This is a genomic window from Pontivivens marinum (genome assembly GCF_900231835.1).
GTDB classification, from domain to species: domain Bacteria; phylum Pseudomonadota; class Alphaproteobacteria; order Rhodobacterales; family Rhodobacteraceae; genus Pontivivens; species Pontivivens marinum.
Genome location: NZ_OCTN01000001.1, coordinates 1,070,957 through 1,171,746, shown reverse-complemented (window position 1 = coordinate 1,171,746; position 100,790 = coordinate 1,070,957). Strand labels below are relative to the sequence as shown.

At 58.9% G+C, this 100,790-nt stretch carries 104 protein-coding genes, 1 tRNA gene and 1 pseudogene (1 of these 106 cut by a window edge); 52 read left to right on the top strand and 54 right to left on the bottom strand.

All coding sequences use genetic code 11. The features are described from left to right. Window positions 1-442: 442 nt before the first annotated feature. Window positions 443-1,438, bottom strand: coding sequence for a zinc-binding alcohol dehydrogenase family protein (locus CR254_RS05865; protein ID WP_097928837.1), 996 nt, complete (start codon window positions 1,436-1,438; stop codon window positions 443-445). Between the two features lie 105 nt (window positions 1,439-1,543). On the opposite strand from CR254_RS05865, the gene CR254_RS05860 reads away from it, so the two are divergent. Then, window positions 1,544-2,482, top strand: a complete 939-nt coding sequence (locus CR254_RS05860; protein ID WP_097928836.1) for a LysR family transcriptional regulator — start codon at window positions 1,544-1,546, stop codon at window positions 2,480-2,482. On the opposite strand, the gene CR254_RS05855 is transcribed toward CR254_RS05860, so the two are convergent. Next, window positions 2,466-3,539, bottom strand: a complete 1,074-nt coding sequence (locus tag CR254_RS05855; protein WP_097928835.1) for an alcohol dehydrogenase family protein — start codon at window positions 3,537-3,539, stop codon at window positions 2,466-2,468. The genes CR254_RS05860 and CR254_RS05855 overlap by 17 nt on opposite strands. Window positions 3,540-3,623: 84 nt before the next feature. Here CR254_RS05855 and CR254_RS05850 point away from each other — a divergent pair, with 84 nt between their 5' ends. Next, the gene (locus tag CR254_RS05850) at window positions 3,624-4,133 is read left to right on the top strand and encodes a TetR/AcrR family transcriptional regulator (RefSeq protein WP_245851404.1); all 510 of its coding nucleotides are present in this window, start codon (window positions 3,624-3,626) and stop codon (window positions 4,131-4,133) included. Between the two features lie 63 nt (window positions 4,134-4,196). Here the strand turns inward: CR254_RS05850 and rpsD are convergent, their stop codons facing one another. Continuing rightward, the gene (gene rpsD, locus CR254_RS05845; RefSeq protein ID WP_097928833.1) at window positions 4,197-4,817 is read right to left on the bottom strand and encodes a 30S ribosomal protein S4; all 621 of its coding nucleotides are present in this window, start codon (window positions 4,815-4,817) and stop codon (window positions 4,197-4,199) included. A gap of 261 nt (window positions 4,818-5,078) precedes the next feature. On the opposite strand from rpsD, the gene rlmJ reads away from it, so the two are divergent. Then, window positions 5,079-5,801, top strand: coding sequence for a 23S rRNA (adenine(2030)-N(6))-methyltransferase RlmJ (gene rlmJ, locus CR254_RS05840; protein WP_097928832.1), 723 nt, complete (start codon window positions 5,079-5,081; stop codon window positions 5,799-5,801). Between the two features lie 2 nt (window positions 5,802-5,803). Here rlmJ and CR254_RS05835 read toward each other — a convergent pair whose 3' ends face one another. Then, window positions 5,804-6,490, bottom strand: coding sequence for a COQ9 family protein (locus CR254_RS05835; protein ID WP_097928831.1), 687 nt, complete (start codon window positions 6,488-6,490; stop codon window positions 5,804-5,806). Between the two features lie 104 nt (window positions 6,491-6,594). On the opposite strand from CR254_RS05835, the gene rpsU reads away from it, so the two are divergent. Together rpsU and CR254_RS05825 are read left to right on the top strand one after the other, a co-directional pair. Beyond that, a complete protein-coding gene (rpsU, locus tag CR254_RS05830; protein WP_097928830.1) occupies window positions 6,595-6,801 on the top strand; it encodes a 30S ribosomal protein S21 in 207 nt (68 codons plus the stop codon). Window positions 6,802-6,892: 91 nt separating this feature from the next. Further along, window positions 6,893-7,660 carry a metallophosphoesterase gene (locus CR254_RS05825; protein WP_097928829.1) on the top strand — a complete coding sequence of 256 codons (768 nt, stop codon included), beginning with the start codon at window positions 6,893-6,895 and terminating at the stop codon, window positions 7,658-7,660. A gap of 1 nt (window position 7,661) precedes the next feature. Here CR254_RS05825 and CR254_RS05820 read toward each other — a convergent pair whose 3' ends face one another. Genes CR254_RS05820 through CR254_RS05800 form a run of 5 tightly spaced genes read right to left on the bottom strand, consistent with a single transcriptional unit; the run spans window position 7,662 to window position 11,500 of the window. Further along, window positions 7,662-7,808 carry an aa3-type cytochrome c oxidase subunit IV gene (locus CR254_RS05820; protein ID WP_097928828.1) on the bottom strand — a complete coding sequence of 49 codons (147 nt, stop codon included), beginning with the start codon at window positions 7,806-7,808 and terminating at the stop codon, window positions 7,662-7,664. Between the two features lie 56 nt (window positions 7,809-7,864). After that, window positions 7,865-8,305 carry a DUF6173 family protein gene (locus CR254_RS05815; RefSeq protein WP_097928827.1) on the bottom strand — a complete coding sequence of 147 codons (441 nt, stop codon included), beginning with the start codon at window positions 8,303-8,305 and terminating at the stop codon, window positions 7,865-7,867. Beyond that, entirely contained in the window at window positions 8,290-9,324 is a 1,035-nt protein-coding gene (locus tag CR254_RS05810; RefSeq protein ID WP_097928826.1) for an MBL fold metallo-hydrolase, read from the bottom strand. The genes CR254_RS05815 and CR254_RS05810 overlap by 16 nt, the downstream gene beginning before the upstream one ends. Further along, on the bottom strand, window positions 9,317-9,778 hold the full coding sequence (locus tag CR254_RS05805; protein ID WP_097928825.1) for a hypothetical protein: 462 nt from the start codon (window positions 9,776-9,778) through the stop codon (window positions 9,317-9,319). Before CR254_RS05805 ends, CR254_RS05810 begins: the two co-directional genes overlap by 8 nt. A gap of 9 nt (window positions 9,779-9,787) precedes the next feature. Beyond that, window positions 9,788-11,500: an acyl-CoA dehydrogenase gene (locus CR254_RS05800; RefSeq protein ID WP_097928824.1), complete on the bottom strand. Its 1,713-nt coding sequence runs from the start codon at window positions 11,498-11,500 to the stop codon at window positions 9,788-9,790. A 37-nt stretch (window positions 11,501-11,537) separates the two neighbouring features. On the opposite strand from CR254_RS05800, the gene CR254_RS05795 reads away from it, so the two are divergent. Together CR254_RS05795 and CR254_RS05790 are read left to right on the top strand one after the other, a co-directional pair. Then, window positions 11,538-12,518 carry an L-threonylcarbamoyladenylate synthase gene (locus CR254_RS05795; RefSeq protein WP_097928823.1) on the top strand — a complete coding sequence of 327 codons (981 nt, stop codon included), beginning with the start codon at window positions 11,538-11,540 and terminating at the stop codon, window positions 12,516-12,518. 98 nt (window positions 12,519-12,616) lie between these two features. Further along, the gene (locus CR254_RS05790; RefSeq protein ID WP_097928822.1) at window positions 12,617-12,934 is read left to right on the top strand and encodes a DMT family transporter; all 318 of its coding nucleotides are present in this window, start codon (window positions 12,617-12,619) and stop codon (window positions 12,932-12,934) included. Here the strand turns inward: CR254_RS05790 and pcaD are convergent. After that, window positions 12,931-13,713, bottom strand: coding sequence for a 3-oxoadipate enol-lactonase (gene pcaD / locus CR254_RS05785; protein WP_097928821.1), 783 nt, complete (start codon window positions 13,711-13,713; stop codon window positions 12,931-12,933). The two genes, CR254_RS05790 and pcaD, sit on opposite strands and share 4 nt — an antisense overlap. 59 nt (window positions 13,714-13,772) lie before the next feature. Further along, complete coding sequence (locus tag CR254_RS05780) at window positions 13,773-14,633, bottom strand: DMT family transporter (RefSeq protein ID WP_097928820.1); 861 nt, start codon at window positions 14,631-14,633, stop codon at window positions 13,773-13,775. Window positions 14,634-14,713: 80 nt separating this feature from the next. Here CR254_RS05780 and CR254_RS05775 point away from each other — a divergent pair, with 80 nt between their 5' ends. The 5 genes from CR254_RS05775 to CR254_RS05755 all read left to right on the top strand — a co-directional run bounded on the left by CR254_RS05775 (window position 14,714) and on the right by CR254_RS05755 (window position 17,904). Continuing rightward, complete coding sequence (locus tag CR254_RS05775) at window positions 14,714-15,379, top strand: nitroreductase (protein WP_097928819.1); 666 nt, start codon at window positions 14,714-14,716, stop codon at window positions 15,377-15,379. Next, window positions 15,372-15,986 carry an HAD family hydrolase gene (locus CR254_RS05770; RefSeq protein ID WP_097928818.1) on the top strand — a complete coding sequence of 205 codons (615 nt, stop codon included), beginning with the start codon at window positions 15,372-15,374 and terminating at the stop codon, window positions 15,984-15,986. Before CR254_RS05775 ends, CR254_RS05770 begins: the two co-directional genes overlap by 8 nt. Before the next feature lie 105 nt (window positions 15,987-16,091). Further along, window positions 16,092-16,706, top strand: coding sequence for a queuosine precursor transporter (locus tag CR254_RS05765; RefSeq protein WP_097928817.1), 615 nt, complete (start codon window positions 16,092-16,094; stop codon window positions 16,704-16,706). A gap of 242 nt (window positions 16,707-16,948) precedes the next feature. After that, window positions 16,949-17,368 (top strand): alternative ribosome rescue aminoacyl-tRNA hydrolase ArfB, encoded by a 420-nt coding sequence (gene arfB, locus CR254_RS05760; protein ID WP_097928816.1) that lies wholly within the window; start codon window positions 16,949-16,951, stop codon window positions 17,366-17,368. Window positions 17,369-17,370: 2 nt separating this feature from the next. Continuing rightward, window positions 17,371-17,904, top strand: coding sequence for a GNAT family N-acetyltransferase (locus tag CR254_RS05755; protein ID WP_097928815.1), 534 nt, complete (start codon window positions 17,371-17,373; stop codon window positions 17,902-17,904). Here CR254_RS05755 and CR254_RS05750 read toward each other — a convergent pair. Beyond that, complete coding sequence (locus tag CR254_RS05750; RefSeq protein WP_097928814.1) at window positions 17,901-18,914, bottom strand: AbrB family transcriptional regulator; 1,014 nt, start codon at window positions 18,912-18,914, stop codon at window positions 17,901-17,903. The genes CR254_RS05755 and CR254_RS05750 overlap by 4 nt on opposite strands. Window positions 18,915-19,108: 194 nt before the next feature. Between CR254_RS05750 and speD the strand changes: the two genes are divergently transcribed. Next, window positions 19,109-19,456: an adenosylmethionine decarboxylase gene (gene speD / locus CR254_RS05745; RefSeq protein WP_097928813.1), complete on the top strand. Its 348-nt coding sequence runs from the start codon at window positions 19,109-19,111 to the stop codon at window positions 19,454-19,456. Here speD and CR254_RS05740 read toward each other — a convergent pair. From CR254_RS05740 to CR254_RS05710, 8 genes are all read right to left on the bottom strand, one after another. Then, entirely contained in the window at window positions 19,450-20,991 is a 1,542-nt protein-coding gene (locus CR254_RS05740) for a polyamine aminopropyltransferase (RefSeq protein ID WP_097928812.1), read from the bottom strand. The two genes, speD and CR254_RS05740, sit on opposite strands and share 7 nt — an antisense overlap. Continuing rightward, entirely contained in the window at window positions 20,988-21,212 is a 225-nt protein-coding gene (locus CR254_RS05735) for a DUF350 domain-containing protein (RefSeq protein WP_097928811.1), read from the bottom strand. The genes CR254_RS05740 and CR254_RS05735 overlap by 4 nt, the downstream gene beginning before the upstream one ends. An 11-nt stretch (window positions 21,213-21,223) precedes the next feature. Continuing rightward, entirely contained in the window at window positions 21,224-21,385 is a 162-nt protein-coding gene (locus CR254_RS18000) for a hypothetical protein (protein WP_180955889.1), read from the bottom strand. An 8-nt stretch (window positions 21,386-21,393) separates the two neighbouring features. Then, entirely contained in the window at window positions 21,394-22,677 is a 1,284-nt protein-coding gene (locus CR254_RS05730; protein ID WP_097928810.1) for a DUF4178 domain-containing protein, read from the bottom strand. Then, window positions 22,674-23,285 (bottom strand): DUF4178 domain-containing protein, encoded by a 612-nt coding sequence (locus CR254_RS05725; protein ID WP_097928809.1) that lies wholly within the window; start codon window positions 23,283-23,285, stop codon window positions 22,674-22,676. The genes CR254_RS05730 and CR254_RS05725 overlap by 4 nt, the downstream gene beginning before the upstream one ends. An 85-nt stretch (window positions 23,286-23,370) precedes the next feature. Then, window positions 23,371-24,234, bottom strand: coding sequence for a DMT family transporter (locus CR254_RS05720; protein ID WP_097928808.1), 864 nt, complete (start codon window positions 24,232-24,234; stop codon window positions 23,371-23,373). Continuing rightward, the gene (locus CR254_RS05715) at window positions 24,235-26,538 is read right to left on the bottom strand and encodes a PIG-L family deacetylase (protein WP_219617980.1); all 2,304 of its coding nucleotides are present in this window, start codon (window positions 26,536-26,538) and stop codon (window positions 24,235-24,237) included. It abuts the gene before it with no gap. Window positions 26,539-26,548: 10 nt separating this feature from the next. Continuing rightward, the gene (locus tag CR254_RS05710) at window positions 26,549-27,727 is read right to left on the bottom strand and encodes an ROK family transcriptional regulator (RefSeq protein ID WP_097928807.1); all 1,179 of its coding nucleotides are present in this window, start codon (window positions 27,725-27,727) and stop codon (window positions 26,549-26,551) included. 126 nt (window positions 27,728-27,853) lie between these two features. Between CR254_RS05710 and CR254_RS05705 the strand changes: the two genes are divergently transcribed. From CR254_RS05705 to CR254_RS05670, 8 genes are all read left to right on the top strand, one after another. After that, entirely contained in the window at window positions 27,854-29,107 is a 1,254-nt protein-coding gene (locus CR254_RS05705; RefSeq protein WP_097928806.1) for a sugar ABC transporter substrate-binding protein, read from the top strand. 73 nt (window positions 29,108-29,180) lie between these two features. Then, complete coding sequence (locus CR254_RS05700; RefSeq protein ID WP_097928805.1) at window positions 29,181-30,077, top strand: carbohydrate ABC transporter permease; 897 nt, start codon at window positions 29,181-29,183, stop codon at window positions 30,075-30,077. Next, a complete protein-coding gene (locus CR254_RS05695; protein ID WP_097928804.1) occupies window positions 30,074-30,949 on the top strand; it encodes a carbohydrate ABC transporter permease in 876 nt (291 codons plus the stop codon). Before CR254_RS05700 ends, CR254_RS05695 begins: the two co-directional genes overlap by 4 nt. Beyond that, window positions 30,946-32,430, top strand: a complete 1,485-nt coding sequence (argH, locus tag CR254_RS05690; RefSeq protein WP_097928803.1) for an argininosuccinate lyase — start codon at window positions 30,946-30,948, stop codon at window positions 32,428-32,430. Before CR254_RS05695 ends, argH begins: the two co-directional genes overlap by 4 nt. Window positions 32,431-32,433: 3 nt before the next feature. Then, complete coding sequence (locus CR254_RS05685) at window positions 32,434-33,480, top strand: ABC transporter ATP-binding protein (RefSeq protein ID WP_097928802.1); 1,047 nt, start codon at window positions 32,434-32,436, stop codon at window positions 33,478-33,480. Continuing rightward, a complete protein-coding gene (locus CR254_RS05680; protein WP_219617979.1) occupies window positions 33,477-34,343 on the top strand; it encodes a carbohydrate kinase family protein in 867 nt (288 codons plus the stop codon). Before CR254_RS05685 ends, CR254_RS05680 begins: the two co-directional genes overlap by 4 nt. Then, the gene (locus CR254_RS05675) at window positions 34,340-34,858 is read left to right on the top strand and encodes a hypothetical protein (RefSeq protein WP_097928801.1); all 519 of its coding nucleotides are present in this window, start codon (window positions 34,340-34,342) and stop codon (window positions 34,856-34,858) included. Before CR254_RS05680 ends, CR254_RS05675 begins: the two co-directional genes overlap by 4 nt. A gap of 14 nt (window positions 34,859-34,872) precedes the next feature. Then, window positions 34,873-35,844: an SIS domain-containing protein gene (locus CR254_RS05670; protein WP_097928800.1), complete on the top strand. Its 972-nt coding sequence runs from the start codon at window positions 34,873-34,875 to the stop codon at window positions 35,842-35,844. Window positions 35,845-35,902: 58 nt separating this feature from the next. Here CR254_RS05670 and CR254_RS05665 read toward each other — a convergent pair whose 3' ends face one another. Next, window positions 35,903-37,447: an alanine/glycine:cation symporter family protein gene (locus CR254_RS05665; RefSeq protein WP_097928799.1), complete on the bottom strand. Its 1,545-nt coding sequence runs from the start codon at window positions 37,445-37,447 to the stop codon at window positions 35,903-35,905. An 11-nt stretch (window positions 37,448-37,458) separates the two neighbouring features. Next, on the bottom strand, window positions 37,459-37,896 hold the full coding sequence (locus CR254_RS05660; protein WP_097928798.1) for a universal stress protein: 438 nt from the start codon (window positions 37,894-37,896) through the stop codon (window positions 37,459-37,461). A 465-nt stretch (window positions 37,897-38,361) separates the two neighbouring features. Here CR254_RS05660 and CR254_RS05655 point away from each other — a divergent pair, with 465 nt between their 5' ends. Together CR254_RS05655 and CR254_RS05650 are read left to right on the top strand one after the other, a co-directional pair. Beyond that, window positions 38,362-39,567: a cation:proton antiporter gene (locus CR254_RS05655; RefSeq protein ID WP_097928797.1), complete on the top strand. Its 1,206-nt coding sequence runs from the start codon at window positions 38,362-38,364 to the stop codon at window positions 39,565-39,567. A gap of 262 nt (window positions 39,568-39,829) precedes the next feature. Further along, a complete protein-coding gene (locus CR254_RS05650; protein WP_180955888.1) occupies window positions 39,830-40,654 on the top strand; it encodes an MBL fold metallo-hydrolase in 825 nt (274 codons plus the stop codon). An 82-nt stretch (window positions 40,655-40,736) separates the two neighbouring features. On the opposite strand, the gene CR254_RS05645 is transcribed toward CR254_RS05650, so the two are convergent. Further along, window positions 40,737-41,606, bottom strand: coding sequence for a YihY/virulence factor BrkB family protein (locus CR254_RS05645; protein ID WP_145996704.1), 870 nt, complete (start codon window positions 41,604-41,606; stop codon window positions 40,737-40,739). Window positions 41,607-41,871: 265 nt separating this feature from the next. Between CR254_RS05645 and CR254_RS05640 the strand changes: the two genes are divergently transcribed. Further along, window positions 41,872-42,603 carry a SapC family protein gene (locus CR254_RS05640; protein WP_097928794.1) on the top strand — a complete coding sequence of 244 codons (732 nt, stop codon included), beginning with the start codon at window positions 41,872-41,874 and terminating at the stop codon, window positions 42,601-42,603. Window positions 42,604-42,684: 81 nt separating this feature from the next. Beyond that, window positions 42,685-43,896 carry an MFS transporter gene (locus CR254_RS05635; RefSeq protein ID WP_097928793.1) on the top strand — a complete coding sequence of 404 codons (1,212 nt, stop codon included), beginning with the start codon at window positions 42,685-42,687 and terminating at the stop codon, window positions 43,894-43,896. Here the strand turns inward: CR254_RS05635 and CR254_RS05630 are convergent. Genes CR254_RS05630 through CR254_RS05620 form a run of 3 tightly spaced genes read right to left on the bottom strand, consistent with a single transcriptional unit; the run spans window position 43,877 to window position 46,179 of the window. Continuing rightward, entirely contained in the window at window positions 43,877-44,494 is a 618-nt protein-coding gene (locus CR254_RS05630; protein WP_245851402.1) for a Smr/MutS family protein, read from the bottom strand. The genes CR254_RS05635 and CR254_RS05630 overlap by 20 nt on opposite strands. Next, complete coding sequence (mltA, locus tag CR254_RS05625; protein ID WP_097928915.1) at window positions 44,472-45,458, bottom strand: MltA domain-containing protein; 987 nt, start codon at window positions 45,456-45,458, stop codon at window positions 44,472-44,474. The genes CR254_RS05630 and mltA overlap by 23 nt, the downstream gene beginning before the upstream one ends. 55 nt (window positions 45,459-45,513) lie before the next feature. Then, window positions 45,514-46,179 carry a Tim44/TimA family putative adaptor protein gene (locus CR254_RS05620; protein WP_097928792.1) on the bottom strand — a complete coding sequence of 222 codons (666 nt, stop codon included), beginning with the start codon at window positions 46,177-46,179 and terminating at the stop codon, window positions 45,514-45,516. A 129-nt stretch (window positions 46,180-46,308) separates the two neighbouring features. Here CR254_RS05620 and CR254_RS05615 point away from each other — a divergent pair, with 129 nt between their 5' ends. Beyond that, complete coding sequence (locus CR254_RS05615; RefSeq protein ID WP_097928791.1) at window positions 46,309-46,797, top strand: FxsA family protein; 489 nt, start codon at window positions 46,309-46,311, stop codon at window positions 46,795-46,797. 82 nt (window positions 46,798-46,879) lie between these two features. Further along, window positions 46,880-47,389 carry a protein-export chaperone SecB gene (gene secB, locus CR254_RS05610; RefSeq protein ID WP_097928790.1) on the top strand — a complete coding sequence of 170 codons (510 nt, stop codon included), beginning with the start codon at window positions 46,880-46,882 and terminating at the stop codon, window positions 47,387-47,389. A gap of 57 nt (window positions 47,390-47,446) precedes the next feature. Here the strand turns inward: secB and dnaQ are convergent, their stop codons facing one another. Genes dnaQ through CR254_RS05585 form a run of 5 tightly spaced genes read right to left on the bottom strand, consistent with a single transcriptional unit; the run spans window position 47,447 to window position 50,978 of the window. Then, on the bottom strand, window positions 47,447-48,145 hold the full coding sequence (gene dnaQ / locus CR254_RS05605) for a DNA polymerase III subunit epsilon (protein WP_097928789.1): 699 nt from the start codon (window positions 48,143-48,145) through the stop codon (window positions 47,447-47,449). Next, complete coding sequence (coaE, locus tag CR254_RS05600; RefSeq protein WP_097928788.1) at window positions 48,138-48,734, bottom strand: dephospho-CoA kinase; 597 nt, start codon at window positions 48,732-48,734, stop codon at window positions 48,138-48,140. Before coaE ends, dnaQ begins: the two co-directional genes overlap by 8 nt. Beyond that, window positions 48,731-49,567: a shikimate dehydrogenase gene (locus tag CR254_RS05595; RefSeq protein ID WP_097928787.1), complete on the bottom strand. Its 837-nt coding sequence runs from the start codon at window positions 49,565-49,567 to the stop codon at window positions 48,731-48,733. The genes coaE and CR254_RS05595 overlap by 4 nt, the downstream gene beginning before the upstream one ends. After that, window positions 49,564-50,160 (bottom strand): Maf family protein, encoded by a 597-nt coding sequence (locus CR254_RS05590; RefSeq protein ID WP_097928786.1) that lies wholly within the window; start codon window positions 50,158-50,160, stop codon window positions 49,564-49,566. Before CR254_RS05590 ends, CR254_RS05595 begins: the two co-directional genes overlap by 4 nt. Further along, window positions 50,157-50,978 carry a pyruvate, water dikinase regulatory protein gene (locus CR254_RS05585; protein WP_180955887.1) on the bottom strand — a complete coding sequence of 274 codons (822 nt, stop codon included), beginning with the start codon at window positions 50,976-50,978 and terminating at the stop codon, window positions 50,157-50,159. The genes CR254_RS05590 and CR254_RS05585 overlap by 4 nt, the downstream gene beginning before the upstream one ends. 489 nt (window positions 50,979-51,467) lie before the next feature. Here CR254_RS05585 and hemJ point away from each other — a divergent pair, with 489 nt between their 5' ends. The 7 genes from hemJ (at window position 51,468) to CR254_RS05550 (ending at window position 58,814) form a co-directional block, all read left to right on the top strand. Then, window positions 51,468-51,914 (top strand): protoporphyrinogen oxidase HemJ, encoded by a 447-nt coding sequence (gene hemJ / locus CR254_RS05580; RefSeq protein ID WP_097928784.1) that lies wholly within the window; start codon window positions 51,468-51,470, stop codon window positions 51,912-51,914. 130 nt (window positions 51,915-52,044) lie between these two features. Further along, window positions 52,045-53,316 carry a transcription termination factor Rho gene (gene rho / locus CR254_RS05575; protein WP_097928783.1) on the top strand — a complete coding sequence of 424 codons (1,272 nt, stop codon included), beginning with the start codon at window positions 52,045-52,047 and terminating at the stop codon, window positions 53,314-53,316. Window positions 53,317-53,363: 47 nt separating this feature from the next. Continuing rightward, complete coding sequence (gene mnmE, locus CR254_RS05570) at window positions 53,364-54,659, top strand: tRNA uridine-5-carboxymethylaminomethyl(34) synthesis GTPase MnmE (RefSeq protein ID WP_097928914.1); 1,296 nt, start codon at window positions 53,364-53,366, stop codon at window positions 54,657-54,659. Window positions 54,660-54,661: 2 nt separating this feature from the next. Further along, window positions 54,662-56,536 carry a tRNA uridine-5-carboxymethylaminomethyl(34) synthesis enzyme MnmG gene (mnmG, locus tag CR254_RS05565; RefSeq protein WP_097928782.1) on the top strand — a complete coding sequence of 625 codons (1,875 nt, stop codon included), beginning with the start codon at window positions 54,662-54,664 and terminating at the stop codon, window positions 56,534-56,536. 3 nt (window positions 56,537-56,539) lie between these two features. Then, entirely contained in the window at window positions 56,540-57,145 is a 606-nt protein-coding gene (rsmG, locus tag CR254_RS05560) for a 16S rRNA (guanine(527)-N(7))-methyltransferase RsmG (protein ID WP_097928781.1), read from the top strand. Window positions 57,146-57,157: 12 nt separating this feature from the next. After that, on the top strand, window positions 57,158-57,925 hold the full coding sequence (locus CR254_RS05555) for a ParA family protein (protein WP_097928780.1): 768 nt from the start codon (window positions 57,158-57,160) through the stop codon (window positions 57,923-57,925). 19 nt (window positions 57,926-57,944) lie between these two features. Beyond that, window positions 57,945-58,814, top strand: coding sequence for a ParB/RepB/Spo0J family partition protein (locus CR254_RS05550; protein WP_097928779.1), 870 nt, complete (start codon window positions 57,945-57,947; stop codon window positions 58,812-58,814). Here CR254_RS05550 and hemW read toward each other — a convergent pair whose 3' ends face one another. From hemW to rph, 3 genes are read right to left on the bottom strand one after another with little or no spacing between them, the layout of a single operon-like run. Then, a complete protein-coding gene (gene hemW / locus CR254_RS05545; RefSeq protein ID WP_097928778.1) occupies window positions 58,815-59,987 on the bottom strand; it encodes a radical SAM family heme chaperone HemW in 1,173 nt (390 codons plus the stop codon). It lies immediately after the preceding gene. After that, window positions 59,980-60,591 (bottom strand): non-canonical purine NTP pyrophosphatase, encoded by a 612-nt coding sequence (locus tag CR254_RS05540; RefSeq protein ID WP_097928777.1) that lies wholly within the window; start codon window positions 60,589-60,591, stop codon window positions 59,980-59,982. Before CR254_RS05540 ends, hemW begins: the two co-directional genes overlap by 8 nt. Further along, window positions 60,591-61,304 (bottom strand): ribonuclease PH, encoded by a 714-nt coding sequence (gene rph, locus CR254_RS05535; protein ID WP_097928776.1) that lies wholly within the window; start codon window positions 61,302-61,304, stop codon window positions 60,591-60,593. Before rph ends, CR254_RS05540 begins: the two co-directional genes overlap by 1 nt. 112 nt (window positions 61,305-61,416) lie before the next feature. On the opposite strand from rph, the gene hrcA reads away from it, so the two are divergent. Genes hrcA through CR254_RS05520 form a run of 3 tightly spaced genes read left to right on the top strand, consistent with a single transcriptional unit; the run spans window position 61,417 to window position 63,689 of the window. Continuing rightward, a complete protein-coding gene (gene hrcA / locus CR254_RS05530) occupies window positions 61,417-62,487 on the top strand; it encodes a heat-inducible transcriptional repressor HrcA (RefSeq protein ID WP_097928775.1) in 1,071 nt (356 codons plus the stop codon). Window positions 62,488-62,511: 24 nt separating this feature from the next. Next, a complete protein-coding gene (gene grpE / locus CR254_RS05525) occupies window positions 62,512-63,069 on the top strand; it encodes a nucleotide exchange factor GrpE (protein ID WP_097928774.1) in 558 nt (185 codons plus the stop codon). An 11-nt stretch (window positions 63,070-63,080) separates the two neighbouring features. After that, window positions 63,081-63,689 carry a pyridoxamine 5'-phosphate oxidase family protein gene (locus tag CR254_RS05520; RefSeq protein WP_097928773.1) on the top strand — a complete coding sequence of 203 codons (609 nt, stop codon included), beginning with the start codon at window positions 63,081-63,083 and terminating at the stop codon, window positions 63,687-63,689. On the opposite strand, the gene mutS is transcribed toward CR254_RS05520, so the two are convergent. Further along, on the bottom strand, window positions 63,683-66,310 hold the full coding sequence (gene mutS / locus CR254_RS05515; protein WP_245851396.1) for a DNA mismatch repair protein MutS: 2,628 nt from the start codon (window positions 66,308-66,310) through the stop codon (window positions 63,683-63,685). The genes CR254_RS05520 and mutS overlap by 7 nt on opposite strands. 118 nt (window positions 66,311-66,428) lie before the next feature. Between mutS and CR254_RS05510 the strand changes: the two genes are divergently transcribed. Further along, window positions 66,429-68,687, top strand: a complete 2,259-nt coding sequence (locus CR254_RS05510; RefSeq protein WP_097928772.1) for an NADP-dependent malic enzyme — start codon at window positions 66,429-66,431, stop codon at window positions 68,685-68,687. Window positions 68,688-68,690: 3 nt separating this feature from the next. Here CR254_RS05510 and CR254_RS05505 read toward each other — a convergent pair whose 3' ends face one another. The 11 genes from CR254_RS05505 to CR254_RS05455 form a co-directional block, all read right to left on the bottom strand. Continuing rightward, window positions 68,691-69,608 (bottom strand): LysR family transcriptional regulator, encoded by a 918-nt coding sequence (locus tag CR254_RS05505; protein ID WP_097928771.1) that lies wholly within the window; start codon window positions 69,606-69,608, stop codon window positions 68,691-68,693. 32 nt (window positions 69,609-69,640) lie between these two features. Next, a complete protein-coding gene (locus CR254_RS05500; protein WP_245851394.1) occupies window positions 69,641-70,663 on the bottom strand; it encodes an ABC transporter ATP-binding protein in 1,023 nt (340 codons plus the stop codon). An 8-nt stretch (window positions 70,664-70,671) separates the two neighbouring features. Continuing rightward, on the bottom strand, window positions 70,672-71,667 hold the full coding sequence (locus tag CR254_RS05495) for an ABC transporter ATP-binding protein (RefSeq protein WP_097928769.1): 996 nt from the start codon (window positions 71,665-71,667) through the stop codon (window positions 70,672-70,674). 4 nt (window positions 71,668-71,671) lie between these two features. Next, window positions 71,672-72,631: an ABC transporter permease gene (locus tag CR254_RS05490; protein WP_097928768.1), complete on the bottom strand. Its 960-nt coding sequence runs from the start codon at window positions 72,629-72,631 to the stop codon at window positions 71,672-71,674. Next, window positions 72,628-73,608 carry an ABC transporter permease gene (locus CR254_RS05485; RefSeq protein WP_097928767.1) on the bottom strand — a complete coding sequence of 327 codons (981 nt, stop codon included), beginning with the start codon at window positions 73,606-73,608 and terminating at the stop codon, window positions 72,628-72,630. Before CR254_RS05485 ends, CR254_RS05490 begins: the two co-directional genes overlap by 4 nt. Window positions 73,609-73,695: 87 nt before the next feature. Further along, window positions 73,696-75,195: an ABC transporter substrate-binding protein gene (locus CR254_RS05480; RefSeq protein WP_425440247.1), complete on the bottom strand. Its 1,500-nt coding sequence runs from the start codon at window positions 75,193-75,195 to the stop codon at window positions 73,696-73,698. A gap of 226 nt (window positions 75,196-75,421) precedes the next feature. After that, entirely contained in the window at window positions 75,422-76,576 is a 1,155-nt protein-coding gene (gene dnaJ / locus CR254_RS05475; RefSeq protein ID WP_097928765.1) for a molecular chaperone DnaJ, read from the bottom strand. Between the two features lie 3 nt (window positions 76,577-76,579). Continuing rightward, the gene (locus CR254_RS05470) at window positions 76,580-77,422 is read right to left on the bottom strand and encodes an FkbM family methyltransferase (RefSeq protein ID WP_097928764.1); all 843 of its coding nucleotides are present in this window, start codon (window positions 77,420-77,422) and stop codon (window positions 76,580-76,582) included. A 53-nt stretch (window positions 77,423-77,475) separates the two neighbouring features. After that, window positions 77,476-79,395 carry a molecular chaperone DnaK gene (gene dnaK / locus CR254_RS05465; protein ID WP_097928763.1) on the bottom strand — a complete coding sequence of 640 codons (1,920 nt, stop codon included), beginning with the start codon at window positions 79,393-79,395 and terminating at the stop codon, window positions 77,476-77,478. 290 nt (window positions 79,396-79,685) lie between these two features. Next, complete coding sequence (locus CR254_RS05460; RefSeq protein ID WP_097928762.1) at window positions 79,686-80,078, bottom strand: acyl-CoA thioesterase; 393 nt, start codon at window positions 80,076-80,078, stop codon at window positions 79,686-79,688. 39 nt (window positions 80,079-80,117) lie between these two features. After that, window positions 80,118-80,972 carry a methylated-DNA--[protein]-cysteine S-methyltransferase gene (locus CR254_RS05455; RefSeq protein ID WP_097928761.1) on the bottom strand — a complete coding sequence of 285 codons (855 nt, stop codon included), beginning with the start codon at window positions 80,970-80,972 and terminating at the stop codon, window positions 80,118-80,120. 542 nt (window positions 80,973-81,514) lie between these two features. Between CR254_RS05455 and nth the strand changes: the two genes are divergently transcribed. Both nth and CR254_RS05445 read left to right on the top strand, forming a co-directional pair. After that, window positions 81,515-82,159: an endonuclease III gene (nth, locus tag CR254_RS05450; protein ID WP_097928760.1), complete on the top strand. Its 645-nt coding sequence runs from the start codon at window positions 81,515-81,517 to the stop codon at window positions 82,157-82,159. Continuing rightward, window positions 82,156-83,145 (top strand): adenosine kinase, encoded by a 990-nt coding sequence (locus CR254_RS05445; RefSeq protein WP_097928759.1) that lies wholly within the window; start codon window positions 82,156-82,158, stop codon window positions 83,143-83,145. Before nth ends, CR254_RS05445 begins: the two co-directional genes overlap by 4 nt. 54 nt (window positions 83,146-83,199) lie before the next feature. Here the strand turns inward: CR254_RS05445 and CR254_RS05440 are convergent, their stop codons facing one another. The 5 genes from CR254_RS05440 to CR254_RS05420 form a co-directional block, all read right to left on the bottom strand. Next, a complete protein-coding gene (locus CR254_RS05440; RefSeq protein WP_097928758.1) occupies window positions 83,200-86,337 on the bottom strand; it encodes an efflux RND transporter permease subunit in 3,138 nt (1,045 codons plus the stop codon). Continuing rightward, on the bottom strand, window positions 86,334-87,479 hold the full coding sequence (locus CR254_RS05435; RefSeq protein ID WP_097928757.1) for an efflux RND transporter periplasmic adaptor subunit: 1,146 nt from the start codon (window positions 87,477-87,479) through the stop codon (window positions 86,334-86,336). The genes CR254_RS05440 and CR254_RS05435 overlap by 4 nt, the downstream gene beginning before the upstream one ends. Before the next feature lie 2 nt (window positions 87,480-87,481). Then, entirely contained in the window at window positions 87,482-87,940 is a 459-nt protein-coding gene (locus tag CR254_RS05430) for a GbsR/MarR family transcriptional regulator (protein ID WP_097928756.1), read from the bottom strand. 63 nt (window positions 87,941-88,003) lie between these two features. Next, window positions 88,004-89,020, bottom strand: a complete 1,017-nt coding sequence (locus CR254_RS05425; RefSeq protein WP_245851392.1) for a threonine ammonia-lyase — start codon at window positions 89,018-89,020, stop codon at window positions 88,004-88,006. Continuing rightward, window positions 88,992-89,792 (bottom strand): sulfotransferase family protein, encoded by an 801-nt coding sequence (locus CR254_RS05420; RefSeq protein ID WP_097928912.1) that lies wholly within the window; start codon window positions 89,790-89,792, stop codon window positions 88,992-88,994. The genes CR254_RS05425 and CR254_RS05420 overlap by 29 nt, the downstream gene beginning before the upstream one ends. A 143-nt stretch (window positions 89,793-89,935) precedes the next feature. On the opposite strand from CR254_RS05420, the gene CR254_RS05415 reads away from it, so the two are divergent. Both CR254_RS05415 and CR254_RS05410 read left to right on the top strand, forming a co-directional pair. Next, window positions 89,936-91,507, top strand: coding sequence for a DUF5928 domain-containing protein (locus CR254_RS05415; RefSeq protein ID WP_097928754.1), 1,572 nt, complete (start codon window positions 89,936-89,938; stop codon window positions 91,505-91,507). Between the two features lie 22 nt (window positions 91,508-91,529). Next, window positions 91,530-91,916: an HIT domain-containing protein gene (locus CR254_RS05410; protein WP_097928753.1), complete on the top strand. Its 387-nt coding sequence runs from the start codon at window positions 91,530-91,532 to the stop codon at window positions 91,914-91,916. Between the two features lie 3 nt (window positions 91,917-91,919). Here the strand turns inward: CR254_RS05410 and CR254_RS05405 are convergent, their stop codons facing one another. After that, window positions 91,920-92,867, bottom strand: coding sequence for a GT-B fold glycosyltransferase domain-containing protein (locus tag CR254_RS05405; RefSeq protein WP_097928752.1), 948 nt, complete (start codon window positions 92,865-92,867; stop codon window positions 91,920-91,922). 59 nt (window positions 92,868-92,926) lie between these two features. Between CR254_RS05405 and CR254_RS05400 the strand changes: the two genes are divergently transcribed. After that, window positions 92,927-93,003, top strand: a tRNA-Arg gene (locus CR254_RS05400). 5 nt (window positions 93,004-93,008) lie between these two features. On the opposite strand, the gene CR254_RS05395 is transcribed toward CR254_RS05400, so the two are convergent. Beyond that, the gene (locus CR254_RS05395; protein WP_097928751.1) at window positions 93,009-93,605 is read right to left on the bottom strand and encodes a TetR/AcrR family transcriptional regulator; all 597 of its coding nucleotides are present in this window, start codon (window positions 93,603-93,605) and stop codon (window positions 93,009-93,011) included. Window positions 93,606-93,713: 108 nt separating this feature from the next. Here CR254_RS05395 and CR254_RS05390 point away from each other — a divergent pair, with 108 nt between their 5' ends. The 9 genes and pseudogenes from CR254_RS05390 (at window position 93,714) to CR254_RS05355 (ending at window position 99,530) form a co-directional block, all read left to right on the top strand. Further along, window positions 93,714-94,925: a multidrug effflux MFS transporter gene (locus CR254_RS05390; protein WP_097928750.1), complete on the top strand. Its 1,212-nt coding sequence runs from the start codon at window positions 93,714-93,716 to the stop codon at window positions 94,923-94,925. Window positions 94,926-95,014: 89 nt separating this feature from the next. Then, window positions 95,015-95,473, top strand: coding sequence for an Lrp/AsnC family transcriptional regulator (locus CR254_RS05385; protein ID WP_097928749.1), 459 nt, complete (start codon window positions 95,015-95,017; stop codon window positions 95,471-95,473). A gap of 31 nt (window positions 95,474-95,504) precedes the next feature. Then, window positions 95,505-95,750, top strand: coding sequence for a hypothetical protein (locus CR254_RS05380; RefSeq protein ID WP_097928748.1), 246 nt, complete (start codon window positions 95,505-95,507; stop codon window positions 95,748-95,750). Between the two features lie 4 nt (window positions 95,751-95,754). Next, window positions 95,755-96,504, top strand: coding sequence for an SDR family NAD(P)-dependent oxidoreductase (locus CR254_RS05375; RefSeq protein WP_097928911.1), 750 nt, complete (start codon window positions 95,755-95,757; stop codon window positions 96,502-96,504). A 112-nt stretch (window positions 96,505-96,616) separates the two neighbouring features. Further along, on the top strand, window positions 96,617-96,760 hold the full coding sequence (locus tag CR254_RS18190) for a hypothetical protein (protein WP_245851389.1): 144 nt from the start codon (window positions 96,617-96,619) through the stop codon (window positions 96,758-96,760). A gap of 144 nt (window positions 96,761-96,904) precedes the next feature. Then, window positions 96,905-97,356 (top strand): annotated as a pseudogene (gene prpE / locus CR254_RS18185) (propionyl-CoA synthetase); the annotation flags it as partial. Beyond that, complete coding sequence (locus tag CR254_RS05365; protein WP_097928747.1) at window positions 97,353-97,703, top strand: RidA family protein; 351 nt, start codon at window positions 97,353-97,355, stop codon at window positions 97,701-97,703. The pseudogene prpE and the gene CR254_RS05365, both read left to right, overlap by 4 nt. A 226-nt stretch (window positions 97,704-97,929) precedes the next feature. Beyond that, the gene (locus tag CR254_RS05360) at window positions 97,930-98,823 is read left to right on the top strand and encodes a D-amino acid aminotransferase (protein WP_097928746.1); all 894 of its coding nucleotides are present in this window, start codon (window positions 97,930-97,932) and stop codon (window positions 98,821-98,823) included. Continuing rightward, window positions 98,820-99,530: a sulfotransferase-like domain-containing protein gene (locus CR254_RS05355; protein ID WP_097928745.1), complete on the top strand. Its 711-nt coding sequence runs from the start codon at window positions 98,820-98,822 to the stop codon at window positions 99,528-99,530. The genes CR254_RS05360 and CR254_RS05355 overlap by 4 nt, the downstream gene beginning before the upstream one ends. Here the strand turns inward: CR254_RS05355 and CR254_RS05350 are convergent. Continuing rightward, window positions 99,527-100,790, bottom strand: partial view of a PhnE/PtxC family ABC transporter permease gene (locus CR254_RS05350; protein WP_245851387.1) — the 3' portion only. Its footprint extends 203 nt past the window's final position; the window shows 1,264 of its 1,467 coding nt (coding positions 204-1,467); the start codon falls outside the window, past its right edge; the stop codon is at window positions 99,527-99,529. The two genes, CR254_RS05355 and CR254_RS05350, sit on opposite strands and share 4 nt — an antisense overlap.

The window sequence follows — 100,790 nt, the reverse complement described above, 5'->3', positions numbered from 1 at the left end:
CTTCAGCGTCCGATCATTCCTTGTCTCCAGTAGTACCCGGCGCCGCGTTCGTTGTCGTTCCCGCCGCCGGTGAAAGGGGTTCTAGGCAAACTCACCAACACCCGCAACCCAATTCGACACCAAATTCACAAAAATCTCAAAAACCAACGCAACACCATGATAACGCACGCATATTATCGCACAAAACCCCACACACGATCGTTCAGCCTCGCTCAGACACAACCAAAAATCAGAATCAAACGGGGAATCGCACAGGCTCACACCGATCCGCCTAGAATCCCGTCCAATATGGCGCTGCGTGATCACTTGAAGCCGTATGCCGCGTTGAGAACCTCGCTAGGCACCTCAACCAACTCCACCCCACAGACCAAAGCCGTGGGGCATGATGTTCAATCCGAGTATTCGTCGGCGCGCCGTCCCGCGTGCCGACGGGTAGCTATGTTTACAGTCCGTTCAGGACCTGCTTGCCAATCACGCGGCCGCTTTCCTGACGGGTATGTGCTGTGCGCAAGCTCTCCACCGTCAATGCACCCAAACGCTCCGTCACGGTTGAGGTTAGCGTACCCTCATCAATCATCCCCGACACACGGTTCAGCAAATCACGCTGGGCATCCATATCCGCCGTGCCGAACATCGAGCGGGTAAACATGAATTCCCAACTGATCGTAATCGCCTTCGGCTTTGCCGGCGCGATATCCAGATTTTGCGGATCGTCGATCAGGGTGATGTGGCCACGGGGTGCGATCAGCTCCAGAATCTCGGCGTAATGCTGATCCGTCGCCGTCAGCGAGGCAACATAGCGCGGCGTCAGACCCAAGGCAGCAACCTGCGCGGCCAAAGGCTGCCGGTGATCGATGACATGGTCGGCGCCCATCTTCTTGACCCAGTCGCGGGTTTCATCGCGAGATGCCGTGGCGATCACGGTCAGGCCGGTCAGTTTTTTCGCCAACTGGATCAGGATCGAGCCGACACCGCCCGCGCCACCGATAACCAGCAGCGCGTCACCTGCGCCGCCGCCCTCAACCACGCGGAAGCTGTCGAACAGCAATTCCCATGCAGTGATCGAGGTTAGCGGCATGCCGGCCGCCTCGTCAAAATCCAGCGATGTCGGCTTGCGGCCCACGATACGCTCATCAACAACGTGCAGTTCGCTATTCGTGCCGGGGCGAGTAACGTCGCCGGCATAAAACACCTCGTCCCCGACGGCATATCCGGTCACCTCTGCGCCGATGGCGGTCACCACACCCGCAGCGTCATAGCCCAGCACCTTGTGCCCCTGCTCTGGCGATGCGCGCTCACGTACCTTCACATCCACCGGATTGACCGAGATGCCGCGCACCGCAACCAACAGGTCACGCGCGCCGATTTCGGGCTGCTCCGCATCAAAGGCAACCAGTGCATCAACCGGACCTGCGGCTGTATATCCAAGGGCTTTCATATCTCGTCTCCACATCGAGTTCAGTGTCTGCGCTTTGAATTACACCGGATATGGGATATAAAAACGGCCTGAAATGGAGTTCAGAATTCGGGTATAGGATATAATATGGATATGGATACCCTGCGCCTGTTCGTATTGGCCGCAGAGCTGTTGAATATCAGCGCAGCAGGGCGGCAGTTAAACCTCGCCCCCGCCGTGGCCAGTGCGCGCTTGGCCAAGCTGGAAAAAACCGTTGGCGCCCAGTTGATGCATCGCACCACCCGCAAGGTCTCCCTGTCGCTGGAGGGTGCCGAGTTCCTGCCCTATGCGCGTCAGATTTTGGCCCAACAGGAAACCGCGCTGGCCGTTCTGGGCAGTGGCGGGGCGGTTGCCACCGGCACATTGCGGTTTGCCGCGCCGTCCAGCTTTGCCCAGCGTCACATCATGCCGCTGCTGCCGGAATTTACTGCCCGCTATCCTGAGCTGACGCTGGACCTGCGGCTATCCGATACCCGTTTTGACCTGATCGAAGGCAGCTTCGATCTGGCCCTGCGCAGTGCGCCCCTGACCGATAGCTCGTTAAAGGGGCGCAAGGTTGCGGATGACATGCGCATTCTGTGTGCCTCCCCCAACTATCTGCGCCAAAACGGCACCCCGGCCACGCCCGGGGATTTGCAGCACCACCGCTTCATCGCCTTTCGCGATCTGGCTCCGCGCCAGATGATCAATGAGACCGGCGAAACCTTCATGCTGCAACCACAACACATGTCATGCCGTCTGGTGATGGATGATGGCGTATCGCAGCGGGTCGCCACCGTGGCCGGTGCCGGCCTGTCGATCAATTCACTATGGATCGTGCATGATGAGTTGCGCAGCGGGCAGTTGGTGCGGGTCCTGCCGCAATACCGGCTGAACGACCGCGCCGTGCTGTGGCTGGTTTATCCTCGGTCCAATGTGCTGACAGCCAAGGTGCGCATCTTCATGGATTTCTTGCTGGAGAAAATCGGCAGGAACCCCGAATGGGCCGTGGCTCCTGCCGTGGCGGATGTTAGTCCGCGACCGTAATTCCAATCTTACCCACATAGGTTTTTTGCAGGAATGCCTGCTGTGCGACCCGCAAATCGCGCAATGGATAGGTGGCTGCCAGAACGCTGCGCAGCTCCCCCGCCTCGATATACCGGATCAGGTCGGTAAACACGTTGTCAGGCTGGTGCGTACTACCGATCAGGGTCAGATCGCGCAGATACAGCGTGCGCAGGTCCAGCTCCACAATCGGCCCCGCAATCGCGCCCGAGGTCACATAGCGCCCGCCATTGCGCAGGCTGTCTGTCACAGCAGCCCATTGCGGCCCGCCCACCAGATCCAGCACCACGTCAAAGGCACCTGCGGGCAGTTCCGCATCACGATCCAGAGTCTCATCCGCGCCAAGTGCCAGCAAATCCTGCGCCTTACTGGCGCTGGTCAGGGCGGTCACATGGGCGCCACGCCGCTTTGCCAACTGGATCGCGGCAGAGCCAACACCGCCGGATGCGCCAGTGATCAACACCCGCTCCGCGCCCAGATTGGCACGCTGAATCATCCCCTCCGCGGTGGAGAAGGCACAGGGGAACGCGGCCAGCTCAACATCGCTCATGGGTGAGGTAACGGCCACTGCGTCCTTTGATTGCGCCGTTGTATACTCCGCAAAGCCACCATCCCGCTCGGACCCAAAGGTCGCCAGCGCCATCGCGTCCGTTGCATCGGCTGGCCGGTGCATACTGCGAACAAGGATACGCTGCCCGATCCGCGCCGCATCCACACCCTCACCCACCGCGACAATCACGCCGCAGCAATCTGCGCCCTGAATACGGGGGAAGCTCAACGCGCCATCCCAGCCGCCATCGTCATCACTAGCCCCGTCATACCCCCCGACGGAGCCTGAGGCCGTATCCCCGCGCACGCTCTTGGAATACCAGCCAGTGCGTGTGTTCACATCGGTATTGTTCAGAGCCGCCGCACCAACACGGATCAGAACCTCCCCCGCGATCGGGGTGGGAACGGGCAAATCCTCGCGCCATTCCAGCTTGTCCAATCCGCCATGCCCGGTCAGCACAACGCCCTTCATCACTGTGGGAAGTGTCATATCGGTCTCCATCTACAGGTAGAACATTCACTCTACTTGCGTAGGTAGAGGGATCACTCTACATCGTCAACTATGAACGAAACCATGACAAAAATCGCCGCCGGTCTGGAAAAGGCCTTTGCCGCCCGTGGCTTTGCCGAACCCAGTGTTGAGGATTTGCGCAATGCCGCAGGGGTCAGCCTGCGCACGCTGTATAAATACACGCCGTCGCGCGATCAGATGGTGCATGTCGCACTGAACCATCGGCACCTGCGCTATCTGGACCATATCTTCACGGATTTACCGACGGATCACGCCGCGGCGCTGAACGCGATAATGGATCGGGTGGGCACCTGGATGCAGCACGAGGCATCCCATGGCTGCCTGTTCCACGCCGCGGTCGCCGCCGCGCCGGACGATGCCGACCTGCGCACCTTGCTAGAACAGCATAAATCACAGGTGGCAGATCGCGCCGTCAACGCCACCGGCCTGCACGGCACGCAGGTGGATATCCTGCTGATCCTTGAGGGCCTGACGCAAAGCTGGCCCCTGTATCGCGATGCCGCTGTAACCAGTGCAAAGCGGTTGGGCGCATTGCTACAAAACAACAGCTAGCCCCAAACGAAAACGGCCGCGCCCACTGGGGGCACGGCCGTAAAATTCTGATCGCGGCGAAGATTAGTTCTTCGCGTAATATTCCACGACGAGGTTTGGTTCCATCTGAACCGCGTAAGGTACGTCGCCCAGCGAAGGCTTGCGTACGAACACAGTCGTCAGCTTGGAGTTGTCGCAGTCCAGATACTCAGGGGTGTCACGCTCGGACGAACCCATTGCTTCCATGACCAGCGCCATTTGACGGGACTTTTCACGGATCTGGATGATGTCACCCTCTTTCACGCGGTAGGAAGGAATGTTTACCTTCTTGCCGTTAACCGTGACGTGGCCGTGGTTTACGAACTGACGTGCAGCGAAGACAGTTGGAACCCACTTTGCGCGGTATACAACTGCGTCCAAACGGCTTTCCAGCAAACCGATGAGGTTTTCACCGGTGTCACCGCGCAAACGCTCAGCCTCTGCGTAGATGCGACGGAACTGCTTTTCAGTCAGATCGCCGTAATAGCCTTTCAACTTCTGCTTTGCGCGCAGCTGAAGGCCGAAATCGGAGAGCTTACCCTTACGACGCTGGCCGTGCTGGCCGGGGCCGTACTCGCGGCGGTTCACCGGGGACTTGGCGCGACCCCAGATGTTTTCGCCCATGCGGCGGTCGAGCTTATACTTGGCAGATGTGCGCTTGGTCACGATCTGGATCCTTTCTGTTGCGCGGATGCGCGTTGTGAAAGGTGCTTTCCTCTCCCAATCCTCTCTCGAGAACGGGGCGACAGGGTTCCCCTTGCAGGGACCACAAACACCAAGGCCCGAACGGCATTCGCCAATTCGGGATGGGCGGGTTATACGGACCCAAACGGGGGAGTCAACACGGACCGGCCTATAGGTTGCGCCAAATACTCACCTGACCGGCCCCGACCCTGCGTCGGGACAAGTGGATATTTGGAGAATGCGATGCTCAGCTATCAACATGCCTATCACGCGGGCGGCCCTGCGGATGTGCACAAACATATCGCACTGGCCCGCATTTTACGCGCCCTCACCGCGAAACCACGCGGTCTGACCTATATGGAAACCCATTCGGGGCGCGGCCTATATAATCTCAACAGCGTCGAAAGCCTGAAAACCGGTGAAGCAGCCGAGGGCATCGCCATTGCCGATCTGGGGGATGAGCCCTTTGCCGAAACCCTGTCGCTGGTGCGTGATCTGAACGGGCCAAATGCCTATCCCGGCTCACCATGGCTGGCCGCATCCATGCTGCGAGAGCAGGATTCGATGCACCTGATGGAACTGCACCCCGCCGAACATGCCGGATTATGCGAGGTTTTGCCCGGTGCAGATATCCATCGCCGCGACGGGTATGAGGGCGTCACCGCCCTGTCGCCCCCCGACCCCCGCGCCGGATTGCTGCTGGTCGATCCGTCCTATGAGGTGAAAACCGAATATGCACAGGCCGGCGCGTTTGTACGCAACCTGATGCGCACCGAATGGCCCGAGGCCTGCGCGCTGGTCTGGTATCCGATTCTGCGCGCCGGTCGCCACGCAGAATTGTTGGCCGAAATGGCTCCGCTTTCCCCTGTGGTGCATGAGGTGCGATTCGACCTCAAGGGCGGCACGGGCATGCTCGGTTCTGGCCTTGCGGCGGTAAACCTGCCGCGCGGGGTCGAACTGGGCTAGGGCTATTGCCCCGTGCGGCCGGGCATCGGGCGGGATACGGGTGCGCGAATATGGTCCAGAACGCGCCCCGGCCCCTGCGCAAACATCCGCGCCAGCGGTCCGCCGCGCAGGCGGGCCTTTGCCTTTTCAATCTGCATGACATTGGCGATGCGCCGGTCCAGAAATTCGCGCGTATCCTCATGATCGGCTGAGGTATCGCCCAGCCAATATAGCATCGTCGCCGAATAAACCGCCGATAGCGTCGCCCGCTTTGTGTACCAGTTATAATCCGTGGAGCTGTCGCCCAACCCGTTCCAGATCGTATCAGCGGTGTTCCAGATGGCGCTGGCCCCCTCGGATACATGGGTGGGCAGGGCAAACAAAGTCGCGCCGCGCCGCACGGCCTCCTTCTCCATCGCGACCAGTTCCAGACGATGCCAGACAGCTTGGGTGATTTTGGCGGTCATCCCGCCCTCAACCGTTGGCAACCATTCGGAGAGTTTCCGATCGCCGCGATAGTGGAATGCCAACGCCAGATCGACACCCCCGCGGGGGAACAGGGCGTGGGCCAATGCGGCCTCCACCCCCGAATCATCAATGGCGCGCAGCAATGTTTCCTGTGACCAGCCGTCAAATGCGACATGTATCAGGGCCGCGTCCAGCACAGCATTGCGTGCAATATCGTGCCAATCATCTACAGTATCAGTCATATCAACCTCACTCCCACGACCCAAGGGTAGACAAGTCGCCGCTCCACGTCTATCTAGCGCTTTCCTGCAATTCCGCAAATTTACTAGGAAGGTGGTGACTACAAGTGCAGGTACAGGTTCGCGACAACAACGTCGATCAGGCCCTCCGCGCCCTGAAGAAAAAACTTCAGCGTGAAGGTGTGTTTCGGGAAATGAAGCTTCGGCAGCATTACGAAAAGCCCTCGATCAAGCGAGCACGTGAGAAGGCTGAGGCCGTCCGCCGTGCGCGCAAGCTCGCTCGCAAGAAATTGCAGCGCGAAGGCATGCTCTGATACGATGAAAGCAACCGGTCGGTGCCACCCGACTGTTGTCATTCAGGCCCTCGCACCTCACGGTGCGGGGGCTTTTTTCTTGGGAGTTAGCATGCACACCGACGGCACACGGATTTATGCAATTGGCGACATCCACGGGATGATCGACAACCTACGCGAGGTACATGACTGGATCGCCCGCGATCGCGCCGAACATGCAGGGCGTGATGTGCGGATCATCCATCTGGGCGATTACACTGATCGCGGGCCCGACAGCCGCGGCGTGATTGATTTCCTGATCTCGGGCGATAATCCCGAATGGGTCAACCTGATGGGCAACCATGACCGGATGTTCGCGCGCTATGTCACGCATCCCGACTGGCAGGACCCGAAACTGTACCGTGACAAGGGCTACCACTACCTGCATCCGCGCATCGGGGGTAAAGAAACGCTGGCCAGCTATGGCGTGACGATGCCCAAACACGATCTGGGCCTGGATCAGGCCGCCGATTTCCACGACCACGCCGCACAGGCCGTGCCCCGTGCCCATACCGATTTTATCGAGGGGTTACGCCTGCATCACCAGATCGGGGACTATCACTTTGTCCACGCCGGCATTGACCCGACCCGCGCGCCGGATCAGCAGGATATCGTCGATCTGTTGTGGAAGCGTGAGGGCTGGCTGGACTGGACCGGCACCCTGCCCTTTACCATCGTGCATGGACATACAGTGGTCGAGCAGCCGGAACATCATGGCCACCGCATCGGAATCGACACGGGAGCCGTATTTGGTGGATCGCTGACATGCCTCGTGCTGGATGGGGACGAGGCGGGAATCCTGACCGGACATAACGTCCGGCCATTACTGCCGCGCAGCTAGATCAGGTGCGGAAAATCGCCAGAAACACCAGAACCGCGATGCATGCGATGCTCAGGCGCACACCAAACTTGATGAACCCCTCATAGGTTTGCTCCTGCACGGTGGTGTCCATCGTGCCATGCTCGTGTGCGTCGTGATGATCGGCCATGTGTAATTCCCTTCGGATGCTGTGAGTTTCATACACCAAGATTTGTGGCGTGCAAGTCAGCCCTTACGCTCCAATTCCGCCGCCAAACGGAATCCGATGCGTTGGGCGGGGGTTTTCAGCCGTGGCGCGGCGGTCAGCATGACGCTCAACTGACTGACATGCTGGATCAACTGGCGTTTGCTGCCCGCCGCGTCCGAGCCGTAAAACGTAATGATATCTGGCGCGAAATAGCCCATGCCCTGAATGGTCAACGTGCCGCTTTCCGATCCGACAAATCCCATGCCGACCTCATGCTCGGCATCCAGACCTTCCTCGAATTTCTGGATGTAGTTGATGATCCGCTCATAGGCCCATTGCGCAGGGGATTTACCGGCATCACCCTTGAGTGTTTCGGGGCGCTCGGCTTCCTCGGCTGCGGGCAGGTCGTCCACACGGAATCCGTGGGCCAAAACCGCGTTTTCCGCGGCCTCTGCGCTAGTGCTTACTTTGCCGTCCATATCCATGCTCCATCCGGTCCAAGGTCGCGCGTTACCAAACCTTCATGCCAGACATGGTTGAGATGGGCCACCGTCTCGGCCAAGGCCAGACCATAGGTCGCATCGTCGATCTGACGTTTGAACAGGATCGGAAAGCAATCGGGCGCACGGCGCGGCTCCGCCAGAAAGGCCAGCAAGCGCGGCAGTGCCTTACGATGATTTTCGATCAACTGGCGCAGGCGGATCGGAACACCGGTAAAGGGCAGTTTATGCCCTGGCAGGGCCAGATGCCGATCGGTTGCCAGCTCAAACAGGCGGGTGCAACTCTCGATCCATTCGCCCAACGGATCCGCCTCCGGCTCCGTCGCGTAAACGCCGATATTGGACGAAATGCCCGGAATGATCTGATCGCCCGCCAGGATCAGATCGCCCGACCACAGGGTTGCATGCTCCGGCGCGTGACCATGGCCGATATGCACGTCCCAATCGCGCCCGCCGATCCGAATGGAATCACCCTGCTGAATGCGGGTAAATCCAACGGGCATGGGGTGAACAACGTCCGCGAAATTAAACGGCCGATCCGTACGCCGTTTATCAAGGCGTGCCGCGTCCATCCCCGCCAGTTGATAGAACTCAACCGATTGCGGCGTCGCCTGCTTTTGCACGTCCAGCGTCAACATCCGCGCAAACATCCACGCGGTGCGCGTTGTGACCAGCTCCGCCCCTTGCTGCTGGAACCAGCCGACCAAGCCCACATGATCGGGGTGATGATGGGTCAGCAATACCCGCCGCACCGGTTTGCCGGCCAGCGGACCGTCCAGCAGGCTTTGCCAGACATCGCGGGTCATCTGCGTATCAACGCCGGTATCCACAACCGTCCAACCATCCCCGTCGTCCAAGATGTAGACATTCACATGGTTCAGAACCATCGGCAGGGGAATACGCGCCCACAGGATACCCTCCGCGATTTCCGCGACCTCACCCTGATCAGGCGGTTCGACATGGGGGAAACGGATTATGGCTGGAATATCCTCAGGCATCGGATTTTGCTTTCTCAATACGAACCAGCAGCGCGGCCAGAACCTCATCCAACGTCTCGGCATCACCAACGGCGCTGACCGGAATACCGATCGTTTCATTCGTGGCAGTGATGCGTAAAGTCGTGTTGTTTTTCAGAGATAGAATATGCGCGTCGGTGATGTCGGCATAGGGCATGGTCACGATACGCCCGCTCAACGCATTGGGCGGCGCGCTGATCGCATCCACACCAAAAATGATGGCACGGGCCGATCCGCGCTCTCGCAGATAGGCCCAGCCGGTAAAACATGCCATTGGCACGATCAGCAGCCCCATAAAGGGAACAAAGGCGCTGGCATCTGTATCCCCCTCAAACGGGACAAACGCCAGAATCGCCGTCATCACGACCATAACACCCGTTAAAATCAGGATCAGCATCCAGACTTCGGAACGATAGGGATAGCGCTGCTCGACCATGTTTCCTCCTCAGGAGGCGAGTGCCTCCGCATCCAAAGCGTATAGCGGCGCCGCGCCCTGAACAACCGCAGCGCAATGCGCGGTGGCCTGTGGCATCAGTTGCAGGATGTGGAATTGCGCCAGCGCCAAGCGGCTCTCATCCGCCATCGCACCGCGCAGCAGGTAATGCCCGCCCAGAACCAGCGCAAAGGCCCGCAGGAACGGAACGGAACCCGCAAAGCGGTCATTCACTTCCGCGCCCAGTAACCAATCCAGCGTCGCAGCCAGCGTTTCACCGGCATCCTGCAATGCGTCGGCCAATGCGGGATGTGCCGCCTGTGCTGCCTTGGCCGTGGCTTCAATCTCACCCAGCAGAGCCTCGGCCGCGATGCCGCCATCCATCAGCTTGCGCCCGACCAGATCCATTGCCTGAATGCCGTTTGTGCCCTCGTAAATACGGGTCACGCGCACATCGCGGGCATATTGGGCCGCGCCGGTTTCCTCGACAAAGCCCATGCCGCCATGGACCTGAATGCCCAGATCGGCAACTTCGGAACCGGTATCGGTTCCAAATGCCTTGGCAATCGGGGTAAGGAACGCGCCGCGCGCCTTCCACTTTGCCGCCTCATCCCCGCTGGTCGCCCGCGCCATATCCAGACTGAAGGCCGTGTCCAGACAGATCGCGCGCGAAACCCCGATCAGCGCCTTCATCTGCATCAGCATCCGGCGCACATCGGCATGGTCCAGAATGGTGTTGGTATCCGCAACCATGGTACGGCCCTGAACGCGGTCAGTGGCAAAGGCCAATGCCTGCTGATACGCACTCTCAGCAATACCCAGCCCCTGTGTACCCACACCCAGACGTGCATTGTTCATCATGGTGAACATCGCCGCCATTCCTGCATGTTCCGCCCCGATCAGCCAGCCGGTCGCGCCGTCAAATTCCATGATCGCGGTGGGCGATCCATGCAGGCCCAGCTTATGCTCCAAACTGATTGGCTTCAGCGTATTGGCCACGCCGGGATTGCCATTTTCATCAGGCAGGAATTTCGGAACGAGGAACAGGCTGATCCCCTTGGTCCCCGCAACACCGTCAGGCAAGCGCGCCAGCACCAGATGGCAGATATTCTCCGCCACGTCGTGATCGCCCCAAGAGATAAAGATCTTCTGGCCCGATACCTTATAGCTACCATCGCCCTGCGGCTCCGCCTTGGACCGCAACGCGCCCACATCTGAACCGGCCTGTGGCTCGGTCAGGTTCATGGTGCCGGTCCATTCGCCAGAAATCAGCTTGGGCAAATACAGCGCCTTGATCGCGTCGCTTGCGTGATGCTCCAACGCCTCGATCTGGCCCTGCGTCATCAGCGGGTTCAGCGCCAGCGACAAACAGGCGGAGTTCATCATTTCCCCCACTGCCGTGGTCAGCGTCATTGGCAGGCCCATCCCGCCAAATTCAGGGTCAGCGTTCATGCCGACCCAACCACCCTCGGCAATCGCCTTATACGCATCGCCAAAACCGGGGGACACGCGCACAACTCCGTTTTCCAGAACCGCCGGTGTCAGATCACCGTTACGGTTGACCGGCGCGAGGATATTGGCGGCCAGCTTACCTGCCTCCAGCAGGATTGCCTCGGTCGTGTCGGCTGTCGCATCGGCAAACAGCTCGGTCCGGGCGAGGCGATCCGCCCCGATGACCTTTTCCAGCGTGAATTGCATGTCGCGGATTGGGGGTGCATACGTCATGGGTGCAGTCCATCTATATCAGAGTTGACCAAACGCTATGCAAAGCACCGATGGCGAACAAGTAAGACGCGGCGACACTTTTTTCCGCCAAACCCGACAATTAACCGCAGATGTTGCGGGAATTGACGCTGCGGCAACCCTATTGCTGCGCGGCGAATGCGTCGCCTTCCCGACCGAGACGGTTTACGGCCTAGGGGCCGATGCCACAAATGGTCATGCAGTTGCAGGCGTTTACACGGCCAAGGGGCGCCCCAGCTTCAATCCTTTGATCGCCCATGTGGCCGATATTTCCATGGCCGAACGCTTGGTCACGATGAATGCGCAGGCACGGGTTCTGGCCGAAAAATTCTGGCCCGGTCCGCTGACATTAGTTTTGCCGCGCATCGGTGAAATCTCGGATCTGGTGACTGCGGGGCTGGATACGCTGGCCGTGCGCGTGCCTGCACATCCCGTCGCGCAGGCCATTTTGCGCGCCATGGATCGCCCTGTTGCCGCGCCCAGCGCCAATCCATCAGGCCGGATCAGCCCCACCAGCGCGGCCCACGTGACAGACGGCTTGGACGGCCGGATCGCGGCGGTTCTGGATGGCGGCGATTGCGCGGTCGGGCTGGAATCCACGATCCTAGGTTGGGATGGCGATACGCCCGTTCTGCTGCGCCCCGGCGGCTTGGCTGTGGAGGAGATCGAGGCCGCATTGGCCCGCCCCGTAACCCTGCATCAGGGCAGTGACATCACCGCACCGGGCCAGCTCACCTCGCATTACGCCCCACAGGGGGCGCTGCGCCTGAACGTGACGGACCCAGCTGAGGGTGAGCTGCTGCTACGCTTTGCCGACGGCCCGTCGGAATGGTCGCTATCCCCCACCGGTGATTTGACAGAAGCAGCGGCGAACCTGTTTTCCCTGCTGCGCCGCGCCGATGCGACGGCCCCGCGCATTGCCGTCGCCCCGATCCCGATGCACGGGCTGGGCAGCGCGATAAATGACCGCCTGCAACGCGCCGCCGCGCCGCGGGATTGAACGCTCCGCACGCATCCACTAGATACGGCACAGCACGGGACGACCCGCAGCTTTCATTTTCGACCGGGACGACCCGGCCCCTATAGGAGGGCCGTTTCATGCCCTGGTTTTACCTCATCCTCGCCGGTCTGCTGGAAGTCGTCTGGGCGTCTTTCATGAAAAAGTCCGACGGCTTCACCCTGCTGGTGCCGAGCATAATTACGCTCACCACAATGGCGGCCAGCTTTACCCTGCTGACACTGGCGATGCGCGCGCTGCCCCTTGGCACGGCCTATACCGTCTGGACGGGCATCGGGGCGATCGGCACGTTCACCGTTGGCGTGGTGTTGTTTGGAGAGGCGGTAACACCGCTGCGCCTAATAGCAGCGGTACTGATCCTATCGGGTATCGTGCTGATGAAGCTGGCTAGCGCCTAGGCCACCCCAACCTGTGTGCGTATCGTAATGACACGCTGCGCCACCTCATGCGGCACCTCGACCCCCGGCAAATGACCAACGGCGGAAATGACATAAAGCGTCGATCCCGCAATCAGACCTGAAAGGGTGCGTACCAACGCGGGCGGGGTGGCGTTGTCCTCCTCACCCGCGACACAGATCGTCGGCACGGTGATACCCGTCGCGCCTTGGGTAAAATCAGCGTCCCGAATGGCGGCGCTGACGGCGGCGTAGCCCGGCGCAGGGGTGCGCACCAACATGTTGCGATAGCCGGCCATCTCCACCGCGCGCTGTGCGTGGAAATCAGGCGAGAACCAGCGCTGCATCACCGCATCGCCCATCGGCTCCAACCCGCCGGTCATCGTTGCCTCGATCCGGTCGTTCCAAATCTCATCCGTGCCGATGGTCGCACCGGTGCAGCACAGAACCAGCCCTGCCACCAGATCGGGCCGAGTGATGGCCAAACCCTGCGCGATCATTCCGCCAACGGAAACACCACAAATCACCGCTGGCCCGATATTCAACTGATCCATCAGCGCCGCCGCATCCGCGACCAAGCGGTCCATGTCCAAGGGGGCCAAGCCGCTCAACCCGTGCCCCTGCTTGTCCATCCGCAGGATCGGCGCATCGCCAATTTGTGCAACAACCCCGTCCCAAATCCGAAAATCCGTACCTAGCGAATTCAGGAACACCACCGGCATTCCACTGCCCGCGCGCCAGTCATAATGGATCGCAACGCCGTTAATTTCGGTAAAGGTCATGGCTCAAATCTCCTGCTATCGGTTTATTCCCGCAATAGAACCGCAGCCGGGCCTGACACTCAACGTCCCCGTGCCATCTGCACCGCGAAAATACCGGCCATGATAATCATGACGCCGATCACATCGCGCAGGCCCAGCGCCTCGCCCAGTACAACACTGGCAATCGCCACGCCCAAAAACGGGTTAAGGAAATGGAACGTCGCCGCCCGCGTGGCCCCGATACGTTTTACCAGCTCGAACCAGATGATTGTCGCCAACAGGCCCGGAACCAGCGTGGTATAGGTCCACGCCGCGATTAACTGCCATTGCCAGTCCACGACCCAAACCTCGGTCGCCAGGCTCAACGGAAACAGAACTGAGGACCCGACCAGCATCTGCAATCCAACCACCATGATGATATTATCGCCCGAGGACGCCCCCTGCACCAGCAGCGTCGCCATGGTCAGTGCCAGCACGGCCCCCACGATAATCAAAACACCGCCCAGATCGGCACCGCCACTGATCCGCGTACCCATAATCAGCACCACACCGGCCAAACCCGCAAACAGGCCCAACATCGCGATCCAGCCCAACCGCTCACCGCGCAGCCCGTTTATGCCGGCCACCAACAGCGGCAGCAAACTGGCAATGATGACCGCCAAGGATGCATCAATCACCTGCGCGGCAAAGAAGTTACCACCCAGATACATCACGTTTTGCAGGACCCCGAACAACACGACAGCGATCCATTGCTTGCGCGTTAAATGCGCCCGCTGGCCCAGCGCCCATGCAATGCCCACCGCCAACAGGCCGGAAACCAGAAATCGCACGCTCAAAATGGCAAAGGGCGGGGCGTACACCACCGCAATCTTGGCCGAGGTAAAGGCAGAGGACCAGATCAGCGCGAAGCTGACGCCCATCAGAATAGCGCGAAAATCCATGACCCACCCTTTGCGTATAGGAAAGCCTCGCCTAACACGGATAGAATAGGCCCGTCGCGGCCAAAGATGTGAGGGGCACAATGCACGTTTCCGACGCACTATCCAAACGCCGGTCCACCCGCGCCTTTCTGGATACGCCCATCGAAACCGCCCGCCTAACGCGGCTGATCGCGCAGGCATCGCGGGCACCATCGGGCGGCAATCTACAGCCATGGCATGTGCACCTGCTGAACGGTGCGGCCATGACGCGGTTCCACGCCACCATGGCCCCCCGACTGGATGCAGGGCAAACCGATCCGCTGGAATACCCGATCTATCCGCCCTCGTTGAGTGAGCCCTACCGCACGCGCCGCTTTGCTGTGGGGGAACAGATGTATGCGCGTCTGGGCATCCCACGCACGGATAAAGCCAAGCGGCTGGAGTGGTTTCACCGCAATTGGCGGTTTTTCGACGCGCCCGCCGGTCTGTTCCTGTTTACCGACCGCATGATGGGCGCGGCGCAATGGTCCGACCTTGGCGGATTTTTGCAAACGCTGATGCTGTTGCTGGTTGAGGACGGCCTCGCCTCGTGCCCGCAGGAGGCATGGGCCATGCATCACACAGCCGTCACCGACTTTTGCGATACCCCGCCTGACCTAATGTTGTTCTGCGGGCTGGCGATTGGCATCCCCGATCCGGCCCACCCCCTCGCCACGTTCGAGACCGAACGTGCGCCCCAAACCGAATGGCTGACCTTGCATGAGTAACACCCCCAGCGCCGTCATCTTTGATATTGGCAATGTCCTGATCCAATGGCGGCCCGAACGTCTATACGCACAAATCATGCCCGCAGAGGAAATGGACCGCTTCTTCGCCGCCGTTGATCCGCATGAAATGAACGACCAGATTGATCGCGGCGCACCGTTCCGCGAAACGATCTATGCCCACGCGGAAAAATTCCCCGAATGGGCCAACATGATCCGCCTGTGGCATGATCGCTGGATCGAAATGGCCAGCCCCGTGATTGACGACAGCGTTGAAATGCTGCGCACCCTGCGTGCGAACGGCGTGCCCTGCTATGCGCTCAGCAATTTCGGCGTGGAAAGCTTCGCCTATGCCGAAACCTGCTATCCGTTCCTGACCGAATTCGACCGGCGCTATATTTCGGGCCACATGCGCACCGCCAAACCCGATGCGGAAATCTATCAGATGGTCGAGGCCGATTGCGGTTTCAGCGGCCCTCAATTGCTGTTTATCGACGATAAACCCGAAAATACCGCCGCTGCCGCACAACATGGCTGGCAAACCCATATTTTTACGCAACCGGCGGGCCTGCGCACGGTTCTGACCGATCTGGACCTACCTGTTCCGTAACGGCCCTATTGCGCGGGGGCGATATTGCTACTAAGCCCCCGCAATCCCCCATGTCGGAGGGAGAGGTCTTCCGCGACCCTCTATAAAAAACGGAAAGGATATCCCATGTCCCGTGGATTTATTATCGGTGTTGCCGCGATGGCCGCCGTTGTTGTTGCCTCCAATATTCTTGTCCAACACCTGCTGGGTAGTTGGCTGACTTGGGGCGCGTTTACCTATCCGGTGGCGTTTCTGGTCACCGATCTGACCAACCGCTTTCTGGGCCGCGATACCGCGCGCCGCGTTGTGCTGACCGGTTTTGCGGTTGGCGTCGCATGCTCGCTGATCGGCAGCCAGATTCAGGGTGAGTTCGGCCCGCTGGTCACGCTGCGCGTCGCGCTGGGTTCCGGCATCGCGTTCCTGACGGCGCAATTGGTGGATGTTGCGATCTTTAACCGGCTGCGGGCGCGGGAATGGTGGCGTGCGCCGCTGGCCTCGTCGCTGGTCGGGTCTGCGCTGGATACAACGCTGTTTTTCGGCATCGCGTTTTCGGCCGCCTTTGTGTTTCTGGACCCTGCGCAGCCAAATGGCTGGGCCCGCGATATCGTGCCATTGCTGGGTGTTGGCCCTGAATTGCCACTGTGGATCAGCCTTGCCGTTGCGGACTTTGGCGTGAAAATCGGGCTGGGCCTGCTGGCGCTGATTCCGTTCCGTGCCGCACTGCGTCAAGTCGAGGCTTGATTTATCCACTAGATGTGGCACCCTCCTAGGTGAACGTAACAACTGAAAGGAGGTGACCTGATGTCTAGTGGGATGCAGGAGCATGTGGTCGGGTTCAAGCGCGAGGTACGTGGCTGACGGGGCAACCCCCGACAGCTTTCCTTTCGCTCAGGTCAGTGACCTCCGGTCATTCGCCCCAGCTCACGAAATTTAATACGGAAAGGGGCCGCAGATGTGGCCCCTTTCTCATTGTGGAAAATACGATGATCGTCATCACGGATAACATCACCCTACAGGATTGGGAGCTGACAGAGCAGTTCGTCCGATCCTCCGGCCCCGGCGGGCAAAACGTCAACAAGGTTTCGACGGCCGTGGAACTGCGCTTCGAGGCAGAGCGTTCCCCTAATTTGCCCGGTGATGTAAAGGCACGCCTGCGCCGCATCGCCGGCCGCAAATGGACCAAGGAGGGCGCGCTGATCATCACCTCCGAGAAACACCGCTCGCAGTTAATGAATCGTGAAGATGCAGAACAAAAGCTGATCGACATGATCCGCGCCGCCCTGCACCGCCCCAAACGGCGCATCCCCACCAAACCGACCCGCGCCAGTCAGCGCCGCCGGATCGAGGCGAAAAAGGCCACCGGTCAGAAAAAAGCCCTGCGCGGCTCCGTCGATCCTGACTGAAAATGGCAATTGTGATCCCTGACCGGTTCGAAACCGCACGCCTGACTGCCCATCACTGGTTGCCAGACCTGACAGACCCTGGGCGCCGCACTGCGCTGGAACAGGTACTGGCCACAATCCTGACCCCCGCCGTATTGCAACACCTGCCACCTCCCCTGCATTTGGGCGCAGAGAACAACGCAATCGCAAACTGGATTACCGCGCGGGCCAGCAAGGCGGACGTGATGCTGATCACACCGACAGGATCGAACACGCCGATTGGCCTAATGCTTCACGCGCTGAACGCGGAACAGTGCACGATGTATATCGGCTATCTGTTCGCGCAAACCGCATGGGGACAGGGCTACGCGACCGAGCTGGTTTCCGGCCTGATCGCCACATTGCACCAGCACCCGAAACTGCGCCTGATCGGTGGCGTCAGCCGCGATAATCCCGCATCGGCGCGCGTCTTGAAAAAGGTCGGATTTACCGCTAGCGCCGCGCTGTCCACACCCGATGTCGATATGTACACGCGAACAATCGCGCCACAGGCTTAGCGCAACCGCAACGCCATCGGCACCAGGGCGGTCAGCACGAATAGCCGCAAAACATGATGCGCGGCGACAAAGGCAGGGTCCGCATCCAGCACAACCGCCATGGCGGCCATCGTCTCCACCCCACCGGGGGCAAAGGCGATCAGCACCTGCATCACCGGCAATCCTGTCAGCTTGGCAACGCCCAGCGCCCCAATCATCGCAATCGCCACCGACAGGCTGGTCAACACGACCGACGCGCCCAGCGCCCCGCGCAATACCTTTAGGTTGGCACCGTCAAAGCGGGTGCCGATCAACGTGCCCATAATCGCAAAACCCGGGATTGTCAGCCAATCGGGCGCACCGCCATGGATCACGCCGGCCCCGTGCCCGATCGAGGACACAAACATCCCGCCTAGCAACAGTGCCGCCGGCACCCCAAACCGCGCAAGGATCAGGCCCGCCACAGCCGAGGCCGCAAGACACAGCGCCAGCGGCAGAAACTCCAATGGCGGCACCGGCGCAGCAGGCGCACCCACCTGCCCGCCCAACACCACAACGATGGGAACCAGCAACGTCAACGCCAGCAATCGCAGGCTTTGCACCACGGTCACAAAGCCGATATCGGCCCGCATCTCGACGCCCAGCCCCAGAACATAACTCAGATGCCCGGGTGAGGCCGCCAGAACCGAGGTCCGCCAATCCTTGCCAAACAGCCACGCAATCGCCGCCGCGCCGGCGACCAAAATCACACCAACCACAACCACCAACAAGGCAACACTGGCCGGCCATGTTCGCACCGCCTCCAGCGTTTCGGGCGTCACGCCGGATCCCATGCCAATGCCGATGATGATGAACGCACTGTCGCGCAGCGGAACCGGCATATGCATGCGCTGCCCCGCAACAGCGGCAATCGTGACGGCAATGGCCGGCCCCATCAGCATCGGCGCGGGCAAACCGATCAGCCATGCCAGTGCGCCACCAACCGCCCCGATCATCAGGGCTCGTATTGTTCGTACTGCCTCGTCACGCATAGTCCACTCCTACCTTAGGCCGGACCATAGCGACGACAGGCCTCGCAACCAATTGTTGCATTGTACCAGCCCCCGATACCTGACCCTTTTACTGCGCAGCCGCATAGCAGCCATAACGCAGCCTGAAAGCAGCCCGCCATTTCGCTGCCAAACGACAGTTCCCCCCGCACCCCTAATCCAATAGGGTCCACCGGATGAGCCAGCCCCCCTTCACCCCCGGATTGCACCTGCTGATCGACCATTTTGGCGGCCATGGATTAACCGATCCGCAAATGCTGCGCGACGCCCTAACCGGTGCGGCCCATGCCGCCGGCGCGACGGTCCTGTCCTGCGAGCTGCACGGGTTCGAAGGCGGCGGCATCACCGGCGTTGTCCTGTTGGCGGAATCCCATATCACCATCCACACATGGCCCGAACGTGACTACGCCGCCATCGACATCTTTATGTGCGGCAATGCCGATCCACATCGCGCCGCCGCGCATCTAGAGCAAGCTTTGACGCCGGCCCGTACCACCGTCACGGCGCATCAGCGCGGTCACTGAAACCAGCGATCCCAACCATCCAGATAATAGGCCAGCAAGGCATGGGACTGGATCGTGTTCACCTGCACCGGCAGGGGCGCGCTGTCCGGTGAAAAGATTTGCGCCGCCGCCCATCCCTGAGCCGTCAGATAACGTAACCCACTTGGTAGGCTGGGAAATTCACGCCGTATTCCCGTGGGTGCGGCAATGACAAAACCCCAATCGCCAAAGCTGGGCACATAAACATGATAGGCCAATGTGCGCAGCCCCGCGCCGGGCTGCACAGGATTGGCGGCGGCGGCCAATGTACGCTCCACGGACCAAAATGCCTCACGCGCAAACATCGGCGATCCCGATTGCGTCACGATCAACCCGTTTGCGGCCAACCGTTCGGCCAGAAGGGAGTAAAACTCGCGTGTATATAGCCGAGATAGGGCAACATTTTTCGGATCGGGTAGATCGACGATGATGACATCAAAAACCTGCTGCACGTCCTCGATAAATTTCCATGCATCCTGGTTCAGGATGGTCACGCGTGGGTCGCTCAACGAATGCGCGTTCAGTTGCGCCAGCGGTGCGCTTTGCCGGAACAACTGCGTCACGCGAGGGTCCAGATCGACCAGCGTGACGGCCTCAACCCCCTGATGGCGCAGCACTTCACGCGCCGCCATGCCATCCCCCCCGCCAAGGATCAGCACATTCGCCGCCCGTGGTGCCAACACCATCGCGGGGTGCACCAGCATCTCATGATACCGATATTCATCCACCGTATCGAACTGGATTGCGCCATCCAGAAACAGCCGCGTGCGGTCCTGAAACTGCGTCACGGTGATCCGTTGATAGGGGGTTTGCTCCGCCAGAATAACGTCGTTTTCGTACAGGGCCGCCTCGGCCACGGAAACCAAACGTTCCGACTGCACCAACCCCGCCAGACACCCCGCAAAGGCCAATGCCCAGATGACGCGCGGCGCGGCCCCCGTTTCATCCCGAAACAGCCACAGCGATATGCCCGCCACCGCCAGATTTAGCGCCCCAAATGCCAAGCTGGCCGACATCAACCCCAAATGTGGTATCACCAGTAGGGGAAAGGCGACCGCTGCCACCAATGCGCCGACATAATCCACGCTCAGCACGTTTTCGAACCGGAATTCCGGCGCACCGATTTGCTTTAAAATGCGGGCGATCAGCGGGATTTCCATGCCTGACAGCACACCCACCAACATCAGCATCGTATATAACAGCACCTGCACATCGCCCAGCCAGCCATAGGCGACAAAGGCAACCGGCGCCAGAAAACCGCCAACCACACCCAGCAAAATCTGCGTCCAGACAAAGCCCTGCGTCGCCCGCCCGACATAGCGTGACAGCCACGCCCCCACCCCCATGGAGAATAGGAACACCCCGATCACCAGCGAGAATTGCCGCACGGAATCGCCCAGCAGATAACTGGACAGCGTTGCCGCAATCAGCTCGTAAATCAGGCCGGACACCGCCACCAGAAAGGTGGCCGCAAGCAGCCAAACCTCACGCACACGCGCAGCATCTGTTGGGATCATGAAAGGATGACAGCCGCGATAATAATCGCCATCGCCACAAATAGCAGGCCGATCACGATGGCCAGCGCGACGTTCTGATCCTCCTCAATTTCCTTCATAATCGGAAAGGGCGTGATCCAGTCGAGGAACTTCCACGCGCCGAACATCAGGATCATGCCCATAAATGTATAGAAAACCGTGCTGACAACTTCGGCCAGTTCGATTGCAGAAAATAGGTCCATGGGTCGTCCCCTTATTTGACTTGAGAATGCAAACCGGCGGTGCCGCCACTGCCCACCCGTACCGAAGTGATCAGATCGCGGCTTTCACCGCCCATCCCTGATGTGGAAACATAGGCCGCGCCACCCAGTGCCGCCGCGCAAAAGATTAGAAAGATGATGCGTACAGGGTTCATGGCCTATCCTATTCCGACCAATCGCCACCGGCAAAGCGGCGCTTGTACTTAAAGGCCCGCCAGCCGATTTGCAGACCCGCAATCACCACGAACATAAATGCCGCAACAAAGAGCATAACGCCGGAGGCAACACCCTGCGCAACAGAAACGCGGGTGTAACTGTACCCTAACTGCCCGTCTGAAACCTCTCCACGCCCCGATTCAGCGACATCAATATCCAGCGCATATTCACCCGCCATTGTGGGCCGGAACCGGATTGAACTGCTGCGCGATCCCTCACGCCAGGATTCACCATCCTCACGACCGTAATAATAGCTGACCTCACGGCCGGCCTCGAATAGCGGGATATCCTCGGGGTCTGTTACCTCGATATCCGTCCACAGCCATGAATTGTTAAGGTCCGCAGTAATCTGAATTTCCACCAAGCGGTCCGTATCCGTGACGGTAAAGGGAATCTCCACCGGAAAATCACGGGCTGTAAGGGTTGTTTGCGGCAAAACAACCTGTCCCGAGCCGGCCGTAAAGCTAAGGCCCAGAACAACGGCAATCACCGCAGATATGGCCGAAGCTGCGATGATAAAATTCGAATTCACCGACCGCTTAACCGGTTTCAACGGGTGCGGGTCGGCGGCGCGGGCAGGCAACGTGATGTCGAAGCCGGCCTTTACCTGCTGCGCCGTCACGTAAACGCTGCGATAAACCTCACGCTCCTGCGCGCTTTGCTCGAATGAGAGCATCGCATCATCGCCCAGCACGCTAACCGAGACGGTTTCCCGCCCTAGCTTGGGCCGCCATGTGAACTCACCCTCAACGAAATCGCTGCAGCTGTTGGTGGTTTCATAATAGGTGAATTTCTGGCCGTGATACGAGATTTTCGGCGGATTATCGGACGACTCCACCCGTTGCGAGGACAGCCAGCCACCATCGCGAATACGGCGGGTAAAGGCGTAGTGCCCATCCTCATAAGTTAGCCACGCATAGCCATGGGTTGGGGAATAGAGCTGGTGATCGACCCAACGCCATTCGCGGCCACGATACCGCTCCACATGACCGATTGTGCCGATGATCGTCCAATCAACATCATATAGCCGCCCCCGCTGGCCCAGTGAAAACGGGGTATCGGGGCGCTGCATATTGGCGAATTTTGCCAGCACTTTATAACTGTCATTGGCGTCCAGTTCCGCCCCGCAATACGGGCAGATATGCGTTGTCACACGCCCCCCGCCCAGAATATCGAGGCCGGCCCCGCATTCGGTGCAGTTAACCGCGGAAAGGTCAGATGTGCGGCTCATAAACGCTGCACCTTGATATCAAAGGGATCATGCCACCGGCCAAGGAACCATTTTTCGCCACCATCCCACGTTTCACCGGACAGTAGGTGCCCCCGCAAGCCCTCCGCGTTCACGAATTTATGGGTGTCGCCGACGCGGATCACCTCATCAAATTGGCCCTGTACGGCAATGCATTCGGCGGTCTCCACCTCAACCACGGTGAAGTCGTCCCGATCGATAGCCAGCCCCTCACCCACGCGGTAGCCACCGAATTTCGTTTGGCGGCTCGGCGGGTTTGTGGCGCGCTGCACGGCGACATCACCCTCATCAATCGAGATCCAGACCGGATCATCATCCGCATCGGTGCACCAGAATTCATCCCATGTGCCGCGCCCGTAGGAATAGCGCACATGGCCGCGCACGTGGAAAACCCTATGCCCGATCCGCACGTCATCACCCAAACCGAACAGCAGGGGCACGTCATGCATAACACCACCACTACCGGCGATTTGCACAACTGCATCGTTCAATAGCAGCGCTGTACCGCATGAGGTGCATGTGCTCATCCGAACGCAGGCAAGCTCTGGTTCTACGGCCGCTCCGCAGTTCGGACAGTTCAGGGTGCTCATAGGCGCCATCCTGCGCATTTTACGATACATCGCAAGCAGGGCGGCGCCCCTATTGTTTACAATACTTTAGGCGCACCCCGTATGATCAGATTTTCTGCCGGGTCGCGCGGGGCCGTGCCGCAACGGCCAGTGCGCTGGCGATGATAAAGGCCGCCCCTAGATAGAACCGTGCCTCGGGTGCCTCACCAAAGATCAGGAACCCGATTGTCGTCGTCAGCGGCAACGATAGATAACCCAGCACCGACAGGAACCCCGCCTCGGCCCGTGCATGCGCGGCGAGGAAGCAGAACTGCGCCGATTGAGCAAACACACCAATGGCTAGCAATGTCGGCCAGTCGCCCGCAGGCACCGGCACCCATCCGGTCAGCGCGAATGGCGCGGTACAAACGGCAAGGCCGGCGGTGTAGAACGTCATCATCACCACACGCGGTGCCGCATGCAGTCGTCGCGTCACGATAATCGCGCCCGTACCCGACAGAACCACCAAGCCGGCGGCCGGCAGGCCCCAGCTCCATTCCGCGCCGGTCGGCCCGATGGCAATGCCCGCCCCGACCAGCGCCGCAGCAGCGGCCCACCAGCGCCGGCGCGGTATAACCTCGCGCAGGATCAGCGTGGCCAGAACCATGGTGACAACAGGTCGCGTGAACTGGATCGCGCTGAACAGCGCCAGCGGCAATCGCGCCACGGCAAAGAAGCTGGAGGTCAACGTCACTGCCGACAGCCCCACCCGCAATGCATGCAGCGGCAGGTTATCCAGCCCGCGAAACCGGTCCCGCGCGACCCAGATCCACGGCAGGATCAGCACGAGGCCCGACAGCGCCCGTAAAAACACCAGTTGCACCGACGGGATGTCCAACCCCATCGATTTCACAATCACCAGCGCCCAGATGTTGAGCGACATATCCGCAATCAGCCAAGCACCACCGGATAGGTTACGCGGTTGGCTCATCTACCGTTTCGCCACGAGGTTCGCCATCAGGCGGAACGCACCGGGGGTCAGTGATTGCATCTGATGGTGCAGGTTCAGCGCACAATGTGTGTGCCGGCCCGCGCCAATATCCGCGCTGAGCAAGGCGCCCTGCAACGGGGCCTCATCCGGATCATGCAGGGACAGCAGCGGGGTATAGACCTCGTCCCATGATTTGGCGAAATACAGGCCGCGTTCCTTGTCCCAATCCTGCCAATCGGCATCTGCGATCACGTTGGGCGTGTTGAACAGCGGGTGCTGCGGCTGCTGCACATCAACATCCGCCTGCGCATTGGTCACGCGGAACCGCAGCGAGGGCGAACCGATTTCCAGCATCCGTGGCGGCACCACATTCGCATCCCAGTCATCCCATGGGCGATGATACAGCGTCAGCAATGTGCCGCCGGCCTCAACCCATTCACGCAGCTTGGCCATGATATCGGTCAGCCCGCGGAACCGCACCGCGAAAATACCGATAACCACCGTATCGAATTGATCGAGATCCGCGATCAGCGCCTCGTTATCAGGCTCCTCAACGTCCAGACCCATGGCACGCAACCAATGGGCGACATTGTCATTTCCGCCACCGACATAGGCGATCTTTACCTTGGGCAGCACCGCATCCAGCACACAAACCCGCAGCGTCGCAGGCGCGGCAAAGGCGCGGGTGGCAACATGGGGATAGGCCATCAGGCTCAACGTATCAGCCGGCATTCCGTCCAGCATCAGGCGCGCCTCATAGGTGCCGGGCTGCGCATCATCAGGCACGTCCAGCATGCCGTTTTCCGTCATTGCCCAACCCGTAGGCAGGTCAAAGGTCGGCGTCGCGCCGGCCGGCGTGACCTCACGCACCGCGACGGAAACCTCACGCGGGGCGGCGCGATTTATCAGCACGCCGGATGGCGCAACCATCCCTGTTACGGCAGGCACAACCACTGGCGGCGCCTCGAACGCGATGCGCTGCACGGCATCGACACCGGCAACGTTAAAGCGGACCTCAACACAAGGCGCATCGGGTTGGCCCGCACACCAGATATCAGGATAGGGGTCGCTATAGGTCGCAGGCGCAACCAGGCCACCGTCGGACAAGCTCCAATCCCCTTCAGTCACCACAGTCGTTTCCGGCGTCGTGGTGCCGGCGCGTGCTTCCACGGTAACCGCTGCCACATCACCGGGGCGCAGGATGACAGGGTGAACGCGTGCGTGCACCTCCAGCCCCGATGCCTCGGCCAGAACGCGGGTCAACTGGCGCTGCACCCGTTGGAGGCGGTGACCGTGCAGCGCGGTTTCCGCATCAGACATCGCGGCTTCCGCAACCCGAACCGCATGCAGAGCCGCCGCAGCCGGCCCACAAATCGCATCACCAACGGGGAAGCCCGCCGCAGCCTGCCCAATCGCTGCATCCGCTTGGGCCAATGCCGCGTGATCCGCCAGATCGGCCAGACAGGAGGGCAAACCATCAGTGATTGCTGTGTCCACACCGCTCAACCGCGTGGCGGCCAGATGCAGCGGGAATTCACGCTCACTGCCCGCCGGAACCCAATTGCCCATGGCCTGTGTGCGGTGATAGGCGCGCGATTGCTGGCCGATCCGCTCAAAACTCCACCCCGTCAGCGGGTCAATACCGCCCGGAACCACCATCGTGGCCGGCGGGGGCGGCAGATCATCATCATAGGCCTGACCCGCGCCGGACCATGCGGGCAGGTATAGCTTGGACACCTGCCAAACCGGCAAATCGCTGTCAAAGGCAGGATCAGCCGCCGCTGCAAACACGTCATGGGCCAGTTCGGTCATCGCACGGTGATGGCCATGCTGCCCCGGCACGTCGAGGAAGGTCGGGCAGATCGCGTCTGGGCGCTCCAACCGGATGATGTGCACAAAACGGGCCAGCGTGCGTTCGCGGCCCCAGATTGCCAGCGTTTCCTTACCGCTTTTGGAGAACCGGAAATCGTGAATATCGTTGGGGCGCTGGCTCAACCAATACATGTTCATGTCCAGAACGGCCGAGGCTTGCTCCATCTCTGCCGTGCGCAATGTGCCCAGCACCGGACCGGATTCGCGCCCGATATCGTTCTGGCCGCCCTCACCCCGGGTCGAGCACGCATAGCTCAGCGCGATACCGTCGCGAAACCGCATGGCCGCCAACATGGCCGAGGTTTCATCGTCAGGATGGGCGCCGGTATTCATAAACCCAACAACTGATCGCAGCGCGCTGAGCGCCTGACCCAGTCTGACGATGCGCGGTGCTGTCCGTTCAGCGGCGATACGAGACTGGTCTGGCGTCATGATAATTCCCTCATTGTAATGTTGGTGCCACCGGCGCAAATCGCGGTGTGAATAATCGGTTGAGAACAAGTGCAGCTGCCCCGCCAGCGGCGACCAGCCGTCCGGTGCGACCACAAATCAGGCGCGGAACGGTGCGATCCGTCCGGTTTGAAATGGACGAGGCAGGCAGTTCTGCCGCCTGTACCAAATCACGCAAAATCTCCTCGGGCATAGCACCGCCAAGGATGACCGTTTCGGGATCGAACAGCGTTTCCACCACATGAACAGCGCGCGCCAATGGGCCCGCCGCATCTGCGATCCACTGGCGCACGATGGGATGATCCGCCCGCGCCAATGCGCCCAGCGTGTCGATATCGGGGGCGTCCACGCCCGCCGCCTCCAGCCGCGCGACAAGGCTGAGCCGCGACACGGCCCGCTCCAGCAACACGCCATCACCAGCCAGTGGCAAGTGTCCAATTTCGCCGGCATTGCCAAACGCACCCGTCACCAGATGCCCCCCGCTGAGCAGCCCAAGCCCAAGGCCCGCACCGAAATACAGGTAGCCATAGGTGGCGTGCCCCTCAGCCGCACCACCGATCCGTTCGGCCATGGCGGCGGCGTTGGCGTCATTCTCAACCGTAACCGGCAGATCCAGCGCGTCGCCGATCAGGGCAACGGGGTCTACACCCTCCCATCCGGGCAGCGCGCTGGCCTCCTCGCTCAAACCTGTGCGGCCAAACGGACCTGGCAGCGCAACGCCTGCGCCCAGAATACGGGTCGCGTCGATGCCTGCCTTTGCAGCCAATGCATCACGCATCGCCGTAATTATCGTTGCCGTTTCCTGCGGCCCGGCGGCAATGACACGTTCCCGCGCAGTGGCAATCTGTGTGCCGCGCAGGTCCAGAATCGCGCCTAGAATCGCATCGGGTCGCACCTCGAATCCCAGTGCGTATCCACCATCAGGGTTCACCGCATATAGGGCGGCGGGCAAACCACGCCCCGCGGATCGGGTGCCGTCCTGCATCAACAGGCCGTCTGCCTCTAATGTCGCGATGATCTTGCTGACCGCCTGCGTGCTCAACCCCGAGGCGCGCGCAATTTCGGCCCGCCCCATAACGCCTGCTGACAGGATACGACCCAGCACCAGTTGCCGGTTATGCACCCGCGACCGTTCGCCATTCGCACCAGTTTGTCCGTTTTCAAATCTCATTCCCAACTATTAAATCAACTGGGTTGATTATTCAACTGAATTGATACAAGCTCGTTTCCAGCGCGAGAACCGACGCTATGGCCACGCCCCCCTTGGTACTGGCCCCACAACAGGGAGACGCAGAACATGCGCAATAAACTTAAGTCACTGATCCTAGCAGGGGCCGCGACCGCGGCTCTGTTGCCTGGCGCGGCCTCGGCTGACGTCGAAATTGAATATTGGCAATATTTCTTCGACGCCCGCGTCGAAGCGATGGAGCAACTGATCGCGTCGTTTGAGGAAGAGAATCCTGACATCACCGTCACGATGACCCACTTCCCCTATGCCGATTACCGCACAAAGGTCGCAGCAGCGATCCCAGCGGGCGAAGGCCCCGATGTTGTTCAGCTGTTCTACGGTTGGTTGAACGATTACATCGAGGCAGGCCTGATCCAGCCGCTGCCAACAGATACATTTGATCCAGACGTGATCGACGCGGAATTCTTCCCGATGGTCGGCGCGATGAAAAAGGACGGCGTTTACTACGCGCTGCCCACCGCAGTGCGCTCGCTCGCCCTGTTCTATAACGAGCGTCTGCTCGAAGCTGCCGGTGTTGAGCCGCCCACCACATTGGACGAACTGGTCGAAGTTGCCGCTGCCACGACCGAGCGTGACGGCGCCGGCAACATCACACAGGTCGGCATCACAACCGGCATGACCGCGCAGGATCACCACTGGTTCCGCGAAGTCCTGATCCGTCAGTTCGGTGGTGAGCCTTACCTCGACGATTATCAGACTGTGAACTACGACACCGAGGCCGGCCGTGCCGCTCTCGATTACTACACCGGCTTGCAGTCCGAGCATGGCGTCACGATCGAAGGGTTCATGGATGAGCCACAGGCCGCGTTCAAGGCAGGCCGCGCCGCGATGCATATCGACGGTTCGTTCCGCATTGGATCGCTGGCTGATCAGCGCGGTCTGCGCTGGGGTGTGACCGAACTGCCTGCTGCCGCTGATGGTACGCAGTCGAACTACTCCTCCTACTGGGTGAACGCGATCACATCCAAGGCAGAAGGCGAGAAGCTGGAAGCAGCTGTGAAGTTCATGGAGTTCATCACCTCGGACGAGGCGATGCAGGTCTGGTTGGACGTTGTTGGCGAATTGCCCGCAAAACCATCCGTCGGCATGACAGATGACAACGCGAATGACGAGGTCTTCGGCCCCTTCATCCGTGGTCTGGAATATGCCCACACCACGATCTTCGCGAACGAGAGCAGCCAGCGTCAGGTGCTCGTCGATATGGTTAGCCAGATCAACATCGGTGGGCAGGAGCCGGGCGAAAGCCTGAGCGAAGCCGCCGCTGCCGAGCAAGCTATCCTCGACGATTACTACGCCGACTAACCTATCAGTCTGATTTTCAGGGCGGCCACGCAATCCGGTCGCCCTGAAAAGATAACCCCGAAAGCATCCCCTAATGTTTCGTTACCGCGACCTGACCATCCGTCAGAAGCAGATCGTCTGGGCCTGGATCTTCCTTGCCGTGCCGGTGTTGTTTTACAGCGTCATCCGCTTCTATCCGACCGGCAATGCCGTCCTGATCTCGTTTCAGGAATGGAACCTGCTGGGCACACGGACATGGACGGGCCTAGATAATTACGTAAAGCTCTGGAACGATCCGGTGTTCTGGAAGGTGTTTGTAAACACGTTCCTGTACCTGTTGATCGGTACGCCAGTCAGCTTGCTGATCAGCTTCGTCATTGCCTATCACCTGGACAAGCTGCGCTTTGGCCACAGCTTTATCCGTATGCTGTATTTCCTGCCATTCATGACATCCGCTGTTGCGATGGCATGGGTTTGGCGCTGGTTTTATCAGGGTGTGCCGATCGGGTTGTTCAACAACTTCCTCGCCAGTATCGGCATTGCACAGGTCGAGTTTCTGAACTCCACCACCAATGCATTGCCGGCGGTTCTGGCCCCGGCAATCTGGGCTGGTTTGGGCTTCCAGATCATCATCTTCATGGCCGGACTACGCTCGATCCCGCAAAGCTATTACGAGGCTGCGCGCATTGACGGTGTATCGTGGTGGACCGTGCTCAGTGAAATCACGCTGCCGCTGCTGCGCCCGACGATCGTATTTATCGTTGTGTTCTCGTCCATCGGGTTCCTGCGGATTTTCGATCACGTCTTTAACATGACGACGAACAATCCGGGCGGGCCGCTAAACTCGACCAAACCGCTGGTGCTGATGATTTACGACACCGCGTTTAACTCCTTCGATATGGGCTATGCGGCAGCGCAGACAGTGGTGCTGTTCACCATTCTGCTGATCGTAAGCTTGATCCAACTCTGGCTGCTGAGGGCCGACCGATGAGCGCGACAGAAATACGTCCGACGACGGCTGGGGTGCTCGACACCAAGGCCGCGCCAAAACCCCGCAATATGGGACAGATCATCCGCTGGCTGCTGCTATTTGCAGGCGGAATCGTGATGGTCATGCCCATCGCCTATATGATCTCAACCTCGCTGAAATGGCCGTGGGAGGTCTATAACGTCAACCTCATCCCCGAGGAGCCGACGGTCGAAAACTACCTCTATGTGCTTGAGGATGGACGCTTTTACTGGTGGTTCCTGAATTCGATCATCATTGCAACGGCGACCACGATCTCCGCGCTCTTTTTCGACAGCCTCGTCGGCTACACCTTGTGCAAGTTCAAGTTTCCGGGCCGCACGCTGGTGTTCATCGCGATCCTGTCGACCCTGATGATCCCGACGGAAATGCTGGTGATCCCGTGGTATCTGATGTCGCAAAGCTTCGGCTGGCTCGACAGTTATTGGGGCATCATGTTCCCCGGCCTGATGACGGCGTTCGGCGTCTTCTTGATGAAGCAGTTCTTCGAAAGCGTCCCTGACGATTTCCTTGAGGCAGCGCGCATTGACGGCCTGAACGAATTCCAGATCTGGTGGACTGTTGCGATGCCACTGGTCCGTCCGGCGCTGGCCGCGCTTGCCATCTTTGTCTTCCTTGGCAACTGGACTGCGTTCCTGTGGCCGCTGATCGTGACCAACTCCACCGATATGTACACCTTGCCCGTGGGCCTCGCCGGCTTTGGCGATGAGGCGGACGTAGCGTGGGAGCTGATTATGACCGGCGCTGCAATCTCCACCATTCCGACGCTGGTGGTGTTCCTTGTGTTCCAACGCTTCATCATTCGCGGCGTCGTTATGGCGGGGCTGAAGGGATGATTGATCTCGAGAAGTTCCCACACCCCGTTTACAAGGAAACGGTCCTCGCGCCGCTTTTCGAAGGGGTTAAGGCCAATCACGCCGCCGATATGGATGCAATCAACCGCGCCCATCTGGTGATGCTGAACGAAACCGGCATTCTGAACAACGGGGACGCGGCACAGATTGCCGCTGCCCTGACCGCGATCGAGGCGGAAACCGACCGTGACGCGCTGACCTATACCGGTGAGCATGAGGACTGGTTTTTCCTCGTGGAATCCGAACTGCGCAAACGTCTGGGCGATCTGGGCGGTGCCTTGCACACAGCCCGCTCGCGCAACGATATGGACCACACGCTGTTCAAAATGGCACTGCGCTGGCGGGCGGAGGGGATGCTATCGCAACTCCTCGCGCTGGCCGGTGCATTGATCGACACGGCACAGCGTGAATCCGCGACGCCTATCGTGGCCTATACCCATGGCCAGCCGGCGCAGCCATCCACATTCGGGCACTACCTGTCCGCAATTGCGGAGGTTGTTCTGCGCGATGCCGAACGCCTGAACGCGGCAATTCCCGCGCTGGACCTGTGCCCGATGGGTGCGGCCGCGATCACCACGACCGGTTTTCCGATCAGCCGTGAACGTGTGGCTGACCTGCTGGGGTTCGAGGCACCATTGCTGAACTCCTATGGCTGCATTGCCAGTGTGGACTACATCACGGGGCTATATTCCGCGATGAAGCTGCCCTTTGTGCATCTGGGTCGCGTTGTGCAGGACATGGCGTTCTGGTCCGCGTTCGAGGTGGGGCAGCTCGCTGTACCCGGCTCACTGGTTCAGATCTCCTCGATCATGCCGCAAAAACGCAATCCGGTTCCGATCGAGCATATGCGCCACCTTGCCGCCGTTACGGCCGGCCGGTGTGATGTGATGGTCGACACCATGCGCAACACTCCGTTTACCGACATGAACGACAGCGAGGGTGAGGTACAGCAGGCCGGTTATGCCGCCTTTGAAAGCGGCGGTCGGATGCTGGAGTTGCTAACCGCTTTCCTTCCTGCCTGCACGATCAATGCGGATCGCGTGCGCAAAAACATGGATGCGGCCTGCGTCACCATTACCGAACTGGCCGATACGCTGGTGCGGGACGAGGGTCTGACCTTCCGTCAGGCGCATGAGGTTGCGGCCACCACTGCCCGCGCTGTCATTGCCGCAGGCACACCACTTGGCGGGGGCTATGACGCCTTTTGCACAGGGTTTGCCAAGGAAACCGGACGCGACACGAAACTGAGCCTCGATGATTTCACAACCACCGTGGCCCCCGAAACCTTCATCGCGCGGCGCGACCGTTCCGGTGGACCGGCGCCACAGGCGCTGGCCGAAGCCATCTCTGGCTATTCCGGCACGCTCGACCAACTGCACACCGCGCAATCACTGCGTATCACCCGACGCGAGGCGGCCCAGTCCGACCTGACCGTCGCTTTCTCCGCCCTTCAGGAGTCCTGATCCATGGCCGAACTTTCCCTACATAAACTCGTTAAACGCTATGGTGACACAGAGGTGCTGCACGGCATCGACCTCAGCGTGAAAGACGGCGAATTCGTCGTTTTCGTTGGCCCGTCGGGCTGCGGTAAATCCACAACCCTGCGCATGATTGCAGGGCTGGAGGAAGTGTCGGGCGGTGAAATCCGCATCGATGATCGTGTCGTGAACAATCTGGAGCCAAAGGAACGCGACATCGCGATGGTGTTCCAGAACTACGCGATCTACCCGCATATGAGCGTGCGCAAGAACATCGCGTTCGGCCTACGCTCCTCGAAAATGGCAAAGGCGGATAAGGCAAAGCGGGTTGAGGAGGTCGCAGACTTCCTCGAAATGACCACCTATCTGGAGCGGAAGCCAGCCGCCCTGTCCGGTGGTCAGCGTCAGCGTGTTGCCATTGGCCGCGCGATGGTCCGCGACCCCGCGCTGTTCCTGTTCGATGAACCGCTCTCCAATCTGGACGCGCAATTGCGGACCCAGATGCGGTTGGAGATCAAGAAACTGCACCAGCGCGTCGGCTCCACCATCGTTTTCGTGACCCACGATCAGGTTGAGGCGATGACCATGGCGGATCGTATCGTCATCATGAAGGACGGCCATATCCAACAGGTCGGCACGCCCGAGGATGTCTATCGCAACCCCGCCAACACCTTCGTCGCCCGCTTTATCGGCGCGCCATCGATGAACCTGATCGAGGCGGATTCCACCGGCGACACCGTGCGTCTGCCCGGTGACACTGCCGTCGCGCTGACAGCACCGTCCGGCCCAGTCACCATCGGCATCCGCCCTGACGACCTGCGGCCTGTTGCGGCGGGCGGTCTGTTGACTGGCACCGTATCCGTGACCGAACCGCTGGGCCCTGAAACCCTGATCTATGTGGACACCCCCGCGGGTGAGATGATCGCAAAGGCATCGGGCCGCACCCCACCACTGGTTGGTGAACAGGTGCAGCTGGGCGCGGATATTGCCGATCTGCACATTTTCGATCGTACAAGTGGATTGGCAGTCCGGTGAAGGATTCCCGCGATACACGTCGCAGCGTTGCCTGTGCAGGTCGGCTTTACTGCGACCTCGTGTTCTCTGGTGCGGGCCGCTTGCCCGCCATGGGGCAGGAGGTTTTTGCGGAGGGGTTGAGCCTGCACGCCGGCGGCGGGGCGTTCATCACGGCCGCGTGGTTATCCGCACTGGATCGCCCCGCGGAACTGGTGGCCACCCTGCCCGCCGCACCGTTCGAGCAAACTGTACGTGCGCAAATCGCCGATGCGGGGATCATTCCATCGGGGTGCGCCACTGCGCCCTATGGAACAGATCCTCAGATCACCGTGGCGCTGCCATTGGGGGGTGATCGTGCCTTTCTAACACGGCGCGCCGGCCCTGCCCTGCCCGCAAATGTCAGTCTGGATCGTGTCGGCCACCTGCATATCGGTGAGCTGCACAGCCTGCTGGAACACCCTGAACTGATCCCTGCTGCGCGTGCTGCGGGGATTACCATTTCGCTGGATTGCGGGTGGGAGGACGATATCTCACCCGAGGCAGCAAAGCTGATCGCAGCCGTCGATATCTTTCTGCCGAATGAGGGCGAAGCCACCAAATTGGCCGAGGCAGGCTTTGCCGATCTGGCCCCGTTAACCGTGATCAAATGCGGTGCCGATGGCGCGCGTGCGCGCATCGGCGGCGTTGAAACCCATGTGCCGACCAATGCGACCACGGTCATGGACGCAACCGGCGCCGGCGATGCGTTCAATGCGGGCTTTCTGGATGCTTGGCTGGACGGCAAACCGCTGGACGCCTGTCTGGCAGCCGGAAATCGCACCGGAACGGCCGCCGTCAGCGCCCTGGGCGGGACAGGCGGCATTTCTCAATTGGAGATGTCATGACCCAATTCACGCTAGACGCTTTCGTTGCCGATGCACGCATCGCGGCATCCGCGCCCGATCCGCTACAGGCAACATGCACCCTGATGCAGGCCGCATTGGCCGGCGCGGCACAGGCTGACCTACCTGATTTCGAGGACGATGAAATCCTGCTATTCGAGGATGAAACCGTCAGCGTCTGGCATGAACGTTTCCAACCGCATGAAATCCTGCCCCCCCACGATCACGCCATGATCGCCGTTTTGGGAGTCTATCGCGGGCGTGAGCGTAACGACCTGTGGCGCAATGATGGGGGCGTCTGGCAACGCGGTGGCACATTGACGCTTGAGGCAGGACAGCAGCATGTCTTTGCCCCCCACGATATCCATTCCGTACAGGCAGAGGACGGCGTGCCCTCCTACGGCCTGCACATTTATCTCGGCGCTCTGACGAAAGTGGATCGACACCTCTTTGACTGGGACACCGGCGCATCCGTTCCGATGTCCGAAGCCGCCTTTATGTCGATGAAACGTACCTGAAAGCAGGAAACCCAATGACCGGATTGATGCGGGCGGAAACGCTCGAAATTCCTGAGGCCGCGGCGCGGCTGGATGGATCACGTGCAGCTATCACCGATATCGCGACCCGTATGCGTATGCTGTCGCCACCGGCGCTGGTCAGCGTGGCGCGTGGTTCATCGGATCACGCGGCGAATTCGTGGAAATACGCGGTAGAGATCGGAACCGGCCTGCCTGTCGCCTCGATGGGGCCGTCGGTGGCATCCATTTACGATACCAAGCTGAATGTCTCTGGCCTGGCCGCTCTGGCGTTCAGCCAGTCCGGCGCCAGCGAGGATATCGTCGCCCTCAGCGCCGCATTGCGTGATGGCGGCGCGCTGACCGTGGCCGTGACCAACACGCCGTCCAGCCCGCTGGCCATGGCATGTGATCACACAATCGACCTTGCCGCCGGCCCTGAACGCGCGGTTGCCGCGACCAAAAGCTACGTCAACACCCTGCTGGCCGGCCTGCGCCTGCTGGCGGAATGGCGCGAGGATGCGGCTCTGCATGCCGCCTTGGACGCAGCGCCCGATCATCTGGGTCAAGCATTGGTCGCGGATGAGCAGATCACCAACGCCCTGACCGTCGCCCCATGGGCCGTCATGCTGGGCCGTGGCCCCGGTCTGGGCATCGCGCGCGAACTGGCGCTAAAGGCGGCGGAATGCTGCACCATGCCCGCCATCGCGTTGAGTGCCGCCGAAAGCCTGCACGGCCCCGTCGCCGCTATAGGGCCTGATACGGCGGTTATCGCTGTGGGTCACGGTGCGGGTATGGACAGCTCGCTGGATACGCTCAGCTCCTACGGGATCAAACCGCTGCGCGTGGCGACAGCTCCGCTGCACCCGATGCTGGACCCGCTGATGGCATTGCCAACGCTGTATCTGAGCATTGAGCAGGCCGCCCGTGCACGGGGCCATAACCCCGACGCGCCGACCCGCCTGAAAAAGGAAACGGTCACGCGCTGATCCCAGTGCATGACCGTTAGGAATGATATGCGGGGCGCCGGTAGGCGCCCCGTTTCTATTAGTGCTTGAACGACTTGATCTCACCCGACGCCAGACGCGACGCGTAGGAGTTCAGCTCCTTGCGCACCAGCTTCATCAGGAAGTACAGCGCGAAGATGTTCACAACAGCCATCGCGAAGATCGCCGCATCCGAGAAGTCGATAACCGGACCAAGGCTGGCCGCCGCACCGATCACGATGAACACGCAGAAGATCACCTTGAATGTCAGCTCGGACGACTTGCCCTCACCAAACAGGAACGTCCACGCCTTCAGCCCGTAATAGGACCACGAGATCATGGTCGAGAACGCGAACAGAACCACCGCAATGGCCAGTACAAACGGGAACCAGCTGATGCTCGATCCGAATGCAGCCGATGTCAGGCCAACGCCGCTGGTGTCGCCAACAGTCGCGATTGCGCTGCCTGCTTCGTTCAGCATGTAGTTGCCGGTATCAGCATCCACGATCAACTGGCCGGAAATAGTGATAACCAGCGCGGTCATCGTACAAATCACAACCGTATCGATTAGTGGCTCCAGCAGGGAAACAAAGCCCTCCGTGATCGGCTCCTTGGTTTTCACCGCAGAGTGCGCGATCGCAGCCGAACCAACGCCCGCCTCGTTCGAGAAGGCAGCCCGCTTGAAGCCTTGGATCAGCGCGCCAACCATACCGCCAGCAACGCCCAGACCGGTAAAGGCCCCTGCGAATATCTGACCAAAGGCCCAGCCGATTTGATCAAAGTTCACGATCAGGATGACCAGCGCCGCGCCGACATACAAGATACCCATCAGCGGCACGACCTTCTCGGTCACGTTCGCAATGGATTTGATGCCGCCCACGATGACTGCAAACACGATACCGGCAAAGATGATACCCGTAATCCAGCCCGGATAATCGCCCACGATGCCCGAAATCTGTGCGTGCGCTTGGTTGGCCTGGAACATATTGCCCCCGCCCAATGCGCCCAGAATACAAAAGACCGAGAACAGGATCGCCAGAATTTTACCACCGGGCAGGCCCAGCTCGGTAAAGCCCTTGGAGATATAGTACATCGGACCACCGGAAACCGATCCGTCTGGATACTCGTTCCGGTATTTCACGCCCAGCGTACATTCGGTGAATTTGGACGCCATGCCCAGCAGACCCGCAAGGATCATCCAGAACGTCGCACCCGGCCCACCGATACCGACGGCCACAGCAACACCCGCGATGTTACCCAGACCGACCGTGCCGGACAGCGCCGTTGCCAGCGCTTGGAAATGGCTCACCTCGCCCGCATCATCGGGATCGGAATAATCGCCCTTAACAAGCTTGATCGCGTGGCCAAAGAATTTGAACTGCACAAAGCCGAAATAGATGGTGAAGATCGTCGCGGCCACAACCAGCCACAACACGATCCATGGGAACGCAGTGCCGGGCAGTGGGGCGAAAATCAGGCTGACAAACGGACCGGTGACGTTGGCGAACACTTCGTTCACCTTTGCGTCCAGCGATACGGCCTCCTGCGCGCTGGCGGATGTTGCCATGGCCAGAACGGCCAGCAACATAGTCGGGAATAGTTTCATGATCCGCTTCCTCAGTTGACGACCGTGACAGGCACAGTGGCATTCATGACAAGGTTGGACGTGGACGAGCCAAAGAACCGCTTGGCGAAACCACCCTCAGACGAACGCGCAACAACGATCTGCTCGGCATTTTCCTTGATGCTGATCGCGTTCAGCGTGTCCGCCACATCACCGTGGCGCACAACACCACGTGCGGTGATGCCTGCCTCGGTCACGCGGGCGATCGCGGGCTCAACCACACGGTTTTTGGCCATTGCGATTTCTTCTTCGCGGCGTTTATGGCGCTGCGCGTTTTCCTCAGCAGTTTGAAAGGAGAACGGTGACCACTCGATCACATAAACAATGACCAGCTCGCATGAGCCGATCAATTCAGCCAGACGCATACCATGGGCGAGCGCGCGCTCACCCGAGGCATGTCCATCAAGCCCGATTACCAATTTCGAAGGCATCAGGAATCTCTCCTATTGGTTTCCCAGCTCATCCTCCGGCAATAGGGCAATTATGGGGGATCGAAGGTGGCTGCGGCTATTGTTTGTACCCGTAGGAAAGTATGACAGTATTACGACCACCAATACGACCTTTTTTACGGCAAAAATCCGCCTATCTTCCTGCAAATTATGAAAATACAGGTCCGCACTTAATACTAAAGGCAGAACATTAGGCAAAACGACTTGGTGGCGAGGCACAGGCCCGCCAGATTCGTTGATAAACAGCACTCAACCGTCAGTTTACCAGTTAACCCTGTGAGCATTCCCAACACCCGTCAAGCGTGTTCACGCCCCAAATGCGATCCGCACGATGCCTACAGATGAATTACGCCCATATTCCGCGAATATCGAAATTCATGATTTGCGCGGTTCAGGGCGATCGGTGAAACTATAATCCGGAAATTTACAGGAAAGTTCTAACCACCCATGGACGGTATCGGACTTCTAATCATCGGCGCATCCGTGCTGATCTATGCAACCCTTGCGCAGCGACTGGCCACATCTATCCTGACCGGACCTATGATGTTCCTCGGGCTGGGATGGGCCTTGGCCGAACTGGGATTGGTACAATTGAGCAGCGCGGAGGAAGCGCTGCATATCTTGGCCGAGGTAACATTGGTTATCGTGCTGTTCTCGGACGCCTCAATCATCAATGTGCGCGCCCTGCGCCGACGCCATATCTGGCCGCAGCGCACATTGCTGCTGGGGCTGCCGCTGGCCATGCTGCTGGGCACTGTTACCGGTATTCTGTTCCTGCCCGACTGGCCGATATGGGAGGTTGCGCTGATCGCGGCCATCCTTGCCCCAACCGATGCCGCCTTGGGTCAGGCAGTCGTCAACAACGCTGCCGTGCCGGAACGGGTGCGCCGTGCGTTGAATGTGGAAAGTGGCGTGAATGACGGACTCGCCCTGCCCGCTGTGCTGCTGTTCGGTGGTCTTGCCGTGGGTGAGCTTTACAGCATTCAGGACCATAACTGGATTCTGTTTGTCGCGCAGCAAATCGGGCTGGGTGTGACCGTCGGCGTGCTACTGGGCTGGTTCGGCGGGAAATTCATCGCCTATTCCCGCGAAAACGCCCTGAGCGCCGCGCAATATGAGGGTATCGCCCTGATCGCACTGGCCCTGCTATGCTATCAAGTCGCGGATTTCACCGGCGGCAACGGATTTATCGCCGCCTTTACCGGCGGCGCTGCCTTTGGCGCATCACAGCCCAAGCGGGACCACCAATTGGCCGAGTTTATGGAGGGTGAGGGCACATTGCTGACCCTAGGTACGTTCCTGCTGATCGGGCTGGTGCTGGTACCCGTTGCTGTGGATATGGTCACGCTGCCGATTATGGGCCTGATTTTGGCAAGCCTGTTCATGGTCCGGCCCGCTGCGATCTGGCTATCGCTTATCGGCACCGATGCAGACATGCCTGTTCGCCTGTTCATCGGCTGGTTCGGGCCACGCGGGCTGGCCACTGTGCTATTCGCACTGCTGATCGTCACCCAGATCGAGGGCCTGCCTCATCGTGAGGAAATCCTCGGCATTGCTACCCTGGCTGTACTGATCAGCGCGCTGCTACACGGCATCACCGCCGCGCCGGCCGCACGCCGTTTCGGTCCACTCATGCGCGGGGCCGTCGATTGAATCAGGTTCTACCCCCCCAATCTATCGGCCCGAACTATACACAGATGTATATAAATATAGAGGATCAACCCAATTTGACCCATGAAACTCGCACTTACCAATTGATATAAAAATTTGTAATATTTTAAATTAAAATTACAATTCTATATAAACAAATTTGACAGTTTGCATTCATTATCAGACAATCATTACCAAACCAGTGGGGGCTGGCCATAATCGATAGGTTCAGGGCGGAGAATCTATCGATACGATGAGGACTGATATGTCTGGATTCGAGATCGAAGTCTGGGGCGCACGCGGATCCGTGGCCGCCAGTCATAGCGACCTCATGCGCGCGGGTTGCAACACCACATGCGTCAGTGTTCGGATAGATGGCCATGTCATCATTCTGGATGCCGGCACAGGTCTTGTCCCGTTGGGACACCACATTCAGCAGGAACAGGTGCAAAACCTATCGCTGTTTTTAACCCACTATCATTACGACCATGTTCAGGGGCTGAACTTCTTTACCCCGTTCAATACCGGCAGCACCAATGTCACGATCCACGCCGGTACAGTGCATACGCCTGAACCGCCCGAGGTTGTGCTGGACCGCCTGTTTGATGACCCCTTTTGCCCCAACAGGCTGTCCTGCTATCCGGCGAATATCGGCTTTTCCAGCTTTACCGACCGGCAGGAAATCGCCCTGCCCGCCAATGCGACACTGACGCCCTATGTCCTGAACCACCCCTCGGGCGCATATGGGTTTCGCATTCAGCACCGTGGCCGCATTTTCGTTTTTGCGCCCGATTTCGAGATTGGCGATCCCGCCGGCGATGCCGCATTGGCGGACCTGTTGCGCGATGCCGATCTTGCCTTTCTCGACGCGATGTTCACCACGCAGGAGTTGGAGAAGCGGCGCGGATTCGGGCATTCTGAATGGCAACAGGTGGCGCAGCATTGCGACGCGGCGCGTGTCAAATCATGGCAGATGTTTCACCACGCCCCCAATCGCTCCGATGACCAACTGGACACGATGGAGGCGACCCTACGCGAAACCCATCCAGCCTGCGGCGCCGCGCGTGAGGGGGACCGCTACGCGCTATAGCACCCGGATTTTGCCAGCCATATAGCAGCCGGAAAGCAGCCACTAACCAGCCAGTCTTTCCAGCCCAGATCGCGACACATAATCAATCGTGAACCAGTTCGATTTCCCGGTTCAGCAATGCTCCGAACAAAATGACAAAGCTGGTGACAAAGAACCACATCATCAGCGCGGCAACCGCCCCGATCGAGCCGTAAACCTCGTTATAATTCCCGAAATTCGTCAGATAATAGGAAAACAGCACCGAGGCTGTGGTCCACAAAATCGCCGACACAATCGCACCGAACGAAAACACAGGATAGCGTTCCCCCTGCCGGTTCGGACCATACCGATATAGCAGCCCGATCGCCAATGTCATGGCCCCCAAACCGATACCATAGGTCAGTAACTTCAGCGTGGTTTCCACCCCTGTTTTCAACGGGATATAAGTGAACATCAGCGGCATCGCGACCACAGCCAGCAATGCAAATATCACCACGCCGATCAGGGTCAGTGTCAGGACAACCGCCGTCAGCGTATGTTTCAAAAACGACCTGCGATCCCGATCCGAAAACACCAGATGCAACCCTTGCAGCAGTGCATTGGACCCAGCGCGCGCCGCCCACAACGTGAAAACGATCGACATCACACCGCGCAAACCATGATCCGACCGGCCCGTGGCGATGATGTTCAGCAACTGCGCCTGTATCAGTTCAAAGGCGGACGGCGGTAAAAACCCCTGCATCGTGTTGATATGTATCAGGATAATTGTCGGATCAGCGACATACCCATAAGCCGCAATCAAAAAGGCCATAAATGGAAAGATCGACAAGGTCGCAAAAAATGCCATTCCGCCCGATGCTAAAAATAACGAGCTATCGCCAACACCCTGCACAACACGGGCGACAACCGTCCGCCAATCGCGCCAATTCAACTGGCCCACGGGGCGCAACATAAAGGTTAGCTTAGGGTTCAAAATCGGGTCACCTGTCTGCTTTGATTGGATAATATCTAATCCAAATATCTATGACATTACTGCCGATGCATGAACATTCAATCACACTGCGCCGCGTGATCCGTAATGGGGCATCCGCGATTACATCGCCAGTCTGACCAGGAAACTGTAGCAATCCGTATAAATGACCACGGTATTGCCGCAATTCTTGGCCTATCAGGACTATGAATGGCACGGGCCATTTGCGATAACCAAGGCATACTAGACTGTCTGGGAGTGAGAATAGATGACCAAGCAATTAATGATTTATGAGCGCGCCGTACCGGTTTCCTCTGATGCACACCGTGATTGGTCTGTTCAGGCCGGACGTGATTTCTCTTTCGCTAGTGAAATCAACTCCGTACCGCTGTTGGCGGCTGAGTTTGCTGCCGCAGCAGGTGAGCACACAATCGTTTTCGCCGGTGAGGGCGATGCGATTTTCCCTTCGGTCATTCTGGGCCAGCGTGACGGGCAGAACGCCCATGTGAACGCCGAGGGTACGTGGCTGAGCGGTTATATCCCTGCATTCCTGCGCCGTTACCCCTTCGTTTTTGCCGGTGCTGAGGACACGTCCAACTTCACATTGTGCATCGATGAGGAATTCGACGGCTTTAACAAGGATGGCAAAGGCGAGCGCCTGTTCGACAGCGCCGGCGAGCGGACTGAATACCTTGAGCGGATGCTGAAATTCACATCCGACTATCAGACACAGTTCAACCGCACGCAGATGTTTGCAAAGCGTTTGGCCGATCTGGACCTGCTGGAGCCCGCACAGGCACAGTTCCGCGATGCAGAGGGCAAACAGTCCAGCCTGACCGGTTTCAAAACCATCAAGCGTGATGCACTGCGTCAACTGTCCGGCGATACGCTGGCTGAAATGGCAAAAACGGATGAGCTGGAGCTGTGCTACCTGCACCTGCACTCGCTGACCAACCTGCCATCGATGAACCAGCGTCTGGCGCAAAAGGCAGCTGCCTAATCTAATCTTGCGAGGTCCGTTTGCGGACCTCGCACCCCTTACGGCCAGGCTATAGCCGCACCCCCCACAAAGGTTTCTGATATGGCAGAGGCAAAGTTGCCTTTCCTGCGTCGCAATGCCCGTTGGTTGGGCGCCGGCGCAATGATGACGGGCCTGTCCAGTTTTGGGCAAACGTCATTCATCTCACTCTATTCCGGCGAAATTCGGGGCACCTATGACCTTAGCGATGGGGAATGGGGGCTGATCTATGCTGTTGGTACTTTGGCCTCAGCCGTGCTGATGCTGTTCACCGGCGGGCTGACGGACAGGTTTCGCGCACGCGATTTGGCCACTGTTGCGATGCTGGGACTGGCCTGTACCGCGCTGGTGCTATGGTCCGGACCGCCCTTGGCCGCGCTGCCGCTGATCATTCTGGGGCTGCGATTTTTCGGACAAGGATGGCTAAGCCATGTACCCAGCGTTGCGGTCGGCCGATGGTTTTCCGCCAATCGCGGCACGGGCATTGCCGCCACAAAGCTAGGCTTTTCACTGGGTGAGGCGACCCTGCCAGTCATATTTGTCGCTCTTGCCGCAACGGTCGGATGGCAGGGCAGCTGGGCCGCCGCCGCACTGGTCCTGATCGTCGCGATCCCGTTTCTGCGCTATCTGCTGCGCACCGAACGTGATCCCCGCGGCATAGTGACGGATGTCGGTACCCCCGGCATGGGTGGCCAGCATTGGACCCGCAGCCAAGCGTTACGCCACTGGCTGTTCTGGGCCTTGGTTCCCGCGCTGCTGTGCCAACCGATCTTCGCCACGGCTTTCTTTTTCCAACAGGTGCATCTGGTGGAGCTAAAGGGATGGAGCCTGTCCGCCTTTGTCGGGTTTTACCCTGCCTATACGCTGGCGGCAGTGGGCGGATTGATCCTGGGCGGCTTGGCCAGCGATCAATTTGGCGCCCGCCGGATCGCACCATGGATGCTGCTGCCCATGATCCCCGGTTTGATCGTCACAGCCCTAGGGCAAGGGATCTGGGCCGGCGCGGTTGGTCTGGTCTCCATCGGCGCGATGGCTGGATTTGCGAATGCAGTCGCCGGCACATTGTGGCCCGAGCTATATGGCACCCGAAATCTGGGAAGCATCAGGGCCGTTGCGACCTCTCTGATGGTGTTTGCAACGGCTTTGGGGCCTGCGGTGACCGGATTGCTGATCGATGCCGGAGTGGATTACAGGGTGCAACTGATCGCAATGGCGCTGTATTCCGCCGCGATGTGCATAGTGCTCGCTGTATCACTTAGCCGCGCGCCCGCCTGAGATAGACGTAATAGGCCCCGTCGCCGCCATGGCTGCGATGGGCCGGCGCGATCTGTAAAATAAGGCTGTGCAGCGGTGGCAGGCGCAGCCATTGCGGCACCTGATGGCGCAAAACGCCGTAGCGTTCCGGTATAATTGCATCATCCGCGCCGCGCTTACCCTTACCTGTAATGACAAGAGCCAGCCGCACACCGTTGCCATGGGTGCGCAGGATAAAGCCACGCAGCGCATCATGAGCGTGGGCGGCAGTCATTCCGTGCAAATCAATCCGCGCCTGTGGTTTTAGACGACCGCGCACCATCTTCTCAAACGCGCGGCGGTCCATAGCCAGGGATTCACGGCCCGGAGCAGGGGCGGCGTCAAACCGCGCACCGGGTTTCGCGGGCCGACCTGTGGGGCGTAGTAACTGTGGAACATGCAGCATCGGATCGGCCGGTGTCGGCTGCGGCATGGGGTCCTGCTCGATATCCGCCATGGATTGCGGCAAGTCGCGCTCTCGCATTTCGACGCTATCGGCCACACGCGACCAGAGGGCTTTCTCCTCCTGCGTTAGGGAGCGCCGCCGCCGCGCCACCTCAACCCCCGTCCAGCGTGGCACGGGGCATCAGGACAACCATGCGGCCCTCACCACGCTGCCGGCCGGCCAGCGCAAAGGCATCGGCACCCGAACCGAAAAAGATGTCAGCACGCTGCGCGCCTGTAACCGCCGCGCCAACATCCTGCGCAATCATCAATTGCTTTAGCGCGCCGGCATCGGTTTCAGTCTCCAACCAAACAGGCAGGCCCAGTGGAACGTAATCATTATCAACGGCAACGCTGCGCATCTGGGTTACGGGAACGCCCATTGCGCCCTCCGGCCCCTCACCACGGCTAAGGCCCGTGACCTCACGAAAGAAAATATAGCTGGGGTTCTGATTCAAAACCGCCCGTCCGATGGATCCATTTTCACGGACCCATGCCTTGATCCCCCCCGCTGAAACACGGTGCACAGGCAGCAGCCCCTCACGCGCCATATAGCGGCCAACGGATCGGTAGGGATGGTTGTTACGCCCGCCAAAGCCCAGACGCAGGATCGAGCCGTCCTGCAACAGCAAGCGGCCAGACCCCTGTACGTGCAGGAAAAAAGCATCGACCGGATCATCCAGCCAAGCGATCTCCAGCCCACGACCGGTCAACGCGCCCGCCTCGATCTGCTCACGGGTCAGCCACGGGGATCGCGAATTCGCAACCTCACGCGGGCGACGGTATAGCGGATAGCGGAACCGGTCGGTTCGCACTGTGCTGGCCTGTAATTCAGGTTCGTAATAGCCGGTAAACAGCGGATCGCCGCCATCCTCGATCAGGATCGGCTGAAAGGCAGCCTCGAAAAACGTGCGGGAATCAAAGGCGGCTTCGCCCGCGCGGCACAGCGATTCCCAGTGGTCATCGGGCACCAGATCACCGGTTGAACTGCGATCACAGCTGCGCAGGAAAACCGCCAGCGCAGCGTCGTGATCATCCTCATACCATCCATCTAGTTCAGCATAGGAAAGCGGTCGCATGGTTTGTGCATGAGCGGGCATCAGTCCGAGCGCACACAGCGCCAGCGCACCGAAAATCTTACGGTACGCCACAGCTTCACGCCCCGGTCGCGACGAGCAGCCAGTTCGGATTGTCCGAACCCATAACGCGCGAGAAGGTCCACGTATCCGACTGGCGCTTCACTACATGCGGGTCACCCTCGACCACATCGCCATTCGCATTCCGCACAACGGAGGTCAGTTCACCCACAAAGCGCACAACAACATCGCCGACATTATCCAGATCATCGAAGCGGGCATCCTTGAGCTTTACCTCACGCACGCCGATGAAGTTTGCCTCAACAGTCAGACCTGCCTCAGCACGCTGTTCAACGGCCTGTTCGAATCCCTGATAAACATCTGGAGCCAGAAATTGCTGCAAGGTATCCAGATCGCCGTTTTCATACGCCATCAGGATCATTTCATAGGCTTGCTTGGACCCTGCGATGAAGTCGGTCACGCCGAAATCCGGCTCGACCCGCTTCATCTGAACCAGAGCGTGGCCCGCATCACTGTCCAGATCAACGTGATCGGCGATGTCGCGATCCTTGCCGCCGCCCTCGATCACCTCAAATTCTGCATCGCGGGACGGTCCGGGCATAGGTGGCCGTGGCATTTCGTCGGCCGATGGCTCAAAACCCGTGCGCGTGCCCAGCACGCTGCGCAGTTTCAGCACTAGGAACACGGCAACCGCGGCAAGGACGAGCAATGGTAGCAAACTCATAACGTGTATCTCTTCCTTTGACGGGCATTTAGCATTGGTGCTGGCAACATTACAGATAGTGCATATCTAAGGAACGACAGGGGCCAAGTCCATGCGGTGCGCATGCAGAGCCCCAACAGGAGGCAAGACATGTTGATTTTTCTGGCGCTGATCGCGGTGCCGCTGATCGAAATCGCGTTATTTATCCAAGTGGGCGGCCTGATCGGGCTGTTCCCAACACTGGCAACCGTACTGCTGACAGCAGTTGTCGGTACGTGGTTGCTACGCAAACAGGGCGGCGGAGCCTTGCGTGAGCTACAGCACATCCTGCAAACCGGCGGTGATCCGCGCGGGCCACTGGCGCATGGGGCACTGATCCTCGTGGCTGGTATCCTGCTGTTAACACCCGGCTTCTTTACCGATGCGCTGGGATTCTCGCTGCTGGTGCCGTTTATCCGCGATATCGTCATTCGTGAATTGGCCAAGCGGGTAACCGTTGCCGCCACCCATCGCGCCGGCGCGGAGGCAGGGCGAGGCCCCGGCATGCGGCCTGATGTCATTGACGGCCAGTACGAGGTCGAAACCCCGCCCGAGGATGGCCCCCGCGGAAATTCCGGTTGGACACAACCGCGTGAGTGATCATATGGCGTCGGCGTTGTGATGGTGCCTCCGCTCTGATAAACGCAACGCCGAACACGACAACATTCCAGCGAGGAACGTCATGACGGACGAGACCACGGGTGCAGCAGCGCCAACCGATCAGCCGGCCGCACAGCCCCAGATCCGCATTCGGAACCAGTACATCAAGGATGTCTCGTTCGAGAACATCGCCGCACAAAAGGGCAACGCCCCTGCAACGCCACCACAGGTGCGCGTTGGTGTGAATCTGGACGCCAAGAAGGTCGGCGACACCGAGGTATACGAGGTTGTTCTGACGTTGAAAATCAACGCAGAATCCAACGATCAGCCGGTATTCCTGATGGAACTGGACTATGCCGGCATGTTCGAGATTTCGAACGTTCCCGCCGCGCAGATGCACCCGTTCCTGTTGATCCAGTGCCCCACGATGATCTTCCCGTTCGCACGCCGGATCGTCAGCGATATGACCCGCGATGGTGGTTTCCCACCAGTGAACGTCGATCCTATCGACTTCATGGCGCTGTACCGGAACGAACTGACCCGCCGCCAGCAGGCGCAGCAGGCATCCGAGGGCAATACCGGCACCGCATAATTCGCAGTTCCGTACCGAATTCAGGGCGGCATCGGGAAACCGGTGCCGCCTTTTTCGTTATCCCTTGGAAAAATCGTTCCAGAATGCCTTATCGCCCAGCTTTTCCACAAACCCGTCAAAGGCTTGCTGTTCTGCATCCGTGATACGCGCGGGCAGGGGTTGCGGACGGGCCGATGGGGTCCACTGCTTTGCGCTTACGGTGTTATTCGTGTTGTCCTGCACAACGGACAGCGTGAAATCCGGCTGCCGTCCGCCGACAAGCTCCAGATAAACCTCCGCCAAAATCTCGGAATCCAGCAGCGCGCCGTGTTTGGTACGCGCCGAGTTATCAATTCCGAACCGTCGGCACAGCGCATCCAGCGAGTTTTGCGCCCCCGGAAACCGACTGCGCGCAATGCCCAGCGTATCCAGCGCCTGCGCCATGGGCAGGGTTGGCAACCCCATCCACTTCAGCTCCGCGTTCAGAAATTTCATATCGAAGCTGGCGTTGTGGATCACCATCTTGCTGTCACCGACGAAATCCAGAAATGCCTGCCCGATTTTTCTGAAGACCGGCTTGTCCTTCAGGAAATCAATGCTCAACCCGTGAACATTGAATGCCTCCTGCGGCATGTCGCGTTCGGGGTTGATATATTGGTGATAGGTTTCACCGGTCGGCATGTGGTTGAACAGTTCAACCGCGCCAATCTCAACAATCCTGTCGCCGGACAGTGGGTCGAGTCCGGTGGTTTCCGTATCCAGAACGATTTCACGCATTCATTGTGCCCCTGATACTATCCAAAATGGCGCGAACCTGATCACGCGCTGCATCCATCCCCTGTGAGGTATCGATCACATGGTCCGCCTGCGCGCGCTTTTCTGCGTCTGGCACCTGCTTGGCAAGGATAGCTTCAAAGGCGGCAACCGTCATGCCATCCCGTGCAAGGACGCGTTCACGCTGTACCGCTGCCGGCGCGCTGACCACAACAACGCTATCATAGGCCTGCGCCTGACCCGTTTCGAACAATAGCGGAATGTCGAACAGGATGATTGGGGCCGTATTTTCCGCAACAAACTGCGTGCGATCCGCCCCGACGAGGGGGTGCACGATGCTCTCCACCTGTTTCATCAGCGCAGGATCGGTGAGCAATGCCTGTCGCAGGTGAATACGATCGACGGCACCGGCCTGAACAGCATCGGGGATCAGCGCGCCCAGCGGTACAACCGCCGCGCCACCCTGTGTATAAAGCCGATGCACCACCGCATCCGCGTCCCAAACCGGAACGTCCTCAGCCATGAACAGCGCAGCCGTCGTGGATTTTCCCATTCCGATGGACCCGGTCAGCCCGATCCGATGCGCAATCATGCCGCCAGCACAGCTTTGCGCAGGTCGTCATCAACCTCGGGCGCGTGCTCGAACCATTGCCGGAAACCGGGCACTGCCTGATGCAGCAACATTCCCAAACCATCCACAGTGACCAGGCCGGCAGCGTTTGCAGCCCGCAGGAACGGTGTCGTCAGTGGGTTATACACAATATCCGTCGCAATCGCCGTGCCGGGGGCCGCATCGAAGCTGATATTCAGCTCCGGCTGGCCAGCCATCCCCAGTGATGTCGTGTTGATGATCGTGCTGGCCCCATCCATCGCATCGGCGGCACGATTCCAGTCAATGACCTGTATCCGTGCGCCATACTGATCCTTGAGGATCTCCGCCCGTTGACGGGTGCGGTTCGCGATGCGGATTTCGGGCGCGCCCTCGGTTATTAGCGCAGAAATGATGCCCCGCGCGGCCCCACCGGCGCCCAGTACCAAGCATGGACCACTGCGTGCGGACCAGCCCGGCGCATTCTGGCGCAGGTTTTCTATAAATCCGTAACCATCTGTATTATCGCCATAAATACCGCCGTCATCGCGAAATATCAGCGTGTTAGCAGCCCCGATCAGTGCCGCACGATCGCTGATTTTATCCGCCAGCGGCAGCACAGTTTGCTTATAGGGCAGGGTAACATTCACGCCGCGAAAACCTAGTCGCGGCAGCGACCGGATACCGTTTTCAAAATCCTGTGGCGCGATGCCCAACGGAACATAGTACCCAGGAATCCCGTAACGTTTGAGCCAATGCCCATGCAACGCGGGTGAGCGTGACAGCCCGATCGGCCATCCAACAACACCGGCTAGCGGCGGCGATGTATATGTCATTCGGTCAAGATTCCCCGTGCGCGTAAAAACCCTAGGACTTCGAGCAAAGGTAGACCAAGTACGCTGAAATAGTCCCCCTGAACGCGGCTGAACAGCTGCGCGCCCTTTTCTTCGAGTTTGTATCCGCCGACCGTTTCAAACAATGCCGCGCCGCCATCTGTGACGTATTCTTCGAGATATGTGTCGGAAAAGGAACGCATTATCAACTGCGCACGCCCGATATGCCGCCAAACGGGCCGCCCCCCCTCGCAGATCACCGCCGCGGACAGAAGCTCGTGGCTGGTTCCGCGCAATTCACGCAGTTGGGCGCGCAATTCATCAGCATTTTGCGCCTTATCATATAGCTTTCCCGCGCTGACCAGCACCTGATCCGCCGATAAAACAAAGTCAGACCCGTTGCGCGCAGAGACCCGCAAGCCCTTTAGCTCCGCCAATTTATCCGCAATGTCACGCGGCGGTGCGCCCTCGGCCAGCATAGCGCGCTTTACCGCGTCCTCATCCACCCGCGAAACATCCACACGATGGGCAACGCCGGCATCACGCAACATTTTAGAGCGCGCGCTGGAGCTTGAAGCCAAGATTAGGTCTGTCATGTCGCGCGCTTTCTGAGTTTGGCGAGAATTGCTGCCGCTGTTTCCTCAATGGAGCGGCGGCTAACGTCAATAACCGGAATGTCGTGACGCTCAAAAAACAGGCGTGCCTCGGAAACTTCGGAACGGATCGTGTCGATATCTGCGTATCCCTGCGTGGCACCGCGATCCAACGCGACCAAACGATGTGCGCGAATTTGAGCCAAGCGGGCAGGGCTGACCACCAAACCCACCACCATCACGCCGACCTCGATCGCCGCCAGCAAACCGGGCGGGGCGGGGACATGGGGAACCAGAGGAACATTTGCTGCCCTAACTCCCTGATAACCAAGGTAAATACATGTCGGCGTTTTGGAGCTACGGCTAACCCCAACCAAAATCACATCCGCTGCCAGCAAACGCCCCGTATCCACGCCATCATCATGAGCCATGGCGAAATCAATCGCGCTGATCCGTTTCTGGTAATTCTGGTCCACACGATGCTGCTGCCCCGGCATTGATGGCCCCGGTGAGCCAAGATGCCGCGTCATCGCGCGCACTGTGGTATCGAGCACGCCAATCGCCTCAATCCCACGCTGCATCGCCAATGAAACCAGATGCTCCTCAAGCTTTTGATCGGCTAAAGTGTGCAAAATCAATGCCGGCTGCTGCACACGCTCAACAATCTGGGTGATCTGTTCGCGCGTGCGGACAAAGACGTTTTCCTCGGTCTGTAATTGCGCGCCCTCGAATCGAATTGCGCTGGCACGCGCCGCTGAGGCGATCGTGTTGCCTGTGGAATCGGAAATCAGGTGCAAGGTGAGGCGATTTTGCGCGGTCAAGACCAACAATCCTGTGGATGAATTCGGGGATATGCCTGTCAACGATAGTGGGTCCAACCTGTGGAGAAAAGCAAATGCACGGTTTCATCCTCGGTTTACCCAATTGCATTCACAGGCCGGCGACAGCCCGTGGGTAAAATCACATCACCTGTGGATAACTTCGCTGAGAATCCACAGACTCGGCAGGGTTCGAAGGAGTCAATCTGAGTCGGATTTGGAATGTCAAAATTCTGAAAAACTAAGCCACTGAAATAATACAAAAATTATGCTATTCAGTTACGCACATAGCAGCATGCAATTTGTCATGCAGAATCGATTCTCTGTGGGCAAGCATGTGGAGAAATCTGTGCGTAGAGATAATCCCCAAGATTCACAGACCTACTACAAACTACAACCTTTTCATTCTTTAAGATATTAAGGGGGCCAAAGCCGCACACTTGATCGCAGACACAAAACCGGCAAAGACGTTTGCATTGAGAAGGGTATGACATGTTTCAAGATCTCCTCGGCATCGCCTATCCATGGCTAAAGGCCGCACATCTGATAGCCGTCATCTCGTGGATGGCAGGTTTGTTTTATCTACCCAGATTGTTCGTGCATCACGCAGAACGGGCGAGACCTGGCAGTGAGATGTCGGAGACGTTCAAAATGATGGAGATGAAGCTCTATAGCGTCATCATGACACCAGCCATGATCGCAACATGGGTCTTCGGGCTTAGCCTTGCAGCGATACCCGGTGTTATCGGCTGGTGGTTCTTGCCCAAATTCATTGCAGTGATTGCTATGAGCGGGTTTCACGGTTGGCTAAACAAGCGCCGTAAGGATTTTCTGGCTGATGCGAACACCAAAAGCGGCCGCACCTATCGTTACGCCAATGAAATTCCGACGCTGCTAATGGTCGTAATCGTTGTAATGGTTATCGTAAAACCGTTCTGAGGTGGAGCAGAGTTGACATTTTGCTGCTATCCGCCATATCTAACTCAAACCGTCCCATTCAGCGACGCTTCCCTCCCTCTACTGTTGTCTGGCGCCCATATGCGCCGATCACACAATCGGACTGAAATTAATGGAAATTGAACGCCTCTCGCTCGCCGAGTTGAAAGCGAAGAGCCCTGCCGATCTTCTGAAGATGGCTGAGGAGCTCGAGATCGAAAACGCCTCGACGATGCGTAAGGGCGATATGATGTTCGCTATCCTCAAGGAAACGGCTGAGGATGGCGTAGAAATCTCTGGTGATGGCGTTCTGGAGGTTTTGCAGGACGGTTTCGGGTTCCTGCGTTCGCCTGAGGCAAACTATCTGCCCGGTCCTGACGATATTTACGTATCTCCCAGCCAAATCCGCAAATTCAGCCTGCGCACTGGCGACACGGTTGACGGTGTTATTCGCGCGCCCAAGGATGGTGAGAACTATTTTGGTCTGGTGAAGGTCACGCTGATCAACTTCGAGGATCCTGAGCGGGTAAATCACAAGGTTCACTTCGACAACCTGACGCCACTATATCCTGATGAGCGTCTGACGATGGAAGTACAGGACCCAACGATCAAGGATCGTTCGGCGCGTGTTATCGATCTGGTTTCGCCGATTGGTAAGGGTCAGCGTTGTCTGATCGTCGCGCCGCCGCGCACTGGTAAAACGGTTATTTTGCAGAATATTGCAAACTCGATCGAGAAAAATCACCCCGAATGCTACCTGATCGTTCTGCTGATTGATGAACGGCCCGAGGAAGTTACCGACATGCAGCGCTCGGTTAAGGGTGAGGTTGTTTCCTCGACCTTTGACGAGCCGGCAACGCGCCACGTTGCGGTATCCGAAATGGTTATCGAGAAGGCAAAACGCCTGGTTGAGCATAAGCGCGATGTTGTCATCCTGCTGGATTCGATCACACGCTTGGGCCGCGCATTCAACACAGTTGTTCCGTCGTCAGGTAAAGTATTGACCGGTGGTGTTGATGCAAACGCATTGCAGCGTCCCAAGCGCTTCTTTGGTGCAGCACGTAATATCGAGGAAGGTGGTTCGCTTACTATTATCGCGACAGCACTAATCGATACGGGTAGCCGTATGGATGAAGTTATCTTCGAAGAATTTAAGGGTACAGGTAACTCTGAAATTGTTCTGGATCGTAAGATTGCTGATAAGCGTGTATTCCCAGCTATCGACATCATGAAATCCGGTACGCGGAAAGAAGATTTGTTGGTCGAGAAAACCGACCTTACGAAAATGTTCGTTCTGCGCCGCATTCTGAACCCAATGGGCACTACAGATGCTATCGAATTCTTGCTTGGGAAGCTGAAGCAGACCAAGAGCAATTCTGACTTCTTCGATTCTATGAACACGTAGTAAGTTACTATTATGGGGGTTCCCTTAGGAACCCCACGGTGGTTGCAATGTTTGATACAATATTTGCACCTGCGACGGCGCCGGGACGCGCCGGCGTGGGGATCATTCGGGTTTCCGGACCTCTGGCGCATGAGGTCGGTATAGCTCTTTGCGGTTCACTACCGGCGGCCAGAACGTCTGCGCTGCGACTGCTGCGCGATCCACGAGATAGTTCCGTTATTGATCAAGCGCTTATCTTAAGTTTCGATGCGGATGCCAGCTTTACTGGTGAGCCGGTGGTTGAATTCCATCACCACGGTTCGCCGGCTGTTCTTACCCAACTGATGAAGGTGCTGGGTGCATTCGGGGGTACTCGTGTCGCTGAGGCCGGCGAGTTTACACGGCGAAGCCTGGAAAACGGCCGACTTGACCTAGCACAGGTTGAGGGCCTTGCTGATCTGATTGATTCAGACACTGATGAACAGCGTCGGCAGGCATTGCGGGTCATGGATGGTGAATTATCACGATTGGTGAAAACGTGGCGGGCCAATTTGCTACGCGCTATCGCTCTAATTGAGGCGACAATCGATTTCGCTGATGAGGATGTTCCTGTAGATGTCTTTCCAGAAGTCAGGCAGTTGTTAACTTATGTCTCAGCCGGAATGAACGGGCAGCTGGCCGGCGCGAAGGCTGCCAAGCAAGTTAGAACCGGTTTTGAGGTCGCAATTGTTGGGCGCCCGAATTCCGGAAAATCGAGCTTGATTAACAAGCTAAGTCGGCGGGATGTGGCGCTGATCTCGGATATTGCCGGTACAACACGCGATGTAATCGAAGTGAGATTGGAGGTCGCGGGGCAACTTGTGACTTTTCTCGATACGGCGGGATTGCGGGAAACCAGCGATGTCGTTGAAGGGCTAGGTGTAGAGCTGGCAATCAAGCGTGCGACATCGGCGGATCTACGAATTTTCCTACTCGCGTCGGATCAGGATCAACCGGATGACGGCGTGCAGCCGCAGTCGCATGATTTGATAATCTATGGTAAGGATGATGACGGGGTTCGATCCGGAGTGTCGAGTCACACGGGCGCGGGCATTGATCAATTGCTTGATAATATTGGGCGGCAGCTCGGTGATTTGACGCAAGGGTCATCTTTGCTGATACGTGAGCGCCACCAGCAAGCGATGATGACTGCGGTTGAATATATCGGAGTTGCTCTTTCGAGTATCAAAATGGACTCGTTTGTAACGGAACTGATCGCCGAGGACGTTCGTTCGGCAATTATGGCCTTAGATAAATTGATTGGGCAAATAGGCGTTGAGGATGTGCTGGGTGAAATCTTCTCCAGCTTTTGCATAGGCAAGTGAGGATGTTTCACGTGAAACATAAAGCGTTCGATGTGATCGTAGTTGGGGGAGGGCATGCAGGTTCAGAAGCTGCAATGGCCGCCCATCGGATGGGTGTCCGCGTTGCCCTGATTACGCATCGGCGGGATCGTATTGGCGAAATGTCCTGTAATCCGGCCATTGGTGGATTGGGAAAAGGGCATCTCGTGCGCGAGATTGACGCCTTAGACGGTGTGATGGGGCGTGTCGCCGACCGTGCAGGTATTCAATTTCGGATGTTGAATCGCCGAAAAGGTCCTGCCGTCCAAGGGCCGCGAACCCAAGCTGATCGCGATCTCTACCGGAAACATATGCAGGCGGAATTCATAACTGCTGAAAACGTCACGATTATCGAGGCTAGCGTTGATGATCTGTTGATGGATGGTGGGCGCGTTACAGGTGTACGCCTGTCTGATGATAGCGAAGTTTCTGCTTCGGCAGTGATTTTGACTGCTGGTACGTTTCTGCGCGGCATTATCCATATTGGGGATGTAACGCATGAGGGCGGTCGCATGGGCGATCCAGCGTCATTGCTACTGGCAAAACGGATTGAGGACCTTGGCTTACCGTTAGGGCGATTGAAAACTGGGACGCCACCTCGCTTGAATTCCAAGACAATTGCATGGTCTGAGCTTGAATATCAGGATGCTGATGAAGAGCCTTCGCGCTTCTCATTCATGGATTCTGGGTCTTTGCCGAGGCAAATCGCATGCGGAATTACCCATACGAATGAGCGTACCCACGACATAATTCGCGAAAATCTACACCGCTCTGCGATGTATGGTGGGCATATTGAGGGTGTTGGCCCGCGATACTGCCCCTCAATCGAGGATAAAGTTGTACGTTTTGCAGATAAAACGTCACATCAAATTTTTCTAGAGCCTGAGGGTCTGACCTCTGATGTCGTATATCCAAATGGGATATCGACCTCATTACCTGTCGAGGTGCAAGATAATTATGTTCGGTCGATAGGTGGATTGGAAAACGTGGAAATCGTACAGCCGGGATATGCAATTGAGTACGATTACGTTGATCCTCGGTCGCTAGATTCCCGACTGAACGTACTGAACTGCCCGGGTTTGTACTTAGCGGGGCAGATCAATGGCACGACAGGTTATGAGGAAGCAGCGGCGCAGGGTTTGGTGGCCGGACTAAATGCCGCCCTATCTGTGAAGGGTAGGGATCCATTCATCTTGGATCGATCCCAAGCGTATATCGGTGTAATGGTTGATGATTTGGTGACGCGTGGGGTTGCTGAACCATACAGAATGTTTACTTCGCGGGCTGAATATCGGTTGGCTCTACGCGCTGACAATGCTGATCAGAGGCTAACAAAGCTAGGAATGGATATTGGCTGTGTTGGATCAAAGCGTTCTGATCTCTTTACGAAAAAGAGTGATGCACTGTCTCGCGGCCGTGAGATTCTGACAACAACGACGTTTACCCCAAACGAAGCGATCGCTGTCGGACTTCAGGTTAACCAAGATGGCCAGCGCCGTAGCCTATTTGAGCTGATGGCTCGACCAGATACGACTACGAAGGATGTCGTTGCGTTGTGTCCGCATGCTGCATCAATTGATGATCAGATCATGGGTCAGCTTTCGATTGATGCCCTATACGCAAATTATCTGGAGCGGCAGAAAAAGGATATTGCTGCACTTAAACGTGATGCAGAGGCGCTTTTGCCATCTGATTTAGATTATTCAGGCGTTGCGGGGCTTTCCACAGAGTTAAAGGGTAAGCTATCCACTGTGCGCCCCGGCTCAATTGCGCAAGCTTCTCGGATTGAGGGAATGACTCCTGCGGCGTTGAACCTATTGATTGCGGCTACCCGTCGATATTCACGAAAGTCGGCCTGATTTATGACTGATGCACGCTCTAAAATCGCCAATCATGTTTCACGTGAAACATTAGAGCGCCTAGAAACCTATGTTTCACTGCTTAACCGCTGGAATCCGCGAATTAACCTTGTGGCGCCCAGTACTCTGAAAGATGTTTGGTCGAGGCATATACTGGATTCTGTGCAGGTCGCAGAGCTTGCCAACGAAGATGCAAAGTGGGCTGATATTGGCTCCGGAGGGGGCTTTCCTGGTTTGGTTGTGGCGTGCCTGAACCCTAAGCGCGATCTTACTTTAATCGAAAGCGATCAGCGCAAATGCTTGTTTATGCAGACGGTCATTCGTGAATGTGGCCTATCAGCACGTGTTTTGAACGCCCGGATTGAGCAGGTTGAGCCACTTTCCGTGAGGGTTCTTAGCGCACGTGCGCTCGCGCCGTTAGCGATGTTACTGGAATTTGCCGAACGCCATCTGTCCGCTGATGGCACAGCATTGTTTCTCAAAGGGTCTAATCGGCAAATGGAGATCACAGATGCGCGCAAAGACTGGACTTTTGACCTGCTGGAGGTTCAAAGTCTTACCAACAAGGATAGCGCGATCCTTCAAATTCGGAACCTGAATCGTGTCTGAAAGTGACCCAAAATGAAGGTAATTTCACTCGCAAATCAGAAGGGCGGGGTGGGTAAAACCACGACTGCCATTAACCTGGGCACTGCCTTGGCTGCGGTTGGACAGCGTGTGTTGTTGGTCGATCTTGATCCTCAGGGTAATGCCTCCACCGGAATTGGGATCGAGAATAGCGCACGGCAAAAATCTACTTATGACGTGCTTGTTGAGCGGTTGCCTATTTCCGCCGCTGCACTCCCCACAATTGTTCCAAATCTGTCGATTGTACCGGCAACTTCGGATCTCAGTTCGGTTGATATTACGTTGTCGGGGGAGTCGAACAGGGCAAACCGGCTGCGCGATTGCCTACGATCTGAAAGTGGCGACTATGATTACGTGCTGGTTGACTGCCCACCCGCGCTAAATTTGCTGACATTGAACGCGCTTTCGGCTGCAAATTCCGTGCTGGTACCGCTGCAATGTGAGTTTTTTGCGCTTGAAGGGCTGACTCAACTCTTGAGTACGATCAAGGAAGTGCGCTCCGCCCTGAATCCAAAGCTGGAGATTGAGGGCATTGTCCTGACGATGTATGATCGCCGGAATAATCTATGCCATCAGGTTGCGGCCGATGCGCGTCAGACATTGGGCGAGATGGTATTTGAGACGGTAATCCCGCGAAATGTCCGTCTGTCCGAGGCTCCATCCCACGCGATGCCGGCCCTCCTTTACGATGAAACCAGCGCAGGTAGCCTAGCCTATCAACGTCTTGCGGCTGAGTTGCGAAGCCGTTCGGCGGGCGCTTAAATGATATTTGGAGTCCGTTATGCGTAAACCGGATCGTAAGGGCTTAGGCCGTGGTTTGTCTGCCTTGTTGGTGGACGTTGATCCGGCACAATCCTCTGGCAATCAGAACGTACAACACCTGCCAATCGATAATATCTCTCCAAACCCGGATCAGCCGCGCCGCAGTTTTACTGAAGAGAACTTAGAGGAACTGACTCGCTCAATCCGTGAGAAGGGCGTTATTCAGCCGCTGATTGTTCGCGTTGATCCCAAAAACAGTGAACGATACCAGATCGTAGCGGGTGAGCGTCGCTGGCGTGCATCGCAGCGAGCAAAACTGCATGAACTTCCCGTTGTTATACGTGAATTTAACGATGTCGAAGTGCTCGAAGTCGCAATCATCGAGAACATTCAGCGATCTGATCTTAACGCTGTTGAGGAGGCTCGCGGCTATAAGCAACTGATGGAAAAGTTCGGGCATACTCAGGAAAAACTAGCCGAGGCGCTGGGTAAATCCCGCTCCTACATCGCTAACCTATTGAGATTACTTGTACTTCCAGATGAAATTCTGGATATGCTGGTGGACGGTAAGCTGACCGCCGGCCATGCACGTACCCTTGTCCCCTTGGCTGATCCAGTACCGCTGGCGCATCAAATCGTGCAGCAGGGCCTGTCGGTACGTGAGGCGGAAAAGCGTGCAAAGGCGCCGGTTGGTTTGGGTACCCGTCAGCAGCCCCGCGCGCCGAAAAAGGACGCCGATACACGTTCGCTGGAGGGGGATTTGTCAGCGACGTTGGGTTTGGCGGTGTCTATTCAGCATCAGGCCGGCGGTGGCGGTCAGGTCAGTGTAACCTATAATGATCTGGATGAGCTGGATCGGTTGTGCCAATTGCTATCAGGCGGTGTCTGATCAGGCGATCAGTTCCCGTAGGATAGCATTTGTGATGGGCCGCCCGCGTGGTGTGATTTTCAATTGATCCGCATCGACCGAGACTTGTCCACCATCGGTCAAGCTAACCAAGGCGTCCTCGTTCAAGAAGTTGGCATCCAGTCTGCGAACCCGTTCCAAATTGATACCTTCGCTGAGGCGTAGCCCCATCAAAATACACTCCACAGCCTGATCGTGCGATGTCAGCTCCTCAGTGGGCAGGTAGCCATGGCCGGTGGTTTTGGCTGAATTTAACCATTCCTCGGGCATTCGCAGGGTCTCGGTGGCTAGGCGGTTGCCTTTGCCGTCGGTAATGCGACCATGCGCGCCGGGTCCGATACCGGCATAGTCGCCATAACGCCAATAGATCAGGTTGTGCTGCGATTCCGCGCCGGCCCGTGCGTGGTTTGAGATTTCATAAGCGGATAGGCCAGCCGCATCCATGATCTCCTGCGTGTCGAAATACATGTCGCTTGCATGCGCATCGCTGGGCAGGCCACGCAGCGCTCCGCGTGCGTGTAGCTCACCAAAGCGTGTCGTAGATTCGATGGTTAACTGATATAGGGAAAGATGATCTAAACCTAAGTTAATCGCTTGATTCAACTCGGATTTCCATGCATCCCGATCCTGCCCCTGACGTGCATAAATCAGATCAAAACTGACGCGGTCAAATGTGCGACGTGCAACGTCGAACGCATCCATAGCCTCACGCGCGGTGTGCATACGTCCTAGTCGTTTCAGGTCAGGGTCGTTTAGCGCCTGTATGCCCATGGACACACGATTGATGCCGGCATCGCGAAAGCCCTGGAACTTGCCTGCCTCCACGGAGGTGGGATTGGCCTCCAGCGTGACCTCTGCATCCGGCGATAGGGACCACACAGTGGCGATACGCTGCATGATTGCGGCGATGGTGTCGGGGTGCATCAGGCTGGGCGTGCCGCCGCCGAAAAAGACGGTATCGACGCGGCGTGGTCCGCTGAGCGCTGCGGCATGGTCGATCTCACGGCACAGGGCGTCGCGCCATGCAGCATGATCGACTTCACGCCGGACATGCGAGTTAAAGTCGCAATAGGGGCATTTGGACTGGCAAAAGGGCCAGTGCACATAGACGCCAAAGCCACCATTGCGCCAATCGGGGGATAGGACTTTAGACAAGGGCCTCAGCCACCAATTTACGGAACGCGGCGGAGCGGTGGCTCAGCGGTTCTTTCTGCGAATAGGGCATTTCGCCAAAGGTCACACTTTGCCCGTCGCGCATGAATATCGGATCATAGCCAAAGCCCTGATCGCCGCGGGGGGGCCAGACCAGTCGGCCTGACGCATCACCACGATAGATCTGATCATGCCCGTCTGGCCATGCGAGGCACAGCGTGCACACAAACCGACCGGTGCGCGGCTCGGGGGCGTTACGCTCCTCCAACTCGCGCCATGTGCGGCTCATCGCTTGCATAAAGTCCCGACCGTTTTCCGTTTCGGCCCAGTCGGCGGTGTAGACGCCGGGCGCGCCGTCCAGCGCATCAACTTCGATACCGGAATCATCGCTGAGAGCGATCAGGCCGGTTTCCTTTGCCGCGAAATGTGCCTTTAGCCGCGCATTACCGGCAAAGGTATCCTCGGTTTCTTCAGGCTCTGGCAGGCCCAGAACACCGGCGGAGGTAACGTCGATGCCATAGGGTTCTAGCAGTGCCGTAATCTCACGCAGCTTACCCGCATTATGGGATGCGAGGACCAGCCGGTCGCCCGAGGAAAGTTTGCGCATCATGCGATTGCTGTCTTTTGTGCGGCGACCAGTTCGTCAACGCCGGCGCCGGCAAGATCCAGTAGCTTGGTCAATTCATCGCGTGAAAACGCAGCCCCCTCAGCCGAGGCTTGAACCTCGATCAGGCCGCCATTGCCGGTCATGACGAAATTCGCATCGGTGCCGGCTGCGCTGTCCTCGGCGTAGTCGAGGTCCAGAACAGTTTGGCCGCCATAGATGCCACAGCTAACCGCGGCAACATGGGTGGGCAGCGGGTCGCTTTTCAGATCACCGGCCTTGAGCAGTTTGTTCACGGCCAGTCGCAAAGCAACCCAGCCGCCGGTGATGGACGCGCAGCGGGTGCCGCCATCAGCCTGCAAAACATCGCAGTCGACGGTGATCTGACGCTCACCCAAGGCAACGCGGTCCACGCCGGCGCGCAGCGAGCGACCGATCAGGCGTTGGATTTCCTGCGTGCGTCCCGATTGCTTGCCTGTTTGGGCCTCACGACGGTTCCGCGATGTCGTGGCGCGCGGCAGCATTCCGTATTCGGCAGTGACCCAGCCCAGTCCGGTATTGCGCAACCATGGCGGCACGCGGGGTTCCAGCGATGCGGTGCACAGAACGTGGGTGTTGCCACAGCGGATGATGCACGAACCCTCGGCGTGCATGGTCACATTCGTCTCGATAGAAACGGGGCGAAGTTGATCGATGGACCGGCCGGAAGGGCGCATGGTATTCTCCTGCTTAAGGTTGCTCTTCCCCTACATCATGCGGCTTATATCCGTCCAGTCGGGGGACGCCGGCGTTGACCTGCCTGCGTGGCATGTCTACCTGTGAATAAGCATGATAAATCCGCATACCAGCACGTTGGATGATATGAATGAGCGCGCCCGTGCGGTGTTTCGCTCACTGGTTGAGACGTATCTGGATACGGGAGAGCCTGTAGGATCACGTACCCTGTCACGATCCTTGGCGGAGCGTGTGTCGGCAGCCACGATACGCAACGTCATGCAGGATCTGGAGGTGCTGGGCCTGTTGGGTAGCCCCCATGTCAGCGCCGGCCGTATCCCGACGCAGCGTGGCCTGCGGATGTTTGTGGACGGATTTATCGAGGGCGGCGACGTGAACAGCGTTGACCGGCAGGAGATCGAGCGCGCGGTTGGCACCGATACAGATGACATCACAGGCGCGTTGAACCGCGCCGGCGGTGTGCTGTCGGGCCTGACGCGGGGTGCCTCGCTGGTGCTAACCCCGCAGGTTGAGGCGCCGATCCGCCATATCGAATTCGTTTCCCTATCCGAGGAACGCGCACTGGTCGTTCTGGTGATGGCGGATGGGCGGGTGGAAAACCGGTTGTTCACACCGCCACCGGGCTTGCCCCCCTCAGCCATGCGTGAGGCTGCGAATTTTCTGAACTCTATTCTGGAGGGTCGCACTGTCGGTGAGGCCCGCTCCATCGTGGAGCTGGAAATCACTGCGCGCCGTCAGGAGCTGGACGTTCTGGCGCGCAATCTGGTGGAATCGGGCGTAGCGCTATGGTCCGATAATACGAATGATGACCGCGATCGCCTGATTGTGCGCGGAACATCGCATCTGATTGACGCAACCGAGGCAGAGGACGATCTGGTGCGGGTGCGCCAACTGTTTGACGATATTGAGCGGAAGCGGGATTTGGCACAATTGCTGAGTTTGACCGAGGATGGCGACGGGGTGCGCGTTTTCATCGGGTCAGAAAACAAGCTCTTTTCACTTTCCGGTTCCTCTCTGGTCGTATCTCCCTATATGAACTCTGATCGGAAGATCATCGGAGCGATCGGCGTTATCGGCCCTACACGGCTGAATTACGGACGTATCGTGCCGATAGTTGATTACACCGCGCAATTGGTGGGCCGACTCCTCAAGGACGGTCGCTGAACGCGCTGAGCACGGAAAGCAAACATGTCGGACGAAAATGACGTGAACCAAGATCTAGAAGAAATCCTGAACGCCGAGGGCGAGAGCGAGGAAAATCTGGACGGCTATGCCGATCCGGATGCCGAAATCGCTAACCTTCGCAGCGAGAATGAGGAGTTGCGCGACAAATTGCTGCGCACCTATGCGGACATGGAAAACCTGCGCAAGCGGTTGGAGCGTGACCGTAAGGACGCCGAGGTTTACGGCGGCACACGCCTGGCGCGTGAATTGCTGCCCGTGCATGACAACCTGAAACGCGCGCTGGAAACCGTTACCGATGAACAGCGTGAGGCCGTTGGCGGCGTGCTGGAGGGTATCGAGCTGACCCAGCGTGAGCTGCTGAGCGCCTTTGAAAAGCACAAGATCACGCGCATCGATCCTGAAATGGGCGATAAGTTTGATCCAAAGCTGCATCAGGCAATGTTCGAGGCTCCAATGCCCGGCGTCGCGGCCGGCTGCGTGCTTCAGGTCATGACCGAGGGCTTCATGATCGGTGAGCGCTTGCTGCGCCCCGCGCAGGTTGGCGTATCTTCGGGTGGCTAAAGGATAGAGCAATGGGACGGATCACAGATGAGGCAAGCCTGCGCGCGCTATACGGCGAGAAAAGCGCACGGGCCGTTGCCAAGGAAATGATCCATCTCGACCCCCATTGCCGTCAATTTATCGCAGCGTCGCCATTCATGGTGATGTCCACATCCGGTGCTCAGGGTCTGGACCTGACGCCACGGGGCGACGCTGCGGGTTTTGTGTGTGTTGAGGACGACACGCATCTGCTGATTCCTGACAGGCCGGGGAATAACCGGCTGGATAGCCTCAGCAACCTGTTGGCTGATCCTGCGATTGGTCTGATTTTCATGATCCCCGGTGTACGTGAAACATTGCGTGTGCGCGGTGTTGCGGAAATTCGGGACGATGCGGATTTGTGTGAGAAATGCGGATTTAACGGCAAGCCGGCGCTGACCGTGCTGCGGGTTACGATCACCCGTGCCTATCTGCATTGCGCCAAATCCATGTTGCGATCCGGCCTGTGGCAACCGGAAACATGGGCAAAGATTCGTCCGGTGCCCACAATGGGTGAAATGCTGGTCGACCACGCCGGCGCGGATGCACCGCGTGAAACGGACGAGCAGATGCTCGCCCGCTATTCCAAATCGCTTTACTGAGGCATCAACCCCTTTAGCTCATAGATCAGATCCAATGCTTCACGCGGGGTCAGGCCGTCGGGCAGGATATCTGCGAGGCGGCTTTCTACCTGTGAATCCGCTTTGGGCGCGGCGGGTTCGCTGACCGGCACGGCGAATAGGGGTAGGTCGTCGATGCGCAGCTTGGCCTTGCCGCCATGCTCCTCGGATTCCAGCATTTTCAGCACGCTACGGGCGCGATCCACCACACTGTCGGGCAGGCCGGCCAGACGGGCGACCTGTACCCCGTAGGAGCGGTCTGCCGCGCCCTCACGCACCTCATGCAGAAAAACCACGTTGCCCTCCCATTCACGCACGGCGACGGTGGCGTTGGATACGCCGTCCAGCTTCGCCGATAGGCCGGTCATTTCGTGGTAATGGGTGGCGAACAGGGCGCGGGCGCCGTTGACCTCATGCAAATGTTCCATCACGGCCCATGCGATGCTCAACCCGTCATAGGTCGCGGTGCCGCGGCCGATTTCGTCCAGAATAACCATGGCCCGAGGGCCGGCGCGATTTAGAATGGCCGCCGTCTCAACCATCTCCACCATAAAGGTGGAGCGGCCCCGCGCCAGATCATCCGCCGCCCCAACACGTGAGAAGAGCTGATCCACCAGCCCGATTTCAGCCGAGGCTGCCGGCACATAGGCCCCGATTTGCGCCAGCAGCGCGATGATCGCGTTTTGGCGTAGCCATGTCGATTTACCGGCCATGTTCGGACCGGTCAGCAGGATGATCCGCGCTGCATTGTCGCCCTGCGCCGTTAGATCACAATCGTTGGGGATGAAATCTGCGCCGCCCTGTCGTTGCAATGCACGTTCCACCACAGGATGGCGACCACCGACGATGTTAAAGCTGCGTGACATGTCCAGTTTGGGCCGGGTCCAGTCGCTGTCCACGGCCAGCTCTGCCAACGCGCTGGCCACATCCAGTTCCGCCAATGCGCGGGCGATGGTGCTGATGCTGGCCCCATCGTTTAGCACTGCGTCACGCATGCGGTCGAACTGCTCCAGCTCCAGCTCTAATGTGCGCGCGCCGGCGTTCAGGATGCGGGTTTCCAGTTCGGACAGCTCAACCGTGGTGAAACGCACTGCATTTGCGGTGGTTTGCCGATGGATGAACGTATCCGATAGCGGGTCGGACATCATCTTTTCCGCATGGGTTGCCGTGGTTTCGATGAAATAGCCCAGCACGTTGTTATGCTTGATTTTCAATGCGGTGACGCCGGCCAGCTCAGCATATTTTGCCTGCATGGAGGCAATAACGCCGCGCCCCTCATCGCGCAGGGTGCGGGCCTCGTCCAGATCGACATCCACGCCCTCCGTCACGAAACCACCGTCGCGTTTCAGCAGGGGGGGTTCGGCCACCAGCGCGGATTCCAGCAAGGCGGCGCAATCGGGCAGGGTGGAAAGCACCTTTGCCGCCTGCGCGACCCCCTCGGGCAACTCACCGCTGAGGATAGCTCCCATGCGTGCGCCGGCGGTCAAGCCATTGCGGATGGAGGCCAGATCACGCGGCCCCCCCCGATCCAGCGCCAGCCGTGATAGGGCGCGATCCATGTCAGGCGCCTGTCGCAACGCATCGCGCAGGTCGGCGCTGAGGGTCCGGTCATCTACAAAGAGCTGCACGGCGTCCAAACGCTCACGGATAACCGTCAGATCGGTGGAGGGTGCGCAAACCCGTGTTTCCAGCAGTCGTGCCCCTGCGCCCGTCACCGTGCGGTCGATGGCGTTTAGCAGCCCGCCCTCGCGCCCACCGCTGAGCGCGTGGGTCAGTTCCAGATTGCGCCGCGTCGCCGCGTCGATCTGCATGGCCGCGCCCTGTTGTTCCTGCACAGGCGGGTGGATCAGGGGCAGGCGGCCCTTTTGAGTGATATCAATATAGTCGATCAATGCGCCTAGCGCGCCCAGCTCCGCCCGATCAAATTGTCCGAAGCCGTCCAGCGACCCTGTGCCGTATAGGCGTTCCAGCCGCGTGCGCGCACCCTCACTATCAAAGCTGGCGCGTGCGAGCGGGGTAATGACGGCGCTATCCTCGGTCAGGGAATCTGGCACATCGCCCTCAACCACCAGAACCTCACGCGGTGAGGTACGGGCAAGCATCGGGCCCAGCATGATTTTCGGGCAGCGTGTGACGTGCAGCTCGCCAGTGCTGAGGTCCAGCCACGCATAGGCCCCGCTATCGCGCACCTGCGCATAGGCGGCGAGGTAATTGTGCCGCCGCGCATCCAGCAGCGTATCCTCGGTCAAGGTGCCGGGGGTGACCAGACGCACAACCTCACGCTTTACCACGGCCTTATAACCGCGCTTCTTCGCCTCGGCGGGGCTTTCCATCTGGTCGCAAACGGCAACGCGGAAACCCTTGCGGATCAGGGTCAGCAAATACCCCTCGGCTGCGTGCTGTGGCACGCCGCACATCGCGATATCCTCGCCGTCATGTTTGCCGCGTTTGGTCAGTGCAATGTCCAGTGCAGCTGATGCCGCAATCGCATCGTCAAAGAACATCTCGTAAAAATCGCCCATTCTGTAGAACAGCAACGCATCGGGGTACTGCGCCTTGATCTCCAGAAACTGCACCATCATCGGCGTTGCGCCATTCGCCATGTCGGCCCCCATAATTGCGTGGCTCAGTCCTAACCTGACGGCCGCGTGGCGAAAACCCTTTGTGCGCATGGCATGGGCCGCTAACCTTGACGAAAACGCATTATGGTGGGAGCGCGACATGAGCAGAAATACACGGATCACGAATGAGGAGGCGCTGGCCTATCACCTCAGCCCATCTCCGGGGAAGCTGGAGGTCCGTGCATCCACCGCCATGGCGACGCAGCGTGACCTAAGCCTGGCCTATTCACCGGGTGTTGCTGTTCCATGTGAAGCAATCGCGGCGAACCCTGCGCTGGCATATGATTACACGACCAAGGGGAACATGGTCGCCGTAATCTCGAACGGAACGGCGGTTCTGGGACTTGGCAATCTGGGGGCGCTGGCCTCCAAACCGGTGATGGAGGGCAAGGCGGTTCTGTTCAAACGGTTCGCTGATGTGAACTCCATCGATCTGGAACTGGACACCGAGGACCCCGAGGCATTTATCAACGCGGTCAAATTGATGGGGCCGTCCTTTGGCGGCATCAACCTTGAGGATATCAAGGCCCCCGAATGTTTCATCATCGAACAGCGGCTAAAGGCGGAGATGGATATCCCCGTTTTTCATGACGATCAGCACGGCACGGCGGTGATCTGTGCAGCCGGCCTGATGAACGCGCTGCATATCTCGGGCAAGAAAATCGAGGATTGTAAGATCGTGCTGAACGGCGCCGGCGCGGCCGGCATTGCCTGTATCGAGTTGATCAAGGCGATGGGCGCAAAGCACGATAATTGCATCGCCTGCGATACCAAGGGCGTGATCTATCAGGGCCGAACCGAGGGGATGAACCAGTGGAAATCCGCCCATGCGGCCGTGACCACCGATCGCACGCTTGAGGAAGCAATGCGCGACGCTGATGTCTTCCTAGGGGTGTCGGTCAAGGGCGCGGTTACGCCTGAAATGGTGGCCAGCATGGCGCCGAACCCGGTGATTTTCGCGATGGCGAACCCCGACCCCGAAATCACGCCCGAGGAGGCCCATGCCGTGCGCGAGGACGCAATCGTCGCCACCGGCCGGTCGGATTACCCGAACCAAGTGAACAACGTGCTGGGCTTTCCCTATCTGTTCCGTGGCGCGCTGGATATCCATGCCCGCGCCATCAATGATGAGATGAAGATCGCCTGTGCCCGTGCCTTGGCCGATCTGGCGCGGGACGCCGTGCCGGACGAGGTCGCGATGGCCTATGGGCGCAAGCTGCAATTCGGGCGCGATTACATTATCCCGACCCCGTTTGACCCCCGTCTGATCCACGTCATTCCGCCGGCTGTGGCCAAGGCAGGCATGGATACCGGTGTCGCCCGCCGCCCGATTATCGATATGGAGGGGTATGAGCTGACGCTACGCTCGCGCCTCGATCCGACGGCGTCGATCCTTGACGGGTTGTTCAACCGTGCGCGCGGTGCGCAAGCGCGGATGATCTTTGCCGAGGGGGATGATGAACGGGTGGTACGTGCTGCGCTGGCCTATCGCCGTTCCGGCCTTGGCCAAGCGCTGGTGGTGGGTCGTCGCGACGATATCGCCGCGATGTTGGAGGCTGCGGGCCAGCCCGACGCCATCAATGATCTGGAGATTGTGAACGCCGGCACCGTCGATAATTTGCAGGAAATGGCGGACTACCTCTACACGCGGTTGCAGCGTAAGGGGCTGGATCAGCGCGATTGCTATCGTCTTGCCAGTCGTGATCGCCACGTCTTTGCCGCGCTGCTACTGGCCCATGATATGGCGGACGGCATGGTCACCGGTGCCACCCGCAAAAGCGCGCAGGTGCTGTCACAGATCGGACTGGTCTTCGACGCGACTGCCGCTGATGGCGCAGTGGGGATTTCTGCGGTGCTGCATAATGGCCGCCTGATCCTGATCGCGGATACGCTGGTACATGAATGGCCGGAACGCGAAGACCTCGCCAATATCGCCGAACAGGCAGCAAAGGTTGCCCGTGGTCTGGGGTTGGAGCCGCGCGTGGCGTTCTGCTCCTTCTCGAATTTCGGTTATCCGGTATCCGAGCGAGCCGAGAAGATGCACCACGCGGTGGAGGCATTGGACGCCCGCAATGTGGATTTCGAATATGATGGCGAAATGACCGTAGATGTCGCGCTGAACGCCGATGTCATGCGTCAATACCCGTTCTGCCGCCTGTCTGGCCCCGCAAATATCGTCGTCGTGCCGGCCCGCCATTCGGCGTCAATCTCGGTCAAGATGATGCAGGAACTGGCCGGCGCCACGGTGATTGGCCCGATCCTGACTGGCATTGATCGACAGGTAAAGCTGACCTCGACCACCGCCACGGTGAATGACATTCTGCACATGGCGTTAATGGCGGCGTGCCGCGTTGGGTAGGCGTTAATTGGCCACCAATTCCTCAAGCCGTCGCCACAGTTTTCTGAGCGACGGCTTTTGGTTTTGTGCGTCCTTATAGATGCGGATTTCCAGCGGCGCCGCAAAGCTGTCATTACCGGCAATCGCCAAACTGCCGGCGTCCAGTTCCCGTGTACATACCTCACGCGGTAACCAGCCCAAGCCGAAATTTTCCTGTACCATTTCCTTGATCCCGTGGGCCTGTCCGCCATGGGATATGGTCAGCAGGTTTCCGGGCATCATGTGTCGGCGCAGGATCGCATCCACCACCGGTTTTAGCGCCGAGGATGATCCGTAATGGAACATCGGCACGGGCTTTTTACTGCTGGCAGGCAGGGTATAGGCGGGCCGGCCATCGGGCAGGGCATGTGCAACGGGCAGCAGCATGTCGCGGCTTAGAACCAAGTGGTCAGCACGGGTCACATCCAGCGGCGACAAGGCCTCCATCGCGGGGTGCCAATAGGTCAGGATCACATCGCAGTAATGCTGTTGCAGGGCGGTCACGAACTGATCAGTCGCCCAACTGGTCGAGTTCAGGTCGATATCAACGCCGTCATGGTCGGCCATGGGACCGATCAGGCTGCGATAATGCGTCAGGTATAGCGATTGCGTGGTGGCAAAGCGGATCGTGTCGGCATTCGCTGCATCCACCGCCTGACACCGCTCGATCGTTTCCTCATAGGTGCGGGTCATCAGGCGCGCCTGCGCCAGAAAAATCTCACCTGCGGGGGTTAGGGAGAGCGGTAGTGAGCGCCGGTCAATCAGGCCGGCGCCGACTTCTTCCTCAAGTATCCGTATGCGCCGGCTAAAGGCAGGCTGCGAGACATTGCGATCCTCGGCCGCGCGCGAAAAATTGCGCAGGGTTGCCAATGCCTCAAAATCTTTCAGCCACGAAATTTCCAATGAATGCTCCAGCCGTCGATAACCCGTTGGGCTTAGACGGTTTCAATCCTGTCTTCTTCGACCGCATGACATGCAACCAGCGACCCGTCGGGCTGTGGTGCAGGAACCGGCCGTTCCACCGCGCAACGATCATTGGCATAGGTACAGCGTGAGCGGAACGGGCAACCCTGCGGCATATCGATCGGAGTCGGGATTTCACCGCGCAAACGAATATGGTTCGGGGCCTGATCGTCCAGCTTTGGCACGGCGGACAGCAGGGCGCGGGTATAGGGATGCTTGGGGTTCGCAAACAGGGTCGCGGTATCCGACAGCTCGCATAACGTACCCAGATACAGCACGGCCACGCGGGTTCCGAAATGCTGCACCACGCTGAGGTCATGGGTGATGAACAGATAGGTCAGGCCACGCTCAACCTGTGCCTCCAGCATCAGGTTGAGCACCTGCGCCTGAATGGACACGTCCAGGGCCGAAATCGGCTCATCCGCGATGATGAATTCGGGATCTACCGTCAGGGCCCGGGCGATGGCGATACGCTGCCGCTGACCACCGGAAAATTCGTGCGGATAGCGGGGCGCCCATGCGGGATCAACGCCGACGGAGCGCATAACCTCTACCACCTTATCCCGCACGCCCTGCGCGCTGAGGTCGGGGTGGTGATGCTTGACCGGTTCTGTAAGCGCCTGTTCGATGGTCATCCGCGGGTTCAGCGATGCATAGGGATTTTGGAAGATCATCTGCATCTTGCGCCGATAGGGCAGCATCTCGCGGCGGGTCAGGGTGTCGATCCGCTTGCCATCATAGGTGATTGAGCCGTTTGACGGGTTCAACAAACCCGCCACCAACCGCGCAACGGTGGATTTACCGCAGCCGGATTCGCCCACGATGCACAGCGCCTCACCCCGTTTGATGTCCAGCGTCAGCCCATTAACGGCATGGACCTCACGCTTTTCACGGCGGATGCGTCCCTTGCGCAGTTTTACCGTCTCCAGAAATCCGTGATCCAGTGCGAAGCGTTTTTCCAGCGCATCGATTTGCAACAGAGGTGTTTGGGTCATTTCGTTCTTCATGCGTAATCCACCTTATGCGGTGTGGTGCCGTGCAGGCGCTCAACCTCGATACAGGCCACGTCCGACCCGCCATGGCGCCGCAATTCGGGGCGCACGGTGCGGCAGGTGGGCACGGCATAGCCGCAGCGTGGGTGGAACGGGCAGCCGGGGGGAATGGCGCTGAGCGCGGGCATATTGCCGGGGATCTGGCGCAGTTTCTCACCGGGTAGGGTCTGCTGCGGCAATGCGTTAATCAGGCCCTGCGTATAGGGATGCTGTGGGTCGTTGATGATTTCACGTGTGCCACCGGTTTCGATAATCCGGCCGGCATACATAACTAACATGCGTTGCGTCATCTGGCTGACCACGCCCAGATCGTGGGTGATCAGGATCAGGCTGACATTGTTGCTTTCGCACAGCTCCAGCAGCAGCTCCATGATATCGGCCTGAATGGTCACATCCAGCGCGGTTGTCGGTTCGTCAGCGATAATCAGCTGAGGGTCCAGCAGCAGCGCAATAGCGATGACAATCCGCTGGCGCATACCGCCGGACAGCTCATGCGGATACTGCTTCAGGCGTTCCTCTGGTGCGGGGATATAGACCTCACGCAGCTTGGCCACGGCGATGATCTCCGCGTCCTTGCGACTGACGCGACGATGGGCCTGCAATTGTTCCACCATCTGCTGACCAATGGTCAGAACGGGGTTCAGCGTGACCATCGGGTCCTGAAAAATCATGGCGATGCGGTTGCCGCGAATGGTGCGGAACTGCTTATCGCTCAGCTTGGTCAGGTCCTGCCCGTCAAACATGATCGACCCGCCGGCGATATAGCCGGGGCGCGACAGCAGGTTCAGTATCGAGAATCCGGTGATGGATTTGCCGGCGCCGGATTCCCCGACGATGCCGACCCGTTCACCCTGACCAATATCGAACGAGATGTCGTTGAGCGCGGTAACCGTGTTGTTGCGCATCGCAAACTTCACGGTCAGGCCCTGTACGGAAAGAAGTGACATGGGCCTACCCCTTATACAGCTTGGGGTTCAGCACGTCGCGCAGCCAGTCACCCAACAGGTTGATGACCAGAACCAGCACGACCAGAACGACGCCGGGGATTGTTGTGATCCACCAGCTTCCCGAAAAAATGAACTCGAACCCGCCGGAAATCAGCGAGCCTAGCGAGGGTTGCGATACCGGCATTCCCAGCCCGAGGAAGGAGAGCGACGCCTCCGAAATAATCGCATTCGCAACCTGAACGGTTGAAATCACAAAGATCGGCGAGACGGAGTTTGGCAGAATATGCCGCACCATGATGCGGATCGGGCCAAAGCCCAGAACCTGCGCGGCATCGACATATTCCTTCTTTTTCTCCGCCAGCACAGTCGCGCGGACCGTTCGGGCATATTGCGGCCATTCGGACACGCCAATCACTGCGATCAGAAAGAAGATAGCGTAGCGGTTGAACACCTCTGACCCGAACAGCGCCTGCGTCACCGCGAGGAAGATGATCGCGACCATCAGCGTGGAAAAGCTCAACTGGATATCAGCCAAACGCATCAGCAAGCTATCCGTGCGCCCGCCAACATAGCCCGAGATCAGACCGATGGAGATGCCAAGAAACGCCTGCAACGCAACGGCACAGACGCCGATCATCAGCGACAGGCGCGTGCCGTACAGGATCGCGGACCACAGGTCGCGCCCCTGCGCATCGGTGCCCAGAATGAATTGCGGGTCCGTGAAATCACGCGGGCCGGCCCACCAAATGGGGGCCATCTCGGAATTCATGATGTCTTGCTGGCGCGGATCATAGGGATCGAATGGCGCGATCAGCGGTGCAAACACCGCCATCACCACGATAGCCACAAAGACCGCCATGGAGATCATCGCGACCTTATTGCTCAGGAACGAATATCCCAGATTAGAGGCACGAAATTTCTGCCAGCGGGTCTGGCTGTGCAGATTACTCTCCACGTTGCTCATGCGCCCATCCTCGACAAATTGACGGTCGGGTTGACCAGTCCGTAGATCAAATCGACCACCGTATTAGTTAGAACAAAGATGAAACCGACCACGATCAGATAGGCCACGATCAGGGGCGTATCGACGCGGTTCACCGCCTCTAGAAACATGAAGCCCATGCCGGGCCACTGAAAGACGGTTTCGGTCAGGATCGTATAGGCCACCATGGTTCCGATCTGCACACCACCCACGGTAATCACCGGCAGCAGCGTGTTTTTCAGCGCGTGCACAAACCAGATACGGCGCGTTTGCAGGCCCTTGGCATAGGCGTATTTCACATATTCGCTGTCGAGTGTTTCCAGCATTTCCGCACGGATCAGGCGGATAAACAGTGGCAACATGATCGAGCTGAGCGCGATGGAGGGCAGCAAAATCTGGCGCAGGCCGGCCCAGTTCGCGAAATTCGTTTCCCAATAACCAAACACATGAACCGGATCACCCCGCCCGAACGAGGGTAGCCAGCGCAGCTCAACCGCAAAGAAGAAGATCAGCAGGATTGCCGTCAGAAAGACAGGGATCGAGATACCGATGATGCTGACGCCCATCACGACTTTGGAAAAAATCGAGTTCGGCTTGATCGCAGTGTAAACGCCCAGCGGAATGGACAGGCCGATAATGATGACAGTCGCACCAAAGACCAGTTCCAGCGTCGCGGGCAGTTTGCGCAGGATCACGTCCAACGCGGGTTCTTTAAAGAAATATGAGGTGCCTAGATCGCCCTGAATGGCACGACCGGCAAAGCGTAGATATTGTTCGATAAAGCTATCGTTCAGGCCCAGCTCATCACGCAATTGCTGGCGGACTTCCTCGGATACGGATTGCCCGACCAGTTCACGCAGCGGATCACCCAGATTGTCCTGAATGGCAAAGGCGACAATCGATATCGCGAACATGACCGCAGCGGCCTGAAACAGTCTTTTGACGAGATAGGCAAACATGCCGTGTGTCCCCCGGTGAAAATGCAGGGGGCGCGCGGCCCCCTGCGGTATTGATATGCGGCCGGTTTGATCCGGCCTGCACGTTGCTTACTCGGTATCTACAACCAGATCACCAAAGTAGGGGAAGTTCAGCGCGTTCACGATAGGTGCAGCATTTACACCAGCGCGTGCGCCCCATGCCAGATCCTGCCAGTGCAGCGGGATAAAGGCAGCATCCTCGTACAGGATGCCCTCAAGCTGTTGCAGCAGGTCTGCGCGTACTTCCGGATCGGTTTCGGCATTTGCCTGCGCCATCAGGGCATCGGCTTCCTCGTTGCAATAGTTGCCCGAGTTATACTGACCGTTACCGGTTTCCTCATCAGCACAGGCTGTCAGGAACTGGTGGAAGTTTGCCGAATCCTCGGTATCCGCATGCCAGCCGATCATCATCATGTCGGCGGAACGCTCGTCGAATTCAGGCCAGTACTGGGCCTTTGGCAACGTTTGCAGATCAACCGTGATGTTGATTTGCGACAGCATCGAGGCAACAGCCTCGGCGATGCGCGCATCGTTCACGTAGCGGTTGTTTGGCGCCATCATCGAAACGGTGAAACCATCTGCATAGCCTGCTTCGGCCATCAGGCGGTTTGCCTCGTCCAGATCAAAGCGTGGCGTCAGCTCAGGATCATGGCCCAGATATCCAGCAGGGGATGCCTGTGCGCCAACGGTGCCGAAGCCGCGCATGATGCGGGCGACGATGCCCTCATTGTTCACAGCGAAGTCGATTGCGCGACGAACACGTGCGTCCTGGAATGCCTCAACACGGTCCTGGTTCAGTTGGAACGTGATGATCCGTGTGCCGGACATGGTGATCAGATCCGTCTCTGGATCGTCCTCGATGCGCTGCAAATCGGTTGGCGGAACAGGTGCGATGAAATCAACATCGCCGGCCAGCAGGGCCGCAACGCGAGTTGGATCCTCGGCAATCGGGGTCAGTGTGATGTTCTGAACGTTGCCCTCGGATTCTGTATCCCAGTAATCGGCAAAACGCTCGAACGTCATGGAAACGCCTTGCTCACGCTCTGTCACGACATATGGGCCGGTGCCGGAGATGTTGCGCGAGGCGAAGCTGTCGCCGTGCTTAACAATCTCGCCGCCATCCTCGGAACCTTCGTAGAAGGCACGCTCCATCGGGAAGATGTAGGTCGCGGTGTGCAGGACCAGCGGGTAAGGCTCAGCTGTGACCAGCTCAACCGTGTAATCGTCTACTGCGGTCAGCGAGACGAACGGTGCGAAGATACCGCGGAAGTCATCCGACTCCTTCAGGCGCTCAAACGTGTAAACCACGTCATCAGCCGTCATTTCGTTGCCGGAGTGGAACTTTACGCCCTGACGCAGGGTGAAGCGGGTGGTGACATCGTCAACCTGCTCCCAGCTCTCGGCCAGACGGCCCTCGAACTGTAGGTCCTGTGTCCAGCGTACCAGCGGGTCAAAGGTCATGTGCGACAGCTGTAGTGTACCGCCTGATAGCTGCTCATGTGGGTCGAGCGATACCGGATCGGCGTCATAGGCAATGCGGAGATCTTGTGCTGCTGCACCGAATGTCATGCCGACGCTCAATGCGAGCGCGGAGGCAATGGTGGTGAATTTTTTCATTTTCAGCTCCCTGAAGTTGGTTCACGGACGTTAGCGAGCGGATTTCCGCCCGACCAATGCTGAAAATGAATGACCTAATCAATTGATGGATCGCGTCCACTGTTTCCAATGCGGATACGCGAAATGAAAAAAGCCCGCACAGGGTGTGCGGGCCTTTCCAGTTAAACAGGTGGATGCGTTAGCCGGTGCCGCGCATGCCGTCCCAGAAACCCTTAACCTTGGACAGGAAATCCTCGCTGTCAGGGCTGTTCTTGGCGCTTTCGTCCTCGAACTCCTTCAGCAATTCCTTTTGCCGTGCGGTCAGGTTGACCGGCGTTTCAACCGCCAGTTCGATATACAGATCGCCAGTGCCCTGTCCGCGCAGATGGGGCATACCCTTGCTGCGCAGGCGCAATTGCTTGCCTGCCTGCACGCCGGCCGGAACCTTTACGCGGCTGCGGCCACCGTCCAGATTTGGTGCCTCGATGTCACCGCCAAGCGCGGCAGTCGCCATCGGGACCGGAATCCGGCAGAACAGATTGACGCCATCGCGTTCAAAGATCGGATGGCTGGCCACCTCGATAAAGATGTACAGATCGCCCGATGGACCGCCACGCTGGCCGGCTTCACCCTCACCCGCTAGACGGATACGGGTGCCGGTTTCGACGCCCTTGGGGATGTTCACGCTCAACGTGCGCTGCTTTTCAACCCGACCGGCGCCATTACAGTTGCGGCACGGGTTCTTGATGATCTGGCCGCGGCCATCACAGGTAGGGCAGGTGCGTTCAATGGTGAAAAAGCCCTGCTGCGCGCGGACCTTACCCATGCCTGAACAGGTTGGGCAGGTGGCGGGTTCTGCGCCGCCCTCTGCGCCCGAGCCCTCACATTCCTCACAGATCGCCGATCCGGGGATGGTGATGCTGGCTTGCTTGCCGGCAAAGGCTTCCTCAAGCGTGACATGCATGTTGTAGCGCAGGTCTGACCCACGTGCGGCGCGCTGGCCACCACCGCGCCCACCGCGTTGCCCGCCCATGAAATCGCCGAACAGGTCGTCGAACACGTCCGAAAACGCCGAGGAGAAATCCGCGCCGCCCTGCTGACGTCGCCCGCCGCCGGCACCCATTCCGCCCTCAAACGCGGCGTGGCCGTAGCGGTCATAGGCGCCGCGCTTTTCAGGATCCTTCAGCACGTCATGTGCTTCGTTGGCCTCCTTGAACAGGCCCTCAGCCTCAGGATTATTGGGGTTCCGGTCAGGGTGATGTTCCATCACCTTTTTCTTGAACGCCTTTTTGATTTCGACGTCGGTGGCACCTTTGGCTACACCCAGAACATCGTAGTAATCGCGCTTCGCCATGTCTTACTCCGATGGCTGAGCGGCGTCGCCCAGCACGAAAATTGTGTTGATACCGGTCTGCATTTCGATGTGGTAGCCGTGCCGGATCATCAGTTCCGGTAGGGGCCCACCCGCATCGCGGCCGGTTTCCATGATTACGAGCCGGGGCAGCATTTGCGGCAGAGCGCTCGCAAAAAATGCTGTCAGAACCGGAATTTCGTAACCCTCGATATCCATCTTCATCGCGTCGATACGCGGCAGCCCTGCATCCTGAACAACCGATAGCAATGGACGGCAGGGCAATGTCAGATCACCCTCGCCAATCCGTGCCTCACCCCGATTTTCCAAACCGCCCGAGACGAAGCTGACCTCACCCTCCGAATCGCTCAACGCGACGGCGGCGTGATGCACATCGACAGCATCGGACGCGGCAAGGTTGCATCGCAGGCGCCCCGCATTTACGGGATCAGGTTCGATCGCAACAATTTGCACAGCCTTACCAGCGCGCTGCGCATCCGCGCGCACGGATAGGGTGTACATGCCGACATTTGCACCGGCATCGACGAAGCAGAATGTATCACCTGCCTCCGCGATGGCCTGTGCCAACCGTGTTCGTTCGGGTAAGTCCCAATATTGCGTCCCTGACAAAACCCGTTTTTCGGCGCGGTTATCCGCGGGATGCAGCCGTGCCTTTTGATTGCCGAAAACGACAACATCATAGGGCTCGGCCTGTGCACGCTGGATCAAACGGCGGATGCCAGAGGCGATCCAGCGGCGCGGCGCACGTTCGGCACGCAGGCGCAAACGCTCAAGCGTGGGCGAAATTGCATAGGTGCCAAAGGGCGGGTTCGGGGGCGTAAAGGACATAAGCGTATCTGCCTGGTTTGTCGGGCGGTGGGGATCACCGCCCGACAGAACGATCAGGACGCCTTCTTGCCGTCGTCGTCAACATCGGTGAAGTCTGCGTCAACGACGTCGTCCTCACCCATTGCATCGTCGGCGGCGCGTGGCTCATCCGCCTCGGCCTCTGCTTCCTGCGCCTTATAGATGGCCTCGCCCAGCTTCATGGCCGATTCCGTCAGGTTCTGGATGGAGCCTTTGATCTTGCCCACATCGTCTGTTTCCAGCGAGTCCTTGAGCTGCGCCATCGCCAGATCGATTGCCTCGATCGTGGTGGAGCTGACCTTGTCCTTGTGCTCCTCCAGCGACTTCTCGGTGGAGTGCATCAGGCTTTCACCCTGGTTCTTCGCCTCGACCAGCTCGCGACGATCCTTATCGGCGTCAGCGTTCTCCTCGGCTTCACGAACCATTGCCTCGATATCGGCATCGGACAAACCACCGCTGGCCTGAATGGTGATCTTCTGCTCCTTGTTCGTCCCCTTATCCTTGGCGGAGACGGACACGATGCCGTTGGCGTCGATGTCGAAGGTCACTTCGATCTGTGGCAGGCCACGAGGTGCGGGCGGGATGCTCTCCAGGTTGAACTGGCCCAGCATCTTGTTATCCGCAGCCATGGAACGCTCACCCTGGAACACGCGGATGGTTACGGCGCTCTGGTTGTCCTCAGCGGTGGAGAAGACGTTGGACTTTTTCGTCGGGATCGTCGTGTTGCGATCGATCATTGGCGTCAGTACGCCGCCCATCGTCTCAATACCCAGCGTCAGCGGGGTGACGTCCAGCAGAACCACGTCGGTAACATCGCCCTGCAAAACACCGGCCTGAATGGCGGCGCCCATGGCGACAACCTCATCAGGGTTCACACCCTTATGTGGCTCCTTGCCGAAGAACTTGGTCACTTCGTCGTATACTTTAGGCATACGCGTCATGCCGCCGACCATCACAACCTCATCGATATCCGATGTGGACAGGCCAGCATCCTTCAACGCGGCTTTCAGCGGCTTGATCGAACGTGCGATCAGGTCGGAGACGAGGCTTTCCAGCTTTGCGCGGGTCAGCTTCATTACCAGGTGAACCGGCTGGCGTGTCTCAGGGTTCATCGAGATGAACGGCTGGTTGATTTCGGTTTGCGAGGTCGAGGACAGCTCGATCTTTGCCTTTTCCGCAGCTTCCTTCAGACGCTGTAGCGCCAGTTTGTCGCCGCGCAGGTCGATGCCGTGCTCTTTTTTGAACTGATCGGCCAGATATTCGACAATGCGCATGTCGAAATCTTCACCGCCGAGGAACGTGTCGCCGTTGGTGGATTTAACTTCGAACAGGCCTTCGTCGATTTCGAGGATCGAGATATCGAATGTACCGCCGCCAAGGTCATAGACCGCAATGGTCTTGGAACCCTCTTTGTCGAGGCCATATGCCAATGCCGCCGCTGTCGGCTCGTTGATGATGCGCAGAACTTCGAGGCCGGCAATCTTGCCCGCATCCTTGGTCGCCTGACGCTGTGCGTCGTTGAAATACGCTGGCACGGTGATGACGGCCTGCTCGACCTTCTCACCCAGATACTGCTCAGCTGTTTCCTTCATCTTTTGCAGGATGAATGCGGAGACCTGCGACGGGGAGTATTTCTCACCGCGTGCCTCGACCCATGCATCACCGTTGGACCCCTCGACGATTTCGAAGGGGACCATGCCCTTGTCCTTGGAGACCAGCGGATCACCGAATTGACGGCCGATCAGACGCTTGACTGCGAACAGGGTGTTTGTGGGGTTTGTGACGGCCTGACGTTTTGCAGGCTGGCCAACCAGGCGCTCGTCTTCTGTGAAGCCAACCATGGAGGGGGTCGTGCGTGCACCCTCGGAGTTTTCGATCACTTTTGCTTGGCTGCCGTCCATGATGGCGACGCAGGAGTTGGTGGTTCCGAGGTCAATACCGATAACTTTAGACATAATACGTCCCTTCTACTTGGCGATTGTAGGGCTCGGGTCCTGCTCGGAGGCCCCCGTTCCCCATCCCTGCCGTCCCTCTGCTGAGGTTCGGCTGTTACTGCACGCTGATATAGGAGGCAGCTTCACCCGCCGCAACCATCTGCTTTGCAATGTGCACATACATTTCAGCGCCAAATACGCAGCGGAACGCAGAACTACTGTTCAAACGGGGCGGGTGTGGTGAAATTTAGGGCAAAACCGGCGGGCCGCAGCGCGGGCAGGGCGTTGCCACCCTGCCTGAAGGAATGTCGTTATGATTTTACCGGCAGCGGTCGTTTATTGCCGCTGTCATCCACGGCAACAAAGGTAAAGACGGCCTCGGTCATTTTCAGTAGCTCACCACTGGGTTGGCGTGTCACCCAGACCTCAACCCCGATACGCATGGAGGTCGTGCCCTCGTTCTGGATCTCGCCATGAATACTGACCAGATCCCCGACATGGACCGGTTTGTAAAAGGTCATCGCCTCAACAGCGACTGTGGCGACCCGACCGCGGGCGCGGGTTCGGGCAAGAACCGATGAACCAAGGTCCATCTGCGCCATCAGCCAGCCCCCGAAGATATCTCCGTTAGCGTTCGTATCTGCCGGCATTGCAATGGTTTGCAATGCGAGCTGTCCATGCGGTTTGTCAATTTGATCTGTCATGCACGATAGAGTGCGCAATGCGCGCGCCACGATCAAGCATTAGGCGACATTCTCGTCCCGCGCATCCAGCCGTGCGGCCTCCCAGGCCAGCATCGCGCGTTTGACGGGCAGCCCCCAGTGATAGCCGCCCAGCCCGCCCGATTTGCGCATCGCACGGTGGCACGGGATCAGCCAGCTAACCGGATTGCGCCCAACGGCGGTGCCCACGGCGCGCACTGCCTTTGGGTTGCCGATAACCTCGGCAATTTGGGAATAGGTGGTGACATGGCCTGAAGGGATGGACAGCAGGGCCTCCCATACCTTGATCTGGAACGGCGCGCCGATCAGATGCAAGCGGGCCTCTCCGCCCTCGCCAAAGGCCGCTTGCGCCCATTTTGCAATGTTTTGAGGGGCCTCGACGAATGTGGCGGCCGGCCAGCGGCTGCTCATATCGGTAAAGGTGTCGGCACGAGTGCTTTCCGCCGCAAAGGCCATGCCGCACAATCCGCGATCGGTGCCCAGTGCCAGAACCTCGCCAAAGGGGCTGTCAAACCAGCCATAGCTGATGGTGATACCGGCCCCGCCCCGTGCATATTCGCCCGGCGTCATTGCCTCCCACCGCACAAACAGATCGTGCAGCCGACCGGGGCCGGATAGACCGGTCTCAAAGGTGGTGTCGAGCACGGTGAACCGTTCCTTGAGCAAATGCCGCGCATGGTCCAGCGTCAGATATTGTTGATAGCGTTTCGGGCTGATCCCGACCCATTGGCTGAACGCACGCTGGAAGTGCGGTGCGCTCAACCCGACCGAGGCAGCAACATCGCCCAGCGTCGGTTGGTCCAGACGGTTCTCCTCGATATGCCGCAGGGCGCGGGCCATCAGGGTGTATTGGGCGGCGGCGCTATCGTCGGACATGGGTGATCCCCCTTCGGTTACATGCTGGTCCAAACTAGTTGCACATAGCGGGTGATATAAACGACCCGAAACGTGCGGTTCTTGTGCATTTTGCTGCCTCATCTGCCGTAAATGTAGCCAGTTTGAGTTGCTTTGAGGTCGTAAAATAGTGTCCCGCCAGTGGCTGGGTTTATCCCGCCTTGGATGGGGGCACTGTTGCGCTGTCCAGCAATTTATGTGCGGGGTTGGATGCCCTATATGTGCCGCAATAAATCGCTGACGAATATGGGATGAATGCGGTCGCAGATCTGATCGGCCCGAATGGGTGCGAGATCTTCGACGTGACCGGCGACGGGCGTGGCGATGATTGGATCGCTGCCGACTGATTGCGTGAAAATAGCGGGCTGCTATTTGGCTGCGGTGCGGCTGCTATAAGGCTGGCAAATTTTGCGAAGGGGCTGGTTTGGTGCGAAACCGGCCTTTTTGCGTAACGCAGGGTTAAGATCGGGCCGGCGACAAATCTGTCTTTGATTGCAACGCCCACCCGTGGCATGAGGGGCGCCATGCCAAAGCCGCTTACATATTCCCAGATGGTCGAGGTTTTCACCCGGTTCCGCGATGATTGCGCCGAGCCGAAGGGAGAGCTGGATCACGTCAACGCCTTCACTCTGGTCGTCGCCGTCGCGTTGAGCGCGCAGGCAACCGATAAGGGTGTGAACCGCGCCACTGTGGAGTTGTTCAAGGTGGCAGACACCCCGCAGAAAATGCTGGATCTGGGCGAGGAAGCTGTGATCGAGCACATCCGCACCATTGGCCTGTATCGCAACAAAGCGAAAAACGTCATCAAGCTGAGCCGCATTCTGGTCGATGAATTCGGGGGTGAGGTGCCATCCAGTCGCGCCGCGCTGGAATCCCTGCCCGGTGTGGGGCGCAAAACCGCGAATGTGGTGCTGAACATGTGGTTCGGGCATCCCGCGCAGGCCGTGGATACCCATATCTTCCGCATTGGCAATCGTGCCGGCATCGCGCCGGGTAAGGATGTTGTCGCGGTGGAACGTGCGGTTGAAGATCGCGTGCCGGTGGAATTCCAGCAGCACGCCCATCACTGGCTGATCCTGCATGGCCGCTATACCTGCAAGGCCCGCAACCCTGATTGCGCGCATTGCCTTATCAACGATATCTGTACCTTCGAGGACAAAACGATATGACCAAACGCTACGAAGTTGTTGGCATCGGCAATGCCGTTGTTGATGTGATCGCACAAACCGATGACAGCTTTCTGGAACATATGGGCATCACCAAGGGCATCATGCAATTGGTTGAGCGTGAGCGCGGCGAGACGCTGTATGCCGCGATGAGTGAGCGTGTGCAGGCGGCCGGCGGTTCGGTTGCAAATACCCTCGCCGGTTTGGGCGCAATGGGGCGGTCCACTGCCTTTATCGGGCGTGTGCGCGATGATGCGCTGGGTCGGTTCTATGCTGATGCGATGACCGATGGCGGCACGGATTTCCCGAACGGGCCGGTTACGGGCGGTGATCTGCCAACATCCCGTTCGATGATTTTCGTCAGCCCCGATGGTGAGCGTTCGATGAACACCTATCTGGGCATCTCGTCCGAGGTTGGTCCCGATGATGTGGACGATGCGGTTGTCACGGATGCGCAGGTTCTGTTCCTTGAGGGATATTTGTTCGACAAGGATCAGGGCAAGGAAGCATTTGCCAAGGCGGCCCGCGCCATTCGTCAGGGCGGCGGCATGGCCGGCATCGCGTTGAGCGACCCGTTCTGCGTGGATCGCCACCGTGCCGACTTCCAAGCCTTGCTGGCCAATGATCTGGATTACGTGATCGGCAATGAGGCAGAGTTCACCACTTTGTATGAGGCGGGCACTCTGGATGAGGCACTGGCCACGGCCGCTGCGGCCTGCCCATTGGTGGTTTGCACCCGTTCCGGTGATGCGGTCGTCATCATTCGCGGGGATGAGCGGGTCGAGATTCCGGTGAACCGCGTCGTTCCTGTCGATGCAACCGGCGCCGGCGATCAGTTCGCGGCAGGTTTCCTGAACGGGTTGGTCACTGGTCGCACCCTACAGGATGCAGGTCGTATGGGCTGCATCGCTGCGGCTGAGGTTATCGGCCATATGGGCGCGCGTCCTGAAAAGGATATGAAGGCGCTGTTCGCCGATGCCGGCCTGTAAGGGCGCGTTGGTTTTGTGAGATTGGCCCCGTCGGACGCATCCGGCGGGGCTTTTTTATGTGGTGGCGGCAGCGGCCCGTCGTGCGCGGCGGCGGTCGCGACGTTCCGACAGCTTTACCCCCAGCATCAACATGGCAGGCGTTACGATCAGCGTCAGCACCGTGGCAAAGACCAGACCGCCGGCGATGGCGGAGGAAAGCTCGGTCCACCATTGGGTCGACGGTGCGCCGAACACGATCGAGCGGTCAAAGAAGTTGATGTTCACCCCGATCACCATCGGCATCAGCCCCAGCGCGGTGGTTAGGGAGGTCAGGACAACCGGCCGCAAACGCTGTGCTCCGGTGCGCAGCAGGGCCTCGCGTGCGGATTGGCCCTCCTTCCTCAGGTCATTATAGGTATCGATCAGAACGATATTGTTGTTCACCACAATACCGGCCAGCGCGATCACGCCGATACCGCCCATCACCACGCCAAAGGGCCGGCCCGTGATCAGCAGGCCCAGCAGAACGCCGGCGATGGAAAAGACGATCGCGCTCATTACAATGAAGGCCTGATACAGGCTGTTGAATTGTGTCACGAGGATCATGAACATCGCACCAAGTGCGGCAACAAACGCACCGACGAGGAAGATCATGGCATCTGCCTGTTCCTCGGCCTCACCACTGAACACCGTCTCGACCGAGGCGGGCAGGTCCAGCCTGCTGATCGCCGCCTGTAGCGCGATCACCTGATCATTGGCCAGCAGGCCCGGTGCGATATCGGCCGCGATGGTAATCACCCGCCGCTGGTCGATACGGTGGATGGTGCCGGTGCGCGGTGCGGGCACGAATTCCACAAAGTTGCTGACGGGGATCAGCCCTGCGGCGGTGGGGATGCGCAGGCTTTCCAGCTCCTCAAGCGTGCGTTCGGTGGCGGGGAAGCGGACGCGGATATCGACCTCACCCTCGGCGTCATCGGGGCGGTAATCCGCGACCTGAATGCCGTTGGTCAGCAGTTGAACCGCCTGGCCCAGCAGGGTGATGTCAGCGCCAAAGCGTGCGGCCTCGGCCCTGTTTACATCCAGCTGCCATTCCACGCCGGGCAGGGGGCGATCATCGGTCACGTCGGTAAAGCCGCCGACCTGATCCATGGCAGCGCGGATCATCGCAACAGCAGCCTGTTGTTCCTGCCCGTTGCGCGACAGCACCTCTAGCGAGATCGGTTTGCCGGCACCGGGTCCGCCCTCCTGCACGGCATATTGCACGTCCACGCCGGCGATATCGGCAACCGAGGCGCGGATATCCTCGCCTATTTCCTCAGCCGTGCGGCGGGTATCCCATTCGGTGAATTCCAGCTGGATCGTGCCGATCACGTCCTCACCCGTTTGACCGCCGCCAAGGGTGGAGCGGGCATAGACGCTTTGAATCTCATCAAAGGTCAGCAGGCGATCCTCAACCTGACGGACCAGTGCGTCGCGTTCATAGATCGAGAAGTTGTCGCGGGACCGGATTTGAACCTGCGCGAAGTCAGGCTCAACCGAGGGGAAGAAAGAGACACCGGTGCCGAATTGACCATAGGCAACAAAGGATGCAACCAGCGCCAGCAGGGCAAAGATCAACGTGCGGCCCGGTCGCAGGATCGCCCATTCCAGCGCCCGCACATAGGTGCCGGCACTACCGGTCATATGGCGTGGATCACCGGATTCCGCGGCGGCAAGTTGGCTGCGCTGCTTGGCCGTTTGCGGCTGCGCCTTGCCGATCATACCGCCCAGAACGGGGATGAAGATCAGCGCCATGAACAAAGATGCGCCTAGGGTGATGATGACCGTGATGGGCAGGAATTTCATGAACTCGCCCACGGTCCCCTCCCAAAACAGCAATGGGAAAAACACGCTGAGCGTTGTGGCGGTCGATGCTATGATCGGCCACGCCATACGCTGCGCCGCGTGGGCATAGGCCTGTCGCGGGGTATCGCCGGACAGCAATCGCCTGTCCGCCAGTTCGGTCGTGACGATGGCACCATCCACCAGCATGCCGACCACCAGGATCAGTGAGAACAGCACCACGATATTCATGGTAAAGCCCATGATCCACAGCACCGCCACACCGGCAAGGAAAGCCCCCGGAATGGACAGTCCGACAAGGATCGAGGTGCGGATGCCCAATGCGAACAGGATCACAATCATCACCAGCACCACGGCGGCGATCACGTTGTTTTCCAGATCGCCCAGCATGTCCTGCACCTGCTCGCTCTCGTCCTGCATATATTCGATCTGGACGGTATCCGGCCAGTCGCGGCTGGCGCGTTCGATGACATCCTTTACCTGTGCCACAGTCTCGATGATATTCGAGCCGACCCGTTTCTTGACCTCCAGCGCCAATGCGGGCTGGCCGTCAATACGGGCAAAGCTGTCAGGGTCGCGGTAGGTGCGGCGCACGGTGGCGATGTCGGCAAATGTGACGACGGTGGTGCCGCTAACCTTGACCGGCATGCTCATCACATCGTCGATATCCTCGATCAGGCCCGGAACCTTTAGCACCAGCCGACCGGCACCTGTGTCGATTGCGCCTGCTGCGATCAGGCGGTTATTGCGGCTGATCTGGCCGATCAGTTCCTCGAATGTCAGATCATAGGTTTCGAACACGGTGGGGTCGATTACGACCTCCAGCAGTTCCTCTCGCGTGCCGCCGATATCGACCTCCAGCACGCCCTCTAGTGCCTCCATATCGTCGCGCAGCTCCTCGGCAATACGGATCAGGGTGCGTTCGGGGACGGGGCCGGACAGGATGGTTGTCAGGATCGGGAATAGCGAGGTGTTGACCTCGTTCACGCTGGGCTCGGATGCGTCCTCGGGCAATTCGGTGGCGGCGCGGTCTACGGCCTCACGCACCTTTGCCATTGCCTCATCCGCGTCGAAGCCGGGGTCGAATTCCATGGTGACGGAGGCATACCCCTCAGCCGCGCTGCCGCTCATTTCCTGAAGCCCCTCGATTGAGGCAAGCTCGCTTTCCAGCGGTTCGACCAGCAGGCGTTCGCTATCCTCGGGGCTGATCCCCTCCAGCGTGGTGACGACATAGATGATGGGGATGGCAACCTCTGGCGAGGATTCCTTGGGGATCGAGATATAGCCGATGGAGCCGACCGTCAGGATGAAGATCAGCATCAGAGCAACGACACGCGCCCGCCCGAAGGCGGCGGAAATCAGGCCGTTCATTGGGCTGCATCCTGCGCGGCGATTGCGGCCTCATCCCGTGGGTCAACCACCTCACCCGCGCTGACAAAGCCCTGTCCGATAGTGATGATTGTCGCGCTGTCGGGCAGGCCGGAAATCCAGATGCCATCGGTTTGGGCGCGTACAATTTCCACCGGAGCGAAGCCGACGATATTGCCGTCCTCCAGCGTTTTGATGCCCAATGTGCCGTCGGTTCCCAGTGCCAGAATGGCGGGGCTGACGAAATGTGCGGTGGCGGTGCCGACCGGAACGCGGATTTGCGCCGAAACGCCGGCAGGGATCGCGCCATCGGGGTTTGGCACCTCAACCTCGGCGCGGAAGGTGCGGGTCTGCGCATTCGCGCTGCCCGAAACATAGGCCACGGTGCCCTCGCGTGTTTCGCCGGTGATGAAGTTTACGGTCGCGACCTGTCCCGCGTGGATGGTGGACACGGCCTGTTGGGGGACCTGAACCTCAATCGTTAGGGGATCGGTGTCGATGATGCGGCCAACCTCCGTGCCGGCCTGAACATATTCGCCGGGGTCGATGCTCAGATCATCCAGCAGGCCGGCAAAGGGGGCGCGGATGATGGTGTTTTCCAAGCCCTGTTCCACCGTCGCCAGTTGCGCCTGTGCGGTGGCCAGCGCGGCATTCGCATCGGTCACGCGGTCCTGTGTGGCAACGCCGCGTTCCAGCAGGGATTGGGCATTTGCAACCTCGCGCTGGGCACGCTCAATCTCCGCCGTGGCTTGGGCCAATTGGGCGGAGCGTTCGGCGGGGGCGATGCGGGCAATTTCTACGCCACGTTCAAGAATTTCGCCCTTGTTCACGCTGAGCGATTCGATCTCGCCCGAGGTTTCGGCCCGCAACATGGTTTCACGGTCGGGCAGGGCCTGCCCCTCAGCCACGAAGAATTGCGAGATCTGTTCTGCCATGGAATGACGGGTTGCGACGGTGGCGGCGCGGCGGCCATCCTGCCGTGGTTCTTCCTCAGGCGCGCTGGGCGTGGGGTAGATGTAACCGCTGCCCATCCATGCGATTAGGGCCAGTGTTAGCAACACGGCAAGCCAGCCTGAAACCCCCGACCGACGCGTATCGTCAAATGCGAGCGGCGTGCCGTTTTCGGTCGAATTGGGGTGCGTCATTTTTAGGGTCCGTCGTTAAGAGACTTGCGGTCTGTAAAGTCGTGTATGACTTGGGTTAACGCGACATGGAAGTCAACAAAGTGTTTCAACCGCGAAATGCGCGCAGCATCGGTCTGGTTTTTCTCGATATAGTGCAAAAGCTCCGTCATCTGTGACAAATGCTGATGAATTTTCGAGAGCAGAGATGAAAAAGCATCGTCGTGGATTTTATAGTAATCCTGCCGATCACCAGTTTGGCGCAGATGCTCCAAAAACCCCATCTCGATGAGCTTACGCGCATTGGTCGAAATACTGGCGCGGCTGACGGATAGTTCCTGCGCCAAGGAATTCAACGATCTGACCGTCCCATCGTAATGCAGGGTCGCAAAAATGCGTCTTGCAATAGGGCTCATCCCCGCATCGGTTATGAACTCACTGAAATGCTTAATGAAGGCCGTGCGAGGATCGGGTTTTGTGCTCATGTCTGTTCAGTATGGACTGAACTAAAAAAATGTAAGCCTGAAATTATGAAATTTTAATGCAAATCAGGTCGCGGCATCTGCTGCTTCTATGATCCGGCTATAACCAACGCGCCCGATATTTGATCCGCAGGCAATAATGCCCACACGTTTGCCCGCCAATTCATCGCGCAGTGGGCCGGTTAGCGCGGCAAAGGACGCGGCGCAGGCCGGTTCAACCATCAGTGACAGGTCCCTGTTCATGCGGCGCATTGCCTCGATCAACGCGCTGTCTGGCAGGGTGATCATGCGGTCCACATGGGCCTTTACCGCAGAGAAGGTCAGCGGCTCGGCACGGGACGCGGCCAGACTGACGGCGACGGTGTTTACCTCGCTGAGGGTTTGGGGACTGCCGACCTCAACCGAGCGGGTCATTCCGGCAGCGCCGTCCGGCTCCACCCCGATGACCTGACAGGCGGGTGAGAACAGTTTGACCGCGCGCGAAATGCCGGCCAGCAGACCACCGCCGCCAACGGGCACGATCATCGCGTCCAGATCAGGATGAGCGCAGACGATTTCATAGCCACAGGTCGCGGCACCCAGTAACATATGCGGGGCCTCGAACGGGTGCAGTTTCGTGCGGCCGGTCTGGGCGGTCATTTCGTCCAGCAGAGCCAGATTTGTGGCGCTGCCCGGTGTGCGTTGGATCGTGGCGCCCATGGCGGCAACACGTTCTACGGTTTGGGGGTCTGCTGCCTCTGGCATGATAATCAGCGCGTCGATGCCGGCGGCATTGGCAGCCCATGCAACGGCCAGCGCGTGATTTCCGCCTGACGACGCAATCACGCCGGCGGCGCGCTGTTCGGGGGTCATCGCATCGATGCCCAGCAAAACGCCGCGGGATTTAAAGCTGCCGGCCTGCTGGAACAATTCCATCTTCATATAGACGCTGGCGCCATCGGGCAGCGCGTCTGTCAGCCGGTCGGTGGTCAGGGGCAGGATCGGGGTTGCCACAATACGTCCGCGCAGCCGTTTGCGCGCGGCGTCGATTTCGTTCAGATCGGGCAGTGTCTGCTCACTTCGTGAGGCGCGCATGAACCTCATCGAGGTCAATCTCCTTTGCCGGAGGGTTCCGGTTTGGCTCTTTGGCATATTTGAACAGATTGAAATCGCGACGATAGATTTCAAGCATCATGAAGTTCGAAAGATCGTCGAAATAATCCTCGATCGGGAATTGCTGTTTTGGCCCGTGGCCTGCGCTCTCGTTAAAACGGGGCATGGTGTCCACATCCACGGCGTGGCGCGTTTCAACATTGGCGAGGACGTGCTTCATCCCGTCATTGAACCGTTCCGTCGGGAAGATGTGATCGTATCGCCCGCCATTGCGCACCAGGGTCGAGACATGGCCCGAACAGGCCGACCAGTGGATATCGGGGTCCATCGGTTTGCGAAACCGGATGGTGTCGCGCACGAACAGCAAGAACCGGCGGAAGCTTTGAATTTGGTCAAAGTCGCCCTCGACCTCCACGCCGTACCGTTTGGTCAGCATTGGCACCAGATTGCCGCGATAGCGTTTTCCGTTGCGCTGAATGCCCGCGATTTTATCAAAGAACGAGCTGAGGATGCGGGTATACGGATTGCGCACGGCGGTAAATGTATACAGCTCACGCCCCGTTACGGCGGCCTCTAGCAGGGGTTGGCTGTGTTCCAGCGCCCATTTGTGAATACCGGTTTTTGCATCATGAATGTCGCCATCGAAATATTCGCCGTGATCGGCGTAATACATGATCTGTCCCACTGTTGAGCACGCGCATTTCGGCACGACGCGGTAGATCATCGATTGACTCTCGGTCATCCAGGTCCCGGGAAAGGGCATGTTGGCCTCACATTTCAGATACAACTATATCCTTGGCCCTTGGGGGGGCGTGAAGTCAAGAAAACGCACAAGAAATGGGTCAATAAAGCTGTCATGGGCGCAAAACTCTTGCCCCGCGCCGGACCTCGACGCATTGATATGCCATGGTTCAGATCGCGTACATTCTTCTCTGCCACAAAAACCCCCAAGGGGTGATACAGCAGGCCCGCATGTTGACAAAACATGGCGACAAAATCGCCATTCATGTCGATAAAAGCGCAGCCCCTGCCGTCTGGTCCCAGATTGTCGAGGAACTGGGTGACGATCCCAATGTTGCCTTTTGTGACCGTGTAAAATGCGGCTGGGGGGAATGGAGTCTGGTTCTGGCCACGCTGAACGCGCTGAAAATGGCGCGCAGCAAATGGCCGGACGCGACGCATTTCTACTTTATCTCTGGCGATTGCATGCCGACCAAGCCGCGCGCCTATATCGCGCGCTACCTTGAGGAAAACGACAAGGATTTCGTTGAGCATAACGATTTCTATGAGAGCGATTGGATCAAGACTGGCATCAAAGAGGACCGCCTGCGCTATCGCCATTATTTCAACGAACGCACGCGCAAGGCGCTGTTCTATGGCGCGCTAAAGCTGCAACGTGCCTTGGGGATGGAGCGGAGCACGCCCAAGGGTCTGACGATCTATATCGGGTCCCAGTGGTGCGTTCTGCGGCGTAGTACGGTGGATAAGGTGCTGGCGCTGACGGCCTCTCGCAAGGATATACCGCGCTTTTTCGCCACCACCTGGATTCCGGATGAGACCTATTTTCAGAGCCTCGTCATGCATGTGGTCCCGCGTGAGCAGGTGGAAAACCGCACGCTGACCTTCCTCGCCTTTTCGGATTACGGATTGCCGTTGGTGTTTCATGATGACCAATACGATCTGGTACGCACCCAGCCCCATCTGTTCACGCGCAAGGTTTCGGAAAATGCGCTGAGCCTGCGTGAACGGCTGCGGGATTTATTCTCGCAGGATTTCGACCGCATGGTAACGGCGGATACCGCCGGTGCGCTGTTTGAATATGTCACCCGACGCGGCCGTGTCGGGGGCCGTTACACCGAACGTTTCTGGGAGCGGGGCGGCAAGATCGGGCGCGGGAACGAAATGCTGGTCGTGGTGTGCAAGAAATACCATGTCGGCAAGCGCTTCATGAACGCCGCCCGTCGCGCCGGCGGTCCCATGGCTCATGGCTATGTTTTTGACGAGGATGCCGGCGCATTGCCCGCGCTGGGCGGGATTGAGACATCAACCCCCAAGCGTGGCCGCCACCGTCGCGCCGTTTTGCGGATGCTGCTGGAATATCACGACGCGGAACGCCTGATGATCTGTCTGGACCCGTCAAATATCGACGCGCTGCGCGATATTCGGGATGATCAGTGCAACCTGCGGGTGATGGAGCTGCGCACAGACATTGATGATGATTATCTGCTGGGCCATGCTAAGCGGGCGGGTCTGTTGCCTGACGAGGCGCGGTTGGAGGATTGCATGCCGCTGATCCGCACGCTGGACCGGCAGTTCAGGGATGACAGCAACGCGCTGCGCGATTTGAACCTTGCACATTTCTACACGTTGAACCTGCATGACAGTGCCGATCTGGCAGGGGAGCAGATTGCGCGTTTCCTCGATATTCCCTTTAAGAACGGGCGCGAAATGGCTGTAGCCGAGATGCCCTTTAACTAAGATTTACACTGGGAGAGCCGACATGGCCTACGCCTATGACGATCAGAACATTTTCGCCAAGATCCTGCGCGGGGAAATCCCCAACCGCACGGTGATGGAGACAGAGCACTCGCTGGCATTCGAGGATATCTCGCCGCGTGCCCCGCAGCATGTTCTGGTGATCCCCAAGGGGCCATATGTCACCTATGACCACTTCGCAGCCGAGGCCAGCGATGCCGAGATTCTGGACTACACCCGAACCGTGGCGAAGGTCGCGCAGCAGATGGGCGTAACGCCGGATGCCGGCGCAGGGTACCGGATGCTGTCCAATGCCGGCCCTGATGGTCATCAGGAGGTGCCGCATCTGCACATCCACATTTTTGCCGGTACATATCTGGGTGAGATGATTGACGTGCCAGCGGCGCAGTAACGCCTAACGCACCCACAGACCGGCGGCGCGCAGGCGCTTGCGGATCACTGCCTCATCATCGGGCAGGCCATCCGCAAACAAGGCCCGCGCCTGTGCGCCGCCGCCGCGATACAGCATCTGGTGAAAGGGCGGGTAGCCCTTGAGCAGCTTTTTTACGCGATTGATCTGCGCGATCTGGGTCAGACGCTCAATCACGGCATCGGATTCGCGGGCATAGGCTAGCGGCAGCGTGCGCCAGTGGCAGGTCGCCGTATCGTCCAGACCAGCAATCGCACGCGGACCACCGCCCAGCGATGCGATGACCAGCGGCAGTGCGATCTGATCCAGCCACGGGTTCAGCGATTGTCCTGTCAGTGCCGGGCCGGGATTTGCGTGGATTTCGGTCGCATATTCCACAAACCGCGCGCCGAATTGGCGTGGGCAGGGGCCGCAGAACCATCCGGCATTGTAATAGGGAAACCGCTGCCAGTCCTCGGAGGGGTGATTGGTATCCTCGGTCAAAGTCAGGCCGAATCGGTCATAGAGGCTGCGCCAGATTTCCGCGCGCGTGGGTCCGTCCGGTTGCAGTTTTGGCCACGTCGCCGTACGCCGCAGGCTGGCCGCAGGGCGCGAAGCGTCGATTTTCGGGAGCGGGCCAAGGAATAGCGTATCCGTGTCGAGGAACAGAAATGGCTGCTCCTCGGGCAAGGCGGACAGGGCCTCCATCTTGTTCCCATGCGGATAGAAGGCACCGAAATGCGTGCTGTGAAACGGTGTCAAAGCCGCGTGGCGTTGCAGTTCCGCCCGAATTTCAGGGTTTGCGACCCGCGGATCCTGTGGCCAGTTGGGGCCGGGTTGGGGTTCCATTAACCACAGGCGCACATCATCCGTGGGAACAAAACTGGCCGTGGCCAGCAGCGCTTCATAGGCCAAGCGCCCGTCCTGAACCACCATCATGACATTTAGCGGCATGTCGCCCCCATCAAGAACCGTTGCGCTCGTCCAATGCTTACAGTATGCAGCGAACGGACGCACCCATAGCTCAGCTGGATAGAGCGCTGCCCTCCGAAGGCAGAGGTCTCAGGTTCGAATCCTGATGGGTGCACCAATTTCCTAAACACTCCTGTCGGGTACGTGGGTGAAGATTTCGCCCGCGATGTTGCGCGCCAGATCGTTATCCACAGGGTCGCCGTTGAGCAGGGCGTACCAGAATGCGCCGTGGACGAAGCTGGATAGCATCTCGACATTGCGGGTGGGGGCGATCTCGCCGTTGTTTTGGGCGTTGCGCAGCAGGTCTGTGACCATTTTTTCGCGTGGTTTTACAAAGCGTTCGCTGAACACTTGGCGAAAGGCATGGTCGTCCTGCGCAGCGGCGATCAGGGCGCGGATGGGGTCGCCGTTTTCGGTCAGGTGGGTAAAGACCTGCGCTAGAAACCTTTCAAGCTGTGACTTACTGCTTTGATTGGGGTCGTGTTGCGGGGTGTCGGCATATTGGGCAGTTTCCTCGAACACGGCGTCCAGCACCAAATTCGCCTTTGTGTTCCAGCGGTTATACAGGGTTTGGCGGGCGACATTTGCCTCCGCCGCGATGGCGGCGATGCTGACCTTTCCGTAGCCGCGTTCGCGGACCAGTTTCAGGGTCGCGGCCTTGATCGCGCCTGCGGCCTCGGTATCGCGGGGGCGGCCTGCGGGCTGTTTTTCAGTGCTCATCTTTACCTCCTGCGGGGCGATCACAGGCATGTGTAATTTATTTGTGGACTGCCGTCCAATTATCTTTATAGACCGCAGTCTAATAAATACCATATCAGAGGTCACGACATGTCACGCGAAATCCTATCAGCCCGACGGGCGGCCTGTGTCACGGCTGTGCTGGGGTTGCTGTCCATCTTTCCTCCGCTTGCCACAGATATGTACCTTGCCGGTCTTGGCGATATTGCGCAGTCGATGGGGGCCAGTCATTCGGCGGCGGAATTGTCGCTGTCCATCTTCTTCCTCGGGCTGTGCGTCGGGCAGCTTATCATGGGGCCGTTGATCGACAGTCTGGGGCGCAAGGGGCCGCTACTGGGCGCGACGGCGTTGTTTATCGTGACCTCTTTTGCGCTGATCCTTGTCGAGGATATCGCCGTGTTTAACACGCTGCGGTTTTTGCAAGCCTTGGGGGCCTGTGGCGGCATGGTGGTCGGTCGGGCCGTGGTAAACGACCTGTATGAGGGGCGGCGTGCGGCGCAAGCCATGACGGTTCTGGTGATGTTGCTCACCATCGGGCCGATTGTGTCACCGACGCTGGGCAGCTTGCTGTTGGGGGCGTTTGGCTGGCGCTCGATCTTTGTCGTGATGTTGCTGATCGGAGCGCTGGCATTCATCCTGTCACTGCTGGTCGTACCCGAAACATTGCCGGTGGAGCAGCGGGTTACAGCGCCATTTCGCACGGGGCGCAAGGTCGCGGGGCAGCTATTGCGGCGTCGGGCATTCGTGATCCCCGCTGTGATTGCCGGATTGGTGCAGGGCGGGCTGTTCGCCTTTATCACTGGTTCCTCGGGCGTTTTTCAGGGCGTTTTCGGGCTGAGTGCGCTGACCTATGGTCTGATGTTTGCGGGCATCGCCACGGCTTTGCTGCTGTTCGGGCAGGTTAATACGCGGCTGCTGAACCACTTCACGGCGGAGCAGATTTTGAAGACCGGTTTGCCCTATTACGTGGCGGCTACGCTGGTGCTGGTGCTGCTATCGGGCACCACGACGCTGTGGGTCTTTATCCCGCCGCTATGGCTGTCGATTGGGTGTGTTGGGATGCTGTCTGCGAATGCGATGCATATTGCGATGGCCTCGGCCCGCGATAGTGCGGGGATCGGGTCGGCCGTGCTGGGCGCGATCCAGTTTGGTATTGCCTTCACCATCTCATCACTGGTCGCGCTGGGTGGCAGTGACACGGCACTGCCGATGGCGCTGGGGCTGTTGCTGCCTGCGATTGTGGCCCTGATCCTGTTGTTGAAATTCAGCGTCGGGGCAAAGGAGGAGGCGGTCATCGCCTGATGCCCTAGGGTATTGGCGGCGGGGATGGTGATTGCTATTTGTTGCGGTAATTCAGCGCCTGTGGGCGGAATCTGCCAGAAAGCATCAATATGGATAGCAAAGATCGCCAGATTATCGCGGCATTGCAACGCAATGGGCGGTTGACCAATCAGGATTTGGCCGAGCAAGTCAACCTGTCGCCCTCGCCCTGCCTGCGCCGCACCCGCGCGTTGGAGGAACAGGGTGTCATCACCGGCTATACCGCGATTGTGGATGAGAAGACCTATGGCCTGCCCATCACCGCGCTGGTGCGAATCCGGCTGGAAAAACACTCGGCTGCGGTGGTGGAGCAATTCGAGAAGAAGGTGCTGGAAACAGAACAGATTCTGGACTGCTATATCATTACCGGCAGCGAGGATTACCTGCTGCGGATTTTGGTCGAGGATTTGCAGGATTACGAGGAGTTCGTGCGGCGAAAATTGCACTCCATCCCCGGAATTGGCTCAATCGATACCAGCTTTGCCTATGGTGTGCTGAAACGGGCGACCGTCTTTCCCGATATCGGGTGAGTGCATAGCGAATTCTACGCGCTGTGTTGGCGTGGATAACCCCGCGAGTGGCGGCGGTGCGGGTACAGCGGGCCGTGTGGAATTAACCGATGGCACCAAATTGCGCATTAAGGGGCAGCAATTGGTCAGGTCTGGTCAAAGGTTGCGGTTGAGCCTGCTTGGTGGCGGCGGCTACGGTGCTTCTGCTGGGCGTGATGAGACGCTCATCGCGAAATATCTACGCGCGGTCAAGATTACGCCAGCGCAGGCAAAACACGATTACGGATTTAAAGGATAGTATGATGGCTAATAAACCACTCGCGCTGATCACAGGTGCCGCACAGGGCATCGGATATGCTTGCGCCGAAGCACTGGCAAATGATGGCTACGGCGTTATTCTGGCCGATATTAACGAGGACGGCGTGAATGAGGCCGCCGCCGCGCTGGGCGCTGTTGCGGCCTATGCCTGTGATATGGGTGACACGGCGCAAATCACTGCGATGTTCGATGCGATCACCGCAGATCACGGCCCGATCCATGCCTTGGTCAACAATGCCGGCGTTGCAATGCCCGGTGATTTCCTGACCTACGAGCTGGAAACCTTCGAGCGGGTGATCGACATCAACCTGCGCGGCGTTTTCACGGCGACCCAACTGGCCGCACGCATCATGGTTGCGAACAAGATCGAGGGCGCGATCGTCAACATGTCCTCGATCAACGCGCAGGTCGCGATCCCTGCTATCCCCGCCTATTGCGCGTCCAAGGGCGGCGTCATGCAACTGACCAAGGTGGCAGCATTGGCACTGGCCAAGAACAACATCCGCGTCAACGCAGTTGGCCCCGGTTCCATCGATACGGAAATGATGGCCGGCGTGAACGCCAACCCCGATGCGTTCAAGGCGGCAATGTCGCGCACACCGCTGGGTCGTGCAGGCCATGCGCGTGAAATCGGCGATGTGGTGGCGTTCCTGTGCTCGAAAAAGGCCAGCTATGTCACGGGTGAGACGATCTATGTCGATGGTGGCCGTTTGGGTCTGAACTACACCTGTTAGGAACCTGTATCATGTCGCGCTACGAAGAAACCTATCAGGTTTGGCAATAGGACCCTCAGGTATCTTGGGGTAAGGCAGCGAAGCAGATCGACTGGTTTACCCCGCTACGGCGGTGTTTAACGCGGATAGCGGCGCTTATGGCCGCTGGTTCGATGGCGCGACATGCAATACGTGTTACAACTGCGTGGATCGGCACGTGTTGGCGGGTCGGATCATTGCGTCATTCTGCAACGAGAAGCACAGGCCTGCGATTTGATCGCAAGGCGAGATGTGGATTAGGCGCAGGAGTTTGATGCGGCCATTGCAGCGGGGGAAAGCACCGAGTCGGAGCCCGTTGCCGCGACCGATCCACTTTATATCCTGTATAATTCGGGCGCGACCGGTCAGCCCAAAGGCGTAGAACGCGTCTGAGCGGTTTATATCGTCCTTTATGGCTGAGTATCCGGGCTATTACGCGACCTCGGATGCGGGGGTGATCGACGAGGATGGCTATGTCTTCGTCATGGCGCGCACAGATGACATCATCAACGTCGCAGCGCACCGCCTGTCCACCGGCGCGATGGAGGAGGTCATCGCTCAACATCCCGCACCGTCTTGTTTGGTAAGGCTGACCCGCTAAAGGGGCAGGTGCAGCTCGTACGTGCTAAAATCGGGGCGGTTGCGGCCTTCAAACATGGGGTGGAGGTAAAGCGCCTACCCAAAACCCGTTCGGGTAAGGTACTGCGCGGTACAGTTCAGAAAATCGCGGATGTGCAGGATTTCAAAATGCCAGCCGCGATTGATGATCCGTTAATTCTAGATGAAATCACCGCGGCACTGGGTGCCCGAAACCTGATCGGACCAATCACATGATCGAACGCCAGCACACAAACGACCGGATGAGCAAAATCGTCACCCATAACGGCACAATCTATCTGTGCGGTCAGGTCGGCGCGGGCGATGGTGTTGCCGCGCAAACGCAGGATTGCCTTGGCCGGATTGATGCCCTGCTGGTCGAGGCGGGATCGGACCGCGAACATATCCTGCAAGCAATCGTTTGGTTGGCGGATATGCAGGACTTTGCCGAGATGAACGCTGTCTGGGACGCATGGATACCACAGGGCCACGCCCCCGCCCGCGCCTGCGGCGAGGCAAAGCTGGCCCGCGACGCGCTGAAGGTCGAGATCATCATTACCGCCGCCCTAAAACCCACGAGCTGAGGATTTTCCCTGAGCATCTCCAGCGGCAAAAGAATCGTACTGTGCGGATCAGTGTCGAGAAAATCGATCCTGATCCGCACCATTAACCAGCTTGAGGAACATCATGCTGGCAAAACCCTGATCCACGGCGCGCAATTGTGTGCACACATTTCAGTCCTGAACAGGGCGCCGCAGACGCTATTCAGCGCGGATTAGCGGCGCTAGCATCGGTGCAAAAGGAGTGCCGATGGATACGTTCACCCATGCCGCCGAGGAAGATGCCCGCAACGAGGGGATCCTGATCTGGCTCAACGGAAAACTGGTGCCGCGTGCGCAGGCGCTGGTCTCCGTCTACGATAGTGGTTTCATGCTGGGCGACGGCGTGTGGGAGGGGCTGCGCCTGTATAATGGTACATGGGCGTTTCGCGACCTGCATATCGAGCGATTGTTCGAGGCGGCAAAGGCTATCGACCTCGACATCGGCATGACCCCCCAACAGATCATCGCCGCGCTGGACAACACGCAGCAGGCAAATGAAATGGTGACGGATGCCCATGCCCGTCTGATGGTCACACGCGGTGTTAAAACTCGACCATTCCAGCACCCCGCATTGTCGCGCAGCGGCCCGACGATCACCATCATCATGGAACATTCCAAGGCTCAGATCGGTCGCCCGATCCGGTTGGCCACGGTGCCGCATCTGCGCGGTTTGCCAATGACGCAGGACCCCAAGCTGAATTCGCATTCCAAGCTGAACTGCATCCTCGCCTGTATCGCCGCCGAAAAATCCGGCGCGGATGAGGCGCTGATGCTGGATGTACATGGTTTTGTGAACACGACGAATGCCTGCAACTTCTTCATCGTGCGGCGGGGCGAGGTTTGGACCTCTACCGGTGATTATTGCATGAACGGTATCACCCGTGCGGCGGTGATCCGCATCTGCGGTGAACTGGGCATTCCGGTGCGGGAGAAGAACTACTCACTGGTGGAGGCATATGGCGCGGATGAGGCGTTCCTGACCGGATCATTCGGTGCGCAAACACCGGTGAGTGAAATTGACGGCCGCCAGATCGGCACGGGTCAGGGCGGGCCGATTATGCAGCGCATCCGCGAGGCCTATATGCAGGAGGTCGGCGCATGAAAATCGCGATGTGGTCCGGCCCGCGCAATCTGTCCACGGCGATGATGTATTCCTTTGCCGCGCGTGGGGATTGCACGGTGTGGGATGAGCCATTCTATGCCGCCTATCTGGACGCGACAGGGATCGACCATCCGATGCGGGCCGAAACCTTGGCCCAGTGGCAGCGTGACGGCCACACCGTTGCCAATGCCTGTGCGCAGGATGGCGTGCAGCCGCATTTCTATCAAAAGCACATGTGCCAGCACATGGTGGACGGGATTCCGCGCGACTGGATGCGGGATGTTACGAATGTGTTCCTGATCCGGCATCCGGCGCGGGTTATGGCCAGCTTTGCCGCGAAATACGAGGACCCGACCCTGTCCGATATCGGGTTCGTGCAACAGGCGCAGCTATTCGACGCCGTTGCGCAGGATACCGGTCACGCACCGCTGGTGGTGGACAGTGCGGATATTCGCGTCGATCCGCAGGGTAAGTTGAGTGCGCTGTGCACCGCGTTGGGCATTCCGTTCCGTGTGGAAATGCTGCACTGGCCCGCTGGCCCGCGACCCTATGACGGGCCATGGGCGCCGCATTGGTACGGGGCCGTGCATCGGTCCACCGGATTTGCCGCGGCGGAGGGACCATTGCCGGAATTGAGCGGACAGGCCGCCCGCTTGGCTGACGCGGCGATGCCCTGTTACGAACGGCTGGCCGCACACGCGATTTAGGATCGGCCCCGTGTTGCCTCGACCCGCAATGCGCCGCCCAACTGCATGCGGCGGCGCAAACTGCGTGAGATCTGATCGATGATAAAGGTCAGCAGGATCGAGACCAGAAGCAGCGCAATCACGCGGTCCAGCCGCAATTCCTGCACGCCGGTCTGGATGTAGAACCCCAATGTGGCGATGCCCAGCAGGCCCATGATCGCGCTTTCCCGCAGGATAATCTCCCACCGATACAGGCACAGGGCCCAGAACGTGCCGCTCATACGCGGAAACAGCTCCCACGCCCATAGGGTCAAGCCGCGCGGGGCATCGGGGCGGAGGTCCACGCCGGTTGCCTGCCGACCGGCCAGATGCGCGATGATCGCGCCATTATGCAGCGCCAGCGCCAGAATGGCGGGCAGCATCGATGCGCCCAGGATTTGCACAAAGACAAAGGCCAGCATGTATTCGGGGATGGATCGCAGCACCACCAGCACCCCATGCCCGATCACTGCACCGACCCGACCCGCCACACGCGGTACAATCGCCGGAAAGGCAATCGCCGCCAACAGCGCCGCGCCGGCCAGTGCGATCTGCGACAGGACGAGGGTATCCATCGCGCCGGGCCATGCCTGTTGGACGAAGACCTTATCCAGCCAACTGCTCCAATCCGCGCCGGTGCGGATCGGGGCGGGGATGATATCGTTGAGGAACCGCATCAGCGCGCCGGCACCCATTGGCGGCGATTTAAACAGGCTCAACGCCATGATCGAGGCCAGCAGGTAAAACGGCACCAACCGCCAGATCACCCAACGCCGCATCGGCAGGATCAACGCGAGGAAGATCAGCAGCACCGCCGTTGCCTCACCATACAGCCCTTGGCGAAAGGTGGATTCCAGCTCGAACCCCAATGTCGGCAACCCCACAAAGCCCAGCACGGCCGAGGAGCGCAGTCCGCATTCCAGTCGGTACAGCGTATAGGTCTGCATTTGTGGCAAGCATTGCGGAATACGCACCCAGATCAGGCGGATCGTGGCGGGCAGACCACGGGGCAGGGCGGCCTCGGCTGCGGGGTCTGCTTCCTCTAGGTACTCTGCGAAAACCTTGGCGAAAATCCCCGAATAGGGCAACGCGATGGCCAGCACGCCGGTTATCGGTGAAATGCCGGTGATGTTGAGCAGCAGCAGCGCCCAGAACAGTTCATGCACGGCACGCACGGAAACGCACAGCACCCGCACTCGCGCATAGATCGGGGCCAGTATCAGGCCAACAGTCGCGCCCAGC

Bases quoted from the DNA above. Each gene is read 5' to 3' on its own strand.
- CR254_RS05865 (WP_097928837.1), bottom strand. From the start codon at position 1,438: ATGAAAGCCCTTGGATATACAGCCGCAGGTCCGGTTGATGCACTGGTT.
- CR254_RS05860 (WP_097928836.1), top strand. From the start codon at position 1,544: ATGGATATGGATACCCTGCGCCTGTTCGTATTGGCCGCAGAGCTGTTG.
- CR254_RS05855 (WP_097928835.1), bottom strand. From the start codon at position 3,539: ATGACACTTCCCACAGTGATGAAGGGCGTTGTGCTGACCGGGCATGGC.
- CR254_RS05850 (WP_245851404.1), top strand. From the start codon at position 3,624: ATGACAAAAATCGCCGCCGGTCTGGAAAAGGCCTTTGCCGCCCGTGGC.
- rlmJ (WP_097928832.1), top strand. From the start codon at position 5,079: ATGCTCAGCTATCAACATGCCTATCACGCGGGCGGCCCTGCGGATGTG.
- CR254_RS05835 (WP_097928831.1), bottom strand. From the start codon at position 6,490: ATGACTGATACTGTAGATGATTGGCACGATATTGCACGCAATGCTGTG.
- CR254_RS05825 (WP_097928829.1), top strand. From the start codon at position 6,893: ATGCACACCGACGGCACACGGATTTATGCAATTGGCGACATCCACGGG.
- CR254_RS05820 (WP_097928828.1), bottom strand. From the start codon at position 7,808: ATGGCCGATCATCACGACGCACACGAGCATGGCACGATGGACACCACC.
- CR254_RS05815 (WP_097928827.1), bottom strand. From the start codon at position 8,305: ATGGACGGCAAAGTAAGCACTAGCGCAGAGGCCGCGGAAAACGCGGTT.
- CR254_RS05810 (WP_097928826.1), bottom strand. From the start codon at position 9,324: ATGCCTGAGGATATTCCAGCCATAATCCGTTTCCCCCATGTCGAACCG.
- CR254_RS05805 (WP_097928825.1), bottom strand. From the start codon at position 9,778: ATGGTCGAGCAGCGCTATCCCTATCGTTCCGAAGTCTGGATGCTGATC.
- CR254_RS05800 (WP_097928824.1), bottom strand. From the start codon at position 11,500: ATGACGTATGCACCCCCAATCCGCGACATGCAATTCACGCTGGAAAAG.
- CR254_RS05795 (WP_097928823.1), top strand. From the start codon at position 11,538: ATGCAAAGCACCGATGGCGAACAAGTAAGACGCGGCGACACTTTTTTC.
- CR254_RS05790 (WP_097928822.1), top strand. From the start codon at position 12,617: ATGCCCTGGTTTTACCTCATCCTCGCCGGTCTGCTGGAAGTCGTCTGG.
- pcaD (WP_097928821.1), bottom strand. From the start codon at position 13,713: ATGACCTTTACCGAAATTAACGGCGTTGCGATCCATTATGACTGGCGC.
- CR254_RS05780 (WP_097928820.1), bottom strand. From the start codon at position 14,633: ATGGATTTTCGCGCTATTCTGATGGGCGTCAGCTTCGCGCTGATCTGG.
- CR254_RS05775 (WP_097928819.1), top strand. From the start codon at position 14,714: ATGCACGTTTCCGACGCACTATCCAAACGCCGGTCCACCCGCGCCTTT.
- CR254_RS05770 (WP_097928818.1), top strand. From the start codon at position 15,372: ATGAGTAACACCCCCAGCGCCGTCATCTTTGATATTGGCAATGTCCTG.
- CR254_RS05765 (WP_097928817.1), top strand. From the start codon at position 16,092: ATGTCCCGTGGATTTATTATCGGTGTTGCCGCGATGGCCGCCGTTGTT.
- arfB (WP_097928816.1), top strand. From the start codon at position 16,949: ATGATCGTCATCACGGATAACATCACCCTACAGGATTGGGAGCTGACA.
- CR254_RS05755 (WP_097928815.1), top strand. From the start codon at position 17,371: ATGGCAATTGTGATCCCTGACCGGTTCGAAACCGCACGCCTGACTGCC.
- CR254_RS05750 (WP_097928814.1), bottom strand. From the start codon at position 18,914: ATGCGTGACGAGGCAGTACGAACAATACGAGCCCTGATGATCGGGGCG.
- speD (WP_097928813.1), top strand. From the start codon at position 19,109: ATGAGCCAGCCCCCCTTCACCCCCGGATTGCACCTGCTGATCGACCAT.
- CR254_RS05740 (WP_097928812.1), bottom strand. From the start codon at position 20,991: ATGATCCCAACAGATGCTGCGCGTGTGCGTGAGGTTTGGCTGCTTGCG.
- CR254_RS05735 (WP_097928811.1), bottom strand. From the start codon at position 21,212: ATGGACCTATTTTCTGCAATCGAACTGGCCGAAGTTGTCAGCACGGTT.
- CR254_RS18000 (WP_180955889.1), bottom strand. From the start codon at position 21,385: ATGAACCCTGTACGCATCATCTTTCTAATCTTTTGCGCGGCGGCACTG.
- CR254_RS05730 (WP_097928810.1), bottom strand. From the start codon at position 22,677: ATGAGCCGCACATCTGACCTTTCCGCGGTTAACTGCACCGAATGCGGG.
- CR254_RS05725 (WP_097928809.1), bottom strand. From the start codon at position 23,285: ATGAGCACCCTGAACTGTCCGAACTGCGGAGCGGCCGTAGAACCAGAG.
- CR254_RS05720 (WP_097928808.1), bottom strand. From the start codon at position 24,234: ATGAGCCAACCGCGTAACCTATCCGGTGGTGCTTGGCTGATTGCGGAT.
- CR254_RS05715 (WP_219617980.1), bottom strand. From the start codon at position 26,538: ATGACGCCAGACCAGTCTCGTATCGCCGCTGAACGGACAGCACCGCGC.
- CR254_RS05710 (WP_097928807.1), bottom strand. From the start codon at position 27,727: ATGAGATTTGAAAACGGACAAACTGGTGCGAATGGCGAACGGTCGCGG.
- CR254_RS05705 (WP_097928806.1), top strand. From the start codon at position 27,854: ATGCGCAATAAACTTAAGTCACTGATCCTAGCAGGGGCCGCGACCGCG.
- CR254_RS05700 (WP_097928805.1), top strand. From the start codon at position 29,181: ATGTTTCGTTACCGCGACCTGACCATCCGTCAGAAGCAGATCGTCTGG.
- CR254_RS05695 (WP_097928804.1), top strand. From the start codon at position 30,074: ATGAGCGCGACAGAAATACGTCCGACGACGGCTGGGGTGCTCGACACC.
- argH (WP_097928803.1), top strand. From the start codon at position 30,946: ATGATTGATCTCGAGAAGTTCCCACACCCCGTTTACAAGGAAACGGTC.
- CR254_RS05685 (WP_097928802.1), top strand. From the start codon at position 32,434: ATGGCCGAACTTTCCCTACATAAACTCGTTAAACGCTATGGTGACACA.
- CR254_RS05675 (WP_097928801.1), top strand. From the start codon at position 34,340: ATGACCCAATTCACGCTAGACGCTTTCGTTGCCGATGCACGCATCGCG.
- CR254_RS05670 (WP_097928800.1), top strand. From the start codon at position 34,873: ATGACCGGATTGATGCGGGCGGAAACGCTCGAAATTCCTGAGGCCGCG.
- CR254_RS05665 (WP_097928799.1), bottom strand. From the start codon at position 37,447: ATGAAACTATTCCCGACTATGTTGCTGGCCGTTCTGGCCATGGCAACA.
- CR254_RS05660 (WP_097928798.1), bottom strand. From the start codon at position 37,896: ATGCCTTCGAAATTGGTAATCGGGCTTGATGGACATGCCTCGGGTGAG.
- CR254_RS05655 (WP_097928797.1), top strand. From the start codon at position 38,362: ATGGACGGTATCGGACTTCTAATCATCGGCGCATCCGTGCTGATCTAT.
- CR254_RS05650 (WP_180955888.1), top strand. From the start codon at position 39,830: ATGTCTGGATTCGAGATCGAAGTCTGGGGCGCACGCGGATCCGTGGCC.
- CR254_RS05640 (WP_097928794.1), top strand. From the start codon at position 41,872: ATGACCAAGCAATTAATGATTTATGAGCGCGCCGTACCGGTTTCCTCT.
- CR254_RS05635 (WP_097928793.1), top strand. From the start codon at position 42,685: ATGGCAGAGGCAAAGTTGCCTTTCCTGCGTCGCAATGCCCGTTGGTTG.
- mltA (WP_097928915.1), bottom strand. From the start codon at position 45,458: ATGCCCGCTCATGCACAAACCATGCGACCGCTTTCCTATGCTGAACTA.
- CR254_RS05620 (WP_097928792.1), bottom strand. From the start codon at position 46,179: ATGAGTTTGCTACCATTGCTCGTCCTTGCCGCGGTTGCCGTGTTCCTA.
- CR254_RS05615 (WP_097928791.1), top strand. From the start codon at position 46,309: ATGTTGATTTTTCTGGCGCTGATCGCGGTGCCGCTGATCGAAATCGCG.
- secB (WP_097928790.1), top strand. From the start codon at position 46,880: ATGACGGACGAGACCACGGGTGCAGCAGCGCCAACCGATCAGCCGGCC.
- dnaQ (WP_097928789.1), bottom strand. From the start codon at position 48,145: ATGCGTGAAATCGTTCTGGATACGGAAACCACCGGACTCGACCCACTG.
- coaE (WP_097928788.1), bottom strand. From the start codon at position 48,734: ATGATTGCGCATCGGATCGGGCTGACCGGGTCCATCGGAATGGGAAAA.
- CR254_RS05595 (WP_097928787.1), bottom strand. From the start codon at position 49,567: ATGACATATACATCGCCGCCGCTAGCCGGTGTTGTTGGATGGCCGATC.
- CR254_RS05590 (WP_097928786.1), bottom strand. From the start codon at position 50,160: ATGACAGACCTAATCTTGGCTTCAAGCTCCAGCGCGCGCTCTAAAATG.
- hemJ (WP_097928784.1), top strand. From the start codon at position 51,468: ATGTTTCAAGATCTCCTCGGCATCGCCTATCCATGGCTAAAGGCCGCA.
- rho (WP_097928783.1), top strand. From the start codon at position 52,045: ATGGAAATTGAACGCCTCTCGCTCGCCGAGTTGAAAGCGAAGAGCCCT.
- mnmE (WP_097928914.1), top strand. From the start codon at position 53,364: ATGTTTGATACAATATTTGCACCTGCGACGGCGCCGGGACGCGCCGGC.
- mnmG (WP_097928782.1), top strand. From the start codon at position 54,662: ATGTTTCACGTGAAACATAAAGCGTTCGATGTGATCGTAGTTGGGGGA.
- rsmG (WP_097928781.1), top strand. From the start codon at position 56,540: ATGACTGATGCACGCTCTAAAATCGCCAATCATGTTTCACGTGAAACA.
- CR254_RS05555 (WP_097928780.1), top strand. From the start codon at position 57,158: ATGAAGGTAATTTCACTCGCAAATCAGAAGGGCGGGGTGGGTAAAACC.
- CR254_RS05550 (WP_097928779.1), top strand. From the start codon at position 57,945: ATGCGTAAACCGGATCGTAAGGGCTTAGGCCGTGGTTTGTCTGCCTTG.
- CR254_RS05540 (WP_097928777.1), bottom strand. From the start codon at position 60,591: ATGCGCAAACTTTCCTCGGGCGACCGGCTGGTCCTCGCATCCCATAAT.
- rph (WP_097928776.1), bottom strand. From the start codon at position 61,304: ATGCGCCCTTCCGGCCGGTCCATCGATCAACTTCGCCCCGTTTCTATC.
- hrcA (WP_097928775.1), top strand. From the start codon at position 61,417: ATGATAAATCCGCATACCAGCACGTTGGATGATATGAATGAGCGCGCC.
- grpE (WP_097928774.1), top strand. From the start codon at position 62,512: ATGTCGGACGAAAATGACGTGAACCAAGATCTAGAAGAAATCCTGAAC.
- CR254_RS05520 (WP_097928773.1), top strand. From the start codon at position 63,081: ATGGGACGGATCACAGATGAGGCAAGCCTGCGCGCGCTATACGGCGAG.
- mutS (WP_245851396.1), bottom strand. From the start codon at position 66,310: ATGGCGAATGGCGCAACGCCGATGATGGTGCAGTTTCTGGAGATCAAG.
- CR254_RS05510 (WP_097928772.1), top strand. From the start codon at position 66,429: ATGAGCAGAAATACACGGATCACGAATGAGGAGGCGCTGGCCTATCAC.
- CR254_RS05500 (WP_245851394.1), bottom strand. From the start codon at position 70,663: ATGACCCAAACACCTCTGTTGCAAATCGATGCGCTGGAAAAACGCTTC.
- CR254_RS05495 (WP_097928769.1), bottom strand. From the start codon at position 71,667: ATGTCACTTCTTTCCGTACAGGGCCTGACCGTGAAGTTTGCGATGCGC.
- CR254_RS05490 (WP_097928768.1), bottom strand. From the start codon at position 72,631: ATGAGCAACGTGGAGAGTAATCTGCACAGCCAGACCCGCTGGCAGAAA.
- CR254_RS05485 (WP_097928767.1), bottom strand. From the start codon at position 73,608: ATGTTTGCCTATCTCGTCAAAAGACTGTTTCAGGCCGCTGCGGTCATG.
- CR254_RS05480 (WP_425440247.1), bottom strand. From the start codon at position 75,195: ATGACATTCGGTGCAGCAGCACAAGATCTCCGCATTGCCTATGACGCC.
- dnaJ (WP_097928765.1), bottom strand. From the start codon at position 76,576: ATGGCGAAGCGCGATTACTACGATGTTCTGGGTGTAGCCAAAGGTGCC.
- CR254_RS05470 (WP_097928764.1), bottom strand. From the start codon at position 77,422: ATGTCCTTTACGCCCCCGAACCCGCCCTTTGGCACCTATGCAATTTCG.
- dnaK (WP_097928763.1), bottom strand. From the start codon at position 79,395: ATGTCTAAAGTTATCGGTATTGACCTCGGAACCACCAACTCCTGCGTC.
- CR254_RS05460 (WP_097928762.1), bottom strand. From the start codon at position 80,078: ATGACAGATCAAATTGACAAACCGCATGGACAGCTCGCATTGCAAACC.
- CR254_RS05455 (WP_097928761.1), bottom strand. From the start codon at position 80,972: ATGTCCGACGATAGCGCCGCCGCCCAATACACCCTGATGGCCCGCGCC.
- nth (WP_097928760.1), top strand. From the start codon at position 81,515: ATGCCAAAGCCGCTTACATATTCCCAGATGGTCGAGGTTTTCACCCGG.
- CR254_RS05445 (WP_097928759.1), top strand. From the start codon at position 82,156: ATGACCAAACGCTACGAAGTTGTTGGCATCGGCAATGCCGTTGTTGAT.
- CR254_RS05440 (WP_097928758.1), bottom strand. From the start codon at position 86,337: ATGAACGGCCTGATTTCCGCCGCCTTCGGGCGGGCGCGTGTCGTTGCT.
- CR254_RS05435 (WP_097928757.1), bottom strand. From the start codon at position 87,479: ATGACGCACCCCAATTCGACCGAAAACGGCACGCCGCTCGCATTTGAC.
- CR254_RS05430 (WP_097928756.1), bottom strand. From the start codon at position 87,940: ATGAGCACAAAACCCGATCCTCGCACGGCCTTCATTAAGCATTTCAGT.
- CR254_RS05425 (WP_245851392.1), bottom strand. From the start codon at position 89,020: ATGAGGTTCATGCGCGCCTCACGAAGTGAGCAGACACTGCCCGATCTG.
- CR254_RS05420 (WP_097928912.1), bottom strand. From the start codon at position 89,792: ATGCCCTTTCCCGGGACCTGGATGACCGAGAGTCAATCGATGATCTAC.
- CR254_RS05415 (WP_097928754.1), top strand. From the start codon at position 89,936: ATGGTTCAGATCGCGTACATTCTTCTCTGCCACAAAAACCCCCAAGGG.
- CR254_RS05410 (WP_097928753.1), top strand. From the start codon at position 91,530: ATGGCCTACGCCTATGACGATCAGAACATTTTCGCCAAGATCCTGCGC.
- CR254_RS05405 (WP_097928752.1), bottom strand. From the start codon at position 92,867: ATGCCGCTAAATGTCATGATGGTGGTTCAGGACGGGCGCTTGGCCTAT.
- CR254_RS05395 (WP_097928751.1), bottom strand. From the start codon at position 93,605: ATGAGCACTGAAAAACAGCCCGCAGGCCGCCCCCGCGATACCGAGGCC.
- CR254_RS05390 (WP_097928750.1), top strand. From the start codon at position 93,714: ATGTCACGCGAAATCCTATCAGCCCGACGGGCGGCCTGTGTCACGGCT.
- CR254_RS05385 (WP_097928749.1), top strand. From the start codon at position 95,015: ATGGATAGCAAAGATCGCCAGATTATCGCGGCATTGCAACGCAATGGG.
- CR254_RS05375 (WP_097928911.1), top strand. From the start codon at position 95,755: ATGGCTAATAAACCACTCGCGCTGATCACAGGTGCCGCACAGGGCATC.
- CR254_RS05365 (WP_097928747.1), top strand. From the start codon at position 97,353: ATGATCGAACGCCAGCACACAAACGACCGGATGAGCAAAATCGTCACC.
- CR254_RS05360 (WP_097928746.1), top strand. From the start codon at position 97,930: ATGGATACGTTCACCCATGCCGCCGAGGAAGATGCCCGCAACGAGGGG.
- CR254_RS05355 (WP_097928745.1), top strand. From the start codon at position 98,820: ATGAAAATCGCGATGTGGTCCGGCCCGCGCAATCTGTCCACGGCGATG.